This window comes from Thioclava sp. 'Guangxiensis', assembly GCF_045348365.1.
Classification (GTDB): domain Bacteria; phylum Pseudomonadota; class Alphaproteobacteria; order Rhodobacterales; family Rhodobacteraceae; genus Thioclava; species Thioclava kandeliae.
On sequence record NZ_CP155822.1, the window covers coordinates 2,035,110 to 2,150,452 of the forward strand.

Here is a 115,343-nt window from a genome sequence, read left to right on the forward strand (position 1 = left end):
GCGATCCCGAGCCAGACCAGCCCTGCTGCATTGCGCGGGGCTTCGGTTTCGGGGAGATCGGCCAGCGGCTCGGAAGCATGGCGCCACATTTTGATCGCCAGATAGATCAGATAGACCGCACCCGCGAATTTCAGCGCGGTCAGCAGGGCAGGCGCCACCTTGAACAGCAGCGCCAGCCCGAAGAGCGCGGCAATGGCCCAGATGCAGGCACCGATCCCGATGCCGACCGCCAGCCAAGTGCCGCGCAGGAAGCCTTCACGCAGGCTGGTCCGGGCGCAGAGCAGGACCGCCGGACCGGGCGAAATCGCCGCGGCCAGATGGACCAGATAGATCGCGCCCAGAACCGCGAGCAAAGGCTCAGTCCTTGCGCTTGGTGGTGACGTCGATATCGGGCGCGTCCACGGCCTTCATCCCGACGACATGGTAGCCCGCGTCCACATGCAGCGTCTCGCCGGTGGTGGCGGTGCCCAGCTCGGACAGCAGGAACAGTGCGGCCTTGCCGACCTCATCCTGCGTCACGTTGCGGCGCAGCGGCGAGTTCAGCTCGTTCCATTTCAGGATATAACGGAAATCGCCGATCCCCGAGGAAGCCAGCGTCTTGATCGGACCGGCCGAAATGGAGTTGCAGGTGATGCCCAGCTTGCCCACATCTTCCGCGATATATTTGACCGAAGCCTCGAGAGCCGCTTTGGCGACGCCCATCACGTTATAATGCGGCATGACCTGTTCGGCACCGTAATAGGTCAGCGTCAGGAGCGCGCCGCCATCGGGCATGATCTCGACGGCACGACGGCACACAGCGGTGAAGGAATAGACCGACACGTCCATGGTGACGCGGAAGTTCTCGGGCGAGGTGTCGACATAACGGCCGCGCAGCTCGTTCTTGTCGGAGAACCCGATGGCGTGAACGAGGAAATCGATCTTGCCCCATTTCTCTTTCAGCGATGCGAAGAGCTGGTCGATGGACTCGCCATTCGAGGCATCGCACTCGACGACCGTATCGCAGCCCAGCTGCTCGGCCAGCGGATCGACGCGTTTTTTCAGCGCTTCACCGTGATAGGAGAGGGCGAGTTCCGCGCCTGCATCCCGAAGTTGTTTGGCAATGCCATAGGCGATGGATTTATCGTTCGCCAGGCCCATGATCAGGCCGCGTTTGCCTGCCATAAGGTTATTGGTCATGTCAGGTTTCCCCCGCTTCCCTCTGATATGTCGGATTGCATTAAGAGAAACGCAACAAAAGAACAAGGTGCAGCGCTTGCATTCCGCGCCCTTGCGCGCAAGTTGTGGCATGGTATCCGCGCCTCGGGGCTTCATGCCCGCTGCAGCGGTAATAAAGATGGACGGAGGATGACCCGATGGGGGATCGCGAGGGAATTTTTGCGGGCAATGACCCGTTTGCCATTGCAAAAACATGGCTGGCCGAGGCCGAGGGAACAGAGATCAACGATCCCAACGCGATCGCGCTTTCGACAGTCGATGCGCATGGTCTGCCCAATGCGCGGATGGTGCTCCTGAAGGAGATCGAAGGACAAGATGCCGCATCTGGCGGGGCCTTCGTCTTCTACACCAATTACGAATCACGCAAGGCGCAGGAGCTCGATCATGCGGGTAAGGCCGCTTTCGTGATGCACTGGAAGTCCCTGCGCCGCCAGATCCGGGTGCGCGGGCTCGTGTCGCGCGAGGATGGTCCGCAGGCGGACGAATATTACGCCTCACGTTCGCTGAAATCCCGTCTGGGCGCGTGGGCGAGCCGCCAGAGCCAGCCCCTTGATAGCCGCGCGACGCTGATGGCCGAAGTGGCTAAGATCACCGCCCTGAAAGGGCCGAACCCCAAGCGCCCGCCGTTCTGGGGTGGCTTCCGTATCCTTCCGCTGGAGATTGAATTTTGGGCGGATGGTGCATTCCGTTTGCATGACCGTTTTCGCTGGGAAAGAAGTGACGCAACGTCAGATTGGAGCGTTCAGCGTCTAAATCCTTGAATTTCGCGCTTCGTGAATTGCGAATGAGGTAAAATAATCGTTTTTTTTCGGAAACAGTTACGTTACCTGTAGGGTATGGGAGCACAGGCTGCATTGGGCCATGCAGCGAGGTGTCTGGTTTATTCGACGGATCTATTACACATGATTGACGGTGTGCATGACTTGAGCGAGCTACGCGGTAAAGTGAAGTGGTTCGATCCAGCCAAAGGCTTTGGGTTTATTCTTGATGGGGAAGGTGGGCCCGACATCCTTCTCCATGCCAATGTATTACGGAACTTCGGACAGGGGTCGGTCGCCGATAATGCACTGATTTCTGTCAGGGTGCAGAAAACGCCGCGCGGGCGTCAGGCGGTCGAGGTATTACAGATCGAACCGCCGGAAAACGAGGATGACGTGCCGCCGATCGAGGATCTCGATGGCACCGAGCCGGCGGATCTGGAAAATCTACCGCTCGAACCGGTTCGTGTGAAATGGTTCGACAAGGTCAAGGGCTTCGGCTTTGCCAATGTGTTCGGTCGGTCCGAGGATGTCTTCATCCATATCGAGGTTCTGCGCCGGTCGGGATTTGCCGATCTGGCTCCCGGCGAGGCGGTCTGCCTCAAGGTGATCGAGGGGCGGCGTGGCCGGATGGCGGCGCAGGTTCTCGCATGGGAAAACGGTGTGCGGGCACAAGCATGATTTTCCGGCCCGGTTCTCTGTGCGCCGCGCTGGTTGCTCTGGCCTGCTATCATAGCGGGCCGGCTGAGGCCGCTGGGATTTCCTGCGCGTTGGACCGTGCCGTTTTCAGCGAGAACGGTAAGCAGCTCGATAGCTTTGATATCGAGCTGGCGACAACGGTCAAGGAGCGGGAGCGCGGTCTGATGTATCGCGAATCCATGCCGGAAGATGCGGGAATGCTTTTCGTCTATCCTGACGAAGGCCCGCGGTCGTTCTGGATGCGCAATACGCTGATTCCTCTGGATATGATCTTTATCGATGCCGCCGGCATGGTGGTCTCCGTGCATGAAAACGCTATTCCCGGAGATCTGACTCCGATCTCCTCGGGGGCCGATGCGCGTTTCGTGCTGGAGCTGAATGGGGGCAGGGCGCGGGCGGACGGGATATCGCGCGGTACCGTTTTGTCGCATCCGATGATTGCGCGTCAGGTGGCGCTGCGCCCCTGTAGCGACTAATTTCCCCGTTCGGCGCGGGAGAGGATGTTTATTCGCATCTTACCTCTTCCCCTTTTCGAACCGAGCGGTTATCAGGGCAGCAGTCGGGGCGTAGCGCAGCCTGGTAGCGCGTCTGTTTTGGGTACAGAAGGTCGTGAGTTCGAATCTCGCCGCCCCGACCACTTCCTCTCCTTCACCATGAGATCCACTCGCTTGGCGCCGCGTTACATGCCGCTGCGTTAGGAACGGCTTTATCCGTGCGCTCCGGCGCTTTCGGACGGAGGGAGAGCAGGCATGGCGTTATTTTTTCGATATGCCCGATTTTGCGTCCGCTCACCGATAGGCTGTGGATAGCTTCAGCCAGTCGGGCTGTTGTCGGGCCAAGCCTTCGTGACTCAAGGAAAACTTGCGGCCGCATGGTAGTGGGGCTGCCGCATGCCTCTGTGGAGGAATCGGTCGGCCTTTCGAGGAGACCCGCCGTCAATCCTAAAATGCCGATTTTGCTGGTTAAAGATAAGTTGACGCGCCACCGGAGCTGCGCCAACTTGTGCAGAGCTTCCGGTGAAGCCACCATATGTAGTGGTGCGGAGGCCGCGCAGGCAAATATACAGATTCCTTTTAGAATCGGTCTTGTACGGGGGTGCAAGGCTCCGGTCTGGTATGCCGGAAATGTCGGTGGGTAAGAGTTGGCTTTGTTCAGGGAATTGAGCAGATGAAGATCGAGCGGAAATTCACGACCTCTGAGAGCGGCGCTTACGGAGCTATCGCCTTCACCACCACGCAGTCCGAGATCCGTAATCCGGACGGGAAAATCGTCTTCCGTAACGATAGCGTTGAGGTGCCCGAAGGCTGGAGCCAAGTGGCCTCGGATGTGCTGGCCCAGAAATATTTCCGCCGTGCGGGTGTGCCTGCCGCGCTCAAGCGCGTGCGCGAGAAGGACGTGCCCGAGTTTCTCTGGCGTTCCGTGCCCGATGAGGCCGCGCTGAAGGATCTTCCCGAGGACCAGCGTTTCGGTGGCGAGACCTCGGCCAAGCAGGTCTTCGACCGTCTGGCCGGCGCCTGGGCCTATTGGGGCTGGAAGGGCGGCTATTTCACCACCGAAGAGGATGCGCGGGCCTATTATGACGAGATGCGCTACACTCTGGCATGCCAGATGGGTGCACCGAACTCCCCGCAATGGTTCAACACGGGCCTGCATTGGGCTTACGGCATCGACGGACCGAGCCAGGGGCACCATTATGTTGACCCGAAATCGGGCAAGCTGGTGAAATCGGCCTCGGCCTACGAGCATCCGCAGCCCCATGCCTGTTTCATCCAGTCGGTCTCGGATGATCTGGTCAATGAAGGCGGGATCATGGACCTGTGGGTCCGTGAGGCGCGTCTGTTCAAATACGGTTCCGGCACCGGCACCAATTTCTCGAGCCTTCGCGGCGAGAGCGAGCCGCTCTCGGGCGGTGGCAAATCCTCGGGTCTGATGGGGTTCCTGAAAATCGGGGACCGTGCGGCGGGGGCCATCAAATCGGGCGGCACCACGCGCAGGGCTGCCAAGATGGTCATCATCGATATGGACCATCCCGATATCGAGGATTTCATCAACTGGAAGGTCATCGAGGAGCAGAAGGTTGCCTCGCTGGTGGCCGGCTCCAAGCTGCACGAGCGTGAGCTGAACAGGATTTTTGAGGCGATCCGCACCTTTGACGGCTCGGATGAGGGCGCGGTCGATCCGGCCAGGAACCCCGCTCTGAAGGCGGCGATCAGATCCGCCAAGGGCGTGATGATCCCCGAGACCTATATCAACCGCGTGCTGCAATATGCGCGTCAGGGCTACTCGAGCATCGAGTTCCCGACCTACGACACCGATTGGGATAGCGATGCCTATGCCTCTGTTTCGGGTCAGAATTCCAATAATTCGGTGCGGGTGACCAATGCCTTCCTGCAGGCGGTGAAGGACGATGCCGATTGGGAACTTCTGCGCCGCACCGATGGCAAGGTCGCCAAGACCATCAAGGCGCGCGATCTGTGGGAGCAGGTGGGCCATGCCGCATGGGCCTGCGCCGATCCGGGCATCCAGTTCCACGATACCGTCAACGAATGGCATACCTGCCCCGAGGATGGCCCGATCCGCGGCTCGAACCCGTGCTCGGAATATATGTTCCTCGATGATACGGCCTGTAACCTCGCCTCGATGAACCTGCTGACCTTCTACAAGGACGGCCGTTTCGACGCGGAAGGCTATATCCATGCCTGCCGGATCTGGACTGTTACGCTGGAAATCTCGGTGATGATGGCGCAATTCCCCTCGGCGGAAATCGCGCAGCGCTCCTATGATTTCCGCACGCTGGGGCTTGGCTATGCCAATATCGGCGGCCTCCTGATGAATATGGGGCTGGGCTACGACTCGGACGAGGGCCGTGCGCTGACCGGTGCGCTGACCGCGATCATGACGGGCGTCTCCTATGCCACCTCGGCGCAGATGGCCGCCGAGCTTGGTGCCTTCCCGGGCTATGCGAAGAATACCCAACACATGCTGCGGGTCATCCGCAACCACCGCGCCGCCGCCCATGGGCTCGACGCGTTCGAGGGCCTCGAGGTCAAGCCGGTGGCGCTGGATCATGCCAATTGCCCCGACCCGAAGCTTGTCGAGCTGGCCACGGCCGCATGGGATCAGGCATTGGCCTTGGGCGAGGCGCATGGCTTCCGTAATGCGCAGGTTTCGGTGATCGCGCCCACGGGCACGATCGGCCTTGTGATGGATTGCGACACCACCGGTATCGAGCCCGATTTCGCGCTTGTGAAATTCAAGAAACTCGCAGGCGGCGGCTATTTCAAGATCATCAACCGCTCGGTGCCTGCAGCGCTCGCCAAACTCGGCTATAGCTCCGCGCAGGCCGAAGAGATCGTGTCCTATGCGGTGGGCCATGCCAGCCTTGGCAATTGCCCCGCCATCAACACGACCTCGCTGATCGGCCACGGTTTTGGCGATGCGGAGATCAAGAAGATCAACGCAGCACTACCGACCGCGTTCGATATCCGTTTCGTGTTCAACCAATGGACGCTGGGCGAGGAGTTCTGCACCAAGACGCTGGGTATTCCGGCGGCCAAGCTGAATGATCCGAGCTTCGATATGCTCCGTCATCTGGGCTTTACCAAAGCGCAGATCGAGGCCGCCAATGACCATGTCTGCGGCACCATGACCCTTGAGGGCGCGCCGCATCTGGACCCTGCGCATCTGAACGTCTTCGATTGCGCCAATGCCTGCGGCAAGAAGGGCAAGCGCTATCTGTCGGTCGAGAGCCATATCAGCATGATGGCGGCGGCGCAGAGCTTCATCTCGGGCGCGATTTCGAAAACGATCAATATGCCCAATTCGGCCTCGATCGAGGATGTGAAGGCGGCTTATGAACTGTCTTGGTCGCTGGGCATCAAGGCCAATGCGCTCTACCGTGACGGCTCCAAGCTCAGCCAGCCCTTGGCCTCGGCCCTGATCGAGGATGACGAGGAGGCCGAGGAGATCCTGACCTCCGGCACCCCGCAGGAAAAGGCGCAGGTGCTGGCCGAGAAGATCGTCGAGAAGGTCATCGTCAAGGAACTGGTGCGCTCGCATCGCGAGAAACTGCCCTCGCGGCGCAAGGGCTATACCCAGAAGGCGATTGTCGGTGGCCATAAGGTCTATCTGCGCACCGGCGAATATGATGATGGCGCCTTGGGCGAGATCTTCATCGACATGCACAAAGAGGGCGCGGGCTTCCGTGCGATGATGAATAACTTCGCCATCGCCGTGTCGGTGGGCCTGCAATATGGCGTGCCGCTCGAAGAGTTTGTCGATGCCTTTACCTTCACCAAATTTGAGCCTGCGGGCATGGTGCAGGGCAATGACTCGGTCAAGAATGCGACCTCGATCCTTGACTATGTCTTCCGCGAGCTGGCGATTTCCTATCTCGACCGCACGGATCTCGCGCATGTGCAGCCCAAGGGGCACACATTCGACGATCTCGATATCGGCGGCGAGGCGGCTCCGCTCGAGGAGGACGGCGCGTCCAAATCGCTCGAGGTGCTGCGCCAGATCTCGTCTTCGGGCTATCTGCGCAAACGTCTGCCGCAGGAGCTGATGATGTTCCAATCGGCCCCGCAGGCCGCCCGCGGGTTTGCCGAGGGGCAGGCGGGGTTTACGCCCAAAGCCTCCACGGCAGTCACTTCGGGGACCGTGTCGATGGATGCGCGTACCAAGGCCAAGATGCAGGGCTATGAAGGCGAGGCGTGCGGCGAATGCGGCAACTACACGCTCGTGCGCAATGGCACCTGCATGAAATGCAATACCTGCGGCGGAACCTCCGGCTGCAGCTGATCCTAGCGGTCCGGCACCCTGCCGGACCTGACCACCTCTCACCTGTTTCGCGGAGAAGACGTTGGAACTGATTATCGGAAATACGCGCGTGCTCGCGGCAGAGCTGGAGCTGATCGAGGGCGGCATGGTCGCCAAGCTTTCTGGCGATGCGCTCAAATCGGTGCTGAATGCCACATTCGGCGGACAGGCCTCGGTCGAGGTCTGGGGCGAGGGGCTCGGGGCCCGTCCCATGAGTGTGGCCGAGATCGAGATGCATGGTGCATCCTCGACCGTGACGCTGATGCAGGCGGGCAGCGTCTACGGTCTGCACTGAGATTTCCCATTCGACCCGTTTCAGGGTGGTGGTTAACGAGTTCGGGGGCAGGTGCGCTTGCCCTAGACGTCGAGAGGGCCCAGGCAAAAAAGACGCTACGAGGGCAGTGAACGAGAACGAGCCCGACTGACGAACCTCCCCCCGTTGCCTTGCGGCTGCGGGGGGCTTTTCGTTGGGCAAGGGGGCACGGAGCTGATCAGTCCCGCAGGGGCGCGGCGGGGGCCAACGGCAGATGCAGGGTCACACGGGCCTGTGGCGGCGGGCCGGCCTGCATGGCAAATGTGACCGCGATCCCCAGATCCTGCGCCAGACGGCGGGTGATATCGAGGCCGAGCCCTGCGCCTTTGGAACTGGCCGATCTGTCGCCCCGGTCCAACTGGAACCCTGCCTGACCACTGGTCTGGTTGGTGACCGTCAGCGTGCCATCGGGCGCCAGCCGGAGCCGGATCTCGCCCGTGCCGTGCTCGCGCGCATTGCCCAGCAGGTTGCGCAGGATGATCGCCAGCGCGTCGCGATCGCTCTTGATCTGCAGGGCCTCTATATCGCTATCGTCAAAAAGGATCGGCATCTGACCCGTATTGACGGGGCGCATGTCATGACAGACGAGGCGGATCAGCGCGATCACATCGATGGTTTCGCGTGCCAGCCCCAAGCCTGCCTCGGCCCGTTCGAGCTGCAAGAGCCGCTCGACCCTGAGCGACAGCCGGTCGATCGTGCCCATCAGATCGGCCTGTGCCTCGGGCAGGCGCTCGGGGGCGGCGGCCATCACCTCGATCCGGCTTCGCAGCACGGCCAGTGGCGTGCGCAGCTCATGCGCGGCATTGGCGATGAAATGGCGCTCGGCTTCCCGCAGGTTCTGGATGCGGGCGAGATAGATGTTGAAGGCCTCGGCCACGCGCGTCATCTCCTGTGGCAGGGTCTCGGAGACCAGCGGCGACAGATCCTCGGCGCTGCGCCGGCGCATCCCTTCGGAAAAGCGCACTGTCGAGGACAGGCTCTGGCGGAGCGTCAGCATGATCGCCGCCGTCACCAGTAACAGGAGCGGCAGGATCAGGAAAAGGAAAGCGCGGGCGGCCTCCATCAGCTCGTGCCGGCGCATGGCAAGGCTCTGTCCGATCTCGATTACGCCATCATCGGTGCTGCGCCGTATCACCTGCCAGCCCTCGGTGGTGTGGACGCCGTCGCGGGTGAGGTCCGGCCAAGGCGCGGCGGGGGCGGCGGCGGTTCCGTGAAGGATGCGCAGCCGCCAGTCATCGCCATCAGGATGGGCATCGGCCCATTCGGCGATGGTGCGGGTCTTGTCCTGCGCCAGAAGCCGCGCGATCAAGGTCGCATCATCCTTCAGTGCGTCATCGAGGATCTCGCCCATCTCGTGATTGAGCGCGAAAATCCCGACACAGAGCGTGGCTCCCCAGCCAATGCCCACCGCCACCAGCACATTGCGCAACAGGCGCCGCTTGAGCGACCATGCCTTCACGGGATCAGATATCCCAAGCCCCGCCGCGTTACGATGACGCCCGCGCCCAGCTTGGCCCTGAGCCGCGAGATGTAGACCTCGACGGCATTGCTCTCGACACTATCGCCATAGGCGAACAGGGTCTCTTCCAGCGCTATACGCGAGAGGATGCGTCCGCGCGCGGCCAGAAGCGCATCAAAAAGCGAATATTCGCGCGATGTCAGGTGCAGCTCCTCGTCATCGCGCCACAGGCGGGCGGCGGCACGGTCGATACGCAGATCGCCGAGCACGGTTTCGGCGGCGGGCTGGCCCTCCGAGCGGCGGGCATGGGCGCGCAGCCGCGCCGCCAGTTCGCCCAGATCGAAGGGCTTGGTCACATAGTCATCGGCTCCCGCATCCAGTCCTGCGATCCGGTCGGAGATCTGGTCGAGCGCCGTGGCGATGATCACCGGTGTGCGGTCTCCCGCGCGTCTGCGGTTGCGCAAAAGCGCGAGCCCCGAGCCATCGGGCAGCCCCAGATCCAGCACAACCCCCGCATAATCGGTGACGGCCCATGCCGCCTCGGCCTCGTCAAGCGACCCGGCCACATCCACCGCATGCCCCTGTAGCCGCAGGAAGGCGGCGATATTGCGGGCCAGATCGGGGGTATCTTCGACAAGCAGAACTCTCATAGGCTCAGCAATAGCGCGCCCGCGCGGGCAGGGGAAGCCTCAGACCTCCACCCCTTTCATGCCTTCTGCCGTGTAGCGCGCGCCTGCGACCGGCAGGGCGGCCAGATCGCAGTCCAGAGCGGCCAGCTCGGAGGCGCTGAACGCGATATCGAGCGCGCCCAGATTATCCTCCAGATAGCGCAGTCGCTTCGTGCCGGGGATCGGAACAATATCCTCGCCCTGCGCCAAAAGCCATGCCAGTGCGAGCTGCGCGGGGGTGCAGCCCTTGGCTGCCGCGCGCTCGCGCACCAGATCGGCGATGCGCAGATTGCTGGCCAGTGCGGCGTCACGGAACCGCGGCAGCATGGCGCGGAAATCGCCTTCGGCCAGTTTGCCCGGGTCGCTATAGGCGCCGGTCAGGAAGCCGCGCCCCAGCGGTGAATAAGGCACAAATCCCACGCCCAGCTCGCGGCAGGCGGGCAGGATCTCGTCCTCGACCCCACGGGTCCAGAGCGAGTATTCGGTCTGCAGCGCGCTCACCGAATGGACCGCATGGGCGCGGCGCAGTGTTGCGGCGCTGACCTCGCAGAGCCCGATATGGCCGATCTTGCCCTCCTTCACCAGCCCCGCCAGCCCCGCCATCGTCTCCTCGACCGGCTCGTCGGGATTGACGCGATGCACATAATAGAGGTCGATCCGTTCGATGCCGAGGCGCTTGAGGGAGCCCTCTACCGCGCGGCGTGCATAGGCAGGGCTGTTGTCGAGATGGCGCTCATAGGCGCCGGGCTGCCGGACGATGCCGAATTTGGTAGCGATTTTGACGGGCTGACCGGTCTCCTTCAGGAAGCGCCCGATCAGTTCCTCGTTATGGAAGGGGCCATACATATCCGAGGTGTCGAAGAAATCGACACCCGACTCCACCGCGCGATGGAGCACCTCCAGCGATTGCGCGTCATCGCGGGGGCCATAGAACTCGCTCATCCCCATGCAGCCGAGCCCCAGAGCCGATACCTCGAGATCCTTTGTCAGGTGGCGCTTTTGCATGATCCGTCCTTTCGTCTTGTCCTGGAGCCTCCTGTTTGTCATTTTCCGAAGTTGGAGGGTATTAACTCATATGGTGAATTGTTTTCCATAATCGGTAAAGGTGGCGCGATGGCAGTGGTCTGGGATGATCTGAAAGTATTTCTGGCGGTGGTGAGGGCGGGCACGCTCTCGGGAGCGGCGGCCCAGTTGCATCTGGGGCTTGCCACGGTCTCGCGCCGGATCGAGCGGCTGGAAGCGGCGATGGGCGCGCCTTTGTTCTTGCGCACCCAGACGGGGTATCGCGTGACCGAGGATGGCGCGGCGCTGGTGGAACGGGCCGAGGATATGGAGGCTGCCGCCAACAGCCTTGCAGGTCATGTGCAGCCCTCGCGCGAGGTAACGGGCACGGTCCGGCTGGCCACGGCCGAGAATTTCGCCACCGATCTCATCCTGCCTGCCTTGGGTCGGTTACAAGAGCGCCATCCCAAACTATGCCTCGATCTCGTGACAGATGTGCGCTCCGTCAACCTGCATCGGCGCGATGCGGATCTGGCGTTGCGCATGGTCAAGCCCGAGCGAGGTCATGTCACGCTGCAACGGCTGGGGCGACTGGGCTACGGTCTTTATGGCGCGCCGACATATCTGGCGCGGCGCGCGGCGCCGGCGGATGGAGCGGCCTTCGATCGGGACCGTTTCATCATGTGGGGCGAGGGGCACGCGCATCTGGCCGCCGCGATCTGGGTGGAACAGGTGCTGCAGGGCCGCCCGCCCGTCCTGTCGACCACCTCGCTTGCCACGCAGGTGGCGGGCTGTGTCGCGGGGCTGGGGCTGGCCGTGCTGCCGCATTTTCTGGCCCGCCCGCGCGGGCTGGTCTGCCTGCGCGCCGATCTGGGGATCGATCAGCCGGTCTGGCTGGTGACGCAGACCGATCTGCTGCAATCGCCGCGGGTGCGGGCGGTTGCCGGTTTCCTGCGCGATCTGGTCATGGAAAATCACAGTTATCTGGCCGGAACCATGGCAGGGGGCGCATGACGGCCTCACCATTATTTCATGAGGGAGAATACTGTTTGCAGGGCTTCGGGCATTTTCCCGCACTGCAGCCGTCCTACTGTCATGGGTCGAAGGCGCGCAGGATGCGCCGGAGAATTTGAAAAAAGGAGGCCTTTCATGAAGACCAAATCCCTTGGCACCACTGGTTTCGAGATCTCTCCCATCGTGTTCGGCGGCAATGTATTCGGCTGGACGCTGGATGAGGCCGCAAGTTTCCGCATGCTTGATGCACTCATCGATCATGGTTTCACCACCATCGATACGGCCGATGTGTATTCCGCATGGGTCGAGGGAAATAAAGGCGGCGAATCCGAGACGATCCTCGGCAAATGGTTTGCGGCCCGTCCGGGGATGCGCGAGAAGGTAACGCTCTTTACCAAGGTCGGCTCCGATATGGGCGGCCCGGGCGAGAAGGGGCTGTCGAAGGACTGGATTTCCAAGGCAATTGATCTGTCGCTGGGCCGGTTGAAAACCGATCATGTCGATCTCTATTTCTCGCACTGGCCCGATGACAGCGTGACCCATGAAGAGACGCTGGGCGCCTATCAGGATCTCCTGAAGGCGGGCAAGATCCGCGCCATCGGCGCGTCGAACTATGATTATGCGCTGCTGTCTTCGGCACAGAAAGCGGCCAAGGAGAAGGGGCTTCCGGCCTATCAGGTGCTCCAGCCCGAATATAATCTCTATGACCGTGACGGGTTCGAGGGCGAGCTGCGCGATCTCTGCATTGCCGAAAATATCGGTGTGGTGACCTATTTCAGCCTCGCAGCGGGCTTCCTGAGCGGCAAATATCGCAGCCCCGAGGATCTTAAAGGGTCCAAACGCGGCGGCATGGTCGAGAAATATATGAACGACCGTGGCATGGCGATCGTGAAGGCGCTGACCGAGGTGGCCGATGCGCACGGGGCCAAACCCGCCGAAGTGGCGCTGGCATGGCTGATCGCGCGTGATGGCGTGACAGCGCCCATCGCCTCGGCCACCAGCGAGGGCCAGCTGGCAAGTTTCGTGAAAGCGGCCGAACTGCGTCTGGCCGCAGACGAGATGACGGCGCTGACCGAGGCCGGTGCGGTCGAAGCCGCCCATTAAACGCGGGAACGGGGCCGGTTGCGGCCCCGTTTCATACCGTCAGAAGACCCGAGCGTTTCATATCTTCGCGGGCGAAATCGACCAGCGCGCGCAGTTTGGTCGGCAGGCGCTGGCCCTCGAGATAGACGATATTGACCGGAAAACTCTCGCCGGTCTCTTCGGGAAGAATCTCCACCAGACTGCCCGCATCCAGCGCGTCACGCAGCGCGAAATCCGGACAATAGGTGATACCGAGGCCCATCTCCGCATAACGGCAGGACACGCGCGCCGAGTTTACCTGAAACCGCCCGTTCACCGTGACGATCGTCCCGTTCGCAAACCTCCAGCGGCGCGGGGTGCGGCGGTTATTGTCGATAATGCAGTTGTGGTTCTCCAGATCGGCAAGGCGCGCGGGGGTCCCATTGCGGGCCAGATAGGCGGGGCTTGCCGCGAGCTTGACCCCGAACACACCGATCTTGCGCGATTTCAGCGCCATCGCGTCCAACTGGCCGATCCGGAAGGCAAGGTCGATCCCGTCCCCCGCCAGATCCGCGAATTGGTCGCTCAGCCGCAGATCGATGCTCAGATCCGGATGCGCCTCGCCGAACCGCGCCAGCATCTCGGCCAGATAGGCCTCGCCAAAGGTCACGGGGGCCGAAATGCGGATCAGCCCCGACAGCCCACGCGCGCCGTCGGCGATATCGCTGATCATCAGATCCAGATCGTCGAGAAGGGCGGGCGCGCGCGCCATCAGATCCTCGCCCGCGGGTGTCAGCCCCACCTTGCGGGTAGTGCGCTGGAAAAGCCGCGTGCCCAGACGTGTTTCGAGCGCGGCCACATATTTCGAGGTCAGCCGGTTCGACAGACCCAACTGATCGGCTGCGGCTGTGAATGAACGGGTCTGCGCGGTGGCGACAAAAGCGCGTAATTCATCGACCAGATCCATATGATCCCCCATATTTCATGGGAGATCATGGGGTGATTATCCATAACTCGCAAGCTGAGATGTGCCTGACTTTAGTCAGTTATTTTTCGCCAGATAGTCCTCGATCAGCGCGACCTCCTCGGAGGCACCGAAGATCAGCGGCACAAATTCATGCACCTCTTTCGGCACCAGATCGAGGATATCTCTCGCGCCATTGCTCGCCCGTCCACCGGCCTGCTCCATCAGGAAGGCAATCGGCACCGCCTCATAGGTCAGGCGCAGACGGCCATTCTCGTAGCCCTTGCGCGCATCCTGCGGATAGAGAAATGCTCCGCCTTTCAGGATGATACGGTGAAGTTCGCCCACGGCGGCCGCCAGCCAGCGCATGTTGAAATCGCGCCCGCGCGGGCCGGTCTTGCCCAGTCGCAGGTCATTGACATAGGCCTGAAGGCCCGCAGGCCAGTGGCGCTCGTTCGAGGCGTTATAGGCGATCACCTTGGCCTGATCGGGCAGCATGACCTTGGCCAGCGTCACATGGAACGCATTGCTTTGCGCGTCATAGGTGGCGATATGCACGCCATCGCCAAGACTATAGCCGAAATCGAGCGAATGGCCGAAAGAGGCATAGCCCGCCGCCACCGCCTCGCGGCCCGCACGCAGGAAATCCCCCGAGCCCGCCGGATAGATCGCAAACAGCATCCCCAAAGGCGCACCGATCCCGATGGAGCCCGAACCGTCGATCGGATCGATGACCAGATCCCAATCGCCTTCCGGATCGAGACAGCTGGGCAGGGCGGCTTCCTCGGACAGCACATGGCGGATATTGGCGCCCTTGAGCGCCGCCATCACATGGTCATGCGCGCCTACATCCAGCGCTTTCTGCGCATCCCCGCTGTCATTCTCGCCCACAAGAGCCGCCGGGTCACCGGGGAGTTTTCCGGCCGCCAGCCGTGCCGAAAGCGGCACCATCGCACGCGCAAGGGTCAGGACGATCTGGCCCAGATCATCGTCTTCGACCAGAGCCTCCAGCAGGGGGTAATCATGTTGCGCATCATCGGGGAGGACGAGCATGGCAATCTCCTTCATCGTGTTGCCCCTTTCTGCCCCTGATCGCAGGCGATGTCACCGAGGATTTCCCAAGCATGATTGGCAAATTGTCATTTTTTCCCACGACGGGTTGAATTTCAAAAGCAAGGTGATTATCCGCAGGATCAGAAATGAGAAATCTTGTTACGATTCCGAGGAAGAAAATGAAATCAATCGCCGCCTTCTCGCAGTTCGTGGGGCGAACCTTCGCGTTCTGGACTGTGCTCTTTGCCGTTCTGGGCTTTGCCTTCCCCGAGGTTTTCGTGCAGCTCAAAGGGCTTATTGTGCCGCTTCTGGGGATCATCATGTTCGGCATGGGGCTGACCATCTCGGCACAGGATTTTGCGGAAGTGGCCAAACGTCCGGTGCAGGTGGCGGTCGGTGTGGTGTCGCAATTCGTCATCATGCCGCTTATTGCAGTGGTGCTGACGCTGGTGGTGCCGATGTCGCCGGAAGTGGCGGCCGGTGTGATCCTTGTCGGTTGCTGCCCGGGGGGGACCTCGTCGAACGTGATGACCTATCTTGCCAAGGGTGATCTGGCGCTGTCGGTGGCTTGCACCTCCGTGACCACGATTCTGGCACCGGTGGTCACGCCCTTCCTCGTCTTCACCTTCGCCTCGACCCACCTGCCGGTAGACGGGATGGCAATGTTCCTGTCGATCCTGAAAATGGTGATTTTCCCGCTCGTGCTGGGCATCCTTGCGCAGAGATTCCTGCCCAAGCTGGTAACCGCGGCTGTGCCCGCACTGCCGCTGGTCTCGGTCACGGGGATCGTGCTGATCGTGGCGGCTGTCGTTGCCGCCTCCAAAGGCGCCATCGTCCAATCGGGGGTGATGATCTTTGGCGTCGTTGTGCTGCATAACCTGCTGGGATATCTGATCGGCTATCTGGCAGGGCGTATGACCGGCATGAGCCTTGCACGCCGCAAAGCGATCGCCATCGAGGTGGGGATGCAGAATTCGGGTCTGGGGGCGGCACTTGCGACCGCCTATTTCTCCCCCTTGGCGGCAGTGCCGTCGGCCATGTTCTCGGTCTGGCACAATATCTCGGGCGCGCTGGTCGCCAATATCATGTCGCGGATGACAGATGATTGCGCCGAGGCGGAGCCGGAAGCCGCATTGCGTTAAGCCCTTTTGGTAGAACCGGAAAACGCCCCGACTGCACGGTCGGGGCGTTTTGCGTCAGTAGCGGCGGGAATGGTTGAGGGTGGGGCGGTCGAAGACCGAGCGGCCGAAAAGCGAGGCGGTCAGATCCACCATCAGCTGCGCCGTCTTGCCGCGCTCGTCCATGAACGGGTTCAGCTCGACCAGATCGAGCGAAGTCACCAACCCGCTATCATGGAGCATCTCCATCACCAGATGCGCCTCGCGGAAGGTCGCGCCCCCCGGAACGGTGGTGCCCACGGCGGGTGCGATCGAAGGGTCGAGGAAATCCACATCGAGCGAGACATGCAGCATGCCGTTCGCGGCCTCGACCTCGGCCAGAAAGTCACCCAGAGGCTTCGCGATGCCGGTCTCGTCGATGGCGCGCATATCATAGCGGCGGATCGGGCTCTTTTTCAGCGCGTGTTTCTCGGCGGGGTCCACCGAGCGCAGCCCGATCATACAGGTATGCGAGGGCTCGAGATGGTGCTCGAGCACGGGGAACCCCTCGAAGCCCTCGCGCCCCGTCAGATAGGCTACAGGGGTGCCATGCAGGTTGCCCGAGCCCGAGCTTTGCGGGCTGTGGAAATCGGAATGCGCATCAAGCCAGAGGAGATAGAAGGGCCGCCCCAGATCGGCGGCATGCTGGATCATTCCTGCAACCGAGCCCATCGCCAGTGCGTGGTCCCCGCCCATGAAGATGGGAAAGCCCAGCTTGGCCGCCTCGCGCCCGGTCTCCATCAGGGTCCGCGTCCACGCGACCGTTTCGGCCATCTTGTAGATACGGTCGTTGTCGGGGGTGACTTCGGGCAGAGGGCCGGGGCCGAGATTGCCGAGATCCCGGACATCGCGCCCCAGTTCGGTCAGGATCTCGCGGAGACCCGCGACACGATAGGCATCCGGACCCATCAGGCAGCCCTTGCCGCGCTTGCCGCAATCGACCGGCGCACCGATAAGGATGGTATTGGTATCAGACATTGCTTCCTCCGCCCGTAGTCAACCAACTCGTCTTTGACCAAGTCTCACGCCTTGAGGTCGGAAAGGAAACCCCGCGGACATGCGATTTATGGGAGGAAATCTAGGTCGCTCTCGCAGTGAGAAAACAAAAAAGCCCTGTGATCAACGATCACGGGCCGGATACTGGGAAACAAAAAACTGGACAACAGGCCCGGATCGGGAATGTGGGGGGAGGTCAGTTATTGGCGACGAGCCGGATGGTCTGGGTCTCTTGCGCGAGCACCGGTTGGGTTTGTTCGACCGCCATCATCTGTGGTGTGTTTTCGACATAGCGGCGCAGCATATGGGCGAAGAAGGCGAGATCCTCTTTCTTCTGGGTCAGTGCCTGAAGCCGGAGCGCGACCTTGAAGGGAAGGTCGCTATCGGAGAAGGTGTCGATCTCCACATGGGCCAGATCGAGGCAGGGCATCAGAAGCGACAAAAGCGCATCCGTCGCGCCCTTTTCGAGAGTGGTCAGCGTCTGGCCCTCGCTGCGGTGGCGGATCGACAGGATCGCCTGCAGTTGTCCCACCATGTTGCGGAAGCGCACGGCAACCCGCTGCATGCCGTTCACGCTGCGCTGGGCAATGATCCGCATCCCACCCAGCATCGCGCCGGGCACTTCGATCACGTTATGCGAATTGGTCGAAACCGAGAACTCGCCACCCGTGGGGAGATGTGTGGCAAGTGCCTGCGCGAAACTGGCGATAAAAGCACTTTCCAGAGGCTCCGGCTGCCGGAACGTGATCTGGTTGCGCATGTTCTCCAAGTTCATTTCCACCCGTTCTGCAAACCATGCGCCTGTCACATCGTCGCGTAGAAGGTGTAAAGTAACTACCCCAAACTCATGATGGCTTTTCTGCCCGTCAGCACCCATCTCGGGTATCCTTTCGGTCTAATGGATTTTGTTTCTTTCACTCATCATCTGGTTGTAATTGTTAATAAGAGATTAATTCTGAGCGGGCTTTTGATCACGCCGCTTTCAAATGGCTGAAATTAGCCGATCCGTCGAAGAAACGCCTAATCGATAGCCCGTATCGAGCCGTAAACATGGGTCACCTGGCCACTTTGGTTGCAATCGATGTTGCCGCGGATCTGGCATCTGTGCGGGGCGCCGTGACGCAAATTCAGAACCTCCTCGATGGTGAACGGTTTTTTCTGCTGGATCGCATCCTGCAAGGTCTTGCGCAGGCTCGTCTGCCGCTCGGTGGGCAGATGCGAGATCAGCCCGTCGAGCGAGGGCGCTCCCGCATCTTTCCCGTTCAGCATCTCTGTCAGAACCGGGTTCCAGTAATGCAGGTTGTTGATGATATCGATGGAGAAGAAGCCCACATGCTGTTCGGTGGTGATCTCGTCGTAATGGCGCACCAACAAGTTCTCGTTCTGGATGCGCGAGAAATCGCGGCAGACGCCGATCAGGGCGATGGGTTCGCCCAGCTCGTTGCGCACGGTCGAGCCGGAGCTTTCCACGACCACTGTCGTGCCATCGCCGCGCCTGAGGCGGGCGAAGAAATGGAAGGGCTCGTTGCGGGTCAGTGCGGTCTCGATCGCCGATTTGACTATGTCGCGATCGTCCGGATGGTAGAAGTTCACCGCCTCCGACATCTTGCGTTTGGTCTTGTCGGGGGGGAGGCCGTGGATGGCGAAGGTCTCGCTCGACCAGCTCACCTCCTCGGTCGCCAGATTGACGCGCCATGTCCCGATATTGGAGAATTTGCGCAGCGTCTGGTTGAGAAGGGAATCCACTGTCATATCGACCGATGTGATCAGCACGATCAACCCGATCAGCCCCTCGTTATCGGTGACCAGAGGCGATACGGTCATCGAATGGCAATGATCGTCGATCTCGAACTGCCGGTAATGCGGACGCCGGTCCAGAAGCGCCTGCGAGCAGATATCCACAAGCGGCGGATACCCCATCGGCATATAGCATTGCGAAAGATGCCCCAGAGAATGGCCACGCTCGCGCACCTCGAAGGTGCGGACGGCCGACTGGCTGGCATGACGGATCAGGAGCCCCTGATCGAGCATCATCATCACCGTAGGCAGGCCCTTGATCAGTCCGTTCAACTCGGCCGAGGTGCGCTCCAGCTGCCCGGTATTGACCAGAAGCTCCTCATTGACGGTGATCAGCTCCTCATTGGTCGATTGCAGCTCTTCGTTGGAGGTCTCGAGTTCCTCATTGGTGGATTGCAACTCCTCGTTCGAGGATTGCAACTCCTCGTTGAGCGATTGGAGTTCCTCATTGGATGTCTGCAGCTGCTCTATGGTGATCTGTAGCGTGTCACGGGTGCGCGACAGCTCGGTTTCGAGATAATCCAGATAGTCGGTGCGTTCGACATTTTCCGGATCGGGGGCCGAGCGCATTTCGGTCTCGAACCCGATCAGGACCACCGGTTCGTCGACCTTGTCATCGATGATCGGCCATGCGGTCATCCGCACGGTGTTGAAATCACGGCCTTCGAGCTGATGCCATTGCCCCGAGCGCGCCTCGCGCTGCTTGAGTGCCACCAGCACCATTGAATTGGCCTCATAGGCCAGCGCTTTTTGCAGCACATCCAGCGTCATGCCGCCATGGATCGGCGTGCGCATCTCCACGAAGGGAGCGATGTCGCCATAGATCTTCACCACCGAACGGTCGCGATTGGTCAGGAAACCGTTCTTGACCACAGACTTGGCCAGCGCATCAAAGCGCCACCAGTCATTGGGCGGGGGCGGGGCACTGCGATAGCCACCCGGAGAGGTGGCGCGCAAGCGATTGGTGGGCGGCAGCGAGCCATTGAGCGCGGTGCTTGCCGAATTGAGCCGTGTCGAGCGTTTGCGCAGGATCTTGCCATGCTGGCTCAGCGGCACGAAGAAGCTCTCGAGCGCCCCTGTCGTCTCGGAGGTGCCAAGGAACAGATAGCCATTCTGTTTGAGCGCATATTGGATGCGGGTCAGGACCCGTTCCTGCAGTTTGGGTTCGAAATAGATCAGAACATTGCGGATCGACACGAGATCGATCGACATGAAGGGCGCGTCCTGGAAGACATTATGCCGCGAGAACATGACGAAGCTGCGCAGCTTCGATTTTACCACCACATGGTCCTCGGCCAGCTCGAAATAGCGCGCGAGATATTCCTGCGGGATATCGGTGACGGCAGAGGCCGGATATTGTCCGCGCCGCCCGATCGCCAGCGCGCGGTCGTCGATATCGGTGGCAAAGATCTGTAGCCGATCCTTCTCGACCTTGCTGAGCCCGCCCATGGCCTCGACAATCAGGATCGCGATGGAATAGGCTTCCTCGCCCGTGGCACAACCTGCGATCCAGACGCGCAGGGGCTCTTCGACCCCGTCATTGATCTTCTTGTTGAGCGCATCCCGCAGCGCGATGAACTGCTCGGGGTCGCGGAAGAAATTGGTGACCGAGATCAGCAGGTCGCGATAGAGCGCCTCCACCTCGTCGACCGAGCGGCGGCACAGCTCGACATAGTCGTTATAATTCTCGATCCCCTTGGCAATCATCCGGCGCTGGATGCGTCGGTTGATCGTGTTTTCCTTATACTGGCGGAAATCGACCAGCGTATGGCCCAGCAGGATCTGGAACAGATCGGCATTCTTGCCGGTATGCTCGTTGATGTCCTTGAGGCTCTGCAGATCGCGCGGCTGGGCAAGGATCATGGCCAGATGCTGGCCCATCTGCTGCGGCGTCAGAGTGAGGTCGACACAGCCGGTGCGGATCGCCGAGACCGGCATGGAATCATATTTCGAGCTGGAGGGCTCCTGCGCGAGGGTGATACCGCCGGCCTCGCGGATGGCCTGCACCCCGTAGCTGCCATCGGACCCCGTGCCCGAGAGAACGATCCCGACCGAACGCTCGCCCACTTCCGAGGCAATCGACTTGAACAGACGGTCGGCGGAGGGTTTTGGGGCTGCGGGATGGCCTTCGGGGCTGCGCAGCACAAATTCGCCATTCTCCAGCACCACATCATGGCCAGGCGGCGGGATATGGATCGTGTTCGCCGCAGGCACGGCCCGTTCCTCGATCTCCACGACGGCCAGCGTGGTTTCACGGCCAAGTAATTGAACCAACATGGATTTATGGCTGGGCGACATATGCTGGGCCAGCACATAGGCCAAATCAAGCGTGCGGGGGAGGTTCTGCGCCAGCAGGGATGTGGCCTCCAGACCGCCTGCGGAGGCTGCGATCCCGACGATGAAAGACGGGGTTTTCGCATCGCTTGTCACGTGTGTCTCTCCTTGCGCGGACTGCGCCAATCGGTCCCGAGGCAAAATGGCTTTCGGATTAATTCTTTATCCTAAGGTTATAGTCGGAAAAATTCGATCTGTCCAAATGGAATGGGCGCGTATCCGGAAAGGAATACGCGCCCGTTTTCTGCGGTTGTCAGGACTTTAACTTATCTCAGCGGCCCAAGGCGGATTTGCCCCCGCACGCCCGACGACGATCGCCGCTACTTTCGCCCCGAAACCGAGCGCCTCGCCAAGCGCCTCGGGCGTGATGGCGCGCAGGCTGGCCTTGTCGAGAAGCCCCAACTCCGCAAGCCGGGACAGCACACCCGCGTTGAAGCAGTCTCCCGCGCCGACTGTATCGACCACCTCCGCTCGCTGGGCGGGCACGGACACCTCCTGACCTTCTGTAAACCAGGCGGTGGCCCCTTCGGCGCCGCGCGTCACGATGACGATGGACGGCCCCTGCGCCTGCAGTGCATGGGCCTTTTGGGCCAGATCGGAGCCCTCGGGAATGAGCCAGTGCAGATCCTCGTCGGAGACTTTCACGATATCGGCACGGGCAATCATCGCCCCCAGACGCGCACGGTAGCGCGCCTCGTCGCGGATGAATCCGGGGCGGATATTGGGGTCGATCATCACCGCCCGATCCGCATGGTCGCGTGCCAGAAGGGCGGCATAGGCCTCGGCGCCCGGCTCGCAGGCCAGAGAAATGCCCCCGAAATAGAGCGCGCGCACCGTGTCGGGCAGGGGCGGCAGATCGGCCTCGGTCAGCATCCGTCCGGCGGAGTTCTCGTCATAGAAGACATAGCTTGCATGGCCATCGGTCAGTTTCACGAAGGCCATCGTGGTCGGGCGCGGGCTGCGGATGCAGAGCGCGGTGTCGACATGGCTCTCGGCCAGTCCGGCTTCCAGCTGCGTGCCGAAAAGGTCAGTCGACAGCCCTGTCAGCATCGCGGTCGGCTGCCCGAGCCGCCCCAGCGCGATGGCCGTGTTGAACACCGCTCCACCATTATGGGGCACAAATCCGTCGGGCCCTTGGGTGGTGGGCTTGGGGATCATATCGATCAGGGCTTCACCGGCACATAGGATCATGGCGTGGTCCTCATTGAATGGATCGGATCGCGGGATAGGCCGCACGGAACGCCTGATAGGCGCTCTCGTAGGCGCCCGCAAGCGCTGGGTCGGGCGCGATCAGCGCGCCGATCGCGGGGGGCGTCATAACTTGCGCGGGGTCCGCGCCCGTGGCCGCACAGAGCCCCAGACGGGCTGCGCCCAGAGCCGCGCCGAACTCGCCGCCCTGCGGCTTCGCCAGCGGCACCCCCAGCACGGTCGCGATCAGTTTCAGCCAGAGGGTCGAGGCCGATCCGCCACCGATAGCAAACAACTGGCCCAGCTCGGCGCCGGTGGCCCGCAGGGCCTCGGCGCTGTCACGCAGCCCGAAGGCCACGCCGGTCAGCACTGCCAGCACCATGTCATCGACGGTGGTGTCGGTGCCAAGCCCGGTAAAACTGCCACGGATAGCAGCATCATTATGCGGCGTGCGCTCGCCCGAGAGATAGGGCAGGAAGCGCACCCGTCCGGGCGGCGGCAGGGTTTCGTGCCAAGTCGCCTCGAGCGGCTCGACCAGCGCGCGCGGGGATTTGCCCGTGATGGTCGAGAGCCAGTTGAGGCTGTCGGTCGCCGAGAGCATCACGCCCATCTGGTACCAGCGGTCTGGCACGGCATGACAGAAAGTATGCAATGCGGTCTCGGGGGCGGGGGCAAAGCCGTCCCGCGCCGCCAGAAGCACGCCCGATGTGCCGAGCGAGACAAAGCCCTGACCCTCGGAAAGTGCGCCGATGCCACAAGCGCTTGCGGCATTGTCGCCCGCGCCACCTGCCACGGTGACATCGCCCACACCCCAAGCCTGCGCGAGATCGGCGCGCAAATGCCCTGCGGGGGCCGAGCCTTCGACGAGCCGCGGCATCTGACCGGCCCGCATTCCGCTGGCGGCCAGCAACGTGTCCGACCAGTCCCGCGCACCCACATCAAGCCAGCTCGTGCCCGCGCTATCGGACATATCCGCGACATGCTCGCCCGTCAGATACCAGTTGAGATAGGCGGCGGGCAGAAGGACTTTACTCACCTTTTCAAAGATTTCCGGCTCGTTTTTTGCTACCCAGACCAGTTTGGGCGCGGTGAATCCCGGAAAGACGATATTGGCCGAGAGTGCGCGCATCTCTGCCAGCGCATCCAGCTCTTCCGCCTCGATATGACTGCGGGTATCGTTCCACAGGATACAGGGGCGCAGCACCTGATTGCCGGCATCCAGAAGCGTTGCGCCATGCATATGGCCCGCCACGCCGATGCCTTTGAGGGCGGTGAATTCGGGATGGGCGGCGCGCAGGGTGGCCACCGCCTTGTCGAGGGCCGCGATCCATTCGGCAGGGTCCTGTTCGGACCAGCCCGCATGGGGATGGACGGCTTTATAATGGGCCTCGGCGGCGCCCAGGCTGCGCCCCTGACCATCGATCAGAAGCGCGCGCAGGCCCGAGGTGCCCAGATCAATTCCGAGATACATGGCTTACCCCAGATAGGCGTCGAGCGCGGCATCGAGCCCCTGCGTATGGATCATGGAGAGCCAGGTGCAGAAGGGACCGGCGAAGCGCGGCTCATCGGCCAGATCGCCATAGATCAGGCGGTTGTCGAGCCATGCCTGCGGCGTGTCCTTGGCGGCCAAGGCGCGGATCTGCAGATCGGCCCAGAACGGGTCGTTGGGCTCGACCGTGGTGCCATCCTCGCGGATGCCGGTGCAATAGCGTGCCCAAGCGGCTGATACCAGCGCCAGACCTTCAACGGGCATATCCTTCGCCAGACATTCGCGCACCGAAGGGAGGATGAACCCCGGATGGCGGGAGGAGCCGTCAAAAGCCACGCGGCGGGTGGTGTCGACGATCATCGGGTTCGAGAACCGCTCCTCGATCAGATCGACATAGGCGTCGGGCGTCATACCGGGGACGGCGTGGACATGGGGCATGATCTCTTCGGTCTCGACCTTCCGGTAGAGCGCGTGGATCTTGGGATGCTCCATGCATTCCGAGATATGCTTTACCGAGAGGATCTCGCCCACATCGGAGATCACCTGATGGCCGCCATTGAGGATGCGGATCTTCATCGTCTCGAAACTGTGCACATCATCGGAGAAGGTCGCGCCAGCCTTGTCCCAATCGGGGCGGCCTGCGCAGAAATTGTCCTCGATCACCCATTGGCGGAAATTCTCGTGGGTGACGGGGCAATTGTCCTCGATCCCCAAGGACCGCACCAACTCCAGCTCCTTGGGGCCGGTGGCGGGGACGATGCAATCGACCATCGCATTGGGGAAAGTGCAATTGGCGTCGATCCACTCGGCCAGTTCGGGGTCGGAGAGGCGCGCGAGCGAGACCACGGTCTGGCGCAGGATCGCGCCATTGCCCTGCAGGTTGTCGCAGCACTGGCCGGTGAAGGGGCCGGTGCCATTTTCGCGGCGGATTTTCAGCGCGGCCACGATGGCTCCGAAGGCGGTCTTCGGGCTCTCGGGGTTGGCGGCGTCATGCACGATATCGGGGTGGCTCGCGTCAAAGCCCTTGGTGGCGGGGTCGATGAAGTAACCGCCTTCAGTCACGGTCAGGGCCACGATGCGGATTTCGGGACGGGCCATGGCCTCGATCAGCGCGCCATTGCCCTCCTCGATCGGGATGTAACCGATCATCGAGCCCACAACCTCTGCGGATTGGCCCTTGGGGTCCAGCTCGATCAGCGTCGTCAGGCAGTCCTGCGCCAGCAGTCGTTCGCGCATCGCCGCATCCGGCGCGCGCACGCCCGCACCGAGGATCGCCCAGTCATGGGCCAGACCCGCCTCCATCAGCCGGTGCAGATACCACGACTGGTGCGCGCGGTGGAAATTGCCCAGACCGATATGCACGATACCGGGGGTCAGTTTGCTGCGGTCATAGCCCGGGCGCTTCACGGCCTCGGGCAGTTGCGACAGGGTGGCGTTGGAAAGCTGTACCATGGTGGCACCTATCTGAAAGGGGGGGCGTTGTGGGGCGAGGGGCCGTGGCCCCCCGCCGGATAGGGTTCAGCGGATCGACAGGCCGTTCTGGTCGAAGCGGTGGATATTGTGTTCCTGCGGGGTCAGCCAGACGGTGTCGCCGGCATAAACCTCGACATCGCCCGAGACACGGACATTGAACTGGCCAATGCCATCCACATGGACATGCGCGAAGGTATCGGAGCCTAGATGCTCGGACACGCCCACGCGGCCCTCGATGGCGCCTTCGACCGGCGTGGTCGACAGATCGATATGCTCGGGGCGGATGCCGATCGCATGGGCGCCGCGCGACGCGGCCCGCTCGCCTTCGATGAAGTTCATCTTGGGGCTGCCGATGAAGCCCGCGACAAAACGGTTATCGGGGCTGCGGTAGAGATCGAGCGGGGAGCCCACCTGCTCGATCTTGCCTGCGCGGAGCACCACGATCTTGTCGGCCATGGTCATCGCCTCGACCTGATCATGGGTCACATAGATCATGGTGGTCTTGAGCTTCTGGTGCAGCTCGGAGATCTCGAGGCGCATATTCACGCGCAGCGCGGCGTCGAGGTTCGACAGCGGCTCGTCAAAGAGGAACGCCGAAGGCTCGCGCACGATGGCACGCCCGATGGCCACCCGCTGGCGCTGACCGCCCGAGAGCTGGCCGGGCTTGCGGTGCAGGTAATCTGTGAGGTTGAGCGCCTCGGCTGCGGCTTTGATGCGGCGTTCCTGCTCGTCGGCCGCCACACCCGCCATTTTCATCGGGAAGGCGATGTTTTTCTTGACCGACATATGCGGGTAGAGGGCGTAGGACTGGAACACCATTGCCAGACCGCGTTTGGCGGGAGGCGCATCGGTGGCGTCGGTGCCGTCGATCATGATCTGTCCGCCCGAGAGGTCCTCGAGCCCCGCGATCAGGCGCAGAAGGGTAGATTTCCCGCAGCCCGACGGCCCCACGAAGACCACGAACTCGCCGTCCTTGATATCGAGATCCAGCGGCGGAATGACTTCGACTTCGCCAAAGGTCTTGCGCACGCCCTTAAGAGTGATTTGTCCCATGACTAGGTTCCTTATTTCACCGCGCCGAAGGTCAGGCCGCGGACAAGTTGTTTCTGGCTGAACCAGCCCATGATCAGGATAGGCGCGATGGCCATGATCGAGGCGGCAGAGAGTTTTGCGTAGAAGAGACCCTCGGGCGAGGAATAGGAGGCGATGAACTGCGTGAGCGGCGCGGCCTTGGCGGTCGTGAGGTTCAGCGTCCAGAAGGCCTCGTTCCAGGCGAGGATGATGTTGAGAAGGACGGTCGAGGCCATGCCGGGGATCGCCATCGGCGTCAGCACATAGAGCACCTCTTCCTTGAGCCCCGCGCCATCCATACGGGCGGCCTCGAGGATCTCGCCGGGGATCTCCTTGAAGTAGGTATAGAGCATCCAGACGATGATCGGCAGGTTGATCATGGTCAGGACGAAGACCAGACCGATGCGGCTGTCCAGAAGCCCCAGATCACGGAAGATCAGGTAGATCGGCACCAGAACACCCACCGGCGGCAGCATCTTGGTGGACAGCATCCACATCAGCACATCCTTGGTGCGGCGCCCCGGCACAAAGGCCATGGCCCAAGCTGCCGGCACCGCGATGACCAGCGCCAGCAGGGTCGAGCCTACCGAGATGATCACCGAGTTCATGAAGAACAGCGGATAGTTCGAGCGTTCGAGCACGGTGTGGTAGCTCTCGAGCGTCCAGCCCGAGAAGATCATCTTGAACGGCGTCGCGATCGCGTTGCCTTCCGTCTTGAAGGACAGGATGAAGATCCACAGGATCGGGAAGAAGATCGCGATGCCCACGGCCCATGCAAGCACGGTGGTCAGCGCCTTGCGGCGGGGAGTAACAGCACGCGCCATATCAGGCCTCCAGATTCTTGCCGATCATCCGCATCAGGAAGATCGCAACGATATTGGCGAGGATGATCGCGATGACGCCACCGGCAGACCCGCCACCCACATCGAATTGCAGAAGCGACTGGATGTAGATGAGATAGGTCAGGTTGGTCGAGGCCACGCCCGGACCGCCGCTGGTGGTCACGAGGATCTCGGCATAGATCGACAGCAGGAAGATCGTCTGGATCAGGATCACTACGGTGATCGCCCGCGACAGGTGCGGCAGCATGATGTGGAAGAAGCGCGCCAGTTTCGAGGCGCCATCCATTTCGGCCGCCTCCAGCTGTTCCTGATCGAGCGATTGCAGCGCGGTCAGCAGGATCAGCGTGGCAAAAGGCAGCCATTGCCACGAGACGATGCCGATAATCGACAGAAGCGGTGCCTGCGCCAGAAAATCATAGGCGGGCAGGCCGAAGAAATGCGCGATATGCGCGAAGAGCCCGTTCACCGGATTGAGAAACATGTTCTTCCACACCAGCGCCGAGACGGTGGGCATCACGAAGAAGGGCGCGATGACGAGGATGCGCACGATCCCCTGACCGAAGAAGGGCTGGTCTAGCAGCAGCGCCAGCAGGATGCCGCCCACGATGGTAATCACCAGAACACCGACGACCAGTAACAGGGTGTTAATCAGGGCCGTGGTAAAGGCAGGGTCGGTCAGAAAGAACTCGTAATTGAGGAAGCCTGTCCACTCTTCCATGCCGGGCATGAGAAGATTGTATCGCAGGAACGAGAAGTAGAGCGTCATCGCCAGAGGGACGATCATCCAGCCGAGAAGGAGAATTACGGCAGGAGAGATCATCAACCTCGCGGCGGCGCGTGAATGCTTCGTGGCCATGGGCTACCTCGGCACGCTTGGTTGGGACAATAGTGGTGAATACGGTCCCACAGGATGCGGGGCCGGATTTGTTATGCGCATTGGATGCGGTATCAGTGCCGGATAACGGGAAATGCGGACAGGCCGATGATCCTGCCCGCATACCGTGAGTGACGGCGTCAGCGATTACTTGATGTAACCGGCCTTTTTCATCTCACGCTCGGTCAGTGCCTGCGCGGATTGCAGCGCCTGATCCGCACCCATCTGCCCGGCAAGAGCTGCCGAGAAGATCTGGCCTACAGCCGTGCCGATCCCTTGGAATTCGGGGATCGAGACGAATTGAGCACCGACATAGGGCACTTCCTGCACCGACGGTTTCTCGGGCGTCGCCTTGGAGATCGTGTCGATGGTCAGCTGTGCGAAGGGCGCGGCGGCCAGATAGTCGGGGTTCTCGTAGAGCGAGGTCCGGGTGCCGGGAGGAGCTGCGCGCCAGCCCTGCTTGTCGGCCACGACCTGAGTATACTCTTTCGAGGTCGCCCATTCGACAAAGGCTTTTGCCGCGTCTTTATGTGCCGAGCTTTCCGGAATGGCGAGGTTCCACGACCACAGCCAGTTGCCGTGATTGTCGATGCCGTCCTTGTTGGGGAAGACCGCATAACCGACCTTGTCGGCCACGGTGGATTCCTCGGGATCGGTCACGAAGCCTGCTGCCACGGTCGCATCGATCCACATACCGCACTTGCCTTGCTGGAAGAGCGACAGGTTCTCGTTGAAGCCGTTCGAGGAGGCACCCGGAGGACCGTATTTGGTCATCAGGTCGAGATAGTCGGTGACGGCAGCCTTCCACGGTTCGCTGTCGAATTCCGGCTCCCAGTTCATGTCGAACCAGCGCGCGCCATAGGAATTGGCCATTGCCGAGATGAAGGCCATATTCTCGCCCCAGCCCGGCTTGCCGCGCAGGCAGATGCCATAGATGCCGTTGTCTTTATCGGTCATCTTCTCGGCCGCTTCCTTGACTTGCGTCCAGGTCGGATTGTCACCAAGGGTCACACCGGCTTTCTCGGCGAGATCCTTGCGATACATCACCATCGCGGATTCGCCATAGAAGGGAACCGCGTAAAGCGTGCCATCGACCGACAGCGCCGAGCGCATGGCGGGCAGCAGGTCATCGGCATCGTAGTCTGCCGGAAGGTCGTTCAGCGGCACCAGCCAGTCACGCTGGCCCCAGATCGGGACCTCGTAATTGCCGATGGTCATCACGTCGAACTGGCCGCCATTGGTGGCGATATCCTGCGTGACGCGCTGACGGAGGATGTTTTCCTCCAGCGTGACCCACTCGACCTTGATGTCGGGATGTTTGGCGTAGAAGTCGTCCATCAGGCCCTGCATGCGCACCATGTCGCCGTTATTCACGGTGGCAACAGTAATGGTGGTTTCGGCTGCAGCGGCTGTGGCAAGCGCGCCCAAGGCGCAAGCACCCAGAAGGGCACGGATTGTCTTGGTCATGAATTCCTCCCAAAATTCAAACGAGCAATTATCCGCTCTATGGGCAAATGCTCATGAACGGGCCCGTGAGTCAAGTGTGAATTGCGTGTTGGAGATGGGTGCTATGCGCAAAACGCCCTGCGATTGTGCGTAAATAGTTGATAGCGGTAACATGTCCCATCTCCATCATGCAGGGATGCGCAGATCATACAGCAAAATGCCGTAAAAAGCGCGCATCAATGCAGAATGGGAATCAAGCGTTAAGAAGTGCTTTCGCGGTGCGCTCATCCGTGACCAGATGGCTCAATAAACCGCCCCGGAGAGCCGCGCGCAGGGCGGGCAGCTTTTTCTGGCCCGCCGCGAAGCAATGCACCGGCATATTGCCATGCGGCACGCGCGCGCCCACGATCCGGCGCGACATGGGATGGTCGAGAAACTGACCATCGGCATTGAACGCGTGACCGCCGATCTCGCCGATGGCGCCGGCCCCGACCCAGTCAGCATGTTCTTCGGGCGTGATGAACCCGTCCATCAGAAGCGGCGCGTCAGGCCCCATCTGGCCCATGCCGACCACCGCGAAATCCGCCCGTAACGCCAGCTCGATCGAGGCTTTCACATGCGGAAGCGAGCGATACAGATCGCGCTCTGCCTCGGTGGCCGCGACCACAGGGATCGACATCGGAAAATGCGGCGCCGAGACTTTCTCGGCCAGCCGCACGATCACCTCGTAATGCGAGGCCGAGCCGTCAGGCGCCACATTGCCGATAAGCGAGACTAGCCTGTGATGATCGCCCGCGATGGTCTGCATCCGCTCCACGATCATCCGCAGCGTCCGTCCCGTGCCGAGCGCGATCAGCTTGGCGTCAGGCTCGGTGAAAAACCGCTCGAGGATCGGGGCCGCGAATGGCGCGATCGTGTCATTCGGGTCGCCCGTTTCCGAGAGCGAGGGGGCCACGCGCACCGATTGCAGTCCGAACCGCTTGCGCAGGATCTGCTCCAGCTCCAGACATTCGGCAATGGGATGATCGATGCGCACCCGGATCAGCCCTTCTGCAGAGGCGCGCGCCACGAGCCGCTGAACCCGCTGGCGCGAGATCCCCAGTTCGAGCGCGATCTGGTCCTGCGTCATGCCCCCTACAAAAGACAGCCATGCCGCGCGGGCGGCAAGATCCAGCAGATTGGCTTCGGCCTCGTTGGGGCGGTCGGGCTGGATCATGAGACCTCTCCGGTGCAGGAATAGGGTGCCGGCCATTGCGCGAGAAGCGCGTCGAATTGTGCAAAATCACGGAAGGCCAGATCGGCCCCGCCGCGCAAAGCAGGGTCATCAGGGGCGAGGGCATGAGCACGGGCCAGACCGGCCAGATGCGCACCACCCAGAAACCGCCAGACCGGCATACCGGCGGCTTTCGCCCCTGCGATCCCGACCGTGGAATCCTCGATCACCAGACAGTTCTCGGGCGACACACCATAGATACCTGCTACATGGAGGAACAGATCGGGCGCGGGTTTGCCGCGCATGACCTCGGAGGCGGTCGAGGCCCGCCCGTCAAAGAGTGTATCAAGCCCTGTGATGGCCAGCGATTGTGCAAGTCGTGCCGGCGCGGAGGAGGTGGCCAGATGGTAGGGCACCTCAAGCGCCTTGATCACCCCGATGACCCCCGGCACTACAACCAGTTCGGTCGAGAACCGCTCGACCAGACGGGTGCGGAATGTCGTCTCGAAGGTGTCGGGCAAAGAACGCGAGAAATCACGTTCCAGCGTTGCGCGCACGGTCGGGAAGGCACGGCCAAGACAGTGCTGCGTGAAATAGTCGAGGTCGATTGCAATTCCCAGATGGGCCAGTTCCGCGATGAAAACACTGGCAGAGAGCGCCTCGGAATCGATCAGGACGCCATCACAATCAAAGATTACCAGCGCTGGACCAGCCATCGGGTTCCTCCTCCACGATCAGATGTCTATAGCGTGACGGAACCTGTTTCGCCAAGCCCTCGCTTGGGATCACGCCTTCTGCGGTGCCTTTACACGGAAAATGGCGCAATAGAGCGCAGGAACAAACAGAAGCGTAATCAGCGTGCCCGCGATGATGCCCCCCATCATGGCAATGGCCATCGGTCCCCAGAAGATCTGGCGGGCGATCGGGATCAGCGCCAGCGAGGCGGCCGCCGCCGTCAGCAGGATCGGGCGGGCGCGCTGGTCCGAGGCATGCCAGATGGCGCTCCAGCGGTCATGGCCCTCGGCGCGTAGATCCTCGGTGGCCTGGACCAGGATCACCGAATTGCGGATCAGGATGCCGATCAGCGCCAGCACCCCCAAAAGCGCCACAAAGCCCATGGGCGCCCCCAGCGGCAGCATCGAGGCGACCACCCCGATCAGCCCCAGAGGGGCGGCTGCCAGCACCACCACCATCAGGCGGAAGCTGCGCAGCTGGAACATGATCAGCGTCAGCAGGATCAGCACCATAAAGGGGACAATGGCAATGATCGGTGCCTGTGATTTGCCGCTTTCCTCGACCGCTCCGCCCAAGGCCAGTCCGTAGCCCGCAGGTAGCGCCTTGGTAAAGGTCTCGATTTTCGGGGCGAGCTCCGCCACGATAGTCGCGGGTTGGTCCCCTCCGTCAATCGCACCGCGCACGGTGATGGTGGGCACGCGGTCACGCGCATGGATCACGGGCGGCTCGGTCACATACTCGAACCGCGCAATCGAGGTCAGCGGGATGGGATCGCCGCTGGCATTGGCGAATTGCAGGCTGCGGAGCCCGTCCATCGTGTCGCGGTCGGATTTGCGGCCCTTCAGCTCGACCTCGATCAGATCGATTCCCTGCCGCAGATTGGTGATGGTCGTGCCGGAATAGAGCGTGCTCAGCACCTGCGCCACATCAGACTGTGTCAGCCCCAGCTGGCGCATCCGCGCCTGATCCAGATCCAGTTTCACCACCCGCGCGGGCGTGCCCCAATCCATATCGATGGCATAGAGCCTGTTATCCCCAGCCAGAAGCGCCGCCAGTTTGCGCGACTCGGTCAGCAGGACCGTATCATCGGGACCGGAGATCCGGTATTGCACGGGCTTGCCCACCGGCGGACCCAGCTCGATGGGTTTGGGGAAGAACTCGACACCGGCGCGGGTATCGGAATAGCGGCGGATCTTGGCGCGCAGGCTGTCACGATCTGCCAGAGAATGGGTCTCGATCACCACCTGACCCTCATTGGGCACGGCGGGCTGCACATCGAGTGTCAGCACGAAACGCGGCGCGGGCGTGCCGATATAGGAGGTCCAGAACGAGACCTCGGGCTGGTCTTTCAGCCATGTCTCGAAACGGGCGATCTCGGCATCGGTGGCCTCGATCCCCGCACTGTCGCGCAGGGTGACGTCGGTCACGAGTTCCGTCCGCTCGGAAGAGGGGAAGAACTGCTGTTCCACATGGCCGAGGCCCACAACCGAGATCGCGAAGAGGAAGATGGTGGCGAGGATGGTGACCCAGCGATGGCGCATCGCCTGTTCGAGCACGCGGTGGAACCCACGGCGCAGGCGGCCCGCCTGCGCATGCTGGTGCTTCCATTTGGCGGGCAGGAAGGTCTTGCCCAGCACGGGCGCAAAGAGCACCGCTACGATCCAGCTGATCACCAGCGAGATGGCGATGACATAGAAGAGCGAGCGGGTGTATTCGCCTGCTTGGCTGGCATTGAGCCCGATCGGGATGAAGCCCGCCACCGTGACCAGCGTGCCGGTCAGCATGGGCCATGCGATGGAGGTCCAGGCATAGGAGGCAGCCTTGGTGCGGCTCTCGCCCTTTTCCAGCCGCGAGATCATGGTCTCGATGGCGATCATCGCATCATCGACCAGAAGCCCCAGCGCGATGATGAGCGCCCCAAGCGAGATCCGTTGCAGCGTGATCCCCATCAGATCGAGGATCAGGAAGGTCACCGCCAGCACCAGCGGGATGGTGAGCGACACGACAAACCCCGCCCGCACACCCAAAGACACGAAACTGACTGCCAGCACGATCACCAGCGCCTCGGCCAGTGCGCGGGTAAAATGACCGACCGACTCCTGCACCACCGTCGGCTGGTCGGCGATCTTGTGGATCGAGATGCCCACCGGCAGCTGCGTGACCTCATGCGCCATCAGCGCATCGAGGTTCTTGCCGAAATCGAGGATATTGCCGCCCTCGCGCATGCCGATGATCAAGCCAATGGCGGGCTCGCCCTCATAGCGGATCAGCGAGGCGGGCGGATCGGTATAGCCGTCCTTGACCTGCGCCACATCCGAAAGTGTGAAGAAGGTGTCATCCACGCGCAAGGGCGTATGGGCCAGCGCATCGGCATCTGGGAAGGCGCCTGTCAGGCGCAGCCCGATCTGTTCCTGCGCGGTCTGGATCGTGCCGGTCTGGGTGATCTGGTTCTGCGCCGAGAGCGTGTCGATCACGCTTTGCGCATCTAGGCCCAGAGCGGCCAGACGGCGGGTCGAGAACTCGACCGTGACCACGCGGTCGCGGGTGCCGATCAGATCGACCTTGCCCGCCTGATCGAGGCGTTCCACATCATCGCGGATTTTCCGCACCCAGGCCCGTAGCTCGTCGGGGTTATAATCGGGGGCGGTGAAGGCATAGACATTGCCATAGACATCTCCGAAATCGTCATTGAACGAAAACCCCTGGAATTCGCTAGGGAAATCGCTGCGGATATCGGACATCAGCTCGCGCACACGGGTCCATGTGGGCTGGATCTGCGCATCGGGAATATCGTCGCGCAGATCGACATAGACCACCGCCTGACCGGGATAGGTGATCGAGCGGGTCACATCGAGCGCATCGATCTCCGATAGTTTCCGTTCGATCCGGTCGGTCACCTGATCCATCGTCTCGGTGGCCGTCGCACCGGGCAGGCTGCCCGAGACGACCATCGTGCGGATGGTGAAGCTCGGGTCTTCCTCGCGCCCCATCGAGTTGAAGGCGAGGATCCCCGCGAGCAGTGACATGACCATCAGGAACCAGATGACGGAGCGGTTATGCAGGGCCCAGTCCGAGAGGTTGAACTTCATTTCGGGGCTTTCTCCTGGGTCGTCTGGTTTAGGGTAGTCGGGCGCGCTTTGCCCGCGACGGTCAGCCCCGCGCCGACCGTCCCGCCCTCGGTGAGCACCTCGCGTCCGCGCAATACCACCTCGTCACCGGATTTCAGGCCTCCGGTGATGGTGATGCGGTTGCCGAGCCGGGCGCCGGTGCTCACGCTCTGCCGGTGCACTTTGCGCGGATCGCCCGAGACAATCCAGACCGAGGGGCCGTCCATCAGCGCGGCCTCGGGCAGGCTTAGCAATTCGGCCGCGCCGTTATCGAGCCGCGCTGACACCAGCGAACCGATCCGGTAATCCGGAGCGGGGGCTTCCAGCGTCAGGTGGGCGCGCATCGTGTCGAGGCTGGAATTGGTCACTGGCTCGATCAGGCGCAGCTTCGCCCTGATCGGCGCGATATCATCAGCATGATGGTTGATGAGAAAACCCTGATCCGCGGGCAGGCTGGCGGCCAGCGCCCGTGGCAGGTCGATGACCGCCTCCCGTGCATCGCCTCGCGCGAAACTCACCACCTCGGTGCCCGCCGAGACCAGCGTGCCGGGCTCGACCGAGCGCGAGAGGATGATCCCGTCGGAGGGGGCGGTAAGTTTGCCATAGCTTGCGGCCTGTGCGCTCTGGCGTTCCTGCGCGCGCGCACTCTCGAGATCGGCCTTGGCCGAAGCGAGACTGGCCTGCGCCGTCTCGAATTCGGATTGTGCGATTACACCGCGCTGCCGTAGGGTCGCGGCACGGTCGAAACTTGCCTGCGCATAATCGAGCGCGGCCTGTGCCTGCGAGGTGCTGGCGCGCGCCTCGCGCAGATCCTGTTCCAGCGTGATTTGGTCCAGCTCGGCGATTACCGCACCTTTTTCCACGCGATCGCCTGCCTCGACATGGAGCCGCGCGATGCGCCCGCCGGTGCGGAAGGCCAGCGAGGTTTCGTAACGCGCCTCGACCATACCCGAAAACACGCGTCGGCCCGGGGTGATCTCGCCGATGATTTCGGTGATCACGGGGCGGGGGGGATCCGCCGCCGGAAGGTCCTGCGCAAGGGCGGGGGTGGCAAGGAGCGCCACGAAGGCGAGCGCGGCTCTCATGGTGTGTCCTCCACGATCGGGGTGACCTTCTGACCGTAAAACAGCCCCGCAGCGCCTTTGCCGACCACCTGCAATACGGTGCCGATCCTGTCCGAGGGGACCAGCTCGATACCCGCCGTGTTATAGGCCGCGACCTTCACCGCCAGCAGTGAGACCGACTGCGTCTCGGGATCGACGACCCAGATCGCTGGCCCCTGTGGCCCGCTCACCAGCGCATCCCAAGGGAGGGACAGGCGCTCTGGATGGGACAGGTCGATTGTGCCGGTGATCAGCGTGCCGATCCGCAAGGGCGCGCCCGTAGCATCAAGACGGGCCTTGATGGTCACCGTGCCGGTCTCGGACAGCTGGGGCGAGACCTCGGTGATCCGTGCGGAGAGGCTCTGCGGCTGATCGGGGCTTTCCACGCTGATCTGCCGTCCGGAAAGGCGGGATAGCCCTGCAATGTCGGGGGCTTGAAATACCGCCTCGCGCGCGGAGCGGTTGGCCAGCATCACCACTTCCTGACCGGCGCTGACCACCTCGTCGATCTCGGCGGGGCGCTCGGTGACAACGGCATCATCAATCGCGCGCAGCACGGTATCGTCCATGCCCTGTTGGGCGGTCTCCAGCTGGGCCTGCGCCTGATCGGAGCTTGCCCGCGCCTGCAGAAACGCCTGCATTGCCTCGTCGAGAGCATCCTGCGTACCGGTACCGCGATCCAGAAGCCCCTGTGCGCGGTCGCGCGCCTGACGCGCCTGATCGAGCTGCGCCTGCGCGGCTGTGACGCCGGCCTCGGCGGCATCGAGCGAGGCCCGGGCGGCCGTCTGGTCCAGCTCGGCGATGATATCGCCCTTGGCGATCCGGTCGCCCGTTTCCACCGGGAGCGCCGTTATGCGCCCGCCGCTGCGGAAACTGGCGGGATAGGTTTCTGGCGCTTCGACCGTCCCGATGAAATGCACGGTATGGGCAGCGGGCAGCGGGCGGGGATGGGTGATCTCGACCGCGACAGGCGGCTGTGCGTGAAGCCCAGAACCACAAACCGTGCCGAGCGCCAGCAGGACAGATCCGGCGAGCCGCCGGAACTTCCGGTGTAAAAACGGATGGGCCATTCCCGATCCTTCCAAATGGACTATGCCGGAGAGGGGCTCCGGCCGCAAAATATGCGACGGTTTCACTATGGCGAAACCGGCCACGGTGGAAAGACTAGAATTATGTTACGTTCCGGCGAGGGTTTTCGCACGCTGGATGAAATGTTCTGCCGCCACGGAATGGCCGGCATCGCGGCGATAGACCAGAACGGACTGATCGACGGCTCCGGTGCGCAGATCGAGCGGGCGGGTGGTAATCCGGCGTTCGGCAATATCGGGCGGGCTGAGCGGGCTTGCGGCGCGCAGCGAATATCCCTGACCCTGTGCCACGGCATTGAGGATCTGCACCTCGTCGGGAAATTCCTCGACAAGATTCGGCTCGACCCCTTCTGCGCGCAGGATATTGGGAAGGAGATCGCGGGCCGGTGGCAGCGAGAGGCCGATCATCGGCGCGTCCTCCAGATCCTGCGGCGTGAGGCGCTCGAAGGCCGTCAGAGGATGATCCTTGGGAAGAAGGACCCATGCCGAGAGCTGCACCAGAGGCACGCGCGCCAGCGTCTCGGGGAGATTGGCATCATGGACCAATGCCACCTCGATGCGCCCCTCGGCCAGCGCCTGCAGAAGCCGCGGCTGATCTCCGCGCAAAAGCCGCGGCGTGATCTCGTGCAGCCCGCGCAGGATCTCGGGCAGAAGCCAGCCTGCGAAAGAGGGGATCGCTCCGATCCAGAGCGGTGTTCTGGTGATGTTCTCCTGTTCATTCATGACCGGATCGCCAGTGAGCGGGCGGATGAATTCCGCATCCCGCCCGTAGACCTGTTTGACAGTGTTCAACGGCAGCCCCAGCTCGCCCAAAAACGGCTTTTCCTGCGATACGAACCCGACCTGTCCCGCAAGCGGTGTGCGGTCCTGCGCGCGTTTCTCCGAATGGGTCGCGGCAGAGCGGCTAGCGAGAAGAGCGGCCTGTATCAGCGCGGGCTGCAGGCTGTCCGTCATGGCGCGGGCGGGCTGGGCCACTTGTTGCGAGACATTCTGGCCAAGGTTCTGCGCGGCATTCTGGGCCGCGTTCTGCGCCGTATTTGCAGTTGCTTGCGGCTGGACCAATGCGGGCTGGTTGGTGGGGGTGGGCAGGCTCTGCTGCGTCGTTGTGCTGGAATTCGTGGTTGCGCTGGGCGTGGTGCCGTTGGTGGCGGTCTTTGCCAACTGGGTTGCGGCATCCTTCACGGCTTCGCTTACCTGTTGGGCGGCATTGGCCTGCGTGCCTGTTTTGCCGATTTCCTGCAAGAGCTTGCCGAATTGCGCCGATTGCGTGCCCGCCTTGACACCGGTCTGGGCGGCCAGCCGCAACAGGCCCGCCAGCCCGTCCGCAGTGAGGCGCGGGGGGATCATCGGGCATTCCCCGATGATGCAGGGCGTGGCGCTGGGCGGTGCCGCATGGCATCCCCTCCGAGGTTACACTCCCTTTCAGGCTATCCGTAAAAGGGTTGATAATTCCCTTACGCCGTGAAGATTGCAAAAGGCCCCGCCGGAGGGCGGGGCCTTCGAGCCGTGTCAGGGGGATTACAGCGTGCCTTCGCGCTGTTTGATCATCATGAAGGTGTCGTAGTTGTATTCGGCCAGCTGGGCCCAGAGATAGGCGTCCTTCTTGAAGGCGGCCTGGCTCTCATAGACCTTCTTGAAGTTCTCGTTGGAGCCGTTGAGCTCGGTATAGACATCCTGCGCGGCCTTGAAGCAGGCGTTGAGAACCTCGGCCGAGAACGGACGCAACTGCGCGCCCTGACCGATCAGCGATTTCAGCGCCGCCGGGTTCTTGTGATCGTAGGAGGCCAGCACATCGGCATTGGCGGCCTGACAGGCGACCTTGATCGCGTCCTTGTAGGATTCGGGCAGCGCGTCATATTTTTCTTTGTTGAAGAAGGAATGCAGCACGGCCCCACCTTCCCACCACCCCGGATAGTAATAATAGGGCGCCACTTTCACGAAGCCGAGCTTCTCGTCATCATAGGGACCGACCCATTCGGTCGCGTCGATCGTGCCTTTCTCGAGGGCTGCATAGATATCGCCACCCGCGATCTGCTGCGGCACGACGCCGAGCTTCTCCATGACCTTGCCGGCAAAGCCGCCCAGGCGCATCTTCAGCCCGTTGAGATCCTCGACCGAGTTGATCTCCTTGCGGAACCACCCGCCCATCTGGGCGCCGGTATTGCCGGTGGGGAAGGCCACCGTGTTATAATTGGCATAGAATTCGTTCATCAGATCGATGCCGCCGCCATAATACATCCACGCATTCTGCTGGCGGGCATTGAGGTTGAACGGCACGGCAGTGCCGAGCGCGAAGGTCGGATCCTTGCCCCAGAAATAATAGGAACAGGTATGGCAGGCCTCGACGGTGCCGTTGGAGACGGCATCGACCGCCTGAAGGCCGCCCACGATCTCGCCTGCAGCGAAGACCTGGATCTTGAATTTGCCATCGGTGATCTGCTCGACATATTTCGCCATGGTCGCACCGCCGCCATAGATGGTGTCGAGCGATTTCGGGAAGGACGAGGTCAAACGCCAGTTGAGTTCGGGGGTTTCCTGCGCGATGGCCGGAGCTGCAAGCGAGGCACCGGCTGCGGCCATGCCGCCCAAAGCACCTTTGCGAATAAACGAACGACGATCCATGTTTCCTCCCAATCGTCAGAAAATCTTTCGGCGATAACTCCTCTTATCGCCTCGTTTGGATATATTGCCTTACCAATTCGACTTGTAAAGAACTTCCTCCTTTCAAGCTTGCGCTTTCTGGCTGTCTCGCGCAAGAAAAAACCCGAGCCATCGGCCCGGGTTCTTTTCTGCTTGGTTTATAAGCGGATGCTCTGGCTCAGAGCGCGCCCTGACGTTGCTGGACCATCATGAACGTGTCGTAATTATACTCGGCGACCTGCGTCCACAGATAGTATTCCTTCTCGAAAGCAACCATCGAGTCATACATCTTCTTGAAGGTCGGGTTGGTTTCCGAGATCTCGGCATAGACGGCCTTGGAGGTCTCGAAGCAGGCCTGCAGGATCTCTTGGCTGAACGGACGCAGCTGGGCGCCTTCTGCCAGGAGGGTGCGCAGCGCCTTCGAGTTTTCGTAGTCATAGGTCTCGAGCATATTGGCATTCACGCTCTGGCAAACGGTCTGCAGAAGCGATTTATATTGCTCGGGCAGGGCGTCATAGGCGGGTTTGTTGAACAGGAAGTGCACCATCGCGCCACCTTCCCACCAGCCGGGATAGTAGTAATAGGGCGCGACCTTCACGAAGCCCAGCTTCTGGTCGTCATAGGGGCCGACGAATTCGGTCGCGTCGATGGTGCCTTTCTCGAGGGCGGCATAGATGTCACCGCCCGACAGCTGCTGCGGCACGACGCCCAGACGCTCGAGCACCTTGCCCGCAAATCCGCCGACGCGGAATTTGAGGCCCTTGAGGTCATCGACGGTATTGATTTCCTTGCGGAACCAGCCGCCCATCTGCGCACCGGTATTGCCACCCGGGAAGCCGATCAGGCCTTTGTCCGAAAGGAACTCGTTGAACATGTCATTGCCGCCACCCATGCGCATCCATGCGTTCATGCCGCGCGCCGACAGGCCGAAGGGGAGCGCGGTCGGGATCGCCCAGACCGGGTCTTTGCCCCAGTTGTAATAGGTCGGGAAATGCGCGACCTCGACGGTGCCGGCGGCTGCCGCATCTGCCGATTGCAGGCCGCCCACGATTTCACCCGCCGAGAAGGACTGGATCTGGAACGCGCCATCGGTGGCCTCGGCCACGCGTTTACCAAGCTCCTGGCTGTTGCCATAGAGTGCGGGCAGGGAGTTCGGGAAGGCCGAAGCCAGACGCCATGTGATCTGCGGCTTTTCCTGCGCGATGGCAGGGGCGGCAATGGCGGATGCGGTCGCGCCAATCGCGGCCGATGAAAGGAAGGAGCGGCGGTCCATGATGATCGTGTCCTGAGCGTTTTACTAAGTCTTGCGGCCGCATTCCTGTCAGGCCGCAAGGGATCTGTAAAGCTTTTATACAAGGGCACAGGCCGCAAAAGGCCGGTTTCGGCCCATCGGGCGCGGGATGGGAAGGGCGAGCTCTCGGAGGTAATCAGGCTTATCTTGGAGGAGCGTTATTTCTTGGTTGTGTCCGGCAGGTTGATCTGTGCGACCTGCTCGGCGATCGGATCGACCGAGAGCGGGTGGATCTGGTCCTCATGCTCCTGCGGATCCCCGATATCGATCCACTTACCGCCCTTGAAGATTTCGAGAGCCCCGAATTTTGCCTTGTAGCCCATCTTGCGCGAGCCGGGCACCCAATAGCCCAGATAGACGTAAGGAAGCCCCGCCTTCAGCGCGATATCCACATGATCGAGGATCAGATAGGTGCCGAGGCTGTTTTTCTGCAGCATCGGATCATAGAAGGAATAGACCATCGACAGCCCATCATCGAGCACATCGGTCAGACAGACGGCCATCAGATCGCGGGTCGAGCCCGGACGGTCGGCGGATTCGCGATATTCGATCACGCGCGATTTGATGGGCGTCTCCTCGATCATCGCGGCGAATTCGAAAATATCCATATCGGCCATGCCGCCATCGGCGTGACGGCTGTCGAGATAGCGCCGGAAGAGGGCGAATTGCTCCTCGGTGGCCCAGGGACTGGTCGCGTTACGCTTGAGCCAGTCATTCTTTTTCAGCACGCGTTTCTGGGTGCGGGTGGGGACGAAATCGGCCACACGGATACGCGCCGACAGGCAGGCTGTGCATTCGGCGCAGGAGGGACGGTAAAGCACGTTCTGCGAGCGCCGGAAGCCCTGCCGCGAGAGCGCGTTGTTCAGCTTTTCCGCTCCCTCACCCTGAAGGGCGGTGAACAGCTTACGCTCGGCCCGCCCGTCCAGATAGGGACAGGGCTGCGGAGCGGTCACATAGAACTGCGGTGCAAGCGGGAGGGAATGGCGCATGAAACTCGCGTCGGTTTTTGTCTATCTCCTCAAGGTAGCAAGCTTGCGCCCATGCGCCAAGGCCCCTGAACGAGGTTGTGACGGCGAAACAGCAAACTCCCGACGTTTTGACGCCGGGAGTTGTTAAATTCGCCTTAAGCTTGGGCGGAATGGAGTTATGTCTTACTTAGCGTCACCTTTTTCGGCATGTGCCGGATCGAGCGCGGCGTCGTTTGGTGCATCGCTCTCGCTAGCCGCACGGGCGCGCTCGTCCATATACTGGTCGAATTCGGCTTTGTCGCGGGCGTCACGCAGGCGCTTGAGGAAGGCCTCGAAGTCATTCTGCTCGCGTTCGAGGCGGGCAATGGTGTCGGCTTTGTAATTGTCGAAGGCGGCATTCCCCGAGGGGCGCGACATATGCACGCCATAGCCTGCAAATCGCTCGCCTCCGAAACGGCGCGCCTCGGTCCTGCGGCGGCAGCCCTTTCCGAACCGTCCGGTGAACAGGATGAAACCCAGCACCAGAAGGCCGAACGGGCCGGTGAAGATGAAGGCCGCGACCATCAACGCGATCCAGGAGATCGGCCCGTTCTCGTCCATCCATGCGACAGCACGGCGGATCGGTCCGAGGCGAGGGGCGGCAGAGGCATCGAGATAGGACATCGGGATTTGGCTCCTGAAAGCGGGTTGGGATCATGTGAATGCTTTTCACATGAACAGAGGTAAGAGACCTCCACCCGCCGTTCAAGTCTTCATGTAAATCTTTTTTACATACCCTTTCGGTTGAGGGACTATTCGGTGAAAAAACCGGTTTGCGCCTGTGTGGCCTGCACCAGATCGGCAGGCGTGATCCGGAACAGATGGCGCGGAGTGCCGGCTGCTGCCCAGACCGTCTCGAACTCGGAGAGGCGCGGATCGAGATAGGCTCGGACCGGCGTCAGATGCCCCACGGGCGAGACACCGCCAATGGCAAAACCCGTGACCTCCCGCACCTTGGTGGCATCGGCGCGCGCCAGCGCCTGTCCGGCCAGACCGGTGGCGCGGGTCTGGTCCACGCGGTTGCCGCCCGCCGTCAGAAACAGCAGGATCTCGCCCGTCTCGGCCCCCTCGAAGATGATGGATTTCGCGATCTGGTCGATCTCGCAGCCGACCGCCTCTGCCGCGTCCTGCGCGGTGCGGGCATTCTCGGTCTCGATGATCTCGATCTCGAGGCCCGCGGTCTCGAGGGCGGCTTTCACGCGTTTCAGGGATTTGCTCATGGGATATCCTTTCCTTGTGCCCTTGGTTGCACTGCAGGGCCGGAAAGGGAAGCCTCTAGCGCGTCTTGCGCCGTCCGCCGCTGGAGCGTGCATGGAATGTGGGCGGGCGCCTGACGATCCAGTTCAGGAAGGGCGCCATCGCAGGATGGGCACGCAGCGCCTCGGGCGTGTTCAGATCGCGCGCCAGTTCGGTCTCGCTGAAAGTCTTGTGAATCTCGTTATGGCAGATCTGGTGTAGCAGAACAGTCGGGCCGTTCTTGCCGCCGCGCAGCTTGGGAACCAAATGGTGCAGACTTTGGCGCGCCTCGCGTGGTATAGGTCGCAGACAGAGGGGGCAGATCGGGTCGTCTTGGCGCATCGGAGGCCCTCACAGGAAATATTAACCGGATAGGGTAATTGGCGGCGCCTGCCCGTCAAATATCCGCTAAGCTGTTATTGACCCTTGAGGGTTGCCAAGCCACTGTCGAGCCATGAGTTTTACATCCAGATTAACCCGTCTTCCCATCGTTGTGGATCAGGAGCGTGCCGATACGGTTGTCGCGCTCTATCAGGGGCTTCCGCCCGAGGTTATGGCATTGGTCGAGGGGGTGTCGGGGACAAGCCCCTTCCTTGCCACGCTTCTCGAACGCGAGCGCGACTGGCTCGGGCCCTATCTGGAGCGCAATCCCGAGGATGCGATCCGTGCCGAGTTCGACCGTCTGCCGGAGGTGGCGCCGCCCGAGATGGGCGTCGAGCTGCGCCGCGCCAAACGTCGGGTGGCACTGATCATCGCACTGGCCGATCTGGGGGGGATCTGGGGGCTCGAGGAGGTGACGCGCACGCTCTCGGCCTTTGCCGATCTGGCGGTGGATCTGGCGCTAAAATCGCTTCTGTCCGAGGAAATCCGGCGTGGCAAGCTGCCCGGTGTGTCGCCCGACAGGCTGGAGACGGCCTGCGGGATGGTGGCGCTGGCGATGGGCAAGATGGGGGCGGGAGAGCTGAATTATTCCTCCGATATCGATCTGATCTGCCTTTTCGACCAGACCCAGTTCGACCCCGACGATATCCTCGAGATCCGCGCGGGGCTCGTGCGGGTCACGCGCAAGATGGCGAAGATGCTCACCGATATCACCTCCGATGGCTATGTCTTCCGCACCGATCTGCGGCTGCGCCCCGATGCGGGGGCGACGCCGGTCTGCCTGTCGATGGCGTCGGCCGAGCTGTATTACGCCGCCGAAGGCCGGACATGGGAACGCGCGGCCCATATCAAGGCACGTCCCTCGGCAGGCGATCTGGCGGCGGGGGCTGCATATCTGGAGCGTCTCTCGCCCTTCATCTGGCGCAGGCATCTGGACTTCGCCACCATTCAGGACACGCATGACATGCGGCTGAAGATCCGCGACCATAAGGGGCTGAACGGGCCACTCAAGGTCGAGGGGCATAATCTCAAGCTCGGTGTCGGCGGTATCCGCGAGATCGAGTTCTTCACCCAGACCCGCCAGCTGATCGCGGGCGGGCGCGACCCCGACCTGCGCGACCCCACAACGGTGGGCGGGCTGGCGGCATTGGCGCAGAAAGGCTGGATCCCGCGGGAGGTGGCCGCCAGGCTGACGGTGCATTACCGCGCCCATCGCGAGATCGAGCACCGGTTGCAGATGGTCAATGACACCCAGACCCAGATCCTGCCGCAAAGCCCCGAAGGGATCGCACGGATCGCCGCGATGATGGGCGAGGGTGACCCTGTGCGCTGGATGACGCAGTTGAAAGAGCGGCTCGAAGAGGTGGAGACGCTGACAAGCGATTTCTTCGCGCCTACACAGGAAGCAAGCCCGCGCCCTGCGCTCTCGGAGCGCGCCGAGCAGACGGTCTCGCGCTGGACTTCCTATCCCTGCCTGCGTTCGGCGCGGGCGCGTGGCATTTTCGCTCGGATCGAGCCGGAGATCCTGCGCAAGCTGCAGAGGGCCGCCGATTTCGAGGAGGCGCTGGGCCAGTTCGATACGTTCCTGCGGGGCCTGCCGGCGGGGGTGCAGCTCTTCTCGCTTTTCGAGGCCAATCCGCAGCTGATCGATCTTCTGGTCGATATCTGCGGCACCTCGCCGATGCTGGCCAATTATCTCTCGCAGAATCCTGGTGTTCTGGATGCGGTGATCGGCGGTAGTTTCTTCGAGGCCTGGCCCGGTATCGCACGGCTGGAGGCGGATCTGGACGCCACCCTGGCACGGGCCAGCGATTACGAGAATGCCCTCGATCAGGCGCGGCGCTGGGCCAAGGAGTGGCGCTTCCATGTCGGGGTGCACCATCTGCGTGGTCTTATCGAGGTCTCCGAAGCGTCGAAATATTTCGCCGACATCGCAGGTGTGGCGATCGAGCGGCTCTGGCCTGTGGTGTGCGATGAATTCGCCCGCAAATACGGCCCGCAGCCCGGGCGTGGGGCCTGTGTGATGTCGATGGGATCGCTGGGGGCAGAACGGCTGACGGCGGCCTCCGATCTGGATCTGATCGTGATCTATGATGCGGCGGGGGTGGAGATGTCGGAGGGACCCAAACCCCTGCCATCGCGCCAGTATTTCGCCCGTTTGACGCAGGCGCTGATCACCGCCGTCTCGGCGCAACTGCCGCAGGGACGGCTCTACGAGGTCGATATGCGGCTGCGCCCGTCGGGGCGGTCCGGGCCGGTGGCAACCTCGCTCGAGGCGTTCACCATCTACCAGATGGAAGAGGCCTGGGTCTGGGAGCATCTCGCGCTCACGCGGGCACGGCCCATCACGGGCGATCCCTCGCTCGCGGCAGATCTGGAATACCAGCGCCGCGAGGTGCTGCGGGCGCGGGGCCGCGATGCGCGGGTGATCCCCGATCTCAGGGAGATGCGGGCGCGGATCTTTGCGGCCAAACCCAGCGACGATCCGTGGGAGGTCAAGACCGGTCCGGGGCGGTTGCAGGATATCGAGCTGTTCGCGCAGAGCCTCGCCTTGCGGGCCGGTGCGCCGGCGCGGCGCGTCGAGCAGCAGCTGCGGGCAGGCGCGCGCGAAGGGATGATCAGCCGGGAGCAGGAGGCGCGTCTGGCCTCGATTTATCGCAGCCTGTGGCAGCTGCAATCGGTCAAGCGCCTCCTGAGCGAGACAGGGTTCAATATCGATACGATCGGCGAGGGCGGCCGGGCCTTCCTTCTGCGCGAGACAAGCCAACCCGATATTAAGACTTTGCAGGCTATGGTTGCATCGCTGACAAGAGAGGCCGCGATGATTTTAGACCTTGTGCTGGGCGCCTGATGGGGCGTGCCGTATTACCGCTCGGGCGTGTCGATCCGCGCGCCTATATCCGGACCGCCTTCGAGAGCGGGGCGATCGAGGCGGAAACCTGCCGGAGGCTGATTCTGGAATGGGCGTTACGCTTGCCGCAGGATGTGCAACCGACCGAGGCGGCGCGGGTGCTTCTGGCCGAATATCACGGGCATGATACGCATCCGATGTATCAGCTGTTGCTGAAGGTGCTGGCCGATCCCGTGGCCCCGGCGCAGGCAGCCCAGAGCGAGGAGCCGCCCCAGCATAAGGATCCGTAGGGCAGTGAAGGGCGGATGTTGTTGAAAAAGTCGGTCGAAATCGCCGATTTTGAGGCTCGCCGCCGCCGGGCAAGGCTATTGCGTTCGGGCGATCGCCCGTCGACCCGCCTCAAGGCGGTAATATGGCCGCTCAGCTCATGCTGCGGCCTCCTGTCGGACGCTTCGCGGGCGGAGCTTCGCGAGTTTTCGGAGGTTCTGGGCGATGGCGGCAAGCAGGAATTCGTCCTTGGCGCCGTTTGGCCCACGGAGCCGCAGCCGTGTCAGGCCAAGGATGCGCTTGAGGTGCGCGAAGAGCATCTCGACCTTCTTCCGTTTGTCGCGCGACACTTTGTAGGCCTTGGTCTTGCGGCATTCTCTGGCGAATTCGCGCGCCTCTTCATGGGGCTCGCGCGTGACATATCGCGCATCGGCTTTCGGGCAACAGATCTCTTTGGATAGGCAGGCTTGGCAGGTTGCCTTCAAGCACCGGTATTTCTTTCGTCCGCCGGTATCCTGACCCCGGTTCGGATCGGAATAGTTGCGTCTGAACTGTTTGAGGGCATGGCCTTCAGGGCAGATATACTGATCATTCTTCTCGTCCCACTGGAAGTCCGAGCGGGAGAACGTGCCGTCGGTCCGTTCCGACTTATCGATCACCGGGATGAAGGGAATGATGCTGCGCTTCTCGACCAGCCAGCCCAGGTTCTCGGCATTGCCGTAGGCGGTATCGGCGGCCAGCCAATCCGGTTTGACACCAAAGCGTTTTTCGGTCCTGTCCAGCATCGTGCGCGCAGCTCCGACCTCGGCCTGGCGGATCGCCCTTGTCGCCTCGACATCCATGATCACCGAGCTCTTGGTGTCGATCAGGTAGTTGGTGGCATAGGCGAAGTAGGGGCGGCTCTCCTCCGCACGGGTCCATTGCGCTGCCGGATCAGACTTGGCGACGAACTTGGGTTGCACAGGAGAGGCCGCACCAAAAGCGGCGTCATCCAGTGTCTCCAGATATTCCCGTGCCGCCCTGTTGCCAGCGTCCCGCGCGACCTCGGGGCTCCAGTCTTCCGCCGCGACGGACCGGACCTTATTGGCATCCGCCGGGATAAGGCTGGCATCGACTGCGAAGCCTTCGCCCGACACCAGGTCCTCCTTCAGGCAGCGTTCAACGGTTGCCTCGAAAACCTGCCGCAGCAAGCCACTTTCCCTGAACTTGCCATGGCGATAGCGGGAGAAGGTCGAGTGATCCGGGACATTGCCTTCCAACCCCAACCGGCAGAACCAGCGATAGGCCAAGTTCAGGTGAACCTCATCACAGAGCCGGCGCTCCGAACGGATCCCCATGACATACCCGATCACCAGCATCCGGATGATCAGTTCCGGATCGATCGAGGGGCGACCAAGATGGCTGTAGAATGGGCGCAGCGCCTCGCGCAGAGTGTCACCATTCAGGAACAGGTCGATCTCGCGCAGCATGTGATTGGCCGGGACGTGCCGCTCCAGATCGAAATCGTAAAACAGCTGCGCCGGTGCTTCTTGCCTGCCCATCATGACGAAATCCTCCAATCTCCTCATAGTCGAGTGAATCGAAAGACTTGCCGCAGCGCAACAAAGACTTTTTCAACAGCATCGGCCCGGTGGGGTAACAAGGCCGCGTCGGTGTGACGCGGCCTTTTTCGGTTGGTCTTCTGGGGCGGGGGCTCAGGCGCGCAGCGCTGCGGCTTCGCGGGCCAGCGTCTCGATCCCCGCCCAGTCGCCCGATTGCACCAGCTTGTCGGGGGCAACCCAGGATCCGCCACAGCAGATCACGTTTTTCAGCGCCAGATAGTCGCGGGCATTACCCATATTGATGCCGCCGGTGGGGCAGAAGCTCATCTGCGGTAGCGGCCCGCCGAAGTTTTTCAGCGCCGGCGCGCCACCATTGGTTTCGGCGGGGAAGAACTTCACCATGTCATAGCCGAGTTCCAGAAGCTTCATGACATCCGAGGGGGTCGCCGTGCCGGGCAGGAGCGGCAGCCCCTCATCGGCGCAGGCCTTGAGGAGAGTGTCGGTGATCCCGGGGCTCACCCCGAATTTGGCGCCTGCCGCCTTTGCGGCCTTCACATCCGCGGGCGTCAGAAGCGTGCCTGCGCCGACCACGCCACCCTCCACATCGGCCATCGCACGGATCGCCTCCAGCGCGCAATCCGAGCGCAGGGTGACCTCCAGCGCGGGAAGCCCGCCCTTGACGAGCGCCTTGGCCAGAGGCACCGCATGGGCGACCTCCTTGACGACGATCACGGGGACGATGGGGGCCAGTTCGCAAATCTTGCGGGAGGCGGCGGATTGTTCTGCGGGGGTCATGTGAGACTCCTTTCGTGATGATCAGACGACAACGGCTGCGCCGCTGGTCGAAGGCCCGACCTGATTGCGGAAGGCCTCGAACAGCTCGCGCCCGAGACCGACATGATTTGCCGAAAGATCCTCGACCACGGCCTCGCGCGTGTCCAGATCCGCCGAGAGGCAGGTCAGTTCGCCTTTGGGTGCATCGAGCCGGACGATATCGCCATCGCGCAGCTTGGCCAGCGGCCCACCATTGGCGGCTTCGGGCGAGACATGGATCGCGGCGGGCACCTTGCCCGAGGCACCCGACATCCGGCCATCGGTCACCAGCGCCACCTTAAGCCCGCGCTGTTGCAGGACGGACAACACCGGCGTCAGCGAATGCAGCTCGGGCATGCCATTGGCCTTGGGCCCCTGGAAGCGCACGACAACGATCGTATCTTCGGTGAATTCGCCACGGGTGAAAGCGTCCTTGACCTCGGACTGGTCCTTGAAGATACGCGCCTTGGCCTCGACCACGCGATGCTCCTCGGCCACCGCCGAGATCTTGATCACGCCACGGCCCAGATTGCCATTGAGCTGCTTGAGGCCACCGGTTTTGGCAAAGCCCGAAGAGGCGGGGCGCAGGATCTTGTCGTTAAGGCTTTCCTCCGCGCCGTCCTCCCATGTCAGCTTTCCGTCGATTAGCTTGGGCTCCTGCGCATAGCGCGCCATGCCATCGCCCGCGACGGTCTTGGCGTCGCCATGCATCAGCCCCTCTTTCAGCAGCTCGCGGATCATGAACTGCAGGCCGCCCGCCGCGTGGAAATGGTTCACATCGGCCAGACCGTTGGGATAGACCTTGGCCATCAGCGGCACGACATCCGAGATATCGTCGAAATCCTCGAGATCAAGCGCGATGCCTGCGGCCTTGGCCATTGCGGGAAGGTGCAGCACGAGGTTGGTGGAGCCACCGGTGGCCATCAGCCCCACCAGACCGTTCACAAAGGCCCGTTCGTCAAGGATTTCGCCTGCAGGGCGATAATCATTGCCCAGGGCGGTGATCTCGGCGGCGCGTTTTGCGCCCGCAATGGTCAGCGCCTCGCGCAGGGGCGTGTTGGGATTGACGAAGCTCGCGCCCGGCAGGTGCAACCCCATGAACTCCATAAGCATCTGGTTGGTATTGGCGGTGCCGTAGAAGGTGCAGGTGCCCGGACCGTGATAGGAGGCCATCTCGGCCTTCATCAGTTCCTCGCGGCCCACTTCGCCGGTGGCATAGAGGTTGCGGATACGCGATTTCTCGTCATTAGGCAGGCCGGAGGTCATCGGCCCTGCGGGCAGGAAGATCGCCGGAATATGGCCGAAGGTTGCAGCCGCCATTATGAGACCGGGCACGATCTTGTCGCACACACCCAGATAGATCGCGGCATCGAAGGTGTTGTGCGAGAGTGCCACACCCGAGGCGAGCGCGATCACATCACGGGAAAAGAGCGACAGCTCCATCCCCGGCTGGCCCTGGGTCACACCGTCGCACATGGCGGGCACACCGCCTGCGACCTGCGCTGTGGCACCGGCTTCGGCGGCAGCTTTCTTGATCAGCTGCGGGAAGGTCTCGTAGGGCTGGTGGGCCGAGAGCATATCGTTATAGGCAGTGACGATACCGACATTGGGGGCGCGTCCGGCGGCCAGTGCTTCCTTGGCATCGCCCATCGCGGCATAGGCATGGGCCTGATTGCCGCAGGTCAGATGGGCGCGGGCAACACCTTTGGAGGCGGCCTCGCCAATGCGGGCAAGATAGTCGTCGCGCATACCCTTCGACCGTTCGCGGATCCGGTCGGTGACACGGGCGATGGTGGAGTTCAACGGGGTGGCTGTATCAGTCATGATGGGCTTTCCTGATCAATTGACACGCGCAGCCCGAGGCGATGAAAATGACTCGGGCACCGTGCTTGCGACGACTTTAGTCGGTTAGCGCTAACAGTGCAACCGACGGGTATATGTCCGATATTTGGACTCTTGCGGCCCTTTGGCAAGGCGATCCCCGTCGTCAGGGGCTTTGCAAGGGGGGCACTTGGCGCTAGGAGGGGCCCAACACCGCTATTCCGCGCCTGTCCGAGGAGACTTCCCATGTCCACCGATCTGCCCGTCGTCCGTCTGCGCCCCAAAGGGGAGGCACGCGCCATCCGTCATGGTTTCCCGTGGGTCTATGAGGACGAGCTGGTGCTGGACCGCCGCACCAAGGCGATCGCGCCCGGCACCTTCGCCATATTGGAGGATGACGCGCGTCGTCCGCTGGCTCTGGTGACGGTGAACCCCAAATCCAAGATCATCTGCCGTGTGATGGACCGCAATGCCGAAGCCGTCATCGACCGTGCGTGGCTTGTGGAAAAGATCGCCCGCGCAGCCCAGATGCGCGACCGTCTGTTTGGCGCGCCCTTCTACCGTCTGATCCATGCCGAGGCTGATGGCCTTCCGGGCGTGATCATCGACCGCTTCGGTGATGTGGCGGTAATCCAGCCCAATGCGGCATGGGCGGAAGCCATGATCGGAGATCTCTCGGCCGCTCTGGTCGAGGTGACGGGCGTGAGCACCGTCATCAAGAACGGTTCGGGCCGTGCGCGCAATCTCGAGGGGCTGGCCGAGGAGATGGTTACGCTGCAAGGGGGGATCGATGCGCCGGTGCCGGTGCAGATGAATGGCGCTGTCTATATAGCCGATATCATGGGCGGCCAGAAGACGGGGCTCTTCTATGACCAGCGTCCGAACCATGCCTTCACCGCGCAGCTCTCCAAAGATGCGCGTGTTCTCGATGTGTTCTCGCATGTGGGTGGGTTTGCATTGGCCGCTCTGGCCAATGGTGCGGCCTCGGCGCTATCGGTCGATGGCTCGGCTTCGGCGCTGGATCTTGCCGAACAAGGTGCCAAGGCCATGGGGATGGGGGATAGGTTCTCCACCCGTAAGGGCGATGCCTTTGTCACGCTCGAAGCTCTGGCGGCAGAAGGGGCGGAATATGACGTGGTCATCTGTGACCCGCCCGCCTTTGCGCCCGCAAAGCCCGCGCTTCAGGCCGGTCTGCGCGCCTATGAGCGGATCGCGCGTCTGGCGGCCCCTCTGGTGGCCAAGGGCGGCTATCTGGTGCTGTGCTCGTGCTCGCATGCCGCCGATCTCTCAAGCTTCCGTGGTGCATCGACCCGCGGGATCGGCAAGGCAGGGCGTTCGAGCCAGTTGCTCCATACGGGCTTTGCGGGGGCTGACCACCCGATGCTGCCGCAACTTGCGGAAAGCGGCTATCTGAAATCGCTTTTCTTCCGGCTTGACTGATGAAGCTGGTTCTTGATGCCTGTGTTCTCTACCCGACCGTGTTGCGGGAGATCCTGATCGGGATTGCGGCCAAGGGGCTTTACCAGCCCCTCTGGTCGGAACGATTGCTGGAGGAATGGGCACGCGCAGCCGCCCGCCGCAACGAAGCTGACGAGGTAATCGCCCGTGGAGAGGTCGCGATGCTCAAGGCGCGCTTCCCTCAGGCGATGATTGCCCGTCACGAGGGGTTGGAGAACCGTCTGCATCTGCCGGATGAGAACGACATCCATGTTCTGGCCACGGCGATTGCCGGACATGCCGATGCGATTGTCACGATGAATGCCGCCGATTTCCCGCGCGGGGTGCTGCAATCCGAGGGGCTCGACCGCCGGAGCCCCGATGATGTGCTCTGGGCGCTCTGGTCGGATCATCCGGAGAAGGTGGCCCAGGTGGTGGAGGCCGTGCGCCAAGAGGCCGAGCGTTTGTCGGGCCAGCCCCAACCGATGCGCGCGCTTCTCAAACGCATCCGGCTCTCGCGTCTGGGTCGCGCCCTTGAAGCCGGGTAAGCCGCTTGACGGCTTGCCTTTCCTGAGATAGCTCATAATAACCGGAACGGATCAGCCGTGATCGCACATCTCCGGTCGTAAGCGTTTAACGTCAACCAACGCACCTTCTTCCCGCTCGGTCGGGGAGGGTGCTGGCATGACCAAACGCCCCTCCTGCCGATGTGGCCAACATCGGAGTGAGTATATGTCTGACAGACTGTCCGAAACCATCAGTGACCCGCCCTATGATGACCGCAAGGGCACGCAGCTTCTGCTGGTCCTCAGTGCCATCCTGTTCTTCGCCTATATCTGTGTCGCGATGCCGCTGCCGGTGGTCTCGGTCCATGTCGTGCAGGCGCTGGGCCTGAGCAATGCCTGGGGCGGGCTGGCCGCCGGTATGGCCTTTATCACCACCATCTTCAGTCGCGCATGGGCGGGCGGGGTTGGGGACCGGATCGGGGCGAAGCCCGCCATGGCGCGCGGGCTGTGGTTCTATCTGGCGGGGGCCATCATCTGTATCGTGGCGGGTTTCCTCACCGCGCAGCCATGGCTGGCGCTGGGCGTGTTGCTACTGGGACGCGCGGTGGTGGGCATAGGCGAGAGCTATGTCTCGGTCAGCATGGTCTCATGGGGGATCGGGCTTGTGGGCACGCATCGCTCGGGCAGGGTGATCGCCTTCATGGGCGCTGCGATCTATGGCGCGCTCGGGGTCGGGGCGCCGCTGGGGCTGGGCCTCTATCATCTGGGAGGCTTCAGCCTCGTGATGTGTCTCAGCGCAGTGCTGCCCGCGCTCAGCCTGATTGCCATCGTCAAACTGCCCGCCGTGGCTCCACATGCCTCAACCTTGCGGCGCTCGTTCCTGAATGTCATCGGCACGATCTGGAAACATGGGTTTGTGATCATGGCGCAGGGCATCGGCTTTGCAGCGATCGGGGCGTTCTTCTCGCTCTATTTCATCGCGCAGGGCTGGCAGGGAGCCGGGCTCGGCCTCTCGGCGTTTGGCGCGGGCTTCGTGCTGGTGCGGGTGCTGTTCGGCCATTTGCCCGACCGGATCGGTGGGCTGCCGGTGGCGATGGTGTCCCTGATGGTCGAAGTGGTGGGGCAACTTCTGATCTGGGGCGCACTGATGCCGACGCTGGTGCTCTTGGGGGCGTTCATGACGGGGCTCGGGTGTTCGATGATCTACCCGTCGATGGGGCGCGAGGTGGTGGCGCTGGTGGCGCCGCAGCAACGCGGCATGGCCCTGGGCGGATTTGCGGCGTTTCAGGATCTGGCCTACGGGCTGACGGGGCCACTGGCGGGGATCCTGGCCGACCGTGCGGGCTATGGCCCGATCTTCCTGATTGGCGCCTGTGCCGCGGGTGCAGGACTGGTGATGGTGCTCTGGCTGAAGCGTGCAGCCAGTCTTTCCATCCAGAAAGCCTGACATGAAAAAGGGGGCCGTTCGGCCCCCTTTCTGATCAGTGTTGGGCGTCGCGCACCATCTGCGCGAGCCTTAGCGTCGAGCCATCCTTGCCCGCGCCATCGGCCTCGCCAGTCAGCACCGGCTGTAGCGCGAGCGCCAGCTCTTTGCCCAGCTCCACCCCCCATTGATCGAAGCTGTTGATGCCCAAGATCACACCCTCGACAAAGACGCGGTGCTCGTAAAGCGCCACGATCCCTCCGAAGACCTCGGGGGTCAGCATCGGGTAGATCAGCGTGGTCGAGGGGCGCGAGCCGGGGAAGACGCGATGCGCCGCCTGACGCTCCAGTTCCGCACCCTCGAAGCCCTTGGCCGCCATCAGCGCGCGGGCTTCCTCCATCGAGCGGCCCCGCATCAATGCCTCCGACTGCGCGAGGCAGTTGGCCGCGAGCAGGATGTGCTGATGCGCCAAATCGGGCTCGTGACCCTTGGTGGCGATCATGAATTCGCACGGGATGATCCGCGTGCCCTGATGGATCAGCTGGTAGAAGGCATGCTGGCCATTCGTGCCGGGCTCGCCCCAGACCACGGGACCGGAATGATAGGGCAGGGCCTCGCCATCCATCGAGACGCGCTTGCCGTTGCTCTCCATCTCCAGCTGCTGCAGATAGGCCGGAAGCCGCGACAGGCGTTGGTCATAGGGCAGCACGGCGCGGGTCGCGAAATCGCAGAACTGGTTGTGCCACATGCCCACAAGCGCCAGCATCACGGGCAGGTTCTCGGATAGCTCGGCTGTGCGGAAGTGGTCGTCCATGGCGGCGGCGCCCGACAGGAAATCGCGGAAATGCTTCGGGCCGATGGCGATCATCAGCGAGAGCCCGATTGGCCCCCACATCGAATAACGCCCACCCACCCAATCGGCAAAGCCGAAGACACGCTCGGGCGTGATGCCGAAGGCTGCCGTCTTCTCGGCCGAGGTGGAAAGCGCCACGAATTGCTCTGCCGGATCCTCGACCTTGGCCGCCATCCATGCCTTGGCCGTCTCGGCATTGGTCATGGTCTCGATGGTGGTGAAGGTCTTGGAGGCTACGATCACGAGCGTGGTCTCGGGGTCGAGCCCCGCCAGCGTGTCATGGATATGCGCGCCATCGACATTGGAGACGAAATGGCAGCGCGGCCCGTCATGATAGGGGGCAAGCGCCAGACAGGCCATGGCCGGACCCAGATCCGAGCCGCCGATACCGATATTGACCACATCTGTGATCCGCCCGCCCGCCGCGCGGAATTTGCCGCCGCGCACGTCATCGGCAAAGCGCACCATCCGGTCATAGGTCTCGCGGACACCGGTCATGACATTCTCGCCATCGATCTCGATATCCGTATCCAGATGGCGCAGGGCGGTATGCAGCACCGCGCGACCCTCGGTATCGTTGATCTTCGCCCCCGAGAACATCGCCTCGCGCTTCTCGGCCAGACCCGATTGTTCGGCCAGCTGGATCAGCAGATGGCGGGTCGGGGTGTCGATATTGGTTTTCGAGTAGTCAAAGACAAAAGGACCGGTCGCGGCGCTGTATCTCTCGGCACGATCCCCGTCGAACAGGTCCAGAATCTTACGATCGCGCACATCCTCGGCACGGCTGCGCAGGGTCTTCCAAATGCTCATGGATCTTCCTTTATTTGACCTGATCTTGGTGTTTTTTGTGGCGCTGACTCGGGTCAGGCCGCCCAGTGCACGGTGGCGTTATGCAGGATGGATTTGATCGGGGCCTGTTCGATGGGCAGGTTCTGCGCCGCCTCGATAGCCTTCTTCTTTTCTTCGCCGGTGATCAACACATGGGTATGCATCGCATCTTTCAGCACCCGGGCGGTCATGGTGATGCGCGGCTCGCCCGCAGCTTCGGCCCTGAGCGCCATCAGCTCGGGTGCGTCATCCGAGAGCGCCTCTTCCAGACGGTCGGCACCGGGGAAGAGCGAGGCGGTGTGCATATCCGCCCCCATCCCCAACAGCAGCACCGAGATGGGCAGGTTGGGGCGCAGGTTGTCCGAGAGCGCGTCAAGGCGCTCCTCGGGGGTGTCGGCATTCATATAGAGCGGCAGCAAGCGGGCCTTGGCGGCCCTGTTGGTCAGGAGCCGCTGCGAGATCAGCGCGGTGTTCGAGCGCGGGCTGGAGACCGGCACCCAGCGTTCGTCATTGAGCACCACCGCAACATTGGCCCAGTCGAGATCGATCTCGCTGAGGATGTCGAATATCGGCCCCGGCGTGGTGCCGCCCGGCACCGAGAGCGTCGCGCGGCCTTCCTGCGCCAGTGCTGCACGCAGCTGCGAAGCGATCTGGTCGGCCAGCGACACCATCAGCAGCTCGCGGTCGGGATAGGTTTTGAATTCCATCATTTGATATGTCTCCAGCGCCGCCCGTCACGATGCATCAGCATGAGCGCATCATCAGGGCCGGTCGTTCCGCTATCATAGGGGCTCGGCGTGTCACCACGCTCTTCCCAGCCTTGGATGATCGGATCGGTCCATGCCCATGCGGCCTCGACCTCGTCTCCGCGCATGAAGAGCGTCTGGTTGCCACGGATGACATCCATGATGAGGCGCTCGTAGGCGTCGGGCATATCGGTGCCTTCCTCGCCAAGTGCCTGGGCGAAGGACATGTCCAGCGGCACCTGTTTGAGGCGCATACCGCCCGGACCGGGCTCCTTGATCATCATCTTGAGGTTCATACCCTCATTGGGTTGCAATCTGATGACAAGCTGGTTGGGCTGCCAGCTGCCTTCCGCCTCGTCAAAAATCGAATGCGGCGGCTCCTTGAAGGTGATCGCGATTTCACTGGTGCGGGCGCGCAGGCGCTTGCCGGTGCGCAGGTAGAAGGGCGTGTTCTTCCAGCGCCAGTTGGCGATATGCACCTTCATCGCGATATAGGATTCGGTCTTGGAGTTCGGGTCTTCGGAATCCTCGAGATAGCCCGGCATCGGCTTCTCCTGATCGTCGCGATGCCAGCCCAGATATTGCCCGCGCACGATATCCTGCGGCGGCACCGGTTGCAGGGCCCGGATCACTTTCAGTTTCTCGTCGCGCACGGCGTTGGGGTCGAAGTGATAGGGCGGTTCCATCGCGATCATGCACAGAAGCTGCATCAGGTGGTTCTGCACCATGTCGCGCATCGCACCCGATTTATCGTAATAGCTGCCGCGACCGCCCACTCCGACCGTCTCGGCGACGGTGATCTGCACATGGTCGATATATTGCGAGTTCCAGATCGGCTCGAAGAGGATATTGGCAAAGCGCACGGCCATCAGGTTCTGGACGGTTTCCTTGCCCAGATAATGGTCGATCCGGTAGATCTGGTGTTCTTCGAAATGTTCGGCCAGCGCGGCGTTGAGTTTGCGCGCCGAGGCCAGATCGCGACCGAAGGGCTTCTCCACCACGATACGGGCGTCATTGCCGGCAATGCCATGGGTCTTGAGACGTTCGGCCAGATCGCCGAAGAGGGCGGGGGCGACCGAGAAGTAGAAGGCGTTGATCACCTCGGGACGGATCAGCGATTTCAGCTCGGACCAGCCCGCCTCGCCGCGTGCATCGATCGAGACATAATGCAGGCGTTCGATGAAGGCGTCGATCTGGGTGGCGTCCTGTTTGGCAGGAGCCACGAATTCCTTGATCGCGGCGCGGATCTGGGTCTGGAACTCCTCGCGCGATTGCTCGGTCCGGGCCGCACCGATAAGGCGCGCTTCGTCGGGCATCTGGCCCGCAAGAAAGCGCCGGAACAGACCCGGAAAGATCTTGCGATTGGCAAGGTCACCGGTCGCGCCGAAAATAACCAGATCGAATGCGTCCACCGGGATGATGCGCGAAACCATGATATCCTCCGTAAATCACTGTTACCTTGGCGATGTTAGCGGTAACGGACCGCAATTGGCCATAACAGCACTCAAAAGTCTAGTGCCCGAACGGGATGTGCGCAAATTCTGAGCGGAAGTTTTTGCCTTCAACCGCGAAGAAATGCTTCAAGTGCATGAATATCCAGTTCTAATTTCTGTGCAAGGGGGGCCGCAAACGCATGGAAGGCGGCTTCCGTATGGGCAGGGACGCCCAAGAGCACGGGGCGTCCGTCTTCGATTGCCTGCGCAATCAGTGGGCGCACGCCGCGTCCTTCGGCTTCCTGCTTGCCGAATTTGTTCAGAATCAGCGGGGTCGCGGGGGGGAGCTTTGCTACATCCTGCGAGAGGCGGAATACCGCCTCTTCCAGCGCGCCACCATCGAGCGTGCATGAGGCTGCCCCCGTGCCCAGATCCTGCCGGATCGGCCAGCGCAGATCGGCGGGCCAGAGATGGACCAGCAGGTGATCCTCGGGGTCAGGGCTGACCAGAGCGGCCACATTAGGGCGCATATGCTGTGCCAGTTCAGCCAGAATTCGGTCGGTCTCGCCGCGGATCGGAGATTGGATATAGCCCAGCATCAGAGGCGCTCCTTCGGGCGCAGGGCCAGCCAGATCAGCGCCGCCCCCGCCAGCGTGACCAGTGGAACCATCGCCAGATTGACCGCCTGCCAGCCTGCCTGCGGATCACCGCCTTCGAGGCAGTTCATCAACCCGCCCGAGCTGAGCGACGCGAGGAACACGCCGCCGAAGACGATGGAATCATTGAGCCCCTGCACGGTGGCGCGCTCTTCGGGCGCGTAGCTTTTGGCCAGCATCGCAGTGCCACCGATAAAGCCGAAATTCCAGCCGATCCCCAAGAGCACCAGCGCGCCGAAGAAATTCATCAGCTCCACTCCGCTCAGCGCTACAGCCCCTGCACCGATCAGGATCACGAGCCCCGTGCCCACGATCATCTTCGCCCCGAACCGCGCGATCAGATGGCCGGTGAAGAAGGAGGGAATATACATCGCCAGCACATGCGCCGAAACGATATCGGCGGCGTTATTTGGGGTAAAGCCACAACCCACCACCGCTAGCGGCGAGGAAGTCATCACGAGGTTCATCAACGCATAGGAGACCATCGCGCAGATGATCGAGACGGTGATCGTCGGGTCGCGCAGGAGTGCCATCTTGCCGCGTCCCTTGGGGGCTGTGGCTTGGGCGTGCTGGTCGGGGCGCGGAATATCGAGGAAGCTGAACAGCACCGGTCCGATCGCGTTGAGCGCGATGATCACCAGATAGGTTGCCATGAATGGCACGAGCGTAGCCTGCGCGGTCAGCTTGACCAGTTGCGGCCCCAGAAGAGCCGCCACCAGCCCGCCCGCCATCACATAGCTGATCGCCTTTGGGGCAAATTCGGGCGAGGCGGTATCGGTTGCGGCAAAACGGTAGAAGCCCTGCGAGGACATATAGATGCCGGTGAAGAGCGCGCCAAAGGTAAATAGCGTGAAACTGCCCCAGTAGAGCCCGCCCGCACAGATCGCAGCGCCCAGAGCCCCCGCGATATTGGCAAGGATGAAGCCTCGCCTGCGCCCGTGCCGCCCCATGAAACGTGACAGCGGCTGTGCTGTGAGCACCGACCCCAGAATGATGAAGGACAGGGGCAGGGTGGCCAGACAGGCATTGGGCGAGAGCATCTGCCCCGCCAACCCGCCAATGGTGAAGATCATCGGCATCTGCGCGCCAAGAATGGCTTGGGCCAGAACCAGAATGAGCGTGTTGCGGCGGTCGCGCGCTTGGGGAAGGGTGCTGTTCATGCGCCTATGGTTAAGGCGGGTTTTCGGGGCTGGCAAGCGGGCTTCATTTCGGTCAAGCTCGGATCATGCAGATGAGGATCATCACCACCGCCGAGGACGTGGCCGAAGGGGCTGCCTATCTGGCCCGTATCGAGCCGCGTTTTGCCCATGTGCTTGATCTGACAGGCCCGTGGCCGCTGCGCCGCCGCCTCGCGGGCTTCGAGGCGCTGCGCGATGCCATTCTGGGCCAGCAGGTCTCGGTGGCCTCGGCCAATGCGATCAGGGCAAAGCTCGAGGCGGCAGGGCTGGGCGGGCGCCGCGCGATTGCGCAGGCCGCGCCCGAGGATCTGCGCGCCTGCGGATTCTCGCGCCCGAAGATCCGCTACATGCAGGCGCTCGCGCAATCGGATGTGGATTTCGAGGCCTTCGGTGCCATGTCCGACGAGGCGATTTTCGAGACGCTCCTGCCGGTTCCGGGGATCGGGCGCTGGACCGTGGAGATCTATCTGATGTTCGCAATGGGCCGCGCCGATGTGTTCGCGCCCGATGATCTGGCACTGGCGGAAGCCGCCCGAATGCTGTTTGATCTGCCGGAGCGCCCGAAGCCGCGCCCGTTCCGCGAGATGGCCGCCCGTTGGGCGCCGTGGCGGGCGGTGGCGGCCCGCGGGCTCTGGGCCTATTATGCCCATCAGAAAAAACGGGAAGGGGTGTCACCATGACGCGCGAATTGAAACAGGGCCGCAAGGGTCCGAAATCTGGCGAGACGAAATCGGTGGTGGTGCTCTTGCATGGCTATGGCGCCGATGGTGCCGATCTGCTGGGGCTCGCGGACCCTTTGGGCGAGCATCTGCCCGACACGCTGTTCATCGCGCCCGATGCGCCCGAGAGCTGCGCGGCCTCGCCCTTTGGCCGGCAATGGTTCCCCATTCCGCGCTTTGATGGCTCGACCGAGGCACAGGCGATGGCAGGTATGGAGGCCTCCGAGGTCGACCTCAACGCCTTCCTTGACGGGGTGCTGGAAGAGACCGGCCTGCCGGCCAGCGCGATGGCGATCATCGGGTTCAGCCAGGGCACGATGATGACGCTGCAGGTCACGCCGCGCCGCGCTGCGCCGGTGGGCGCGGTGGTGGGCTTTTCGGGCCGCCTGATCCGCCCCGAGCTGCTGGCGGCCGATGTGGTCTCGCGCCCGCCCGTGCTGTTGTGTCATGGCGATGCCGATGAGGTCGTGCCGTTCTCGTGTATGTCCGAGGCAGGGCAGGCGCTCGTGGAGAACGGGTTCGAGGTCTATGCCCATGTCGAGAAAGGCACCGGTCACGGAATCGCCCCGGACGGTCTTTCGGCCGCACTGGGCTTCCTGAACACGCATCTGCCGAAATAACAGGCAGGTCGCGAGCTGTCATGGCTCTGTCGTGCGGACCTGTTATCGGTTCTTACGACCGAGGCGCATCGTGAAACTCCGACCAGATCAAGAGGCTTGTCAGAATCCGAACGCCATATATAGTCAGGATATCGGCTGGGGCGCTCCCCTGCGCCCCTGGACATGTTTCGGACATGCCCCGCCGCGCGAGAATGGAGTGACTTATGCTGGACCACGCAGACAGGACGGATTTCAGGCATTATTTCACACGGGAGGCCGCGTCGTTGCGCCGTCATCCGGCGCTTGTGCTCAATGCGGATTTCCGGCCCCTAAGCTACTATCCGCTTTCCCTCTGGCCGTGGCAGGAGGCAATCAAGGCGGTCTGTCTCGATAGGGTGACCATACTCGCCGAATACGAAGAGGTGGTGCGAAGCCAGCGTGCCGAGATACGTCTCCCCTCTGTTGTGGTGCTGAAAGAATTCGTCCAACCCAGAAAGCGCGTGGCCTTCACGCGCTTTAATCTTTTTCTGAGGGACGAGTTCGAGTGCCAGTATTGCGGTTGCAAGGACCACCTCACCTTCGATCATGTGATCCCGCGCTCGCGGGGGGGCGTGACCAGCTGGGAAAACGTGGTGGCGGCCTGCTCGCCCTGTAATCTGAGAAAGGCCAACAAGCCGCTCTCGCGCTGCGGGCTGAAGTTGCGCCGCCTGCCAAAGCGACCCAGCTCCGAGGACATGCTTCGCGTCGGGCGCCGTTTCCCGCCGGGCCATCTTCACAAGAGCTGGATGGACTTCCTTTACTGGGATGCCGAATTGGAGGCGTGATCGCTTTCTGCCATTCGTTGCCGGTCGTGCGGTATGGGGATGCGTTCCGACAGGCTCGATGGCCCGAGGTACTATCTTTGATCAATTCCGGAAAATGCACCTGCGCATCGCGTCTTCGTCCAGAACTTTCCAGGCGAAGTTTCATGGTTATGGGTAATCAAGGCGTCTGCGCAGCTTCCAGCTCACGCTTGCCCGGTATGCCTTCTTTTTAAGCGCCTTGGCCATCTCCTGTAACGCGCTGTCAGACCTTGCAAACCGGAGCTTTCCTGTTCTTTCTGATCAAAAAGTTCTTCTGCAGCGCGGCAATCGCGGTTGACAGGCTGCGCTGCGCTCCTACCATTTAGGACAGGGTTGGTGACAGACCTGTTCCGCGCCGGCGTCGGTTGAGTTTCTCCTGATTGCCTTTCGCGCGGACCCGCGTGAGCGCGATACTGTCTGCAGTATCTTCCGCCCTATGTCACGGTCGCCGGTTTCGGCGTGTGGGCGCGCATGGCCATGTATGAAGCAGTCCAGAGCCCCCTGAAAGGAGCTCCGTCCATGAAGGATTCCGAACCGGTGTCCACATCACATCCTCCCTCGCGCCCCTATGAACGGATTGCCGTTCTGGGCGCGGGAAGTTGGGGAACCGCACTTGCCTCCGTCCTCGCCCGCAACGGCCATCAGGTTCGCCTCTGGGCCCGCCGCCCCGAGCTTGCCGAGGAAATCAACGGCGCATCCGAAAACAGGCAGTATCTCAAGGGCATCATACTTCCGAGCGGGATCGAGGCCACAAGCGATCTGGAGCGGGCGCTTGACGGCGCGGAGACCGTTCTGGTGGTCACGCCCTCCTCGACGCTGCGCAATATGTGTCAGGCGATGCGCCCGCACCTGCCCGAGGGGGCGCCGATCGCGCTGGCCTGCAAGGGGGTGGAGCGCCGCAGTGGCTATCTGTTGTCCGAGGTCGTGAGTGAGGAGCTTCCCGGCCATCCGGTGGGCGCCGTCTCCGGCCCGACCTTTGCTGCGGAGACCGCGCTCGACCATCCGACCGCCGCAACTGTGGCGTTTCTCTTCTCCTATGCGGACCGCCTGAACCCCGAGAAAAGCCCTGCCGTCCGGCTGGCCATGTCGCTTTCGGGAGGCGGGTTCCGGCCCTATGTCTCGGATGATCTGGTGGGCGTCGAGGTGGGCGGCGCGGTCAAGAACGTGATCGCGATCGCCTGCGGCATGATGTCGGGCGCGGGCTTTGCCGAAAACACACGCGCCGCGCTCATCACCCGCGGGATTTACGAAATGAAGGCGCTGGCCGAGGCGCTTGGGGGTAAACGCGAGACCGTGACAGGGCTGTCCGGCGCAGGCGATCTGACGCTGACCTGCAGCTCGACCACCTCGCGCAATATGTCGCTCGGGTTCCAATTGGGGCAGGGCATACCGCGCCCGTCCTGTTTCGAGGGGCGCGATATCGTGGTCGAGGGGGAGGTGAACGCCGTCTCGGTGACCGATCTGGCACATCGCATCGGGGTGCCGATGCCGATCTGCGAGACCGTGAATGCGGTGCTGCACAAGGGCGCCGACCTGCGGGAGGCCTTTGCCGAGCTATGGGCCCGCCCGATCGAGGCCGAGCCGAATGCGCTCAACCTGTCCTTCGCCCATCCTTCGCCAGATATGCCGCTACAATTCGGAGACGTTTGAGATGAACGTACATATGTCCCCCCGCCCGTCCATTGCCGCACGCCGCTTCACCCTTGCCACCGATCTGGATGGCACCTTTCTGGGTGGGGCCGAGCAGGAACGCGCGATGCTCTACCGATGGATCGAGGAAAACCGTGACAGTGTCGGGCTGATTTTCGTCACCGGACGTGATACGGCATTCATTATGGAGATGTGTCGCGAGCGCGGTCTGCCTTGGCCCGAATATGTCGTGGGCGATGTCGGCACCACGATCGCGCGGGTGCGCGAGGATGGCCATGTCGAGCCGATCCCGGTGCTCGAGGAAGATATCGCCGCGATCTGGAACGATGCGGGGCCGCATGTGCGTGCGGCACTGGAGGGCCATCCCGGTCTGACGCTCCAGCCGACGGCCTTCCGCTACCGTGTGAGCTATGATCTCGACCCTGAGACCTTTGACGAAAGTGCCAAGGACAAGGTGAGCCGGATGGGTCATGACTGGCTGATTTCCGACAATAGATATTTCGACGTCCTGCCAAAAGGCATCTCCAAAGGGCCATCGATCCGGCGGCTGGTCGAGCATCTCGGCATTCCGCCCGCGCGCGTGCTCTGCGCCGGCGATACGCTCAACGACCTGTCCATGCTGGTCTGCGGCCTGAATGCGGTTGCCGTCGGTAACTCGGAGGCCGCGCTCATGGCTGGAGTGACCGGCTGCGAGACCGTTTATTCCGCTAAAGCCCATGGCGCGGGTGGCATCATGGAAGCCATCAACGCGCTCGATCTTCACGACGCCCCGAAAGGAGTCTGATATGTCCTCGGATCTTGTTATCGTCTATCACCGCCAGCCCTATGAAGAAGTCGAGGTGGATGGCAAAATCGAATATCGCGAGAACAAATCACCCAACGGGATCGTGCCGACGCTCAAAAGCTTCTTCGGGCGTGTAGACAAGGGCGCATGGGTTGCATGGAAGGAAGCCGTCGATCCGGAGCGGCCCGATTTCGAGCGGATCATCGAGATCGATGATCCGCATGGCAAATACACCGTCTCGCGTCTTCCGCTGACCAAGGAACAGGTCTCGAGCTTCTACCACGTCTCCTCGAAAGAGGCGTTCTGGCCGATCCTGCACGGGTTCAAGGAGCGTTACAGCTACGACCCTGTCGACTGGCCGACATTCCGCGAGGTGAACTGGGCCTTTGCCGAGGCCGCTGCCGCCGAGGCGGCGCATGGTGCCGTGGTCTGGGTGCATGATTACAATCTCTGGCTCGTGCCCGGCTATCTGCGCACCCTCCGCCCCGATGTGAAGATCAGCTTCTTCCATCACACGCCATTCCCCAGCGCCGATATTTTCAATGTCCTGCCGTGGCGCAAGGAAATCCTCGAGAGCCTTCTGGCCTGTGATGTGGTGGGCTTCCATATCCCGCGCTATGTGAATAATTTCGTTTCCGCCGCGCGCTCGCTTCTGGAGGTCGAGCCGGTCAAACGGGAGAAGGTAAAGCCCGAGATGAACGCGCAGACCTCGGCGCTATCCGAGCAGTCAGTCGTCACCGAACTCGAATACGAGGGGCGCAGTATCCGTCTGCAGGCAAGCCCCGTGGGTGTCGATACCGGATATATCCAGGACCTCGCGCGGAGTGCTGAAACGGAGGCCAAGGTGCAGGAGATCAGGGCCGAGAAGGGCGATGCCAAGCTGATGCTCTCGGTCGGGCGCACCGATTATACCAAGGGCGGGATCGAGCAGCTGGAGAGCTACGAGCGGCTGCTGGAAACCCATCCCGAGCTGCGCGGCAAGGTGCGTCTTATGCATGTCTCGGTCGCCGCCAATGCCAATATGACGGCCTATTTCGAGATACAGGAACAGCTCGAGGCCATTGCTGGCAGGATCAACGGGCGCTACGGCTCGTTCGAGTGGCAGCCCATTGCCCTGATCTCGCGCCCCGTGCCGTTCAGGGATCTCGTGGCCTATTACCGCGCGGCGGATGTGGCATGGATCACGCCGCTGGCTGACGGGATGAACCTTGTGTGCAAGGAATATGTCGCGGCCCGCACCGATGGAGACGGGGTGCTGGTCCTGTCCGAATTCGCGGGCGCTGCCGTCGAGCTGGCAGCCGCCGTTCCGACCAACCCGTTCTCGCATAAATCCATGGATAGCGCGATCCATTTTGCTCTCGAGATGCCCGAGGAGGAGCGCCGTGGCCGGATGAAGGCCAACCGTATGATGGTCGAGAAACAAGATATCCGTTACTGGGCCGAAGACCAGATGCAGGCTTTCGCGAATGCCCTCGCGCGGATGGATGTCGCGGTCGGATAAAGGATGCCCCGCGCATCAATGGCCGGGACAGGCGCTGTAATCGCGAACGCGCGGTTTTGGCGTTTTCCTATGATGACGGATCGGGAACAGGGGGCAGGGTTTCGTGCGGGCAGAGGGACGCTAGACGAGCGATCCGATAATGAAATTATAAAATCCGCAATCTTATAGAAATTTATTTTCGCGCGTTTTCCAGAAATTCCTTGCTATCTACCTGTAGGCGGTCCATATAAGGCATGCTTAGGCTTTTCTCTTCGAATTTCTGCCGCCGGCTCGTCCGGCCTCGGTGATCGACTTGGATCGATTTTTGCCGGGTTGTCGCATGTCGCGGGCAGCATAATTCAGGAGTTTACGGATATGGCCAATGGCACCGTGAAATGGTTCAACGCAACTAAGGGTTTCGGCTTTATCGAGCCCGAAAATGGCGGGACCGATATCTTTCTTCATATCTCCGCGCTTGAGCGCGCCGGTATCAACCGCGTTGATGATGGTCAGAAAGTGACCTTCGACACCGAACAGGGTCGTGACGGTCGCGTATCGGCCAGCAATCTGGCGATTGCTTGAGCCGTCTGCTGACTGATTTCGTAACGCAGATCTCTCGGGATTCGGCCTCCGGGACGAAGCGCCTCGGGACGCAGAAACTTTCGGCGCAGAAGGCTTTCAAGCCTGAAAAGCGCGCGGAAAAGACCGCCCCCGAGTTCAGGCTCATGCAGGAGGCTGAGGCCAAGGAGCGCGCCGAGAAAACGGCGCGCCTCAAGGCCGCACGATTGGCGCGTGACGGGAATGAATAGTCCTTATCAGGGCTGTTCCAACCGGCCAGCTCCGCTCTGGTCTCTCGAGGAGGATCGCGATGGGATATTCGCCCACCAAAAAGCAGCTTGATTTGAAAGAATTCCTCAGCCAACCCGGCAAGAAGAATACTGGCAGGAAAAGCTTCGGTTACCGCAGCGGTCCAAGCAAAACGAAACCGGTCGAGACCGATCATCCGGTCGATAAGAAGGACGATTGAACAGGCGCGACAGCCGCCGTTCGCTATCCGTTCGCAAACGAGGGGCAGGCCACAGGTCTGCCCCTTTTGCATGGCATCTCTGCGTCGTCTACCTCTGCGATCTCTCTTCCGGATCATGTGGCAAGGAACGCTTCCGCCAAGGATGCGTTGTGGCACCAAGAGATCAGACCGAGGAGGATCGTTATGAGCGTTTACAAAGATCTGGAGAAAGACCCGAAAGAGACCCTGATCAAACAGGCCAAAGCGCTTCGGGCAGGGATGCTCGGGGTTCAGGGATCCACCCAGCACATGCAGCCGATGACCCATTATCCTGATTGGGATGCGGGCGAGATCTGGTTTATCACCTCGAAGGAAACGGATCTGGTGAAACAGCTGCCGCCCGATGCGATGGCGCATTTCTGTCTGATGGGCGGCGATCAGGACTTTCAGGCCTGCCTGAGCGGTATGCTCTCCGAAGTGAATGCGCCGCAGAAGCTCGAAGAACTGTGGAGCCCGATTGCGGCGGCCTGGTTCGAGGGGGGCAAGGAGGATCCGAATATCACGCTGCTGCGGATGACGCTGCGCGAGGCCGCACTCTGGGGGTCAAGCAGTAGCGCGCTCAAATTCGGGATCGAGATCGCAAAGGCCAATATGAAGGACGAGCATCTGCCCGATATCGGGACGCATAAGGTGATTTCTTTCTGAAATCAGTTGTATAGCCGCATGATGCGGAAGAGGGGGCGGACCGCGCGGTCTGCCCCTCTTTTATGGGGCGGGGTGGCACCGAGGGGAGAGTCTTGGGGAGAGGTTTGCCATTCGTGACAGGGCGGCTATGCTGCGGCCAGTCAGGACGGGTGGGGCGATGCTTATTCGGGTCGGTGAGGAACGCACGGAAGCGATCGATATCAGTCTGGCGGGGGTGCTGTCGTTTGTTGCGGGCGGATTGAATGCGGTCGGGTTCATTATCGTGGGCTCGTTTACGGCAAATATGACTGGCAATGTCTCCGCTATGGCGGACGAGATCGCGACCGGGCATCCCGGGGTCGGCCTCTTGCTGGCGGTCTATGTGTCGGCCTTCATCGCGGGCGCGATGGTGGCCGCATTGATGATCGCCGCCGGCGAAAAACGCGGTGTGAGATCCATCTACGCGCTGGGGATCGGAGTCGAAGGGATTATTGTGGCGGCACTCGGGGCCGCCTTGCTTGCCTTTGGCCAGACGCCGCTCCAGCTGGCGACGATCCTGCTGCTCAGCTTCGTCATGGGCCTGCAGAACGCGGTGACGACGATGATCTCCAAAGCAAAGGTGCGCAGCACACATGTCTCGGGCATGGCAACCGATATCGGGATCGAACTGGCGGCGTTATTGGGGGATGCACAGGCGCGCAAGGCAGCGCTGCCCAAACTCCGTCTGCACAGCGTCACGCTCGCCGCGTTCACGCTCGGGGGTATCGTCTGCGCGGTGCTCTTTACCGCAATAGGGATGTGGGTCTTTTGGGTTGCGGCGTTCGGGCTGATGATGGTTTCCGGTACCGAGTTGTATCGGGCCTGTCGCTTGAACCGTCCCTAGCCCATAGTAAACATGCCGCCCTCCGGCACATGGCGGAAGGCGGCTCACTGGCTACATCTCAAAAGCCGTTACCGGCGATGCCTTACTGGGCCGTGATAGTTTGCATTACCAGCTTGTCATCGACCTTGATCGGGCCGTCTTCCTTGGCACCGAGCGTGTATTCGAAGGCGCCGGTCTGCATGCCACCGGCTTCGCTATGGACCATAAGCATCAGCATATCGCCCGGCTCCACGGCTTCGGTCAGGATGGCCGGAACATCCATGTTCTCGCCCGCGCGCAGCGGTGCATAGCCGACAACGGGACCGGGCTTCATGTCGGCATCGGTCCGGTGCACAACGAGCCAGCCGTTTTCGGGTGCCATGATCTTCTCTGCGCTCACGATGCCATTGGCGACCGACTGGTCCGATGCCATGACCATCGGCGTCATGTGGTTGTCGGCATGGGCGATACCGGCAGTTGCGATGGCGAGAGCTGCGAGGGTCAGGGTTTTCATTTCGGGTTTCTCCTCCGTTGAATGTGCCGAAGTCACGACCCCCGTAAGAATTAGTTTCACAAAATCTCACACAGACTCGCATGGAGGTGATAAGTATTTGATATTCAATCAGAAGAATGTGAAATATTTTTGGAAATATCGGCAGGCTGGGGCATGGGTGCGGGCCCATGCCCCGGCAAACTCTCTGGATGCGACAGGCGCCTGCAGGAGAGGGAGTCCCTTCCGCAAGCGCCTGCGACCTTATTTGGCGGGGATGATCCGCTCCGCAACGAGCCTCTCGAAGAGGTCAAAGAAGGCGTCATCCGTGGCGATGTAGCCCGTGAAGCCCAGTTTGCGGCTTCGGGACATATCCGTGACGACCTCGATCGGTCGACCGAGATCGGCATCGGTGTGCCAAGGCGAGGCGAGTCGGTCCAGATCGCGCTCCGCAAGACCGTATTTTTCGGCAATCCCTGCCCAGATCTCGCTGTCTTCGGCCATCTGCTCTTCCAGCGGACGGGATGTGCCGTCGAACTCCACCGCCTCGATGCCGAACCACTCGGCGATCCGGTGCCACATCCAGTTCCAGCGGAAGACATCTCCGTTGACGATGTTGAACGCCGTGTCATGCGCCTGCGGGGACGTTGCCGCCCAGATCGTTTGAGCCGCAAGCTGGCGGGCATCGGTCATATCGGTGAGCCCCTCCCATTGGACCTGCGAGCCGGGGAAGCGGAACGGACGCCCGGTCTCGCGGCAGATCGTGGCATAAACCGCCAGTGTCTGGCCCATATTCATGGCATTGCCCACGGCCTTGCCGATCACGGTATGCGGGCGATGGACGCTCCAGGTGAACCCATCACGCTCTGCGGCCTCGAATAGCGCGTCTTCCTGTGCATAGTAAAAGTTTTCCACATCCAGCCGGCCCTGTTCCTCGCGGAAGGGCGTTTTGGGCAGCGTCCCCTGTCCATAGGCCTCGAACGGGCCGAGATAATGTTTGAGACCGGTCACGAGGGCGACATGCTCGACACTTTTCTGGGGCCGGAGAGCCGCAAAGAGATTGTTCAGCATCTGAGCATTGACGCGGATATTCTCGGCTTCGCTCTCCATTCGCAGCCATGTGGTCAGGAAGACATGGGTGGGGGCGATCCCGTCGAGTGCGTGCGCAAGTGCTTCGGGGTCAAGCAGATCGGCGGCAACCGGCGTTACGCCGGTTGTTGTGTTCGGGCGACGGGCGAGGCCGAACACCTCGAACCCCTCCCTCATGAGCTGTTCGGCGATTGCAGTGCCTTGGATGCCGGTCACTCCGACGACGAGGGCGCGTCTGGTCATATCTTGCTCTCCTTTTCTTTCGACTTTGTGCTACCTAGACACGCGATCGTGCCGCCGCTAGACGGCACCGAATTGGAACGTAGGCACCAAGAGGTAACCATGCAGGCGGGCAGCAAAGATCGGGAATGGCGTGAGGATTGCGCGCCCAGACGGGTGCTCGAGATCTTCTCGACCAAATGGACAAGCATGATCCTGCATACGCTGCACGCCGTTCATGACGGTCAGGCGCGTAGCGGTGCGCTGCAGCGTAGCCTGCCCGGGATTTCCAAGAAGATGATGATCCAGACCCTGCGCGACATGGAAGAGAGCGGCCTGATCGCGCGTCGTGTCGAAGCTGTCGTGCCGCCCGCCGTCAGCTACAGCCTGACGCCGCTGGGACACCGTTTTGTGGATCTGGTCGAGACCGTCTATGACTGGGGGCGGCGCAACAGCGATGCGCTGGACGGGCTGCAGGCACGTGCGTCCTCGCGCCGTGGTTCGGGGGGAGTGCCTGGCTAGGCCTTGTCGGGCGCGTCCTCCTCGGCCTGCTCGACTGCCCATGCCGTTGCAGCTTCCACGGCAACGGGCGAGGTGGAGGGCAGGACGTTGAGATAGCTCTCTGTGTTCTCGACCCTGATCGGCGGACGCTGTGTCATGCGGAACAGCGCATAGAGCACGATCAGGGCAAAAGTCGCCGACAGAAAGAGCCAGAACCCCTGCGGGCCGATTGCCTGCATGGTCCAGCCGCTGATCAGCGGCCCGCCCACCGCGCCGATCCCGAAGACAAAGACAAGCCCTCCCGAGGCTGCGGGCATGTCATCTGGCGGCAGGTCATCGTTGGTATAGGCAAGAAACAGCGAGTAGAGAGGGGTCGTCACCCCGCCACCAAGGAAAGCCGACAGAAGCAGCAGTGCCTGGCTGCCGCCACTCAGGAATCCGAGCGCGCAGGCCACCGCCCCGAGCAGGGCTGTGCCAAGGATCAGCTTGCGCCGGTCCATCATATCGGAGAGCCAGCCGATCGGATATTGCAGAAGCAACGCGCCCGCAAAGATCATCGCCACGAAGAGCGCGATCTGCTCGGTTGAAAGTCCGATCTGGACGCCGAAGACGGCCCCCATCCCCGATTGCGTGGCGTAGATCCCGCCCAGCAGGAAGATCCCGATCGTGGCGAGCGGCGCATGGCGGAAAAGCGCCTTGAGCGACATCGGCCGCGTGACCGTGACGACAGGGGTCGGGGCGACCGAGAGCAGGATCGGACCGAAGGAGAGGGAGACGAGGATCGAGGCGACGATAAACAACGTGGCCTGCTGTGCATCGCCCAAGGTCAGCAGCCATTGCGCGCCGATGATCCCGAGCGTCTGGGCCATCATATAGGCCGACAGCACCTTGCCCCGCGTGGTGTTGGTAGAAGCGTGATTAAGCCAGCTTTCCGCAGAGACATAGACCCCCGACATGCAAAAGCCGATGACCAGACGCAGGCCGGTCCATGCCCATGTCTCGGGGATGAGCGGCAGCGCGATCAGACCGGCTGACATGAAGCTGCCCAAAGCGGCAAAGACCCGCACATGGCCCACGCGCCGGATCAGCTGCGGTGTCTGGTAGGCGCCCAGAAGGAAGCCCACATAATAGCCCGAGGTAATGATCGCCAGCGCGCTTGCGGTAAACCCCTCGAGATCCCCGCGCAGGCCGATCAGGGTAAACTGCATGCCGTTTCCGAGCATGATGAGAAGGGTCCCGAGCAAGAGGGCCCAGATGCTACCAAGCACAGAAAACATCACGCACCTCTCGCGACAGACGGACTATTCCGAGAGCCTTTCAGGCTGCGCCATACTGTCGCGGCCATGAGCGGCATGGAGGTGGCGAGACGCGACATCTTTGGCGCAATATGCGGGGCGTCTCCATCCGGAAGAGGGCAGGCGGGGCGGGCCACTCCTGTGGCGCGCCCTCGTCACTTCAGATTTCAGACGAACCAGCTGCTGTCGATCTCGGTTGCTGCCGAGAGACCGCGCAGCGTGGCCAGGTGGATCGCATCGCCACTGCCTGCTGCACCATCGGTGTCGATATCGAGATAGCAGGTGCTGGCATTGATCGCGGTCAGCGAGACCACTCCGCCGGACACGGCATCGTCCAGACCGAAGCCGAGATCTGCGAGAATATAGGAGATATCGATCTTGTCGCCCAAGCGGATCGAAAAATCTGCAACCAGATCACCGGCATCGCCGAGATCGGTGAAGGCAAAGGTATCGGCGCCCGCACCCCCGCGCAGGATGTCTGCCCCCAGACCGCCGGTCAGAATATCATCACCCGCGCCGCCATTGAGATCATCCGCACCGGCACCGCCCAGCAGGGTGTCATTGCCGGTGCCACCGGCCAGCTTGTCGATCCCGTCTCCGCCATCAAGCACATCATCCTCGGTGCCGCCATCAAGACGGTCATCACCCGCCCCACCCGAGAGGCTGTCATTGCCCTGCAGACCGGTCAGGATATCGGCGCCGTCATCGCCAAGGATGGTGTCGGCCCCGTCAAGTCCGGACAGGCGGTCATCACCCGCCCCGCCATAGATCAGGTCATCGCCCGCATCGCCATTGACACGGTCATTGCCTTCGCCGCCCGACAATGTGTCATGCCCGTTGCCGCCGCTGAGCAGGTCATTCCCTGCACCGCCATCGATCTGGTCATCATCATTATCGCCATAGGCGCGGTCATCGCCGTCACCGGCAAAAAGGATGTCATTGCCATCGCCGCCCTTGAGCATATCGCTCTCCGCGCCGCTATCGAGGAGATCGTCACCGGCATCGCCTTTCAGCTGGTCCTTGCCGCTGCCCGAGAAGATGATGTCGATCCCTGCGCCACCCGCAATGTTGTTGCGACCGTCACCGGCATTGATCACGTCATCTCCCGCACCGGCATCGATACGGTCATTGCCATCGCCTGCGGTCACGATGTCATTGCCTGCACCGGCATAGATCATGTTATTGCCATCGCCTGCGTCAATCAGGTCATCACCGAGATCGGCATAGATCTTGTCGGCCCCAGCACCGGCATAGACGGTATCATTGCCGTCGCCCGCATAGAGGCGGTTTGTGCCGTCGCCCGCGTCGATATAGTCGTCGCCCGCATCGCCATAGGCGAGATCATTTCCTGCACCGGCATAGACCACGTCATTGCCGATCCCTGCATAAAGCCGGTTATTGCCCTCGCCGCCATCGATCAGGTCGTCACCGGCCTCGCCATAGAGCTGGTCGTTGCCCGTCTCGCCCAGAAGCGAATCCGTGCCCTCGCCGCCATAGAGCATGTCATTGCCAGCCCCGCCAAGCAGGCTGTCATCGCCGCTCATACCGTAGATCTTGTCATTGCCCGCACGCCCGTCGATGGTGTTGTCGGCCTCATTTCCATAGGCCTGATCGCGTCCTGCGCCGAGAACCGCATTCTCGATCTGGGCGCTGGCATCCAGCGTCAGGCTGCGTGCGCCGATCTTGCTGACGGCACCGCTGGCGAGGTCGAGTTTGATTATGCCGGTATAGGCGCTGAAATCGAGCGTGTCGGAACCGCCATCGAGATCGGTGATCGTGTGGCCGGTGCGCGCCCATCCCAGAACATCGGCATTGGTATAGCTATAGACCGTATCGAGCCCCGACCCGCTGCCGCCCGCACCGCCTGCAGTGCCGTCGAGAATGCCCGAAACAGGGGTGCTGGCCGAGACGCCTGCGAGGAACGCCAGGGTCACGGTGCCGCCCGCGCCTGTGCCATAAGGGTCGAAGATCAGGTTCGAGCCGCCGGAGGTCGCGCTGAGATAGAGCAAACCGTCGGCCACGGCATCGCTGCCGGTATAGCCTACGGAATCAAGAAGGGCGGAGACATCGATCCGGTCGCCATCCGTGCCGGAGAAATCTGCGATCCGGTCGCCTGCATCCGTCACCGCGGTGTAGGAAAACACATCGGCACCGCTGCCGCCCACCAGCGTGTCGCTGCCCGCGCCACCTACCAGCGTATCATTGCCCGCTCCGGCATAGATCGCGTCATTGCCCGCGCCGGTGATGATCAGGTTATCGGCCGTATTGCCGGTTACCGTGTCATTGCCCGAACCCGTGAGCGCATTCTCGATGATGGTGCCGCGCGCGATGGACAGGTTTCCGGTCTTGCCCTCGATATCGGAATAGGTCTCTGCATTGAGGTCGATGCGCTGGTTGGCGCTGCGCGAGGAGAGGTTGATCGTGTCGGTGCCACCATTGTCATAGAGGCAGACCGCCCAGCCATCTTTCAGATCCATCCCCGTCTGGCTGAGCGAGGTGCTGTCGCCATAGACCGTATTGCCGGTATTGACCGTGGTCGAGCTGCCGTAAAGGGTCTGGATGGCCACGATATCGGCCAGCATCGGGGTGGCTACGAAAGCATAGCTGAAGGTGCTGTTGGGGTTTTCGAGCTGGTCGAAATAGGACATCACCGAGATCGCCCAGCTGTCATTGGCAAAGACCGCATCGGTGCCGAAATTGGCCGAGCCGTTATAGCTGCCCGCATGGCCCAGACCCAGCGCGTGGCCGATCTCGTGGATATAGGTCTGAAGGTAGTAATCGCCGTAATTCTGCCAGCTGTTATTGACGTTCACGACCGAGCTGAGGATCGTGTTGCCGCTGGTCGAGGAGGTGGCATAGGCGCCCGAGGCCGAGGTCTGGAAGGTGATGCTGGCCGTGCCTGTGGTTTGCACGAACGTCAGCCCCGTCACCTGTTCCCAGGCCTCGAGCGCCTCGAGCGCGGTCGTCTTGGCCAAGCCGGTGAGCTTGGTCAGGTTGACCGTCAGCTGGCCGCCTGTCGAGACACTGAAGCTGCGTTGCTGTGCGCCCACCGAGGTCCAGAAATCATTGGTCAGCTGTTTGGCGGCCTGATCAAGCGTATAGGTCGGCAGCGAGGCTGAGGTCATGGAGTTGCCGGTGCCGCTCTCGAGATTGGTCAGCCCGTGGCTGTCATATCCGGTTACGGCAGGATTGAGGGATTGGCAAAGGAGACACATCGGCTGGTCCTCACTGGCAGGGTCTGGCGATCTCGGGCGAATGTTCTGGCGGGATCTGGGTTGGAAAGGGTCGGGCTCCAGCAGGGGAGCCGATCATGATGATGCGGGACCAGTGATGGCCCTGTCAGGGATGGACCTCAGAGAGGCAGGTCGAAATTCTGCGTAAGATCCGCTGCGAAATCGCGCAGCAAATCATCGCCGATTTCGCGGTCCATGGCCGAGAGCCCGATCGTAGGGCCGGTTGCCCCATGGCCGGTGGCGTCTTCCCAGCTGAGAAAGCCGCTGATCACAGTGCTGTTGAAAGTGGTCGAGGAGTAACGCACGAGGATCTGGCCGCCGTCGAGCGGCGCGTCCTGCATGGGAACGGAAAGAACCTTCTCGCCTTTGGCAAGCTGGCTCAGGGCCGATCCCAGTGCCTCGCGGAAGACAGTCGGTAGCGCGGGATCGCTATAGAGAAGGATCGCTGCGCGGTCAGCGGAGTCTTGCGGCGCACCGAGAAGACTGAAGGGCAGGGCGGCCAGCAGAGTGGTCGCAGTGGTGCCGATAAGGGTGGACGCAAGACGCATGGGGCAGACTCCGCTCGAAAAGGGGCTGAGTTCTTCAGCTTTAGCGAGACCGTTCTGGCTCTGTAGGTTTATTGGCTTACGGGGCGTCAAAGGAAACTTGGCGGCGCAATTGTGGCTGAAACGGGGCGCATCCCGAAAACTGGAAAAGTTACGGGTGTTATGTTTTCCAGTGGATTGGGACGGAGCTATACGCGCGCCAAAGACCTGGTCAGCTCGGCTGTGCAAGCAGATACGAGCCCGTAGGACCAGAAAACCGGACTGCGGTTCCGGGCTTTCGGCTCTTGATGAAATTCATCATGGAACCAAAACGTTTTGCGGGAGATTATTGGATTTCTGCCCCTGAGCATGGGGCAAAACGCACCGTGTGACCTTGGCCGTCTGGCAGATTTCTTTTTCGGAGGAGAGAGGACTGGCTGTGGGAATGCCGGAACGGGTCAGGGAGCTGATGTGGCCGTGCGAAGGCGATGACAGTTGAAAAACGAGAGCCGGAAGGGGGACGCTGGGGCGCGACAGTTTGCTGATGGGGGAGCGAAGGCGCGGTCAAGCAGAACCTTGTCGCGTTCGAAGTGCTAGCGCCGAGCCTGAGGCTGGTCTGCACTTTCTGGAACCGACATATGTCTAAGCTTGGGACGCCGCGAAGATATCCCGCAAAGCGCAACCCGTCTAAAGGGACGCGGCTTCGGCCGCATTCATGTCAAATGAGCCATGCCACGAGCTCGAGGGGATCCATGGAGGGGGGCTATGGCGCCTGCGCGTGTCTGCCTGCGCCTTCCCTGTAGCCATTTCGCTGCGCCAGTCACTCGATTCTCTTCTCGCCACGGTCCGTGCCGGTCCTGACACCAGACGCCAGTCCCATCAGCTGCTCGGCGGCCAAGCCGATCATCTTGCGCAAGGTTGAGGCGCGGGGCGACCTTATCAGGGCATCCTATGATCACACGGAACTACACCATTGGCTGGGACACGGTCGCCTAGCCTGACGCGCCGCGCAAGCTAACAGGCCCAAGTCAAACGGCGCTGGTCCGATTGGCTGGTATCGGGTGTCACCCTGTCAGCCATTTGAAATGTAAGCCCGTGAGAGATGGCAGGGCATGGGCAATAGGGCGGATGCGGCTCGTTCTGCCCTATTGCCTATGCCCTGCAAGCGCATGGCATGGGGGTGATGCTGCGGAAGACTGAAACGTTTGAAAAGACGATGGTCAAAAAAGCTCGCATCACATGTGGCCAAAGACCCGGAAAGGCGAACCGTGCCAAACTCTGGCGGTCGTGTGAAAGAACCGCTGGGCACCTCACGGCGCGCTAGCTACGGGACGAAAGGCGCTGAAGGGTGAAGCCGTTATCGCCTTTGCCAAGCGCACGCCTTGGTATGCGTATCGAGAAAAGGTCTCAGCAAGGAAACAGCAAGCACGTCTAGCACTTCGGCTTTCGATGTGTCGGATATTGAGCCAACTCTGTTTTCATTGAAATTATGCAAAGAAAACAGAGATAAATGGCGGAGAGACAGGGATTCGAACCCTGGGTAGGCTTTCACCCACAACGGTTTTCGAGACCGCCCCGTTCGACCGCTCCGGCACCTCTCCGCACTGGATCATCTTTCGATCGGGTAGCGGGGATGTACCCAGAAGCCGGAGGGAGCGCAACAGCTTTTTTCAGCTTTTTCCAAATTTTTTTCCGGCGTTCAGAAAATGCCGTTCGTGATCAAGCAAGAGGCTGAAATAGCATCTGAACGAATGAGTTCACTTCTGGATGTCTAAGAAAATACTTATATATTTCCTTACCTTGCGTAATCTTCGGGAACCATTCACGCTCACGTGTTGCGCCGTTTCTTGTGAACGCGACCCCTCTCGCAATTCTGGACAGCAGGTATATGTGAGGCGGGTGAGCTTGAGAGGGACAGCCCTCAGGATAACAATAAAGGAGAGTTACGATGAAAACTCTGGTTCTGGTTTCGACCGCACTTATCGCAGGCGCCGGCGCAGCAATGGCTGGTGGCTATTCGCAACCCGTCGTGGAAGCAGCTCCGGTTGCAGCCCCCGCTCCGGTCGTTGTGCCGGCAGCAAACTGGACCGGCTTCTATGCTGGTGCACAAGTTGGCTACAACAACATGGAAGGCGACTTCTCGGATGACCGTGGCGGTTCGCTCGGCGTTCAAGCTGGCTACAAATACGACCTCGGCAAATATGTCGTTGGTGGCGAAGTCGACTATTCCGCGCTCGACGCGAACACCTATGACAACATGGGCCATATCAAAGCCCTCGCCGGTGTGAAAAATGGCCAGTGGCTGTACTACGGCACCCTGGGTGGCGCCTATTACGACGCAGACGACAATTCCGACTGGGCACCGTCCATCAGCGCAGGCGTCGACTACATGTATAACGACAACTGGGTTGTGGGTGGCGAAGTCTCCTACGCCGATACCGACGATTTCGACGGTACCGATCAAGACTTCAACAACACCACGGTTGCTCTGAAAGCATCCTACAAGTTCTGATTTTTTCCGGAAATCGGACTTGGGAGGCGCGCCATAGGCGCGCCTTTTCTCTTGCGGTGAGGTAATTAGCGGTCGGGAGGCAGAATTCCCAAGCCGCGCAGGTAGATCCCCACGCCGCTTTCCAAGAGATCTTCGGGGCTGTAGGGGCTTGAAGAGCCAGCGGGCGGACGGGCATGCAGCTCGATAACGCCGTGTGACATTGCTGCGATATGGGCCGAGACCATTGCAACCGGTGGGCGGCGCTCGGCAGGGATATGCGCCAAAAGGGCTTCAGTTGCCTGATCCATTACCTGACGCGCCTTCAGCGCCACTTGCCCCACGACATCGGAGGTTTGCGGCGAGAGCCCGCTTTCGAACATTGCCATATAATGGCCGGGGTAGCGCTTGGCGAAAGCCAGATAGGCGCGGCCGACCGCGCTGAAGGCGGTCAGCGCCGATGGTTTGCCGCGATTCCAGGCATGTTCCAGTAGATCCCCGAAAATCAGGAACCCCTGACGGGCGCATTCGGTGATCAAATCCTCGCGTCCGGCGAAATGGCGATAGACGGCGGCAGGCGTCACACCTGCGGTCTTTGCCGCCTCCGAAAGCGTAAAGCCCGTGGGGCCTTTTTCCTCGATCAGGCGTAGGGCCGCCTCCACCAGTGCTCGGCGCAGATCGCCGTGATGATAGCCTTGTTTAGACATTCAGGATGTCGAGCCCGCCGCAAATTGTTGGATCGATCCCGCCTATAGCATCGCGATCCTTGCCGGGATAGCTGATCGCGTTGAGAATCGTCTGGATCGCGGCGATACGCGCGCGTTTCTTGTCGTCGGAGCGGATGATCGTCCAGGGCGCATGCAGATTGTCCGAGCGTGTCAGGGTTTCGGTGATCGCTTGCGAATAAGCCTCCCATTTACGCAGGCCCTCGACATCGATCCAGCTCAGTTTCCACTGTTTCAGCGGGTCTTTCTCGCGGTCGAGGAACCGGCGCAGCTGCTCGGCGCGGTCCACGTTGAGCCAGAGCTTCACAAGGATGATCCCGTCATCGACCAGCATCTTCTCGAATTCGGGAAGCTGGTAGAAGAAATGTTCGCGCTGTGCCTGTGTGCAGAAATCGAAAACCTTCTCGACAACGCCACGGTTATACCAGCTGCGGTCGAAAAGCGCGATCTCGCCCTTGGCGGGAATGCGCTCGACATAGCGCTGGAAATACCATTGCGAGGCCTCGCGGTCATTGGCTTTGGGCAGCGCCACCACATAGGCCGAGCGCGGGTTAAGGTTTTCCTGAACCCGTTTGATCGTGCTGCCTTTTCCGGCGGCATCGCGGCCCTCGAAAAGCACCATCATCCGCTTACCCGAGGCTTTCAGCCCGTAATGCATTTTCACGAGCTCGATCTGCAGCGCCTGCATATGCCTGTCATAGTCCTTGCCCTTCATCGCCACCCGATAGGGGTAGGAGGGGCTGAGCATATCCTTGGGGCCACACCTCCGTATCGCGTCACGGATCTCCTGCGGTGCGCCATTCTCGAGATAATCGGTAATCTGGCCGATAAAGGGCACTGGCTGCGTTCCGGGCTGCGGGATCTCGCTCATGGGCTCTCCTCTGGGTTACCCTACTATGCAAAAGCGGCGCAGACGGAGCAAGAGGCCGCAAAGAAGATCATGAAAACTCGAGGTTTTCCTGACCCACGTAGCAGCGGGTCAGTTTTCGAGCCGCTTGATGGCCTCTAGCACATCAGGCACGCGGGTCTGCTCGATCATATGGCCCGCACCTTTAAGCACAGTCAGACGCGCATGCGGCAGGGCGCGGGCCGTAGGGCGCGAATGGATCTCTAGCCCCACGGTGGTGTCCTGATCGCCATGCAACAGCTCGACCGGCACGCTCACCTTGCCATAATCGGGGACCATCTGAGCAATCTCGGCCTTCAGATGCGCCCGCTGGCGTGCATTGGCCCGCATCGTGACGCGGCGCAGGGTCATATCGGGGCCGAAATGCGCGATATAGCCTTCGGACATCGCTTCGGGCTCGAAGACCTCTTCGACTGCGGATGTCACAGCGCTCTCGGGGGCCCAGGCGGTGATCAGCGGCACGGCAAGCGTCTGGCCCAATGGGGGCGCTGTCAGCTTGTAAAGCCATGGCAGATCGCCCTCCCATGTCTGGGACGCCGCTGACAGAAGCACCAGAGAGCTGAGGCTGTCGGGCGCTTGCGTGGCCCATGCCAGCGCCACGGCCCCGCCATAGGAATGGCCCAGAACCATCGGGGTCTTTGCGCCCAGTTGGTCCACTGCCTGTCGCAGCACGGCGGCTTGCTGGAAAATGCTGTCATCTTCCATCGGCTGCGAATAACCGAAACCGGGGCGGTCGACGATGAAGAGACGGTGGTCCTCGACAAGCGCGGGAGCCAGCCGGAAGGTCATGTCGCGCAGGCTGCCCGATGCGCCGTGGATCAGCACGATCTGGGGCGCATCTTCCGGACCTTCGACCTTCACATGCACGATCTGGCCGGCATGCGGGCCATCCGCCAGCGTCACCATCGTGCCGGTAGGCGGATAGCGGGCCTCTGCGCGCGCCTCGCGATGTTCAGCCCTCAGCACGGTGCAGCCCGACACCACCCCCGCGCAAAGCGCCAGTAAAAGCGGATATTTAAGCGCCGATATCGCGAAGGTCATAAGGGGTATCCTGATAAATCTGGTTGATCCAGTTGCCGTAAAGAAGATGGGCATGGCTGCGCCAACGGTTTTTAGGCATCCGGCTGGGGTCGTTCTCAGGATAATAATTCACGGGAAGGGCAACCGGTTTCCCCGATGCCAGATCACGATCATATTCTTCTTTCAGCGTTGTGCTGTCATATTCGAAGTGGTTGAACACATAGAGTGCGCGCGAAGCGCTGTCCTCGACAAGACAAGGGCCGGTTTCATGGCTGTCGAGCAGCATCTTGAGCCCCGCGGCCTCCATCTCCGATCGGCGCATCTCGGTCCAGCGCGAGACGGGCACCAGACAGTCATCGGAAAATCCGCGCAGGAATACCGAGGTCGGGTCACAATTGTCGTGGCGGTAGAGTCCGAACTGTTTCTTGGGCAGGATATGTTTGGGAACACCGTTGTTGTGATAGGCCATCGCCATGCCGCCCCAGCAGACGCCGAAGGTGGAAAACACATGGGTCCGCGCCCAGTCGAAGACGCGGCGGAGCTCGTCCCAATAGGTGACCTCCTCGAAGGGCAGATGTTCTATCGGGGCACCGGTGATCAACAGCCCGTCAAAGCGCTCGTCCGCGGCCTCGACCTCGGCGAAGGGGCGGTAGAAGGCCTCCATATGTTCGGCCGCCGTATTCTTGGTCTGGTGCTCGCTCATGCGGATCAGCTGGAAATCGATCTGCAGGGGCGTCGCACCGATCAGACGCGCGAACTGGTTCTCGGTCTGGATCTTCTTGGGCATCAGGTTCAGGAGCCCGATCCGCAGGGGCCGGATGTCCTGCGTCGCCGCACGCCCCGGGCTCATCACCATGACGCCTTCCTTCGACAGGATGTCAAAGGCGGGAAGCGTTTCGGGGAGGGTGATGGGCATTGGTCTAATCCTGAAAAGGGGTATTGGCGGGATTTAGCAGATAGGTGCTAACAGGTTATTTGGGAAGGGCGGAGGCGATCAGCTGCGTGAAGTCCTGTTCATCGCGCACGGTTGCCACCTGTTCGGCCTTCAGCGTGATGCCCCAGTTCCGCGCCATCGCGTCGTAGCGCGGCTGGCGGTGTTCGAGCGCCTGACGGTAGGTCCAGCGGACAAAATCATCAGGGTTCACCTCGTCTTCCTTGAGGCCGCGCTCCACACGGTATTCCACCCATTTCCGTTCGAGGAACTGGGGTTGATAATACATGGGCTTGGGGGCACGATCAAAGCGGCGCACCAGCTCGTCGGTATGGGCGTCAGAGCCCTCGATCCAGACCATCAGATTGTGGGTGGACAGCTCCGACAGGATCGGGTCCTTTGGATCCTCGGGGTTGACCACCTCGCAGATCGAACCACCGGAATCACAGATGAAATTCGGGATGTTATAGATGCTGCGGGCGCGACGAATGAAATGGGTCGTGTCCAGCAGGGCCGCCGTCTCGGCGCGCATATGCTGGTTCTGGCGCAGCATGTATTCCTCGAAGGGCAGACCACCCTTTTGCGGCGATCCGGGTTTGCCCAGATAGGTCGAGAGAGGCGCCAGATTGTCGAATGTGATGTTGGAGGCGATATAGACCGCATCCTGCAACAGCAGTTCACGCAAGAACGGGACCTTCATCGCCTCGCTTTTGAAGTTGTCGGCGATATACTCGCCCATATAGCGGGTGCCGATCCGGTAATCGACGGAGTAATGGAACCAGCCGCCCGCCGCGCGGAGCATCGACGAAAGATAGGTCTTGCCCAGACCCGACATGGCAAACAGCAGAACCTGCTTGTTTTTTGCCGAAAGCCACTCGGCCTGTGTTTTGTAGATCGGTGATCTGTAACTCATCGGCATGCCCACCCCGTCTGCATTTGGTTGCAGCTTTATCGGGTTATGGGGCGGAGGTCACGGGTGTTTTGCGCTCAGAAACGGTAGCTGATCCGCATCCCCGCACCCCAGCCGGAATTGTCATCGAACCCGGCGATGCGTGTGTCGGCGCCGCCAATCTCGACATAGCGCAGTGCAAAGCTGCTCGACACGGCCTCATGGGTCCAGGTCGCGGCAAGCGTGAGGCTTCGATAGCCATCGGTCGGACCGAGATTGCCCACGATATTACCGCTCGAGGGTTCATAGGTCGCGATCACCGCGCCCGACCAGCTTTCGGTGAAACGATGCCCGAGACCGAGCGAATAGGTCACCGTATCCTCGATCGGATCAACGAGATTGCTACCGTCGCTGCTGAAGGCGGTGGCGCGGTAGAGGCCGGGAGCCACCGAGAACGCACTCCAGTCGGTCCAGCGGATGGTGCCGAAGAGAAGCGTGTCGGGGGCGATACCGGTTTGCGCTTCCAGGAGCACCGATTGCGGGATCTCGCTCGTCCAGCTCGTGGTGGCGGTCTGGCTGCCATAGGGCGTGCTATAGGTTTCCCGCCCGTCGAAGTCATGCGTGATCGAGGAGAGATAGGTGAGCGCCACGCGCGCGCCGATCTCGGGCTTTTCCCAAGCCACCCCAAGGATATACCCCATATCCGTCTCGCGCGAGGCGTCCACATCATAGCCGAGGGTGACGCCCGGCAGGCTGGGCGGGGCAAGGTTCAGACTGGCGATCCCTGTCATCTGTTCCACGCGAATACCTGCGAGGGTGGAGATGGCAGGGGTCAGGCGGTAACGCAGAACGCCGGTCAGGGCGCTGCTATCCAGAGTTGCGGTGGAGCCCTCGAGAATATAGCCGGAGCCGGTCCGCGGATAGGAGACATCGGCCCCGTAGGGATGATCGAAGCTGATCATCAGATCCGTTCTGTCCCCCAGAGGCAGCTTGGCGCCCAATGTCCAGAGACCGAAATCCGTCGTCATATCTCCCGATCCTGTGCCCGCCAGCGGCCCGAAGGCCGGAGAAAGCCGCCCCGAGACATCAGGCCGGAAGCCGCCCAGCTCGAATTGCACGACACGCCCCTGTTCGAAGAGGAGGCCAGTCGAAAAGGCAGTGCGCTCGATGCCGCCCGCAAATACCGGCGCGGTCGAAAGAGCGCAGAGGGCACAAGTCGTCATCAGCGTGAGCGGTGCAAGCATGGCAAAGGTCCATCAAGGGAAATATCAAAGAAATCGGACGTGTGAGGCTACGTCTGGCGCAACTCGCCCCCTAGGTGTGTTTGCGCTATAAGTCACCAGAAATTATGAAAGATCGTGAATCCGATCAACCATATGGCAGAAAGCGCACAGGCGATGATAGCTGCGGCCCAGACCGTATATCGCGGGGCCGGTATCTCCGGCAGGTTCATTTTGCTCGACATTTCCGGTCCCTTTTTTCGAGAGTTCGGATGGCATTAAGCACGCGTTAGGTGAATTTGTGCTTAACAGAGACTATGAACAGGATATCGGTTACAGAATCGCGCTTGGATGCCGAAGGGTGGAATGCCGCTCTGCAGGCATTCAATGCTGCATATCCACCTGCCTATCAGCAATTCGGTGCCTATGGCGAGATTGCGCGGGCGGGGGGGCGGCGAGTGGCCCGTTTGGTGCTCTCGCTGAAGGAAGAGCGCATCGCGCTGGCGCAGGTGATCGGACGGCGCGGTCTGTGGTGGCTCGGGCGTGGGCCTGTCTTTGCCAAGGGGGTTTCCGAGGCGGATCGGGCACGGGCTTTGCGGGCACTCGCACGGCGTTTTGCGCCGGGTCTGTTTATCGCAACGCCCGAGGCACCGGTTGCTGGGCGTGGCCTGATCCCCATCGTCACCGCGCGCCATCAGGCGCTCTGGGCCTTGGGCCCGGATGTGGCCAATCTGCGGTCTTCTCTGGACGGAAAATGGCGCAACCGCTTGGCTTCGGCCGAACGAAAGGGGATGCGGATCACGCTGGAGGAAGATCCGGCTTGGCTTCTGGATGCCGAGCATCAACAAAGAAAAAAACGTGGTTACAAGGCCTTGCCGCGTGACTTTACCACCGCATGGGAGATGGCGATGCCCGGATCGGTGCTCTCTCTTGGGGTGCAATCCGATGCGGGAGAGCGGCTGGCAGGGGTTGTCATGATGTGCCACGGGCGCTCAGCGACCTATCAACTGGGCTGGTCCGGTGAGGAAGGGCGCAAGACGGGGGCGCATAACTTCCTGCTCTGGCAGGTCTCGATCGCGCTTAGGGCGCAGGGTATCCGTTATATCGATCTGGGCGATATCAATTCCGAAGAGGGCGCCGGGCTGATGCGTTTCAAGCTTGGCACAGGCGCGAGTGTGCATCGCCTCGGGGCAACCATGCTGGTGCTGCCGATCTAGGCACCTCCGCCTGAGCGTCTTCGGGCAAAGAAAAATCCGGAGCATTCCCATGCTCCGGATCGGGGTTCTGTCACCAAAGGCCCGCAATCAGCCGATGCGGTAATTCGGGCTTTCACGGGTGATCTGCACGTCGTGCACATGGCTTTCCTTCAGGCCCGCGCCGGTGATACGGACAAATTCGCAGCCCTTGCGCATATCCTGGATCGTGGCCGAACCGGTATAGCCCATAGCCGCGCGCAGACCGCCCACCATCTGGTGGATCACGGCACCGGCTGCCCCTTTATAGGGAACCTGACCCTCGATCCCTTCAGGCACGAGCTTGTCGGAGGCGGCATCCTTCTGGAAGTAACGGTCGGCCGAGCCGCGTGCCATCGCACCCAGTGACCCCATCCCACGATAGGACTTGTAGGAGCGGCCCTGATAGAGGATGACCTCGCCCGGAGATTCATCGGTCCCGGCAATCGCCGAGCCGACCATGGCACAGCTGGCACCTGCCGCGATGGCTTTGGCGAAATCGCCCGACATCTTGATGCCGCCATCGGCGATGATCGGGGTATCACCTGCGCCGGCCACACAATCCATGATCGCGGTCAACTGCGGAACACCAACACCCGCCACAATACGGGTGGTGCAGATAGAGCCCGGACCGATGCCGACCTTCACAGCATCCGCGCCCGCATCGATCAGCGCCTTGGTAGCGGCCGCCGTTGCCACATTGCCTGCAACAACCTGCACATCCGAACGGTAGGCCTTGATCGCCTCGACAGCCTTGGCAACACCCGCAGAGTGGCCATGCGCGGTATCGATCACGATCAGATCGCACCCCGCATCCACAAGCGCGGTCGAACGTTCATAGCCTGCATCGCCGACGGTCGAGGCCGCAGCCACGCGCAGGCGACCTTTCTCGTCCTTGCAGGCGAGCGGGTTCAGAACAGCCTTCTCGCTATCCTTCAGCGTGAGAAGACCCGTCAGATGGCCATTGGCATCGGTCACCAGAAGCTTCTCGATCCGGCGCTCTTTCATCAGCTTGCGGGCCTCGTCGCGGTCGGCGGGCTCTTGCAGGATGGCGAGATTATCGCGGGTCATCATCGCCGAGACGGGCGTTTTGGCATCCGAGGCAAAACGCATGTCGCGATTGGTCACGATGCCGACCACGCGGTTGTTCTCGTCCACCACGGGGAAGCCCGAGACATTGTAGCGGGTCACCAGATCCTGTGCATCGGCCAGCGTCTGGTCAGCACGCAGGGTGATCGGGTTGTAGACGATGCCGGATTCGAACCGCTTCACACGGCTGACTTCCTCGGCTTGCTGGTCCACCGACAGGTTGCGGTGGATCACGCCCATTCCGCCAGCCTGAGCCATGGCGATCGCCATGCGGCTTTCGGTCACGGTATCCATGGCTGAGGAAAGAAGAGGGATATTCAGGCGGATCGATTTGGTAACGAAGGTCGAAACATCGGCCGTCGAGGGCAGCACACTGGATGCTGCTGGAACTAGAAGGACATCGTCGAAGGTAAGCGCCTCGCGAATCTGCATGACCGGGTCTCCGTGGCAGGGTTCGTTTGACGCTTCCTCCTTTCACCACTTCACAGGAAAAGCAACCCCATGAACGTAATGATTCGTGCATAGGGGCTGTGCATCCCGAGAAAAGGGCAATGGGTCGGGGTGTGGGGCTCACGCAACGTCGGGAGTTTGATTGCCACAAGGCACTGGCTAAATCGTGAACAACACTGGCAAAGTCACCGATCTTTGCGTAGCGATAGGAAAAAGGAAGAGGTTCCCATGACCCCGGCAGCCCGGGTCGCAGCAGCGATCGAGATTTTGGATTTGGTTCTGTCGGGCGATCCGGCGGAGCGGTGCCTGACGACATGGGCACGCAATAACCGCTTTGCAGGCTCGAAAGACCGTGCAGCGATCCGCGACCATGTGTTCGATGCGCTGCGTTGCCGCGAGAGTTTTGCCCGTCTGGGCGGGAGCGCGGGCGGACGGGGTCTGATGATCGGGGCCTGCCGCGCCGAGGGGCGGGATCTGGCCGAGGTGTTTTCCGGCATCGGGCATGCGCCTACGCCGCTCTCGCCCGAGGAAGAACAGGCGCTGCTGGGGCCGGTTCCCGAGGGGGTGGAGCTGCTTGACTGGCCCGAATGGCTGGTTCCCCGGCTCAAGGACGATCTGGGCGCGGATTTCGGGCCGGTCAGTCTGGCGCAGCGCGAACGCGCGCCAGTGTTCTTACGGGTCAATCTGGCGAAATGCACGCGCGAGGATGCACAAGCCCAGCTGCGCTGCGATGATATCGATGCCGAGCCGCATCCGGCGGCGCTGAGTGCGCTGAAGGTGACGCGGGGCGCGCGCAAGCTGCGCAATGCCCGTGCCTATCAGGAAGGTTCGGTCGAGCTGCAAGATCTTGCCTCGCAGATCGCCATAGAGGCGCTGCCGCTCGAGGGCGTCTCGCGCGTGCTCGATTACTGCGCGGGCGGTGGCGGCAAGGCGCTGGCGCTTGCGGCGCATGCACCGCATCTGAAGATCGACGCGCATGATATCGATGCAGGACGGATGAAGGATCTGCCGGTCCGTGCCGGGCGCGCGGGCGCGCGGATCAATGTGCTCCTGCCCGAGACCGTGGCGGGAGAGTGGGATATGGTGCTGATCGACGCGCCCTGTTCGGGATCGGGCACCTGGCGGCGGACACCCGATGCGAAATGGGCACTGACGCCCGCCCGCCTCGATGAGCTGGTGCGTCTTCAGGACCGGATCCTGCGCGAGGCTCAGGCCTATGTCGGGCCGGGCGGATATCTCGTCTACATGACCTGTTCGCTGCTTAAATGCGAGAATGACCAGCAGGCTCAGAAAGTTTCGGTTAACCCTGAATGGGAATGGATTGACCATCGCCAGCTGACCACTCAGGATGGCTCGGACGGGTTTTTCTATTCGATATTCAAGCGTGTGGCCGAATGATTTGTGGTCGCTGGCCTCGTATATATCCGCCGCAGGAGACACAATTAGAGGTTGTGCTTTGATGCCTGTTAATTTGCCCTTAACTGATTTGATGCTTCATGCCTGAGAACAAAGACAAAAACGAGGTTCATAAGGTGGCGCATCCCGATCAGCCCGTGGAGAACATTGGCAGAAATGCCGGTGTTGCGAGCTCTGGTGCCGTTTATCTGCTGATGGCGGCGCTGGGGGCGATCGTGGCGGGGCTGGTGGTGCAGGACCGGATCGTGATGATTGCGCTGTTTGCGGTGGCGACAACTTTTGTGGCGATCTCGGTCGGAATGAAGCTGACCCAGGTCTGGGCGCGCAGGCAGCGGCGACAGATGCATCTGCAGATCGCGAATTTCGTGGCGCAGGATGCCTCGCCCTCCTTCACGACCGATGCGGAAGGAGAGATCGGCTATCAGAACCGCGCGGCGCTGGAACGGTTCGGCTCGCGCGGGCAGCAAAGCCTGACCCATGCATTGGGCGAGTTGTTTGCCAATCCCGGATCGGTGCTGAACCGGTTGCAGGCAAAGGCTACGGCTCTGGGCGCTGCGCGCGAGGATCTGGTAACCCGTCGCGGCCATGTGCGGTTGTCGGTGCATCAGATCGGCGATGGTGATTTCCTCTGGCGGCTGGAAGATATGGCCGAGCGCCCCTCTGGCGGGCGCGGGGCCGAGACCATTAGCCTGCCGATGCTGACCGCGTCTAAAAACGGCACGATCCTGTTTATGAATGAGGCACTGCGCCGCCTGACGGGCGAACGGTATCGCACGCTCGACCGTATTTTCAATGACCTGCCTCTGCGTTCGGGCGAAGAGCACGAGATCGGAACGCCGAACGGCCCGATCCGCTGCCTTGTGTCCGAGATCGAGGCTCGCGCGGGTCGGCGCGAGATCTATCTGCTCCCGGTGTCGGAAAACCGGCCGATTCCGCATGATCCGGCCTCGTTCGAGGCGCTTCCCGTGGCGCTTTTGCGTGTGGACGGGCAGGGGCGCATCATTGCTTCCAACCGCGCCAGCCGGGCGCTCCTGGGGCTTTTGCCGCCCAATCCGACGATGGTCGATATGTTCGAGGGATTGGGGCGGCCGGTGAATGACTGGGTCGTCGATGCGCTGGCAGGACGTGCCGAACATCGCCCTGAAGTGCTCCGGACCCGTCACGGCGATAAGGAGACCTATCTTCAGATCACGCTCAGCCGTGTGGTCGAGGAGGGGCGTCCCGGATTGGTTGCGGTTCTTTCGGATGCGACGCAGCTGAAAACGCTGGAGGCGCAATTCGTCCAGAGCCAGAAGATGCAGGCTATCGGCCAGCTGGCTGGCGGTGTTGCGCATGATTTCAACAACCTGCTGACGGCGATTTCGGGCCATTGCGATCTGCTGATGCTGCGCCACGATAAGGGCGATCCCGATTTTGCCGATCTCGACCAGATCTCGCAGAATGCCAACCGTGCGGCGTCGCTGGTCGGACAGCTGCTGGCCTTCTCGCGCAAGCAGACCTTGAAACCGCAGGTGCTGGATCTGCGCGATACGCTTTCCGATCTGACCCATCTGCTAAATCGCCTCGTTGGGGAGAAGGTCTTGCTGTCGCTCCAGCACCCCCTCGATCTGCGCCAGATCAGGGCCGATAAACGCCAGCTTGAACAGGTTCTTATGAACCTCGTGGTGAATTCGCGCGATGCCATGCCGGAAGGCGGAGAGATCCGGATCGAGACGGAGAACCTCTATCTCAAGGAAGATTTCAAACGCGATCGAGTCTCGGTACCCAAAGGCGATTACGTCTCCGTCAAGGTGATCGACGAGGGTATGGGGATTGCGCCCGACAAGCTGATCAAGATTTTCGAACCCTTCTACACGACCAAGCGCACGGGCGAGGGCACCGGCTTGGGGCTTTCGACGGCCTACGGGATCATCAAGCAGACTGGGGGCTATATCTTCTGCGACTCGGTGCTCGGCTCGGGCACCTGTTTCACGATCCTGCTTCCCGCGCATGATAAGACACAGGCCGATGAGGAGGATGTTGCCAAGCCGATCGTCACGCAGGAACTGGCGCAGAATGACCGCACGGCCACTGTATTGTTGGTCGAGGACGAGGCCCCGGTGCGGGCCTTTGCGTCGCGCGCACTCAAATTGCGCGGCTATACCGTTTTCGAAGCCGAGAATGCCGAAGAAGCGCTGGAAATCCTCGAGGACGAGGGGCTGACAGTGGATATTTTCGTGACCGATGTCATCATGCCGGGAATGGATGGGCCGACATGGGTGGTCGAGGCGCTCAAGAAGCGTCCCGGTACGGCGGTTGTCTTCATGTCGGGCTATGCCGAGGATGTTTTCCTCGATGGCAAACCGCCGATCAAGGGCTCGGCCTTCCTGCCCAAGCCTTTCTCGCTCAGCGAACTCACGGCGACGGTGCAGAATCAGCTTGGCTGAGGCTGAGCCATTTCCTCATAGAGGTGGAAATCATCTGCCATGAATGCAACCAAGCGCGCCTCGACGGGCGCGCTCAGATCCGTGTTGACCATAGGCGGCACATTGATCCGTGGCAGCGATATCTCGAACATCAACCGGTCTTCGAGAAAATGTACGAAATCCTGAATGTTTTCGTAGCGGTAGAGTCGATCCACAAGCAGTTTGCCTTGACCGTCGGTCAGATAATGGGCCTGAGTTTTGAGTTGCGCATAAGCCGGAAGAGAACCTGTCATGAAATCCAGGGTAAAGGTCTCGAAGCTTTTCCCCTGAAGGGGGTTCTCGGGTAGATCGAAGCTATCCCGCAGCAGGAAACGATACCATGAGCGCAACCACTCCACGGGATGCCGGATCAGGGCGACGGTTGTGAAAGGGGTGTCGGAATTCTCTGTCAGATAGGGCTTGAGATGGTTGTGGAAATCGAGCGCCGTCATATGCTTGAGAGGAACCGGACGCTGCATCGAAACAGAGGCGAGGGGTTCCAGCGCGGTTTCGATCGCTGTCGATCCGGCCTTTGGTGTCGCAAGAAAAACCAGCTTTTGGTCCCAGAATATGAGCATTGTCCGCCTAAAATTTTATCGATCCTGTGCATCTGCCGCGATGCAATTAGCATATAAACTATTGATTAACCAAACGGGCGCAAGGTTTATGAAGCCGATGGCTTGAATTGTTCTTGTTTTGGTCCCAAATTCGGCTTAACGAACATTACTAGAACATTCACCATGTCCGGGCAATTGTGATCCGGCGTGCACTGTGAAATAAGGAGATGATCCTAATGGTAACGGCGGGCCTTTTCGATATGGCGGACAAGATGAAAGCAGATAAGCAGAAAGCACTGGAATCGGCGCTTTCGCAGATTGAGCGACAATTTGGCAAAGGCTCGATCATGAAGCTTGGCGAAGGCGCCAAGATCGATATTGAATCGACCTCGACAGGCTCTCTGGGGCTGGATATCGCACTGGGTATCGGTGGGTTGCCGAAGGGCCGGATCGTCGAGATCTACGGGCCCGAAAGCTCGGGCAAGACCACGCTAACGCTTCACACGGTCGCGGAAGAACAGAAGAAGGGCGGGGTCTGTGCCTTCGTCGACGCCGAACATGCGCTGGATCCGTCCTATGCACGCAAGCTGGGCGTTAATCTTGATGAACTACTGATCTCGCAGCCCGATACCGGCGAGCAGGCGCTTGAAATCGTCGATACGCTCGTGCGCTCGGGCGCAGTGAGCCTTGTTGTGGTCGATTCTGTCGCGGCACTGACGCCGAAAGCCGAGATCGAGGGCGACATGGGCGATGCGACGGTCGGTGCGCAGGCACGCCTGATGAGCCAGGCCATGCGCAAGCTGACCGCATCGATCGGCCGTTCCAACTGCATGGTCATCTTCATCAACCAGATCCGTATGAAGATCGGCGTCATGTTCGGTAACCCCGAAACCACATCGGGTGGTAACGCGTTGAAATTTTACGCCTCCGTGCGTCTGGATATCCGCCGTACCGGCGCGGTGAAGGACCGTGACGAGGTGGTGGGGAACGCGACCCGCGTGAAGGTGGTCAAGAACAAGGTGGCGCCGCCCTTCAAACAGGTCGAATTCGACATCATGTATGGCGAAGGCATCTCCAAGGTTGGCGAGTTGATCGACCTTGGCGTAAAGGCCGGTGTCGTCGAGAAATCGGGCGCGTGGTATTCCTACGGAGATGAGCGGATCGGGCAGGGGCGCGAGAACGCCAAGCAGTTCATGCGTGATCATCCCGATGTTGCGGATGCGATCGAAGCGAAGATCCGTTCGAGCCATGGTTTGAACCTCGATTCCGACGATAAGGATGATGCGCTGACAGAAGAGGAATAAGCCTCTTTTGTAAGCGTAGTAAGAAAACCGGACCGTCATGGCCCGGTTTTTTATTGCTTGGCAGATTAAGCTGACTAAAGTCAGATATAATGTAAAACATAGGTCAGGTATTATGCGGGATGTCGAAAGAGGCGTGGATCGCCTGCGGCGCTTCAACAGGGTGGTGACGCTGGAACTCGGAGCGCTGGATGCGAGCTTTCTGGGGCGCGGGCGGCCGCTTCTGGAGGCGCGGGTGCTGCATTCGGTAGGATCGGGAGTTTCCGATGTCGGTGAACTGCGTGAGCGGTTGAATCTCGATTCCGGCCTGATGAGCCGGCTTTTGCGCAAGCTCGAGGCCGAGGAGCTGATCGTTCTCTCGCCCGATCCGAAAGACGGCCGCCGCAAGCGCATTTTGCGCACGCGTAAAGGGGAGCGGGAATTCGAGGCTTATGAGGCCCTATCCGATCAGGCGGCGCAGGCCGTGCTTGCGCGGGTGAAAGATCGCGACGCGTTCCTGAAGGCTGTGGATCTTGTCGCCTCGGTGATCGGAAGCGAGCGGATCGAAATTATCGAGGTCGATCCCGATGATGCCCGCGCGATCGCCTGTGTGAACGCCTATGTGGCCGAGCTGTCACGTCGTTTTGGCGAGGACTTCGACCGCGCGCGCTCCGGCGAGCCCGAGGCCTATGCTATGCGCCCGCCGCGTGGGACCTTCCTTCTGGCCCTTTCCGAAGGGGTGGCAATGGGATGTGTCGCGCTCAAGGATATGGGGGAACGTGCTGAAATCAAACGGCTCTGGGTCGATCCCTCGGCGCGTGGGATGCGGCTCGCTCAGCGTTTGATGCGCGAGGCCGAGACACGCGCCTATGCTTTGGGGCATCGGGAACTGGTGCTCGATACTTCGGCAAAACTTCCCGAGGCACGGGCTTTCTATCTTAAAACCGGCTGGTCCGAGATCGAGCGCTATAACGATAACCCCTATGCCGATTATTTCTTCCGCAAGGAATTATAGACCACAACAGCCCGATCTCGCCGCGCTTTGCTGGACAGCCAGCCCGCGCGGCGCTAAACGGGTGAAAATCCCCAAAAAGGGCGCATGATATGGTCTCTCTGAACGAAATCCGGTCCACCTACCTCAACTTCTTCGAGCGGAACGGGCACCGGATCGTGCCCAGCTCGCCGCTGGTGCCGCGCAACGACCCCACCCTGATGTTCACGAACTCCGGCATGGTGCAGTTCAAGAACTGCTTCACCGGTGTCGAGAAACGGGATTATACCCGCGCGACCACCGCGCAGAAATGCGTGCGCGCAGGCGGCAAGCATAACGATCTCGACAATGTGGGCTATACCGCGCGTCACCACACGTTCTTTGAAATGATGGGGAATTTTTCCTTCGGTGACTATTTCAAGGAAGGTGCGATCAATTACGCATGGGAGCTTCTGACGAAGGATTTCGATATCCCGAAGGACAAGCTTCTGGTCACGGTTTACCACACCGATGACGAGGCCGCCGAGATCTGGAAAAAGGTCACCGGTTTCGAGGATCACCGCATCATCCGCATCCCCACCAAGGATAACTTCTGGCAGATGGGGCCGACCGGCCCTTGCGGCCCCTGCACCGAGATCTTCTTCGACCACGGCGAGCATATTGCAGGTGGTCCTCCGGGCAGCCCCGACGAGGATGGCGACCGTTTCATCGAGATCTGGAACAACGTCTTCATGCAGAACGAGCAGTTCGAAGACGGTTCGATGGTCGAGTTGGACATGCAGTCGATCGATACCGGCATGGGTCTGGAACGGATCGGCGCGCTCCTGCAGGGCAAGCACGACAATTATGACACCGATCTGATGCGCCATCTGATCGAGGCCTCGGCCCATGCCACCTCGACCGATGCCGATGGTCCGGGCAATGTCCATCACCGCGTGATCGCCGATCACCTGCGCTCGACCTCGTTCCTGATCGCCGATGGCGTGATGCCTTCGAATGACGGGCGCGGCTATGTGCTGCGCCGCATCCTGCGCCGCGCCGCGCGTCATGCGCATATGCTGGGGGCCAAGGATCCGGTGATGTTCAAGCTGGTGCCGGCGTTGGTGCGCGAGATGGGCGCGGCCTATCCCGAGCTGGGTCAGGCGCAGGCGCTGATCGAGGAGACGCTGAAGCTGGAAGAGACCCGCTTCAAGGTCACGCTCGACCGTGGTCTGAAGCTGCTCGATGACGAACTGGCGAACCTGCCCGAGGGCGCGGCCCTTCCGGGCGAGGCGGCGTTCAAGCTCTATGATACCTATGGCTTCCCGCTGGATCTGACGCAGGACGCGCTGCGCGAGAAGAAACTGACCGTCGATACCGACGGGTTCGATGCGGCGATGGCCGAGCAGAAGGCCAAGGCGCGTGCCGCATGGTCCGGCTCGGGTGAGGCGGCAGATGGCAAGATCTGGTTCGAGCTGGCCGATAAGCTGGGCGTGACCGAATTCTTGGGCTACGATTCAGAAGTGGCCGAAGGCCAGATCACCGCGCTTGTCGCGGAAGGGGCGGAGATTGCCGATAGCACCGGCACCTGCATGATCGTGGTCAACCAGACGCCGTTCTACGGCGAGTCCGGTGGTCAGGTTGGCGATACCGGCCTGATCGAGACCGAAACAGGCAAGGCGCGCATTACCGACACCAAGAAGGTGGCGGGCGTGTTCATCCACATCGCCGAGGTGACCGAGGGAAAGATTGCCCGCGGTCAGGGCGCACGTCTGGTTGTGGACCATGCGCGCCGCTCGGCGATCCGTGCGAACCACTCGGCCACGCACCTCTTGCACGAGGCGCTGCGCCGTGCGTTGGGCGATCATGTGGCCCAAAAGGGCTCGCTCAATGCCGAGGACCGTCTGCGGTTCGATTTCAGCCATGCCAAGGCGCTTTCGCCTGAGGAAATGGCCCGCGTCGAGGCCGAGGTGAACGAGTTCATCCGCCAGAACACTGCCGTTGATACTCGCATCATGACCCCCGATGACGCCCGCGGCCTTGGCGCTCAGGCGCTCTTTGGCGAGAAATATGGCGATGAGGTCCGCGTGGTCTCGATGGGCAAGCTGGCTGGCTCGGGCAAGGGCACGGCGGGTGATGTCTATTCGCTGGAGCTTTGCGGCGGCACCCATGTGACCCGCACCGGTGATATCGGGGCCTTCGTGGCGCTTGGCGATAGCGCCTCCTCCGCGGGTGTGCGCCGCTTCGAGGCGCTGACCGGTCAGGCCGCGATCGACTATCTCAAGGCGCAGGAAGCGCATCTGGTCGAGGCAGCTCATGTTCTCAAGGCGGCGCCTGTTGACCTGGCAGAGCGTGTGAAAGCGCTTTCGGACGAGCGTAAGGCACTGGCCAATGAAGTGGCACAGCTGCGCCGGGAACTGGCTATGTCGGGTGGGTCCACCGGCGGTAACGAGGCCGAAGAGATCAACGGCATCAAGGTTGTGGCGCAGTTCCTGACTGGTGTCACCGGCAAGGATCTGCCGCCGCTGGTGGATGAATACAAGACCAAGCTCGGTTCGGGCGCGGTGCTTCTGGTGGCCGATGCCGGTGGCAAGGCAGCTGTGGCCGCAGGTGTGACCGAGGATCTGACCGCGCGTCTGTCGGCTGTGGATATGGTCCGTGCGGCGGCCGGTGCGCTGGGTGGCAAGGGCGGCGGTGGTCGTCCCGATATGGCGCAGGCAGGCGGTGCCGATCCGTCGAAATCGGATGAGGCCATTGCCGCGGTCAAAGCGCTGATCGAAAGCAAATAACCAAACGGGGCTGCGGGGAAATCCGCGGCCCTTTTTTCTGACAGGAGAGAACCGATGCCGGGTGCTTATTGGATTGCCCATGTGACCGTGACCGACCCCGAGGCCTATGGCAAATATGCCGAGCTGGCAGGCCCTGCAATTGCCGAGAGTGGCGGTAAGTTTCTGGCGCGTGGGGCGCGTTTCGTGCAACTCGAGGGCAAGGAGCGCCCGCGCAATGTAGTGGCCTGGTTCCCGAGCCTCGAGGCCGCCGTGGATTGCTATAACGGTCCGTCCTATCAGGCCGCGCTCACCCATGCCAAAGGCGCAGCCGAGCGCGAACTGCTCGTCGTCGAGGCGATGGACTGACCCTCAGATCTTGCGCGAGGCGCCTTCAGGGGCGCGTCGCGACGCGGGCCTCACTGTCGCCCGTGGTAGTGCGCAGGCTTTTGCGGAGTTTTCTGAGTTTCCAGTGATCGGTCTGCCGCAATGCCAGATCGGTCCCGCGCATCGCCAGCGCGTCATGCCCGCGCGCGTGGGCATTCGTCAGCATCAACGTCGTGTAATACACATATTGATGGCGCACGCGGAGCGCCCGGGCCAGCCATCTGTCGCTCAGATCGCCCGTCAGCGCGTGGAGCGACACCTCTTTGAGGAGACGGAGTTTCAGCAGAACGAACGGGAGCTTATGGCCGAAATGGCGTAGCTGGTGAAACCGGACCTGCGGGGCGGTAAGCCGTTCGGCATGGGCTTTATCCTGGGCGATGAACGGGTCGTAGAAGATCTCCGCCGAGGCGAGATCTCTCGTACTATAGGCGGCATCACCATAGGGAAGGGACCAATCGCCTTTCAGGGCCGCAGCGGCGTACCGGTCCTCGAAAGGCACGCGGGAGGGATCGAGCGTCGATTGCGGCGCAAAGGCCACCACATGCGCCCCCGGCGCGAGCCGCGAGAAGGTCAGCGCCCCGAACCCGCCCATCGAGGCGCCGTAAAAGCTCACACGGTCGAAGCGTTTGAAAAAGCCTTCGTCGCGCAGGGTCTCGAGCGCCGCGATCAGTTCTGCATCGCGATACCAGTCATTGCGGTTGTTGATGACGCCGAGCACCGACCAGCCTTGTCCCTGAAGCAGGTGTTGTCCCCAAGGATGCTGCTCGCCGCCAGTCTGGCTTGTCGTGAGATTGCCGAAGCTGACCACCAGATGCCGCCCCTCGGCCCCGCCTTGCGGCAGATAGGCCAGCGCATGATGCGCCAGCTCGTGACAGAACCCGCCCGATTGACGGGCCTCCTCGGTCACGGCGCGAAAGGATCGCTCGGGGATCACGGTCTCGTTCATGCGTCTTTCCTGTTTGTCGCGGGAAGGATAGTCCCGCAAGGCATCAAGGTAACGCGCCGTTTGTCCTGACGTTCCGATTGGCCCCCATGTGTTGAGTTTGCGCTTCACATCTGTCCGCACTCAGGCTAAGAGATGGCCCATGACCCAGACCGCAACCATCACGATCTGCTGCATTATCGGCTGACATTCGTCGGGCGGTCCGGTCATGCTTTCCCAAAGCTCACACCCCGAACCCGCCCGAGCGGTGGCCGTTTCATGCTGTGGGGGAGAGATTAGAGATGACCCAGATACGCTTGCGCAACACGATGTCCCGTCAGGTGCAGGATTTCGCGCCGATTGATCCGACAAATGTGCGGCTCTATCTGTGCGGGCCGACGGTCTATGACCGCGCGCATCTGGGCAATGCCCGCCCTGTGGTGGTGTTCGATGTGCTGCAGCGGCTACTGCGCCATGTTTACGGGGCGCAACAGGTGACCTATGTCCGCAACTTCACGGATGTGGATGACAAGATCAACGCGACCGCTTTGAAACGCCGCGAAGAGGGGGCTGCAGGCACGCTCGAGGAACTGATCCGCGCCCGCACCGAGGAAACCATCGCGTGGTATCATGCCGATATGGACGCCCTGGGAGCCGCACGCCCTGATCATGAGCCGCGCGCGACCGATTACATCAATGCGATGATCGCGATGATCGAGCGTCTGATCGAACAGGGTCATGCCTATGCCGCCGAGGGCCATGCGCTCTTCCGTGTGCGCTCGTATAAGGACTACGGCAGGCTTTCGGGGCGCTCGGTCGATGATATGATCGCGGGCGCACGGGTGGAGGTGGCGCCCTATAAGGAAGATCCGATGGATTTCGTTTTGTGGAAGCCTTCGGATGACGGTCTGCCCGGTTGGGACAGCCCATGGGGCCGTGGCCGTCCGGGCTGGCATATCGAATGTTCGGCAATGAGCTACGAGCTCTTTGGCGAGAGTTTCGATATCCATGGCGGTGGCATCGATCTGCAGTTCCCGCACCACGAGAACGAGGTGGCGCAAAGCTGCTGCGCCCATCCCAAAGGCGAGTTTGCCCGTTTCTGGCTGCATAACGAGATGCTGCAGGTGGAGGGCAAGAAGATGTCCAAATCCCTGGGCAATTTCTTCACCGTGCGCGATCTGCTCGATGAGGGCATTCCGGGCGAGGTGATCCGCTTTGTGTTCCTGCAGACGCATTATTCGAAGCCGATGGACTGGACGGCCGAGAAGGCGCGCCAAGCCGAGGCGACGCTGCGCAAGTGGCGGGCGGCCGTTGCGGGCATCGAACCCGCGCCGGCCGCAGCGCCCTCGGTCATCGACGCGCTTGCGGATGATTTGAACACGGCGGGCGCCATTGCGGCATTGCATGCGTTGGGCGATCCGGCGGAGTTGAAGGCATCGGCACAGATGCTGGGGCTGTTGCTGGACGATATGGGCGCGTGGGCCGAGGCACCGGTGGTGGATCTGTCGGCCTATGCCGAGCATCTCGCCGCCCTGCGCGCGAGCGCGATGGAGACCAAGGATTTTGCCCCCGTCGATGCGATGAAACAGGCGCTGGTTGCGGCGGGGGTCGAAGTGCGGATGTCGAAGGCGGGGGTGGAGCTTTTGCCAGCCGCGGGATTTGCACCGGAGAAGCTGCCTGCGCTCTGAGGCGCGGCAGAGAGGGAGAGAAACGGTGAAAGAGCGTCTTTATCTTTATGACACGACCCTGCGCGACGGGCAGCAGACCCAAGGGGTGCAATTTTCGGTGGCTGAAAAGGTCAAGATCGCGCAGGCGCTCGACCGGATCGGGGTGGATTACATCGAGGGCGGCTGGCCGGGGGCAAACCCGACCGATAGCGATTTTTTCGAGGCGCGTCCCGAGACCCGCGCGACCTTTACCGCATTTGGCATGACCAAGCGGGCGGGGCGGTCAGCGGCCAATGACGAGGTGTTGGCGGGGGTGATGAATGCCAAAACGCCTGCGGTCTGTCTGGTCGGCAAGACCCATGATTACCATGTGTCCACAGCGCTCGGGATCACGCTCGAAGAAAATCTCGAAAGCATTAGCGCCAGTGTTGCCCATATGGTGTCCGAGGGGCGTGAGGCGCTGTTTGATGCCGAGCATTTCTTTGACGGATTCAAGGCGAATCCCGGCTATGCGCTGTCCTGCGCGCGGGCGGCCTATGAGGCGGGTGCACGCTGGATCGTGCTATGTGATACCAACGGCGGGACGCTGCCTGCCGAGATTTCCGCCATCGTGGCCGAGGTGATTTCGGCGGGTATTCCGGGAGAGCGTCTGGGCATTCATTGCCATGATGATACAGGCATGGCTGTGGCCTGTTCGCTGGCCGCGGTGGATGCGGGGGTGCGCCAGATCCAGGGCACCCTGAACGGGTTGGGCGAGCGCTGTGGCAATGCCAATCTCACCGCATTGATCCCGACGCTCCTTCTGAAAGAGCCCTATCGCTCGCGCTTTGACACGGGAGTGCCGGAGGCCGAACTTGCGGGGATCACGCGGCTCTCGCGCAAACTCGATGATATTCTCAATCGTGTGCCTTTGCGCTCGGCCCCCTATGTCGGCGCTTCTGCCTTTACCCATAAGGCAGGGCTTCATGCCAGCGCGATCCTGAAGGATCCGGCGACCTACGAGCATATCCCGCCCGAGACGGTGGGCAATACGCGGCAGATCCCGATGTCCAATCAGGCCGGGCAGTCGAACCTGCGCGCGCGTCTGGCGGATATGGGGCTCGATATCACCAAAGGCGACGAGCGGCTGGGGCAGATTCTCGACGAGATCAAGCGCCGCGAGGATCACGGCTATGCCTATGACGGCGCTCAGGCGAGTTTCGAGCTGGTGGCGCGCCGCGCACTGGGGGAATTGCCGCGCTATTTCAAGGTCGAACGTTACCGCGTCGTGATCGAGCGCCGTCATAACGGGCGCGAGATGGCAAATTCCTCCGAGGCGGTCGTCGTGCTGGAAGTGGGCGGGGAGCGGATGCTCTCGGTCTCGGAAAGCTGGGATAACGAGGGCTATGATCAGGGGCCTGTCAACGCTTTATGGCAGGCGCTGGCCAAGGATCTGGGGCCCTATCAGTGCCATATCGAGGATATGAAACTGGTCGATTTCCGGGTGCGGATCACCGGCGGCGGGACGGCGGCCGTGACGCGCGTGGTCATCGATAGCGAGGATGGCAATGGCAACCGCTGGTCGACAGTGGGCGTGAATGCCAACCTCGTGGACGCTTCCTTCGAGGCGCTTCTGGAAGCGATTCAGTGGAAATTCCTGCGTGACGGGGTGCGCCCGCTATGAGGGGGTTGACCGAGGCCGAGGCGCATTGTGCGAAACTTGTCGAGGAGGGGGATCCCGAACGGTTTCGCGCACTGATGGCGACGCCCGCGGCCGACCGGCGCAGGCTCTGGCCGCTCTATGCGGTCAATCTGGAGCTTGCGCGTGCGCCCTGGGCCTCTAAGGAGCCGATGATTGCCGAAATGCGCGTGCAATGGTGGGTCGATGTGCTGGAGGCGCTGCGCGATGATGGATCGCTGCCGCCATCGGAGATCGGTCCGGCACTGGCAGGGTTGCGCCCCGTTGCGGGGTATCTGGTCGCGCTGGCCGAGACGCGACGGCGTGATTGCTGGCCGGAGGAATTTGCCGATGGGGAGGCGCTCTGGGCCTATCTCGACGGAACGTCCGGGGCGCTTTATTGCGCGGCGGCGCAGCTCATTGGAGCCTCCGATGCGGAGGTGGCCATGCGGCCACACGCACAGGCGGCGGGGCTTGCTGCCTATCTACGCGCGGTGCCCGAGATCGTGCGGCGGGGACGTCACCCCTTGCCTGACGGACGGCCGGAGGCCGTGGCGGCGCTGGCGGCAGAGGGCCTGATGCGGCTTGATGCAGGGTCCTTGTCGCGTCTTGGACGGCGCGCATTGCTTCCGGCGTGGGAAAGTCGTGCAATTTTGAGCGATATTCTTCAGGAACCAGAAAGTGTTAGCCAAGATTTTCCAATAAAAAACAGGTTGAAGCGACAGTTTTCCTTCCTGTTTGCGGCGATGAGAGCCTAAGCCTATTCCAGCTTAAATGAATCTTCAGCAGTTCACAGCATGGTCGTGACCTAACGCGGGGGCAAAGCTCCGTATTGGGTTTGGGTACTGCTGGTGCCCGAGTGGAGGCTGCTGGATGAAAGTTGTTGATAATATGAAGATCGGGGTCAAGCTGCCCCTGTTCTTGTTTACTATTGCTCTTATCGCTTTGTCGGTTATGGCATTTACCGCCTATCGGGACTCGCGGGCGCTCCTGGAAGACGCCGCGATCGAACGTCTTAGTCATGTCGCCGATGTCCAGTCAGATCGGGTGCAGGAGTGGGAAGCCAATATCCGCTCCGAAGTCCGCAACACGATCGGTTCCGATATCGTCCGGGAAGCCCTGCGCGATTTCCAGAATTCGTGGACCCGGCTCGGGGATGGTGCAGCAGACCAGATCCATTCTGCCTATGTCACCGATAACGCTTATCGTGCCGAGGACCGCTGGAAGCTGAACGGCTCCAGTGACGGCTCTCTCTATACCAAACGGCACGAGAAATATCACCCCCTGCTCCTGCAGATGGCGCAGCGCGCAGGGTTCTCCGATATCTTCGTGGCCAGCGCCGAAGGCGACATTCTCTATTCTATCGAGAAAGCCGACGATTTCGCGACCAACATCATCGATGGACCTTTCGCGGGTAGCAATGTCGGGATGCTGCTCCAGCAAGCCCTGAAGGCGAGCACCGAGAACCCGCTTGTTTCCGATGCCAGCATGCATTCCGCCGACCACAGCGGCACGCTGTCCTATTTCATGGCGGCGCCGATTCTCGATCGTGCGGGAGAGGTCAAGGGGGCGCTGGCCTTCGAGATCCCGCTTTCAGGTCTGGATGCGATCCTGGCCGATAATCGCGGTCTGCAGGAGACGGGGCAGAGCTATCTCGTTACGGATGATTTGAAATACCAGAATAATCTGCGTCTGGCGGATGGACCGACGGTCATGAAAACCGCCCCCGACAACGCGGCGATCCAAGGTGCATTGGCCGGACAGAGTGGGGTGTCGGAGATCAAATCGGTTCTGAGTGACCGTGATGTCACGGCCGCCTATGTCCCGATCAATCTTTTCAACCACAAAGCGGCTCTGGTCGTGGAGCAAGGGAATAGCGAACTTTTCGCACCCATCCTCAAGCTGGCAGAATCGATGAGCCTGCATGGTGGACTGGTCCTTCTGGCCTTGATCGGACTGGCATGGTGGATGGCGCGTGGACTGTCCAAGCCGCTGCTCGGGCTGAAGGCGACTATGGATAAGCTGGCGGCAAAAGACTTCGATATCACCGTCCCGTTTACCCGCCGCAAGGACGAGGTAGGCAAGATGGCGGTTGCGCTCGAGGACTTCCAGCTCGCACTTGCCACGGCCGAGGCTGCATCGCTTGATGTTACCCTAAAGGGAGCAGCGTTCAACGCAGGCTCGTCATCGATGATGATGGCTGACACCGATTTTAACATCAGCTATGTCAATCCTGCCATGACCGAGCTGATCGCGACAAGGCTTGATGATTTCCACGTTCTGGATCCGTCGATCACTGCGGATTCGATGGTGGGCCGTTCAATCGATACCTTCCATAAAAACCCGCAGCGGATCCGAGATTTCCTGTCCGATAGCGCGAACCTGCCTTATTCGGCCAATCTGAAAATCGGTCAGGCGCAATTCGCGCTGGGGATTTCCGAAGTCATTATGCCCGGCGAGGGACGGATCGGCTATGTGGTGGAATGGCGCGATGTCACCGAGATCGGTATCTCGCGTGCGGTCCTCAAAGCACTCGATTCAGCGCAGATGTTGGGCGAGGGTGGTCTGGATGGGCGTATTACCCATGTGAACCAGAACTATTGCGACGCCGTAGGTATCAGCGCCGACGAGTTTATCGGCCAGCCCTTCGTTGACGTCACCGATACAGTAGATAGCGAGCTGACCATGGCAGATGTGGCACAGCGTGTTGTGGGCGACGGTGTCTCCGTCACCGGCACCTGGCGGATCTATACCAAGGACGGTCGAGAGGCCATCTCGGAAGGGATCATTTCGCCGGTCCATGACGAGATGGGGGAAGTGGTCAAGATCATCTTCATCGGTAGCGACGTTACGGCCGCGCGCAAAGCACTCGCGGCGTCTGCCGAGGCCAGCCGCCAGATGACATTGCGCCAGACCAAAGTTGTCGAAGCGCTGCGCGTTGGGCTGAAATCACTTTCGGACGGCAATCTGACTTCGCAAATTTCCGAGCGCCTCGGGGACGAGTACGAAGAGCTGCGCGGAGATTTCAACACAGCCGTCGATCGTCTTGCCGACGCGATGCGGATCGTTATCGACAATGCCGTAGCTATCGATAATGAGGCGCGCGAGATTTCGAATGCGGCAGAAGATCTGAGCCGTCGGACCGAACAGCAGGCAGCGACCCTCGAAGAGACGGCAGCAGCACTTGATCAGCTGACCTCTTCGGTTGCCAGCGCCTCCGACGGTATCAACGAAGCTGATCTGATTGTCATGCAGGCCCGCAAGGATGCGGAAAGCTCAGGTCAGGTCGTGCAGCAGGCGGTCGAGGCGATGGGCGAAATCTCGGAAAGCTCGCAGAAAATCTCGAAAATCATCAGTGTCATTGATGACATTGCCTTCCAGACGAACCTCCTCGCTCTGAATGCTGGCGTCGAAGCTGCACGGGCCGGGGAAGCGGGGCGCGGCTTTGCGGTGGTCGCCTCGGAAGTGCGCGCTCTGGCCCAGAGATCCTCAGAGGCGGCCCGCGAAATCGATGGTCTGATCACCGCCTCGTCCGATCAGGTCAATCGTGGTGTGGGCCTCGTCGGTCAGGCCGGGAATGCGCTGGAGACGATCCTTCGCTCCGTAAGCGACATCGCCGAGCGCGTCGGAAGAATTGCGACTTCGGCCAAAGAGCAGGCCTCCGGTCTTTCGGAGATCAATACATCGGTGAACCAACTCGATCAGGTGACACAGCATAACGCGGCAATGTTCGAAGAAACGACGGCGGCAAGCCAGTCTCTGAGCCAGAGCGCGAATGCCCTCAACGAGACGACCCGTCGTTTTGCTCTCGGCGATAGAAAGGCTGTTCCGACGGCGATGCCGGAAACCAAGCCTGTGGTCAAACCGAGCATAACGGTCAAAAGTGCAGCCAAACCGAAAGCGCCGGCTCTCAAGGCACCTCCCGTACCTAAAGTCGAAGGTAATCTGGCGAGAAAGGTCGAGCCTCCGCCGGTGAATGACGACTGGGAAGACTTTTAAGACCTGTCCGAGGGGCATGATCCCCTCGGCATGACTAGCAAGAAACTTAGCACGTCGATTTTGACGGCAGGAAAGGCAAGAAATGAGTGCCAAACGTGTTTTGATCGTCGATGACTCTCCTACTATCCGGCAGTTGATCCGCGCCCAGTTGCAGGGGGATCCGCGCTTGGTGGTGGTGGGTGAGGCTTCTGACCCATATGATGCACGAGAAAAAATAAAGGCTTTGGCGCCCGATGTTCTAACGCTTGACGTCGAAATGCCGCGTATGAATGGGCTGGAATTTCTAGAAAAGATTATGCGCCTTAGGCCGATGCCGGTCATTATGGTCTCGACCTTGACACAACGCGGGTCGACAAAGGCCATGGAAGCGCTTTCGCTCGGTGCGGTGGACTGTATTGGGAAGCCCAAATACGGAAACCCGATCGAGGCGTTCGGTATTTTGCCGGATCTGCTCGTCGCCGCCGCCGATGCCCGCCTTCGTTCCGGACCACGAAAGAAGATCGAGCCGGCAAGCGGTTTTACCTGGAACGGCAAGATTATTTTGATCGGATCATCGACAGGCGGGGTGGATGCATTGGAGACGGTGCTGTCCGGCTTTCCGGTAAACTGTCCGCCGACATTGATCACCCAGCATATGCCGGAAAGCTTCCTCGCGAGTTTTGCGCGACGTCTCCAAGGCTGTATCGCACCCAACATGGCGCTGGCTAGAGACGGGGTGCCGCTTGCACAGGGCAATGTCTATCTGGCGCCGGGGGGCGCGCACCACCTTGCGCTAAGACCGGGAGAACCGGCCAGATGCCGGCTCGATACAGGAGAAAAACGTAACGGACACCGACCCTCTGTCGAGGTGCTCTTCGACTCGGCCTTACCGATGGCCTCCAAAGTTGTCTCCGTTATGCTGACCGGTATGGGGCGTGATGGCGCCGATGCGATGTTGCGGTTACGGCAGGCTGGGGCGCGGTGCTTTGCGCAGGATTCGGCCACCAGCGTCGTCTACGGGATGCCGCGGGCTGCGGTCGAGAATGGTGCCGCCGAGAAGGCCGTGCCACTCGGCCGGATCGCGTCGACGGTTCTTGCGCAATGCGGCCGTCAGGCAGCCAGTGTCGCACGCGGAGGGCGGTTTGCATGAACACGCTTGGTATTGGGCGACCAAAACACATCTCTCAGGGAGAGTTCTCGGTGGGCACTCTGGATGGTATGTCGATCACAACCATTCTGGGCTCCTGCGTGGCGACCTGCCTCTATGACGAACATAGCGGCGTCGGGGGAATGAACCATTTCCTCCTGCCCGAAGGTACGGGCTCGACCGCAAGTTTCGGCGTCAATGCGATGGAACTTCTTATCAACGAAATCATCAAGAATGGCGGCAATCGTGCGACCTTGAAGGCGAAGGTTTTTGGGGGCGCGCGGATGATTGCCGGGCTTTCGGATGTGGGCGCGAAAAACGGCAGCTTCGTTCTGGATTTCCTGCGTCGTGAGGGCATCGCGTGTGTCGGTCAAAGCCTTGGCGGCACACAGGCGCGACGTGTCGAGTTCTGGCCAAATGGAGGGCGGGCACGACAGCGTCTTCTGGGCGAGGCGCAAGTGATCGAGACGCCGCCGCCGCCGCCGCCGAGTAATGATGTCGAGCTTTTCTAATCCGAGTACGGCTGAATCAATGCAACGTGATACCCTCCATCCCATGGATCATAGGCGCGAGATCGACAGGCTGATGAGGCTTGAATTCGGTTCACGAAGCGAGTTGCTCTTGCGTTATCTTGCTGTGTTCAACGGTGGCCTCACCTTGCATTTCTATCTCCAGTGGACTTCGGCGTTGTTATGGACACCGGTCTATTTCGCGCTGCAGGCGCTCTATTTCGTCTTCCTGCGCACGCGCGGCAAAGTCTGCACTGCGCGCGACACCTATATCGCCTGCGCGATGTTTCTCATTCTGCTCGCTTGGTTCATCTGGCTGCCCGCATTGATGCTGCTCGAGCAGGATACGGCGCTGCGTATCAGTGCAGCAGCGGGGCTGGGCTGCCTGATGGTTTTTCTGATCCGGCGGAGTGACCGGTTGATGGTGATGATCTACGGGGAGATCCTGCTGGTAGGCGTGACATTGGGCGCGGTCGCTTTTCTGGTGCTGCCACAGGTTTCCTCGTTGAGTGCCAAATCTGCGATGCTGGTCTGTTGTGTAGCGCTGATTGTCTATTTCGCCAATGCCTTGCTCGAAGGTCGCAAAATGCGGCTTGATGCCGAGCGCGCATCGGAGCGGACGCTGCAGGCCCAGAAAATGGAGGCCGTAGGGCAGCTTGCGGGCGGGGTCGCGCATGACTTCAACAATATTCTCACCGCGATCATCGGCAATCTGGATCTTTACGAACTCACCGACGAGCGGCCCGAGCGGGATGATATGGTGCGCAATGCCAAAGAGGCGGCGGAACGTGCCGCGACCCTGGTCCAACAGCTTCTGGCCTATTCGCGCAAATCCAACCTGCAGGCTGAAGCTCGCGATATCGAGGTGATGCTCGAGCGGGTCAGGGTGCTTGGTGCACGGCTCATTCCGGCATCTATCTCGTTGGAAGTGGTCAGCACGCATCGGCAGAATTGGGTCAAGGTCGACGAGACCCTGCTGATGACCGCCCTGATCAACCTGATCGTCAATGCACGCGATGCGATGCCCAAAGGGGGCCGCATTCGAATTTCGGCCATGCACCGGCATTTCGACAGCCCCGAACTGATGGCGGACGGGCATATTCTCCAACCCGGGAATTATGTTGAACTGACTGTGGCCGACACCGGAACTGGCATTCCGGAAGCGGTGCTGGATCATGTGCTCGAGCCCTTCTTCACTACCAAACCGGTCGGGAAAGGGTCGGGGCTAGGGCTTTCGATGGTATTGGGCTTCGCGCGCCAGTCGGGTGGCGGATTGACGTTGCGCAGTTCGGTGGCCGGAACGCATATATCGATCTACTTGAGCGAGGTTGATCCGCCAGCACATGCGATATCGCATCGCGCTGCCTGATCAATGTTGCGTCGACAATCGCGGCTTGACGTCCTTATGGCGCAAGGCAGCGCCGTCTTCGGGGCGTAATTTGCTGAAAACCAGTATGGCGATCGGGCCGGTCACGGCAACAAGGGCGAAGGCCAGCGCGAAGGCATGGAGCGGGATCAGACTGTTGCTGATCGTCAGATCCAGAGAATAGGCCGAAAGTTCGAGCGCGCCTCCGGCTAGGGCAATACCCAGTGTCAGGGACATCTGCTGGGCGACGGCCGAAAGGGAGGCGCCCTTGCTCATCTCTTCGGGCGGAAGATCTGCGAAAGTGATAGCATTGATCGCGGTAAAGGTCAGCGCTTGCGCCACGCCTCCGGTCAGAAGCAGGGGAACGAGATACCAGTCGGTCGGGCTACTGATGGTCCCGAAGCCGAGCAGGCTAGCCGCCCGAATAAACGTGCCGAATATCAGGACCGGCCGGAAGCCGAAACGGTCGACGACGCGACCGGAGAATCCCCGGATGCTCAAGGCTCCGATCGCAGTCAGTCCGGCCAATGCGCCCGAGGCAAGAATGGACATACCGAGGCCCAACTGGAAGAGGAGCGGCAGTAACAAGGCAATGGCTCCGTTGCTCAACCGAAAGGCCGTGCCTCCCCATATCCCAATAGAGAAGGTCCGGTGCCGGAACAGGCGCGGATCGAGCAATGCGTCGCTGCGGCCTCTGGCGCGCAGCGTATAGAGGACCATCAGCCCAAATCCCGTTACACTCAGGCCCAATGCGGCGGGCATCGGCATGATATGTTCTCCGAGTGAGCTCAGCCCTGCCATGATCGCCGCAAGACCTATTGCCGAGAGGATGAACCCCGTGATGTCGAACGGGACGGGATCTGCGGGCAGATCCCGGGGCAGGTGTCGCGCGGCCAGTATCAGGGCGATGCTCCCGAGCGGGATATTGATGAGGAAGATCCATCGCCAGCCGAGAGATTGCGTCACGAGTGCACCGATGAACGGACCCAGTGCCGGCCCGAGAAGGGCGGGCGCGGTCAGGTACACCATCGCGCGGACCAGTTCTTTCCGATCGGTGTTGCGCAGTACGATCAGTCGGCCGACCGGTGTCATCATTGCAGCCCCCAGTCCCTGGAGGGCGCGAGCGGCGACCAGCCCACCCAGATCGGACTGCATCGCGCAAAGTGCGGAGGCGCCGATAAACACACTCATCGCGGAGAGAAACACCCGTCGGGCCCCGAACCTGTCCGCGATCCAGCCCGACACCGGCACGAATGCCGCGAATGCGATGAGATATGTGGTCATCGCCATCTTTAGCGAGAGCACGGCGACATCCAGATCGCGCGCCATCACGGGAAGGGCGGTTGACAGGATCGTCGCGTCGATCAGCTCCATCAGCAGAGCAAAGGCGATGGTCAGGGGCAGAATATTTTCGCGGAGTCTGTGCATGATCGTGCCTTATAGAATGGCCCGATCCTAATATGTCTCGTAGGCCTGTCCATGTCAGGGGTGCACAGGCCTATGTGTTTCAGTTCGATACGCGATTTATGTCATGCTGGCACTGGTGCGGTCCTGCACAGGCTCGCTCAGCGTCCCTTCCAGATCCAGCCGCCGCCGAAGATACGGCTGTCGTCATTGGAATAGAAGACGCAGGCCTGGCCCGGCGAGACGCCTTCTTCCGGCACGATCAGCTCGACTTCCGCCTCGCGGTCAGAGAGAGGCCGGATAATGGCGGCCCGCGGCGGACGGGTGGAGCGCACCTTCACCGAGACATGCCATTCCTTACGGGAGGTGAAGGGCTCGTCACCGAGCCAGTTGATCTCGCGCACGGGGATGGTGCGGGTGGCCAGTGCCTCTTTCGGGCCGACGATAACCCGCCGGTTATCGGGGTCGAGTTTGACGACATAGAGCGGATCTGCCATGCCGCCGATGCCCAGACCGCGCCGCTGTCCGATGGTATAATGGATCACACCGCGATGCTCTCCCAGAACATTGCCGTCCATATCGACGATTTCCCCGGGATCGGCTGCCCCGGGACGGAGTTTCTCGATCACGCTGGCATAATTGCCATCAGGCACGAAACAGATGTCCTGGCTATCGGGTTTATCTGCGACGGGAAGGCCGTGTTTTGCCGCCAATGCGCGGGTTTCGGCTTTGGAATGCAGATGTCCGAGGGGAAAACGCAGGAAGGAGAGCTGTTCGGGGGTCGTCGAGAACAGGAAATAGCTCTGGTCACGATTCGAATCGGCTGCGCTGTGAAGCTCGGGGCCATTGGCGCCCATCTTGCGCTGGATGTAATGACCCGTGGCCATGCAATCGGCGTCGAGATCTTTGGCAGTTTCCAGAAGATCCTTGAACTTCACCCGTTCGTTGCAGCGGATGCAAGGTACGGGCGTGGCTCCACCAAGATAGGCATCGGCGAATTCGTCGATCACCGCCTCCTGAAAGATGTTTTCATAATCAAGCACATAATGTGGGAAGCCCATGGTTTCCGCAACACGGCGCGCATCATGGATGTCACGTCCCGCGCAGCAGGCCCCTTTCTTTGCAAGTGCCGCACCGTGGTCATATAGCTGCAACGTCACGCCCACGACATCATAGCCCTGTTCCGCCAGTTCTGCCGCAACGACAGAGCTATCGACGCCGCCAGACATGGCTACGACGACTCGCGTGTCTTCGGGGCGCTTGGCAAAACCGAGCGAATTGAGTGGCATATCCTTGCTCATGGAAAACGTCCTTTAACCAGATGGGCAGAAATATCAGAAAATGCTACCTATTCTCAAGGGTTAGTTTCACCCGTCGTTAAGACCCGTCAGTCACATTGCTTTACATCGAAGTGAAGGGGTGTGCCCATGTATCTTAAAAAAGTCGATGGTCCGAGGTCGATCACACTACCTGATGGTACGATTCTGACCCGCGCGGACCTCCCGCCTGCCGAAACGCGCCGTTGGGTGGCGTCGCGTAAGGCAATTATTGTGAATGCCGTATCCCACGGCCTCATCACGCGCAATGAGGTCCTTGAACGGTACGATCTGTCCGATGAAGAGCTCGATATCTGGACCCAGGCGGTTCAGAAACACGGGCTTGCGGGATTGAAAGTGACGGCAATCCAGAAATTCCGACAACCTTAGGGGGAATTGAAAAAATTAACGTTCTGGGGTAAGAGTGTGTTAACCATTTGGTGCGAGGGTTTCAGATAACCAAGGAATTAATGCGGAGAACGGAATATGCGGATTTTGTTGGTGGAGGACGATCCCACGACGTCGAGAAGCATTGAGTTGATGCTGACTCATGCGAATCTAAACGTCTATTGCACTGATCTTGGTGAAGAAGGGATCGATCTCGCCAAGCTGTATGATTACGATCTTATTCTGCTCGATCTCAATCTGCCCGATATGAACGGTCACGAGGTTCTGCGTCAGCTACGTCTGTCGAAAGTCGACACGCCGATCCTGATTTTGACCGGTGCCGATGACACCGAGAACAAGATCAAGGGCTTCGGCTTTGGTGCCGATGACTACATGACCAAACCCTTCCACCGTGAAGAGCTTGTGGCACGGATCCATGCGATTATCCGGCGCTCCAAAGGCCATTCGCAATCCGTGATCCGTACCGGCAAGGTCTCGGTCAATCTCGATGCGAAAACGGTCGAGGTCGAAAACAAGCCTGTCCATCTCACGGGCAAAGAGTACCAGATGCTCGAACTGCTCAGCCTGCGCAAGGGGACGACCCTCACCAAAGAGATGTTCCTCAATCACCTCTATGGTGGTATGGACGAGCCCGAGCTGAAGATTATCGACGTGTTTATCTGCAAACTGCGCAAGAAGCTCGCGGATGCAACTGGCGGCGAGAATTATATCGAGACCGTCTGGGGCCGTGGCTATGTTCTGCGTGATCCCGATCCGGGTGAGATGGAGCGTCGGGTTGCTGTTTAAGGCCGGCCTCGTAACCACCTGTTCCTTGTAGAGCCATCGGAAGCCGCGCGAAAGTGCGGCTTTTTCTTTTGGTTAACGCCATTAACGAAGAGCGCCGCGGACGTCATAGGGTGCGGCTTTGTGCCTGCGATGCGCTGGACGAGGGCAGGAGAAGATCATATCTGTGGGGCGCGCGATCGAGCTTAGACACAGGACCCCGCCCATGACGACTTCCGCCACTCCCATCGGTGATTTGACTAAAGAGGCCGCTGTGCAGGAGGTGGAGGAGCTCTCGGCAAAGCTCGGGCAGGCCAATCAGGCCTATCATACCGAAGATGCCCCCGAGATTTCCGACGCGGATTATGATGCGCTCAAGCGTCGTCTTCTTGCCCTCGAAGAGGCGTTTCCGGAGTTGCGTCGCGCGGATAGCCCGACGCAAAAAATCGGCGCGGCACCCGCTGATGGCTTTGCCAAGATCCGCCATGAACAACGAATGATGAGCCTCGGCAATGCCTTCGAGGACGCAGATGTCGAGGATTTTGTCCGTGGTATCCGAAAATATCTGGGACTTGCCGCCGACGCGCCCCTGCCGTTTACGGCGGAGCCGAAGATCGACGGGTTGTCGCTCTCGCTCCGGTACGAGCAGGGAAAACTGGTTTATGCGGCCACTCGCGGTGATGGCGAGACCGGCGAGAACGTCACCGAGAATGCCAGAACCATCCCCGATATCCCGAAGAGCCTGCAGGGCGCGCCCGATATTCTGGAGGTGCGCGGCGAGGTCTACATGGGCCATGCCGATTTCGCGGCGCTCAATGAGGCGCAGGAAGAGCGTGGCGACAAGCGCTTTGCCAATCCGCGCAACGCGGCCGCAGGCTCCCTGCGCCAGCTCGACCCCAAGGTGACCGCGCGCCGCCCGCTGAAATTCTTCGCCTATGCGTGGGGCGTGCTCTCGGCCCCGCTGGCCGAGACGCAGAAAGGCGCCATCGAGCGTCTGGCCGAGCTCGGCTTCTCGACCAATCCGCTTACGAAGCTCTGCACCGGATCAAAGGAGATGATCGCGCATTACCACGCGATCGAGGCGGATCGCGCCGCTCTGGGCTATGATATCGACGGCGTCGTCTACAAGGTGAACGAGCTTGCATTGCAGGGACGTCTGGGCTTCCGCTCGACCACGCCGCGTTGGGCGATCGCCCATAAATTCCCTGCCGAACTGGCCTGGACCCAACTCGAGAAAATCGAGATTCAGGTCGGTCGCACCGGCGCACTTAGCCCCGTGGCCCGTCTGACGCCGGTGACCGTCGGCGGTGTCGTGGTGTCCAATGCCACGCTCCATAACGAGGATTACATCGCAGGGCGCGATTCCAGGGGGGCGGAAATCCGTGGCGGGCGTGATATCCGGGAGGGAGACTGGGTGCAGGTGTATCGCGCCGGTGATGTGATCCCGAAGATTGCCGATGTCGATCTGAGCCGCCGGAGCGAGGACGCTCAGCCCTATGATTTCCCGCATCACTGCCCCGAATGCGGGTCCGACGCGATCCGCGAGGAAGGCGATGCGGTGCGCCGTTGTTCGGGCGGCCTGATCTGTCCGGCCCAACAGGTCGAGAAGCTCAAGCATTTCGTCTCGCGCGCGGCCTTCGATATCGACGGGCTGGGTGCCAAACAGGTCGAGGCTTTCTACGAGGATGGCTGGGTCAGGGAGCCGGTCGACATCTTCCGTCTGCGCGCGAATTACGGGCCGGGTCAGGTGCGGCAGTTGAAAAACCGCGATGGTTGGGGCGAGAAATCCGCGCTCAAGCTGTTCGATGCGATCGACGATCGGCGCGAGATCGCGCTGGCGCGGGTGATCTTCGCGCTCGGCATCCGCCATGTGGGCGAGCAGACCGCCACGCTGCTGGCACGCCATTACGGCAATTGGACCGCTTTCGAGGAGGCGATGACGCAGGCTGCCGAAGGCAATGCCGCATGGGAGGATCTCATGGGGATCGACGGTGTCGGGAAGGTTCTGGCCGAAAGTGTTGTGAGCACTTTCCATCAGGAGGCCGAGCGCGGCTCCATCGACCGGCTGATTGCCGAGCTGGATGTGCAGGAAGCCGAAAAGCCCAAAGCCGATAGCGAGGTTGCGGGACTGACCATTGTCTTTACCGGCACGCTCGAGAAGATGACGCGCTCGGAGGCCAAGGCGCGGGCCGAGGCGCTGGGGGCGAAGGTGGCGGGGTCGGTCTCAAAAAAGACCGACATTCTTGTGGCGGGGCCTGGTGCCGGATCGAAGGCCACCAAAGCCGCCGATCTGGGTGTGCGGGTGATCGATGAGGACGAGTGGCTCACGCTTGCCGGACAGGGCTGATGGCAGGGCGTCCCGAGATCCTGTTTCCGCTCTTCGGCAAGCTTGAAAGCCTGCCGGGGATCGGCCCGAAGCTCGCGCAGACCATGGCGCAGGCGGGGATCGAGAAGCCCCGCGATCTGCTGCTGACTTTGCCCTACAGCCTCATTGACCGGCGGCCGGTTCCGACGGTGAATGGCATGCCGCATGGGCAGGTGGTCACGACCGAGGTCACCGTGCTGCGCCATATCAAGGCATCTCGGGCGGGGGCGCCTTCGCGGGTGATTGTCGAAGATGCCGAGGTCGAGATCACGCTGGTCTTCTTCCGTGGCAATGACCAGTGGTTCCAGAAGCAGCTGCCCTTGGGCGAGCGCCGGATCGTGTCGGGCAAGATCGAGATCTATGAGGGCCGCGCGCAGATCGTGCATCCCGATTTTATCCTGCTGCCCGATGAGGTAAAGGACATCCCGCGCTTCGAGCCGGTCTATCCGCTTTCGGCGGGGATCACGCAGAAGGTGATGGGCAAAGCCTCAGCCGGCGCGTTGGAGCTGTTGCCGGAGCTGCCCGAATGGATCGACCCCAATCTGAAAACGCGTGAGGGCTGGCCCGATTGGGCGCAGGCCATGCACGGGGCGCATGCGCCCGAGGATCTGGCACAATGTATGCCGCAATCGCCCGCGCGGCTGCGGCTGGCCTATGACGAGCTCTTCGCCCATCAGCTCACTCTGGCGCTGGCGCGACGCACTGCCAAGCGCAAGCCGGGCCGTGTCACGCAGGGCGACGGCAGGATCGCGGCGCGCATCCTGAAGGCGCTGCCCTATAGCCCGACTGCGGCGCAGAGCCGCGCCGTGGCCGAGATCCGCGCCGATATGGCATCGGACAAGCGGATGAACCGCCTTTTGCAGGGTGATGTGGGCGCAGGCAAGACGCTGGTGGCGTTGCTCGCACTGGTTACGGCGGTCGAGGCGGGCGGGCAATCCGTGATGATGGCGCCCACCGAGATCCTCGCGCGCCAGCATATGGAGGGGATCGGCCCCATGGCGCGTGCGGCGGGCATCCGGGTCGAGTTGCTGACTGGGCGTGACAAGGGGTCGGATCGCGCGGCCAAGCTCGAGGATCTGGCCGCAGGGCGGATCGACATTCTGCTCGGCACCCATGCGGTGTTCCAGAAAGATGTGCAGTTCCACGATCTGCGTTTCGTGGTGATTGATGAACAGCACCGTTTTGGCGTGGCACAGCGCATGGAATTGGGGGCCAAAGGACAGGCGGTGGATATCCTCGTGATGAC

General features: G+C 61.4%; 97 protein-coding genes and 2 tRNA genes (2 of these 99 cut by a window edge). 45 read left to right on the forward strand and 54 right to left on the reverse strand.

Annotated features, from left to right (window positions below; genetic code table 11):
- Both ABEB22_RS10135 and fabI read right to left on the reverse strand, forming a co-directional pair.
- A protein-coding gene (locus tag ABEB22_RS10135) for a LysE family translocator (protein ID WP_406870202.1) crosses the window boundary here: on the reverse strand, window positions 1–353 show its 5' portion. It extends 259 nt beyond the left edge of the window; 353 of the gene's 612 nt are visible here — the first part of the coding sequence; the start codon lies at window positions 351–353; its stop codon lies beyond the left edge, outside the window.
- A gap of 4 nt (window positions 354–357) precedes the next feature.
- The gene (gene fabI, locus ABEB22_RS10140) at window positions 358–1,179 is read right to left on the reverse strand and encodes an enoyl-ACP reductase FabI (RefSeq protein WP_339113027.1); all 822 of its coding nucleotides are present in this window, start codon (window positions 1,177–1,179) and stop codon (window positions 358–360) included.
- Window positions 1,180–1,355: 176 nt separating this feature from the next.
- Here fabI and pdxH point away from each other — a divergent pair, with 176 nt between their 5' ends.
- From pdxH to ABEB22_RS10170, 6 genes are all read left to right on the forward strand, one after another.
- The gene (pdxH, locus tag ABEB22_RS10145) at window positions 1,356–1,979 is read left to right on the forward strand and encodes a pyridoxamine 5'-phosphate oxidase (RefSeq protein ID WP_406870203.1); all 624 of its coding nucleotides are present in this window, start codon (window positions 1,356–1,358) and stop codon (window positions 1,977–1,979) included.
- A 141-nt stretch (window positions 1,980–2,120) separates the two neighbouring features.
- Window positions 2,121–2,657 carry a cold shock domain-containing protein gene (locus ABEB22_RS10150; protein WP_339113025.1) on the forward strand — a complete coding sequence of 179 codons (537 nt, stop codon included), beginning with the start codon at window positions 2,121–2,123 and terminating at the stop codon, window positions 2,655–2,657.
- 89 nt (window positions 2,658–2,746) lie between these two features.
- Window positions 2,747–3,151 (forward strand): DUF192 domain-containing protein, encoded by a 405-nt coding sequence (locus tag ABEB22_RS10155; RefSeq protein WP_350937426.1) that lies wholly within the window; start codon window positions 2,747–2,749, stop codon window positions 3,149–3,151.
- 84 nt (window positions 3,152–3,235) lie between these two features.
- Window positions 3,236–3,312 (forward strand) — tRNA-Pro (locus ABEB22_RS10160).
- A 530-nt stretch (window positions 3,313–3,842) separates the two neighbouring features.
- Window positions 3,843–7,475 (forward strand): vitamin B12-dependent ribonucleotide reductase, encoded by a 3,633-nt coding sequence (locus ABEB22_RS10165; RefSeq protein WP_406870204.1) that lies wholly within the window; start codon window positions 3,843–3,845, stop codon window positions 7,473–7,475.
- A gap of 61 nt (window positions 7,476–7,536) precedes the next feature.
- Window positions 7,537–7,788 (forward strand): hypothetical protein, encoded by a 252-nt coding sequence (locus ABEB22_RS10170; RefSeq protein WP_339113022.1) that lies wholly within the window; start codon window positions 7,537–7,539, stop codon window positions 7,786–7,788.
- A gap of 196 nt (window positions 7,789–7,984) precedes the next feature.
- Here ABEB22_RS10170 and ABEB22_RS10175 read toward each other — a convergent pair whose 3' ends face one another.
- From ABEB22_RS10175 to ABEB22_RS10185, 3 genes are read right to left on the reverse strand one after another with little or no spacing between them, the layout of a single operon-like run.
- The gene (locus tag ABEB22_RS10175; protein ID WP_406870205.1) at window positions 7,985–9,265 is read right to left on the reverse strand and encodes a sensor histidine kinase; all 1,281 of its coding nucleotides are present in this window, start codon (window positions 9,263–9,265) and stop codon (window positions 7,985–7,987) included.
- Window positions 9,262–9,915 (reverse strand): response regulator transcription factor, encoded by a 654-nt coding sequence (locus ABEB22_RS10180; protein WP_339113020.1) that lies wholly within the window; start codon window positions 9,913–9,915, stop codon window positions 9,262–9,264. Before ABEB22_RS10180 ends, ABEB22_RS10175 begins: the two co-directional genes overlap by 4 nt.
- Window positions 9,916–9,954: 39 nt before the next feature.
- The gene (locus tag ABEB22_RS10185) at window positions 9,955–10,938 is read right to left on the reverse strand and encodes an aldo/keto reductase (RefSeq protein ID WP_406870206.1); all 984 of its coding nucleotides are present in this window, start codon (window positions 10,936–10,938) and stop codon (window positions 9,955–9,957) included.
- A 108-nt stretch (window positions 10,939–11,046) separates the two neighbouring features.
- On the opposite strand from ABEB22_RS10185, the gene ABEB22_RS10190 reads away from it, so the two are divergent.
- Window positions 11,047–11,949 carry a LysR family transcriptional regulator gene (locus tag ABEB22_RS10190; RefSeq protein WP_406870207.1) on the forward strand — a complete coding sequence of 301 codons (903 nt, stop codon included), beginning with the start codon at window positions 11,047–11,049 and terminating at the stop codon, window positions 11,947–11,949.
- A gap of 135 nt (window positions 11,950–12,084) precedes the next feature.
- Complete coding sequence (locus tag ABEB22_RS10195; RefSeq protein WP_350937438.1) at window positions 12,085–13,053, forward strand: aldo/keto reductase; 969 nt, start codon at window positions 12,085–12,087, stop codon at window positions 13,051–13,053.
- Between the two features lie 31 nt (window positions 13,054–13,084).
- Here the strand turns inward: ABEB22_RS10195 and ABEB22_RS10200 are convergent, their stop codons facing one another.
- Together ABEB22_RS10200 and ABEB22_RS10205 are read right to left on the reverse strand one after the other, a co-directional pair.
- Entirely contained in the window at window positions 13,085–13,978 is an 894-nt protein-coding gene (locus ABEB22_RS10200) for a LysR substrate-binding domain-containing protein (RefSeq protein ID WP_339113016.1), read from the reverse strand.
- A gap of 75 nt (window positions 13,979–14,053) precedes the next feature.
- Window positions 14,054–15,028 (reverse strand): class 1 fructose-bisphosphatase, encoded by a 975-nt coding sequence (locus tag ABEB22_RS10205; protein WP_406870208.1) that lies wholly within the window; start codon window positions 15,026–15,028, stop codon window positions 14,054–14,056.
- A gap of 179 nt (window positions 15,029–15,207) precedes the next feature.
- Here ABEB22_RS10205 and ABEB22_RS10210 point away from each other — a divergent pair, with 179 nt between their 5' ends.
- The gene (locus tag ABEB22_RS10210) at window positions 15,208–16,170 is read left to right on the forward strand and encodes a bile acid:sodium symporter family protein (RefSeq protein ID WP_339113014.1); all 963 of its coding nucleotides are present in this window, start codon (window positions 15,208–15,210) and stop codon (window positions 16,168–16,170) included.
- 54 nt (window positions 16,171–16,224) lie between these two features.
- Here ABEB22_RS10210 and rocF read toward each other — a convergent pair whose 3' ends face one another.
- The 22 genes from rocF to ABEB22_RS10320 all read right to left on the reverse strand — a co-directional run bounded on the left by rocF (window position 16,225) and on the right by ABEB22_RS10320 (window position 43,457).
- Window positions 16,225–17,163: an arginase gene (rocF, locus tag ABEB22_RS10215; protein ID WP_350937446.1), complete on the reverse strand. Its 939-nt coding sequence runs from the start codon at window positions 17,161–17,163 to the stop codon at window positions 16,225–16,227.
- A 214-nt stretch (window positions 17,164–17,377) separates the two neighbouring features.
- Window positions 17,378–17,956 carry a hypothetical protein gene (locus ABEB22_RS10220; protein ID WP_350937448.1) on the reverse strand — a complete coding sequence of 193 codons (579 nt, stop codon included), beginning with the start codon at window positions 17,954–17,956 and terminating at the stop codon, window positions 17,378–17,380.
- Window positions 17,957–18,201: 245 nt separating this feature from the next.
- Complete coding sequence (locus ABEB22_RS10225; RefSeq protein ID WP_350937451.1) at window positions 18,202–21,408, reverse strand: chemotaxis protein CheB; 3,207 nt, start codon at window positions 21,406–21,408, stop codon at window positions 18,202–18,204.
- Window positions 21,409–21,573: 165 nt separating this feature from the next.
- Window positions 21,574–22,503: a carbohydrate kinase family protein gene (locus tag ABEB22_RS10230; RefSeq protein WP_406870209.1), complete on the reverse strand. Its 930-nt coding sequence runs from the start codon at window positions 22,501–22,503 to the stop codon at window positions 21,574–21,576.
- A gap of 10 nt (window positions 22,504–22,513) precedes the next feature.
- On the reverse strand, window positions 22,514–23,971 hold the full coding sequence (gene xylB / locus ABEB22_RS10235; protein ID WP_406870210.1) for a xylulokinase: 1,458 nt from the start codon (window positions 23,969–23,971) through the stop codon (window positions 22,514–22,516).
- Window positions 23,972–23,974: 3 nt separating this feature from the next.
- Entirely contained in the window at window positions 23,975–25,441 is a 1,467-nt protein-coding gene (locus ABEB22_RS10240) for a mannitol dehydrogenase family protein (protein ID WP_406870211.1), read from the reverse strand.
- A gap of 66 nt (window positions 25,442–25,507) precedes the next feature.
- The gene (locus tag ABEB22_RS10245) at window positions 25,508–26,515 is read right to left on the reverse strand and encodes an ABC transporter ATP-binding protein (protein WP_350937458.1); all 1,008 of its coding nucleotides are present in this window, start codon (window positions 26,513–26,515) and stop codon (window positions 25,508–25,510) included.
- Window positions 26,516–26,526: 11 nt separating this feature from the next.
- Window positions 26,527–27,357, reverse strand: a complete 831-nt coding sequence (locus ABEB22_RS10250; RefSeq protein WP_406870212.1) for a carbohydrate ABC transporter permease — start codon at window positions 27,355–27,357, stop codon at window positions 26,527–26,529.
- A 1-nt stretch (window position 27,358) separates the two neighbouring features.
- A complete protein-coding gene (locus ABEB22_RS10255; protein WP_339113005.1) occupies window positions 27,359–28,231 on the reverse strand; it encodes a sugar ABC transporter permease in 873 nt (290 codons plus the stop codon).
- Window positions 28,232–28,396: 165 nt separating this feature from the next.
- Entirely contained in the window at window positions 28,397–29,716 is a 1,320-nt protein-coding gene (locus tag ABEB22_RS10260; RefSeq protein ID WP_339113004.1) for a sugar ABC transporter substrate-binding protein, read from the reverse strand.
- 232 nt (window positions 29,717–29,948) lie between these two features.
- Window positions 29,949–30,911, reverse strand: coding sequence for a sugar-binding domain-containing protein (locus tag ABEB22_RS10265; protein WP_339113003.1), 963 nt, complete (start codon window positions 30,909–30,911; stop codon window positions 29,949–29,951).
- Complete coding sequence (locus ABEB22_RS10270; RefSeq protein ID WP_406870213.1) at window positions 30,908–31,624, reverse strand: HAD family hydrolase; 717 nt, start codon at window positions 31,622–31,624, stop codon at window positions 30,908–30,910. The genes ABEB22_RS10265 and ABEB22_RS10270 overlap by 4 nt, the downstream gene beginning before the upstream one ends.
- A gap of 69 nt (window positions 31,625–31,693) precedes the next feature.
- Window positions 31,694–34,732: an efflux RND transporter permease subunit gene (locus tag ABEB22_RS10275; protein ID WP_406870214.1), complete on the reverse strand. Its 3,039-nt coding sequence runs from the start codon at window positions 34,730–34,732 to the stop codon at window positions 31,694–31,696.
- The gene (locus ABEB22_RS10280; RefSeq protein WP_406870215.1) at window positions 34,729–35,835 is read right to left on the reverse strand and encodes an efflux RND transporter periplasmic adaptor subunit; all 1,107 of its coding nucleotides are present in this window, start codon (window positions 35,833–35,835) and stop codon (window positions 34,729–34,731) included. The genes ABEB22_RS10275 and ABEB22_RS10280 overlap by 4 nt, the downstream gene beginning before the upstream one ends.
- Entirely contained in the window at window positions 35,832–36,923 is a 1,092-nt protein-coding gene (locus ABEB22_RS10285; protein ID WP_406870216.1) for an efflux RND transporter periplasmic adaptor subunit, read from the reverse strand. The genes ABEB22_RS10280 and ABEB22_RS10285 overlap by 4 nt, the downstream gene beginning before the upstream one ends.
- A gap of 105 nt (window positions 36,924–37,028) precedes the next feature.
- Window positions 37,029–38,288: a LysR substrate-binding domain-containing protein gene (locus tag ABEB22_RS10290; RefSeq protein WP_406870217.1), complete on the reverse strand. Its 1,260-nt coding sequence runs from the start codon at window positions 38,286–38,288 to the stop codon at window positions 37,029–37,031.
- Window positions 38,289–38,459: 171 nt separating this feature from the next.
- Window positions 38,460–39,563 carry a TRAP transporter substrate-binding protein gene (locus ABEB22_RS10295; RefSeq protein WP_339112997.1) on the reverse strand — a complete coding sequence of 368 codons (1,104 nt, stop codon included), beginning with the start codon at window positions 39,561–39,563 and terminating at the stop codon, window positions 38,460–38,462.
- Between the two features lie 196 nt (window positions 39,564–39,759).
- Window positions 39,760–40,854 carry a TRAP transporter substrate-binding protein gene (locus tag ABEB22_RS10300; RefSeq protein ID WP_350937475.1) on the reverse strand — a complete coding sequence of 365 codons (1,095 nt, stop codon included), beginning with the start codon at window positions 40,852–40,854 and terminating at the stop codon, window positions 39,760–39,762.
- 176 nt (window positions 40,855–41,030) lie between these two features.
- Window positions 41,031–41,861 carry an arginyltransferase gene (locus tag ABEB22_RS10305; RefSeq protein WP_339112995.1) on the reverse strand — a complete coding sequence of 277 codons (831 nt, stop codon included), beginning with the start codon at window positions 41,859–41,861 and terminating at the stop codon, window positions 41,031–41,033.
- A gap of 162 nt (window positions 41,862–42,023) precedes the next feature.
- Window positions 42,024–42,503, reverse strand: coding sequence for a DUF2852 domain-containing protein (locus ABEB22_RS10310; protein WP_339112994.1), 480 nt, complete (start codon window positions 42,501–42,503; stop codon window positions 42,024–42,026).
- A gap of 128 nt (window positions 42,504–42,631) precedes the next feature.
- Window positions 42,632–43,099: a YbaK/EbsC family protein gene (locus ABEB22_RS10315; protein ID WP_339112993.1), complete on the reverse strand. Its 468-nt coding sequence runs from the start codon at window positions 43,097–43,099 to the stop codon at window positions 42,632–42,634.
- Window positions 43,100–43,154: 55 nt separating this feature from the next.
- On the reverse strand, window positions 43,155–43,457 hold the full coding sequence (locus ABEB22_RS10320; protein ID WP_339112992.1) for an HNH endonuclease: 303 nt from the start codon (window positions 43,455–43,457) through the stop codon (window positions 43,155–43,157).
- A 112-nt stretch (window positions 43,458–43,569) separates the two neighbouring features.
- On the opposite strand from ABEB22_RS10320, the gene ABEB22_RS10325 reads away from it, so the two are divergent.
- Window positions 43,570–46,347 (forward strand): glutamine-synthetase adenylyltransferase, encoded by a 2,778-nt coding sequence (locus ABEB22_RS10325; RefSeq protein WP_406870218.1) that lies wholly within the window; start codon window positions 43,570–43,572, stop codon window positions 46,345–46,347.
- A complete protein-coding gene (locus tag ABEB22_RS10330) occupies window positions 46,347–46,637 on the forward strand; it encodes a hypothetical protein (RefSeq protein ID WP_350937480.1) in 291 nt (96 codons plus the stop codon). The genes ABEB22_RS10325 and ABEB22_RS10330 overlap by 1 nt, the downstream gene beginning before the upstream one ends.
- Before the next feature lie 135 nt (window positions 46,638–46,772).
- Here ABEB22_RS10330 and ABEB22_RS10335 read toward each other — a convergent pair whose 3' ends face one another.
- From ABEB22_RS10335 to edd, 3 genes are all read right to left on the reverse strand, one after another.
- Window positions 46,773–48,158, reverse strand: a complete 1,386-nt coding sequence (locus ABEB22_RS10335) for an IS1182 family transposase (protein WP_349294757.1) — start codon at window positions 48,156–48,158, stop codon at window positions 46,773–46,775.
- A 150-nt stretch (window positions 48,159–48,308) separates the two neighbouring features.
- Window positions 48,309–48,950 carry a bifunctional 4-hydroxy-2-oxoglutarate aldolase/2-dehydro-3-deoxy-phosphogluconate aldolase gene (gene eda, locus ABEB22_RS10340; protein WP_339112989.1) on the reverse strand — a complete coding sequence of 214 codons (642 nt, stop codon included), beginning with the start codon at window positions 48,948–48,950 and terminating at the stop codon, window positions 48,309–48,311.
- 21 nt (window positions 48,951–48,971) lie between these two features.
- Window positions 48,972–50,792, reverse strand: a complete 1,821-nt coding sequence (gene edd / locus ABEB22_RS10345) for a phosphogluconate dehydratase (RefSeq protein WP_406870219.1) — start codon at window positions 50,790–50,792, stop codon at window positions 48,972–48,974.
- Window positions 50,793–51,035: 243 nt separating this feature from the next.
- On the opposite strand from edd, the gene ABEB22_RS10350 reads away from it, so the two are divergent.
- The 3 genes from ABEB22_RS10350 (at window position 51,036) to ABEB22_RS10360 (ending at window position 54,179) form a co-directional block, all read left to right on the forward strand.
- Complete coding sequence (locus ABEB22_RS10350) at window positions 51,036–52,229, forward strand: RSP_2647 family RNA methyltransferase (RefSeq protein ID WP_406870220.1); 1,194 nt, start codon at window positions 51,036–51,038, stop codon at window positions 52,227–52,229.
- Window positions 52,229–52,774 (forward strand): RSP_2648 family PIN domain-containing protein, encoded by a 546-nt coding sequence (locus ABEB22_RS10355; RefSeq protein ID WP_350937485.1) that lies wholly within the window; start codon window positions 52,229–52,231, stop codon window positions 52,772–52,774. Before ABEB22_RS10350 ends, ABEB22_RS10355 begins: the two co-directional genes overlap by 1 nt.
- Before the next feature lie 184 nt (window positions 52,775–52,958).
- On the forward strand, window positions 52,959–54,179 hold the full coding sequence (locus ABEB22_RS10360) for an MFS transporter (RefSeq protein ID WP_406870221.1): 1,221 nt from the start codon (window positions 52,959–52,961) through the stop codon (window positions 54,177–54,179).
- 34 nt (window positions 54,180–54,213) lie between these two features.
- On the opposite strand, the gene pgi is transcribed toward ABEB22_RS10360, so the two are convergent.
- From pgi to ABEB22_RS10385, 5 genes are all read right to left on the reverse strand, one after another.
- Window positions 54,214–55,818, reverse strand: a complete 1,605-nt coding sequence (pgi, locus tag ABEB22_RS10365; RefSeq protein WP_339112984.1) for a glucose-6-phosphate isomerase — start codon at window positions 55,816–55,818, stop codon at window positions 54,214–54,216.
- A 53-nt stretch (window positions 55,819–55,871) separates the two neighbouring features.
- Entirely contained in the window at window positions 55,872–56,543 is a 672-nt protein-coding gene (gene pgl, locus ABEB22_RS10370) for a 6-phosphogluconolactonase (protein WP_339114523.1), read from the reverse strand.
- On the reverse strand, window positions 56,543–58,015 hold the full coding sequence (gene zwf, locus ABEB22_RS10375) for a glucose-6-phosphate dehydrogenase (protein ID WP_339112983.1): 1,473 nt from the start codon (window positions 58,013–58,015) through the stop codon (window positions 56,543–56,545). Before zwf ends, pgl begins: the two co-directional genes overlap by 1 nt.
- Window positions 58,016–58,143: 128 nt before the next feature.
- Window positions 58,144–58,614 (reverse strand): DUF2478 domain-containing protein, encoded by a 471-nt coding sequence (locus tag ABEB22_RS10380; RefSeq protein WP_406870222.1) that lies wholly within the window; start codon window positions 58,612–58,614, stop codon window positions 58,144–58,146.
- Window positions 58,614–59,831 carry an MFS transporter gene (locus ABEB22_RS10385; RefSeq protein ID WP_350937492.1) on the reverse strand — a complete coding sequence of 406 codons (1,218 nt, stop codon included), beginning with the start codon at window positions 59,829–59,831 and terminating at the stop codon, window positions 58,614–58,616. The genes ABEB22_RS10380 and ABEB22_RS10385 overlap by 1 nt, the downstream gene beginning before the upstream one ends.
- Before the next feature lie 65 nt (window positions 59,832–59,896).
- Here ABEB22_RS10385 and ABEB22_RS10390 point away from each other — a divergent pair, with 65 nt between their 5' ends.
- The 11 genes from ABEB22_RS10390 (at window position 59,897) to ABEB22_RS10440 (ending at window position 68,496) form a co-directional block, all read left to right on the forward strand.
- Window positions 59,897–60,529 (forward strand): DNA-3-methyladenine glycosylase family protein, encoded by a 633-nt coding sequence (locus tag ABEB22_RS10390; protein ID WP_406870223.1) that lies wholly within the window; start codon window positions 59,897–59,899, stop codon window positions 60,527–60,529.
- Complete coding sequence (locus tag ABEB22_RS10395) at window positions 60,526–61,188, forward strand: alpha/beta hydrolase (protein WP_406870224.1); 663 nt, start codon at window positions 60,526–60,528, stop codon at window positions 61,186–61,188. Before ABEB22_RS10390 ends, ABEB22_RS10395 begins: the two co-directional genes overlap by 4 nt.
- A gap of 203 nt (window positions 61,189–61,391) precedes the next feature.
- Window positions 61,392–61,991 carry an HNH endonuclease gene (locus ABEB22_RS10400; RefSeq protein ID WP_339112978.1) on the forward strand — a complete coding sequence of 200 codons (600 nt, stop codon included), beginning with the start codon at window positions 61,392–61,394 and terminating at the stop codon, window positions 61,989–61,991.
- Window positions 61,992–62,528: 537 nt separating this feature from the next.
- Window positions 62,529–63,659 carry an NAD(P)H-dependent glycerol-3-phosphate dehydrogenase gene (locus tag ABEB22_RS10405; RefSeq protein ID WP_406870225.1) on the forward strand — a complete coding sequence of 377 codons (1,131 nt, stop codon included), beginning with the start codon at window positions 62,529–62,531 and terminating at the stop codon, window positions 63,657–63,659.
- A gap of 1 nt (window position 63,660) precedes the next feature.
- Window positions 63,661–64,443, forward strand: a complete 783-nt coding sequence (locus ABEB22_RS10410) for an HAD-IIB family hydrolase (protein ID WP_406870226.1) — start codon at window positions 63,661–63,663, stop codon at window positions 64,441–64,443.
- A gap of 1 nt (window position 64,444) precedes the next feature.
- Window positions 64,445–65,944: a glucosylglycerol-phosphate synthase gene (gene ggpS, locus ABEB22_RS10415; RefSeq protein WP_406870227.1), complete on the forward strand. Its 1,500-nt coding sequence runs from the start codon at window positions 64,445–64,447 to the stop codon at window positions 65,942–65,944.
- A gap of 354 nt (window positions 65,945–66,298) precedes the next feature.
- A complete protein-coding gene (locus tag ABEB22_RS10420; protein ID WP_339112974.1) occupies window positions 66,299–66,505 on the forward strand; it encodes a cold-shock protein in 207 nt (68 codons plus the stop codon).
- Complete coding sequence (locus ABEB22_RS10425; RefSeq protein WP_350937505.1) at window positions 66,502–66,732, forward strand: hypothetical protein; 231 nt, start codon at window positions 66,502–66,504, stop codon at window positions 66,730–66,732. The genes ABEB22_RS10420 and ABEB22_RS10425 overlap by 4 nt, the downstream gene beginning before the upstream one ends.
- 59 nt (window positions 66,733–66,791) lie before the next feature.
- A complete protein-coding gene (locus tag ABEB22_RS10430; protein ID WP_339112972.1) occupies window positions 66,792–66,950 on the forward strand; it encodes a hypothetical protein in 159 nt (52 codons plus the stop codon).
- A 183-nt stretch (window positions 66,951–67,133) separates the two neighbouring features.
- Window positions 67,134–67,634, forward strand: a complete 501-nt coding sequence (locus ABEB22_RS10435; protein ID WP_406870228.1) for a pyridoxamine 5'-phosphate oxidase family protein — start codon at window positions 67,134–67,136, stop codon at window positions 67,632–67,634.
- 127 nt (window positions 67,635–67,761) lie between these two features.
- The gene (locus tag ABEB22_RS10440) at window positions 67,762–68,496 is read left to right on the forward strand and encodes a YoaK family protein (protein ID WP_406870229.1); all 735 of its coding nucleotides are present in this window, start codon (window positions 67,762–67,764) and stop codon (window positions 68,494–68,496) included.
- 82 nt (window positions 68,497–68,578) lie between these two features.
- On the opposite strand, the gene ABEB22_RS10445 is transcribed toward ABEB22_RS10440, so the two are convergent.
- Window positions 68,579–68,989 carry a hypothetical protein gene (locus ABEB22_RS10445; protein ID WP_339112969.1) on the reverse strand — a complete coding sequence of 137 codons (411 nt, stop codon included), beginning with the start codon at window positions 68,987–68,989 and terminating at the stop codon, window positions 68,579–68,581.
- 240 nt (window positions 68,990–69,229) lie between these two features.
- Window positions 69,230–70,297 (reverse strand): SDR family oxidoreductase, encoded by a 1,068-nt coding sequence (locus ABEB22_RS10450; protein WP_406870230.1) that lies wholly within the window; start codon window positions 70,295–70,297, stop codon window positions 69,230–69,232.
- Between the two features lie 99 nt (window positions 70,298–70,396).
- Between ABEB22_RS10450 and ABEB22_RS10455 the strand changes: the two genes are divergently transcribed.
- Window positions 70,397–70,795 (forward strand): winged helix-turn-helix transcriptional regulator, encoded by a 399-nt coding sequence (locus tag ABEB22_RS10455; RefSeq protein WP_406870231.1) that lies wholly within the window; start codon window positions 70,397–70,399, stop codon window positions 70,793–70,795.
- Here ABEB22_RS10455 and ABEB22_RS10460 read toward each other — a convergent pair.
- The 4 genes from ABEB22_RS10460 to ABEB22_RS10475 form a co-directional block, all read right to left on the reverse strand.
- The gene (locus ABEB22_RS10460) at window positions 70,792–72,051 is read right to left on the reverse strand and encodes an MFS transporter (RefSeq protein ID WP_406870232.1); all 1,260 of its coding nucleotides are present in this window, start codon (window positions 72,049–72,051) and stop codon (window positions 70,792–70,794) included. The two genes, ABEB22_RS10455 and ABEB22_RS10460, sit on opposite strands and share 4 nt — an antisense overlap.
- A 185-nt stretch (window positions 72,052–72,236) precedes the next feature.
- Complete coding sequence (locus ABEB22_RS10465) at window positions 72,237–75,284, reverse strand: M10 family metallopeptidase (RefSeq protein WP_406870233.1); 3,048 nt, start codon at window positions 75,282–75,284, stop codon at window positions 72,237–72,239.
- 137 nt (window positions 75,285–75,421) lie between these two features.
- The gene (locus ABEB22_RS10470) at window positions 75,422–75,850 is read right to left on the reverse strand and encodes a hypothetical protein (protein ID WP_406870234.1); all 429 of its coding nucleotides are present in this window, start codon (window positions 75,848–75,850) and stop codon (window positions 75,422–75,424) included.
- 1,487 nt (window positions 75,851–77,337) lie between these two features.
- Window positions 77,338–77,427 (reverse strand) — tRNA-Ser (locus tag ABEB22_RS10475).
- Window positions 77,428–77,774: 347 nt separating this feature from the next.
- Between ABEB22_RS10475 and ABEB22_RS10480 the strand changes: the two genes are divergently transcribed.
- Window positions 77,775–78,338 carry an outer membrane beta-barrel protein gene (locus tag ABEB22_RS10480; RefSeq protein WP_339112963.1) on the forward strand — a complete coding sequence of 188 codons (564 nt, stop codon included), beginning with the start codon at window positions 77,775–77,777 and terminating at the stop codon, window positions 78,336–78,338.
- Between the two features lie 65 nt (window positions 78,339–78,403).
- On the opposite strand, the gene ABEB22_RS10485 is transcribed toward ABEB22_RS10480, so the two are convergent.
- From ABEB22_RS10485 to ABEB22_RS10510, 6 genes are all read right to left on the reverse strand, one after another.
- Window positions 78,404–79,021: a TetR/AcrR family transcriptional regulator gene (locus tag ABEB22_RS10485; protein WP_339112962.1), complete on the reverse strand. Its 618-nt coding sequence runs from the start codon at window positions 79,019–79,021 to the stop codon at window positions 78,404–78,406.
- Entirely contained in the window at window positions 79,014–79,910 is an 897-nt protein-coding gene (gene ppk2 / locus ABEB22_RS10490; RefSeq protein WP_406870235.1) for a polyphosphate kinase 2, read from the reverse strand. The genes ABEB22_RS10485 and ppk2 overlap by 8 nt, the downstream gene beginning before the upstream one ends.
- 108 nt (window positions 79,911–80,018) lie before the next feature.
- Complete coding sequence (locus ABEB22_RS10495; RefSeq protein WP_406870236.1) at window positions 80,019–80,987, reverse strand: alpha/beta fold hydrolase; 969 nt, start codon at window positions 80,985–80,987, stop codon at window positions 80,019–80,021.
- On the reverse strand, window positions 80,962–81,882 hold the full coding sequence (gene metA / locus ABEB22_RS10500) for a homoserine O-succinyltransferase (protein ID WP_350937527.1): 921 nt from the start codon (window positions 81,880–81,882) through the stop codon (window positions 80,962–80,964). The genes ABEB22_RS10495 and metA overlap by 26 nt, the downstream gene beginning before the upstream one ends.
- A gap of 55 nt (window positions 81,883–81,937) precedes the next feature.
- Window positions 81,938–82,810 carry an ATPase gene (locus ABEB22_RS10505; RefSeq protein ID WP_350937530.1) on the reverse strand — a complete coding sequence of 291 codons (873 nt, stop codon included), beginning with the start codon at window positions 82,808–82,810 and terminating at the stop codon, window positions 81,938–81,940.
- 74 nt (window positions 82,811–82,884) lie between these two features.
- The gene (locus tag ABEB22_RS10510) at window positions 82,885–84,030 is read right to left on the reverse strand and encodes an outer membrane protein transport protein (RefSeq protein WP_406870237.1); all 1,146 of its coding nucleotides are present in this window, start codon (window positions 84,028–84,030) and stop codon (window positions 82,885–82,887) included.
- Between the two features lie 323 nt (window positions 84,031–84,353).
- On the opposite strand from ABEB22_RS10510, the gene ABEB22_RS10515 reads away from it, so the two are divergent.
- Entirely contained in the window at window positions 84,354–85,223 is an 870-nt protein-coding gene (locus ABEB22_RS10515; RefSeq protein WP_350937535.1) for a GNAT family N-acetyltransferase, read from the forward strand.
- Between the two features lie 87 nt (window positions 85,224–85,310).
- Here ABEB22_RS10515 and guaB read toward each other — a convergent pair whose 3' ends face one another.
- On the reverse strand, window positions 85,311–86,759 hold the full coding sequence (gene guaB / locus ABEB22_RS10520; RefSeq protein ID WP_339112955.1) for an IMP dehydrogenase: 1,449 nt from the start codon (window positions 86,757–86,759) through the stop codon (window positions 85,311–85,313).
- 246 nt (window positions 86,760–87,005) lie between these two features.
- Here guaB and ABEB22_RS10525 point away from each other — a divergent pair, with 246 nt between their 5' ends.
- Window positions 87,006–88,175 carry an RsmB/NOP family class I SAM-dependent RNA methyltransferase gene (locus tag ABEB22_RS10525; protein ID WP_406870238.1) on the forward strand — a complete coding sequence of 390 codons (1,170 nt, stop codon included), beginning with the start codon at window positions 87,006–87,008 and terminating at the stop codon, window positions 88,173–88,175.
- A 98-nt stretch (window positions 88,176–88,273) separates the two neighbouring features.
- Complete coding sequence (locus ABEB22_RS10530) at window positions 88,274–90,619, forward strand: ATP-binding protein (RefSeq protein ID WP_350937540.1); 2,346 nt, start codon at window positions 88,274–88,276, stop codon at window positions 90,617–90,619.
- On the opposite strand, the gene ABEB22_RS10535 is transcribed toward ABEB22_RS10530, so the two are convergent.
- Window positions 90,607–91,215: a hypothetical protein gene (locus ABEB22_RS10535; RefSeq protein ID WP_339112952.1), complete on the reverse strand. Its 609-nt coding sequence runs from the start codon at window positions 91,213–91,215 to the stop codon at window positions 90,607–90,609. The two genes, ABEB22_RS10530 and ABEB22_RS10535, sit on opposite strands and share 13 nt — an antisense overlap.
- Before the next feature lie 215 nt (window positions 91,216–91,430).
- Here ABEB22_RS10535 and recA point away from each other — a divergent pair, with 215 nt between their 5' ends.
- From recA to ABEB22_RS10555, 4 genes are all read left to right on the forward strand, one after another.
- Complete coding sequence (recA, locus tag ABEB22_RS10540; RefSeq protein ID WP_339114522.1) at window positions 91,431–92,498, forward strand: recombinase RecA; 1,068 nt, start codon at window positions 91,431–91,433, stop codon at window positions 92,496–92,498.
- A gap of 112 nt (window positions 92,499–92,610) precedes the next feature.
- On the forward strand, window positions 92,611–93,489 hold the full coding sequence (locus ABEB22_RS10545) for a helix-turn-helix domain-containing GNAT family N-acetyltransferase (protein WP_339112951.1): 879 nt from the start codon (window positions 92,611–92,613) through the stop codon (window positions 93,487–93,489).
- Between the two features lie 89 nt (window positions 93,490–93,578).
- On the forward strand, window positions 93,579–96,233 hold the full coding sequence (gene alaS / locus ABEB22_RS10550) for an alanine--tRNA ligase (RefSeq protein WP_406870239.1): 2,655 nt from the start codon (window positions 93,579–93,581) through the stop codon (window positions 96,231–96,233).
- A 54-nt stretch (window positions 96,234–96,287) separates the two neighbouring features.
- Window positions 96,288–96,578: a DUF1330 domain-containing protein gene (locus tag ABEB22_RS10555; protein ID WP_339112949.1), complete on the forward strand. Its 291-nt coding sequence runs from the start codon at window positions 96,288–96,290 to the stop codon at window positions 96,576–96,578.
- Window positions 96,579–96,603: 25 nt separating this feature from the next.
- Here ABEB22_RS10555 and ABEB22_RS10560 read toward each other — a convergent pair whose 3' ends face one another.
- Window positions 96,604–97,542, reverse strand: coding sequence for a hypothetical protein (locus tag ABEB22_RS10560; RefSeq protein WP_406870240.1), 939 nt, complete (start codon window positions 97,540–97,542; stop codon window positions 96,604–96,606).
- A gap of 278 nt (window positions 97,543–97,820) precedes the next feature.
- Between ABEB22_RS10560 and cysS the strand changes: the two genes are divergently transcribed.
- From cysS to ABEB22_RS10595, 7 genes are all read left to right on the forward strand, one after another.
- The gene (gene cysS, locus ABEB22_RS10565; RefSeq protein WP_406870241.1) at window positions 97,821–99,206 is read left to right on the forward strand and encodes a cysteine--tRNA ligase; all 1,386 of its coding nucleotides are present in this window, start codon (window positions 97,821–97,823) and stop codon (window positions 99,204–99,206) included.
- Window positions 99,207–99,231: 25 nt separating this feature from the next.
- A complete protein-coding gene (cimA, locus tag ABEB22_RS10570) occupies window positions 99,232–100,848 on the forward strand; it encodes a citramalate synthase (protein ID WP_339112946.1) in 1,617 nt (538 codons plus the stop codon).
- A complete protein-coding gene (locus ABEB22_RS10575) occupies window positions 100,845–101,600 on the forward strand; it encodes a squalene/phytoene synthase family protein (RefSeq protein WP_406870242.1) in 756 nt (251 codons plus the stop codon). The genes cimA and ABEB22_RS10575 overlap by 4 nt, the downstream gene beginning before the upstream one ends.
- A 115-nt stretch (window positions 101,601–101,715) precedes the next feature.
- Window positions 101,716–104,841, forward strand: a complete 3,126-nt coding sequence (locus ABEB22_RS10580) for a methyl-accepting chemotaxis protein (RefSeq protein ID WP_406870243.1) — start codon at window positions 101,716–101,718, stop codon at window positions 104,839–104,841.
- An 82-nt stretch (window positions 104,842–104,923) separates the two neighbouring features.
- A complete protein-coding gene (locus tag ABEB22_RS10585; RefSeq protein ID WP_339112943.1) occupies window positions 104,924–105,970 on the forward strand; it encodes a chemotaxis response regulator protein-glutamate methylesterase in 1,047 nt (348 codons plus the stop codon).
- A 50-nt stretch (window positions 105,971–106,020) separates the two neighbouring features.
- Window positions 106,021–106,479: a chemotaxis protein CheD gene (locus tag ABEB22_RS10590; protein ID WP_406870244.1), complete on the forward strand. Its 459-nt coding sequence runs from the start codon at window positions 106,021–106,023 to the stop codon at window positions 106,477–106,479.
- A 109-nt stretch (window positions 106,480–106,588) separates the two neighbouring features.
- The gene (locus ABEB22_RS10595) at window positions 106,589–107,845 is read left to right on the forward strand and encodes an ATP-binding protein (protein WP_406870245.1); all 1,257 of its coding nucleotides are present in this window, start codon (window positions 106,589–106,591) and stop codon (window positions 107,843–107,845) included.
- Here the strand turns inward: ABEB22_RS10595 and ABEB22_RS10600 are convergent, their stop codons facing one another.
- Together ABEB22_RS10600 and mnmA are read right to left on the reverse strand one after the other, a co-directional pair.
- The gene (locus ABEB22_RS10600; protein WP_406870246.1) at window positions 107,846–109,270 is read right to left on the reverse strand and encodes an MFS transporter; all 1,425 of its coding nucleotides are present in this window, start codon (window positions 109,268–109,270) and stop codon (window positions 107,846–107,848) included.
- Window positions 109,271–109,407: 137 nt separating this feature from the next.
- Window positions 109,408–110,547: a tRNA 2-thiouridine(34) synthase MnmA gene (mnmA, locus tag ABEB22_RS10605; RefSeq protein ID WP_339112939.1), complete on the reverse strand. Its 1,140-nt coding sequence runs from the start codon at window positions 110,545–110,547 to the stop codon at window positions 109,408–109,410.
- A 126-nt stretch (window positions 110,548–110,673) separates the two neighbouring features.
- Here mnmA and ABEB22_RS10610 point away from each other — a divergent pair, with 126 nt between their 5' ends.
- From ABEB22_RS10610 to recG, 4 genes are all read left to right on the forward strand, one after another.
- Window positions 110,674–110,952 carry a DUF1153 domain-containing protein gene (locus tag ABEB22_RS10610; protein ID WP_339112938.1) on the forward strand — a complete coding sequence of 93 codons (279 nt, stop codon included), beginning with the start codon at window positions 110,674–110,676 and terminating at the stop codon, window positions 110,950–110,952.
- 96 nt (window positions 110,953–111,048) lie between these two features.
- Window positions 111,049–111,756, forward strand: a complete 708-nt coding sequence (ctrA, locus tag ABEB22_RS10615) for a response regulator transcription factor CtrA (RefSeq protein WP_339112937.1) — start codon at window positions 111,049–111,051, stop codon at window positions 111,754–111,756.
- 202 nt (window positions 111,757–111,958) lie between these two features.
- Window positions 111,959–114,079 (forward strand): NAD-dependent DNA ligase LigA, encoded by a 2,121-nt coding sequence (gene ligA / locus ABEB22_RS10620; RefSeq protein WP_406870247.1) that lies wholly within the window; start codon window positions 111,959–111,961, stop codon window positions 114,077–114,079.
- Window positions 114,079–115,343, forward strand: the 5' portion of a protein-coding gene (gene recG / locus ABEB22_RS10625; RefSeq protein ID WP_406870248.1) for an ATP-dependent DNA helicase RecG. 826 nt of this gene lie beyond the right edge of the window; only the first 1,265 of its 2,091 coding nucleotides appear in the window; its start codon is at window positions 114,079–114,081; its stop codon lies off the right edge, out of view. Before ligA ends, recG begins: the two co-directional genes overlap by 1 nt.

Excerpts from the sequence above, each read along its gene's own strand:
- fabI (WP_339113027.1), bottom strand. The coding sequence starts at position 1,179 with ATGACCAATAACCTTATGGCAGGCAAACGCGGCCTGATCATGGGCCTG.
- pdxH (WP_406870203.1), top strand. The coding sequence starts at position 1,356 with ATGGGGGATCGCGAGGGAATTTTTGCGGGCAATGACCCGTTTGCCATT.
- ABEB22_RS10150 (WP_339113025.1), top strand. The coding sequence starts at position 2,121 with ATGATTGACGGTGTGCATGACTTGAGCGAGCTACGCGGTAAAGTGAAG.
- ABEB22_RS10165 (WP_406870204.1), top strand. The coding sequence starts at position 3,843 with ATGAAGATCGAGCGGAAATTCACGACCTCTGAGAGCGGCGCTTACGGA.
- ABEB22_RS10180 (WP_339113020.1), bottom strand. The coding sequence starts at position 9,915 with ATGAGAGTTCTGCTTGTCGAAGATACCCCCGATCTGGCCCGCAATATC.
- ABEB22_RS10185 (WP_406870206.1), bottom strand. The coding sequence starts at position 10,938 with ATGCAAAAGCGCCACCTGACAAAGGATCTCGAGGTATCGGCTCTGGGG.
- ABEB22_RS10190 (WP_406870207.1), top strand. The coding sequence starts at position 11,047 with ATGGCAGTGGTCTGGGATGATCTGAAAGTATTTCTGGCGGTGGTGAGG.
- ABEB22_RS10195 (WP_350937438.1), top strand. The coding sequence starts at position 12,085 with ATGAAGACCAAATCCCTTGGCACCACTGGTTTCGAGATCTCTCCCATC.
- ABEB22_RS10200 (WP_339113016.1), bottom strand. The coding sequence starts at position 13,978 with ATGGATCTGGTCGATGAATTACGCGCTTTTGTCGCCACCGCGCAGACC.
- ABEB22_RS10205 (WP_406870208.1), bottom strand. The coding sequence starts at position 15,028 with ATGCTCGTCCTCCCCGATGATGCGCAACATGATTACCCCCTGCTGGAG.
- ABEB22_RS10210 (WP_339113014.1), top strand. The coding sequence starts at position 15,208 with ATGAAATCAATCGCCGCCTTCTCGCAGTTCGTGGGGCGAACCTTCGCG.
- rocF (WP_350937446.1), bottom strand. The coding sequence starts at position 17,163 with ATGTCTGATACCAATACCATCCTTATCGGTGCGCCGGTCGATTGCGGC.
- ABEB22_RS10220 (WP_350937448.1), bottom strand. The coding sequence starts at position 17,956 with ATGAACTTGGAGAACATGCGCAACCAGATCACGTTCCGGCAGCCGGAG.
- ABEB22_RS10230 (WP_406870209.1), bottom strand. The coding sequence starts at position 22,503 with ATGATCCTATGTGCCGGTGAAGCCCTGATCGATATGATCCCCAAGCCC.
- xylB (WP_406870210.1), bottom strand. The coding sequence starts at position 23,971 with ATGTATCTCGGAATTGATCTGGGCACCTCGGGCCTGCGCGCGCTTCTG.
- ABEB22_RS10240 (WP_406870211.1), bottom strand. The coding sequence starts at position 25,441 with ATGGTACAGCTTTCCAACGCCACCCTGTCGCAACTGCCCGAGGCCGTG.
- ABEB22_RS10245 (WP_350937458.1), bottom strand. The coding sequence starts at position 26,515 with ATGGGACAAATCACTCTTAAGGGCGTGCGCAAGACCTTTGGCGAAGTC.
- ABEB22_RS10250 (WP_406870212.1), bottom strand. The coding sequence starts at position 27,357 with ATGGCGCGTGCTGTTACTCCCCGCCGCAAGGCGCTGACCACCGTGCTT.
- ABEB22_RS10255 (WP_339113005.1), bottom strand. The coding sequence starts at position 28,231 with ATGGCCACGAAGCATTCACGCGCCGCCGCGAGGTTGATGATCTCTCCT.
- ABEB22_RS10260 (WP_339113004.1), bottom strand. The coding sequence starts at position 29,716 with ATGACCAAGACAATCCGTGCCCTTCTGGGTGCTTGCGCCTTGGGCGCG.
- ABEB22_RS10265 (WP_339113003.1), bottom strand. The coding sequence starts at position 30,911 with ATGATCCAGCCCGACCGCCCCAACGAGGCCGAAGCCAATCTGCTGGAT.
- ABEB22_RS10270 (WP_406870213.1), bottom strand. The coding sequence starts at position 31,624 with ATGGCTGGTCCAGCGCTGGTAATCTTTGATTGTGATGGCGTCCTGATC.
- ABEB22_RS10275 (WP_406870214.1), bottom strand. The coding sequence starts at position 34,732 with ATGAAGTTCAACCTCTCGGACTGGGCCCTGCATAACCGCTCCGTCATC.
- ABEB22_RS10280 (WP_406870215.1), bottom strand. The coding sequence starts at position 35,835 with ATGAGAGCCGCGCTCGCCTTCGTGGCGCTCCTTGCCACCCCCGCCCTT.
- ABEB22_RS10285 (WP_406870216.1), bottom strand. The coding sequence starts at position 36,923 with ATGGCCCATCCGTTTTTACACCGGAAGTTCCGGCGGCTCGCCGGATCT.
- ABEB22_RS10290 (WP_406870217.1), bottom strand. The coding sequence starts at position 38,288 with ATGATCCCCCCGCGCCTCACTGCGGACGGGCTGGCGGGCCTGTTGCGG.
- ABEB22_RS10295 (WP_339112997.1), bottom strand. The coding sequence starts at position 39,563 with ATGGATCGTCGTTCGTTTATTCGCAAAGGTGCTTTGGGCGGCATGGCC.
- ABEB22_RS10300 (WP_350937475.1), bottom strand. The coding sequence starts at position 40,854 with ATGGACCGCCGCTCCTTCCTTTCATCGGCCGCGATTGGCGCGACCGCA.
- ABEB22_RS10305 (WP_339112995.1), bottom strand. The coding sequence starts at position 41,861 with ATGCGCCATTCCCTCCCGCTTGCACCGCAGTTCTATGTGACCGCTCCG.
- ABEB22_RS10310 (WP_339112994.1), bottom strand. The coding sequence starts at position 42,503 with ATGTCCTATCTCGATGCCTCTGCCGCCCCTCGCCTCGGACCGATCCGC.
- ABEB22_RS10315 (WP_339112993.1), bottom strand. The coding sequence starts at position 43,099 with ATGAGCAAATCCCTGAAACGCGTGAAAGCCGCCCTCGAGACCGCGGGC.
- ABEB22_RS10320 (WP_339112992.1), bottom strand. The coding sequence starts at position 43,457 with ATGCGCCAAGACGACCCGATCTGCCCCCTCTGTCTGCGACCTATACCA.
- ABEB22_RS10325 (WP_406870218.1), top strand. The coding sequence starts at position 43,570 with ATGAGTTTTACATCCAGATTAACCCGTCTTCCCATCGTTGTGGATCAG.
- ABEB22_RS10330 (WP_350937480.1), top strand. The coding sequence starts at position 46,347 with ATGGGGCGTGCCGTATTACCGCTCGGGCGTGTCGATCCGCGCGCCTAT.
- ABEB22_RS10335 (WP_349294757.1), bottom strand. The coding sequence starts at position 48,158 with ATGATGGGCAGGCAAGAAGCACCGGCGCAGCTGTTTTACGATTTCGAT.
- eda (WP_339112989.1), bottom strand. The coding sequence starts at position 48,950 with ATGACCCCCGCAGAACAATCCGCCGCCTCCCGCAAGATTTGCGAACTG.
- edd (WP_406870219.1), bottom strand. The coding sequence starts at position 50,792 with ATGACTGATACAGCCACCCCGTTGAACTCCACCATCGCCCGTGTCACC.
- ABEB22_RS10350 (WP_406870220.1), top strand. The coding sequence starts at position 51,036 with ATGTCCACCGATCTGCCCGTCGTCCGTCTGCGCCCCAAAGGGGAGGCA.
- ABEB22_RS10355 (WP_350937485.1), top strand. The coding sequence starts at position 52,229 with ATGAAGCTGGTTCTTGATGCCTGTGTTCTCTACCCGACCGTGTTGCGG.
- ABEB22_RS10360 (WP_406870221.1), top strand. The coding sequence starts at position 52,959 with ATGTCTGACAGACTGTCCGAAACCATCAGTGACCCGCCCTATGATGAC.
- pgi (WP_339112984.1), bottom strand. The coding sequence starts at position 55,818 with ATGAGCATTTGGAAGACCCTGCGCAGCCGTGCCGAGGATGTGCGCGAT.
- pgl (WP_339114523.1), bottom strand. The coding sequence starts at position 56,543 with ATGGAATTCAAAACCTATCCCGACCGCGAGCTGCTGATGGTGTCGCTG.
- zwf (WP_339112983.1), bottom strand. The coding sequence starts at position 58,015 with ATGGTTTCGCGCATCATCCCGGTGGACGCATTCGATCTGGTTATTTTC.
- ABEB22_RS10380 (WP_406870222.1), bottom strand. The coding sequence starts at position 58,614 with ATGCTGGGCTATATCCAATCTCCGATCCGCGGCGAGACCGACCGAATT.
- ABEB22_RS10385 (WP_350937492.1), bottom strand. The coding sequence starts at position 59,831 with ATGAACAGCACCCTTCCCCAAGCGCGCGACCGCCGCAACACGCTCATT.
- ABEB22_RS10390 (WP_406870223.1), top strand. The coding sequence starts at position 59,897 with ATGCAGATGAGGATCATCACCACCGCCGAGGACGTGGCCGAAGGGGCT.
- ABEB22_RS10395 (WP_406870224.1), top strand. The coding sequence starts at position 60,526 with ATGACGCGCGAATTGAAACAGGGCCGCAAGGGTCCGAAATCTGGCGAG.
- ABEB22_RS10400 (WP_339112978.1), top strand. The coding sequence starts at position 61,392 with ATGCTGGACCACGCAGACAGGACGGATTTCAGGCATTATTTCACACGG.
- ABEB22_RS10405 (WP_406870225.1), top strand. The coding sequence starts at position 62,529 with ATGAAGGATTCCGAACCGGTGTCCACATCACATCCTCCCTCGCGCCCC.
- ABEB22_RS10410 (WP_406870226.1), top strand. The coding sequence starts at position 63,661 with ATGAACGTACATATGTCCCCCCGCCCGTCCATTGCCGCACGCCGCTTC.
- ggpS (WP_406870227.1), top strand. The coding sequence starts at position 64,445 with ATGTCCTCGGATCTTGTTATCGTCTATCACCGCCAGCCCTATGAAGAA.
- ABEB22_RS10420 (WP_339112974.1), top strand. The coding sequence starts at position 66,299 with ATGGCCAATGGCACCGTGAAATGGTTCAACGCAACTAAGGGTTTCGGC.
- ABEB22_RS10430 (WP_339112972.1), top strand. The coding sequence starts at position 66,792 with ATGGGATATTCGCCCACCAAAAAGCAGCTTGATTTGAAAGAATTCCTC.
- ABEB22_RS10435 (WP_406870228.1), top strand. The coding sequence starts at position 67,134 with ATGAGCGTTTACAAAGATCTGGAGAAAGACCCGAAAGAGACCCTGATC.
- ABEB22_RS10440 (WP_406870229.1), top strand. The coding sequence starts at position 67,762 with ATGCTGCGGCCAGTCAGGACGGGTGGGGCGATGCTTATTCGGGTCGGT.
- ABEB22_RS10445 (WP_339112969.1), bottom strand. The coding sequence starts at position 68,989 with ATGAAAACCCTGACCCTCGCAGCTCTCGCCATCGCAACTGCCGGTATC.
- ABEB22_RS10450 (WP_406870230.1), bottom strand. The coding sequence starts at position 70,297 with ATGACCAGACGCGCCCTCGTCGTCGGAGTGACCGGCATCCAAGGCACT.
- ABEB22_RS10455 (WP_406870231.1), top strand. The coding sequence starts at position 70,397 with ATGCAGGCGGGCAGCAAAGATCGGGAATGGCGTGAGGATTGCGCGCCC.
- ABEB22_RS10460 (WP_406870232.1), bottom strand. The coding sequence starts at position 72,051 with ATGTTTTCTGTGCTTGGTAGCATCTGGGCCCTCTTGCTCGGGACCCTT.
- ABEB22_RS10465 (WP_406870233.1), bottom strand. The coding sequence starts at position 75,284 with ATGTGTCTCCTTTGCCAATCCCTCAATCCTGCCGTAACCGGATATGAC.
- ABEB22_RS10470 (WP_406870234.1), bottom strand. The coding sequence starts at position 75,850 with ATGCGTCTTGCGTCCACCCTTATCGGCACCACTGCGACCACTCTGCTG.
- ABEB22_RS10480 (WP_339112963.1), top strand. The coding sequence starts at position 77,775 with ATGAAAACTCTGGTTCTGGTTTCGACCGCACTTATCGCAGGCGCCGGC.
- ABEB22_RS10485 (WP_339112962.1), bottom strand. The coding sequence starts at position 79,021 with ATGTCTAAACAAGGCTATCATCACGGCGATCTGCGCCGAGCACTGGTG.
- ppk2 (WP_406870235.1), bottom strand. The coding sequence starts at position 79,910 with ATGAGCGAGATCCCGCAGCCCGGAACGCAGCCAGTGCCCTTTATCGGC.
- ABEB22_RS10495 (WP_406870236.1), bottom strand. The coding sequence starts at position 80,987 with ATGACCTTCGCGATATCGGCGCTTAAATATCCGCTTTTACTGGCGCTT.
- metA (WP_350937527.1), bottom strand. The coding sequence starts at position 81,882 with ATGCCCATCACCCTCCCCGAAACGCTTCCCGCCTTTGACATCCTGTCG.
- ABEB22_RS10505 (WP_350937530.1), bottom strand. The coding sequence starts at position 82,810 with ATGAGTTACAGATCACCGATCTACAAAACACAGGCCGAGTGGCTTTCG.
- ABEB22_RS10510 (WP_406870237.1), bottom strand. The coding sequence starts at position 84,030 with ATGCTTGCACCGCTCACGCTGATGACGACTTGTGCCCTCTGCGCTCTT.
- guaB (WP_339112955.1), bottom strand. The coding sequence starts at position 86,759 with ATGCAGATTCGCGAGGCGCTTACCTTCGACGATGTCCTTCTAGTTCCA.
- ABEB22_RS10525 (WP_406870238.1), top strand. The coding sequence starts at position 87,006 with ATGACCCCGGCAGCCCGGGTCGCAGCAGCGATCGAGATTTTGGATTTG.
- ABEB22_RS10530 (WP_350937540.1), top strand. The coding sequence starts at position 88,274 with ATGCCTGAGAACAAAGACAAAAACGAGGTTCATAAGGTGGCGCATCCC.
- ABEB22_RS10535 (WP_339112952.1), bottom strand. The coding sequence starts at position 91,215 with ATGCTCATATTCTGGGACCAAAAGCTGGTTTTTCTTGCGACACCAAAG.
- recA (WP_339114522.1), top strand. The coding sequence starts at position 91,431 with ATGGTAACGGCGGGCCTTTTCGATATGGCGGACAAGATGAAAGCAGAT.
- ABEB22_RS10545 (WP_339112951.1), top strand. The coding sequence starts at position 92,611 with ATGCGGGATGTCGAAAGAGGCGTGGATCGCCTGCGGCGCTTCAACAGG.
- alaS (WP_406870239.1), top strand. The coding sequence starts at position 93,579 with ATGGTCTCTCTGAACGAAATCCGGTCCACCTACCTCAACTTCTTCGAG.
- ABEB22_RS10555 (WP_339112949.1), top strand. The coding sequence starts at position 96,288 with ATGCCGGGTGCTTATTGGATTGCCCATGTGACCGTGACCGACCCCGAG.
- ABEB22_RS10560 (WP_406870240.1), bottom strand. The coding sequence starts at position 97,542 with ATGAACGAGACCGTGATCCCCGAGCGATCCTTTCGCGCCGTGACCGAG.
- cysS (WP_406870241.1), top strand. The coding sequence starts at position 97,821 with ATGACCCAGATACGCTTGCGCAACACGATGTCCCGTCAGGTGCAGGAT.
- ABEB22_RS10575 (WP_406870242.1), top strand. The coding sequence starts at position 100,845 with ATGAGGGGGTTGACCGAGGCCGAGGCGCATTGTGCGAAACTTGTCGAG.
- ABEB22_RS10580 (WP_406870243.1), top strand. The coding sequence starts at position 101,716 with ATGAAAGTTGTTGATAATATGAAGATCGGGGTCAAGCTGCCCCTGTTC.
- ABEB22_RS10585 (WP_339112943.1), top strand. The coding sequence starts at position 104,924 with ATGAGTGCCAAACGTGTTTTGATCGTCGATGACTCTCCTACTATCCGG.
- ABEB22_RS10600 (WP_406870246.1), bottom strand. The coding sequence starts at position 109,270 with ATGCACAGACTCCGCGAAAATATTCTGCCCCTGACCATCGCCTTTGCT.
- mnmA (WP_339112939.1), bottom strand. The coding sequence starts at position 110,547 with ATGAGCAAGGATATGCCACTCAATTCGCTCGGTTTTGCCAAGCGCCCC.
- ABEB22_RS10610 (WP_339112938.1), top strand. The coding sequence starts at position 110,674 with ATGTATCTTAAAAAAGTCGATGGTCCGAGGTCGATCACACTACCTGAT.
- ctrA (WP_339112937.1), top strand. The coding sequence starts at position 111,049 with ATGCGGATTTTGTTGGTGGAGGACGATCCCACGACGTCGAGAAGCATT.
- ligA (WP_406870247.1), top strand. The coding sequence starts at position 111,959 with ATGACGACTTCCGCCACTCCCATCGGTGATTTGACTAAAGAGGCCGCT.